Origin of the sequence: Bacteroides ndongoniae (assembly GCF_900108345.1) — a bacterium.
Classification (GTDB): domain Bacteria; phylum Bacteroidota; class Bacteroidia; order Bacteroidales; family Bacteroidaceae; genus Bacteroides; species Bacteroides ndongoniae.
The window spans coordinates 288358-403700 of sequence record NZ_FNVV01000014.1 but is presented as its reverse complement, the minus strand read 5'-3'; the positions used below and the strand labels follow the sequence as shown (position 1 = coordinate 403700).

Here is a 115343-nt window from a genome sequence, read left to right as displayed (position 1 = left end):
TGCGACGGGCATTACGAAAACCTGCAAACTGCCGCGCAATGGGGGTTCAAGATATCGGAACACATGAAAAAAGCACATACCTTACAAGAGGTTATGGACTATATCAACTATTGGGATACGGAACGTAAAAACCTGCCCGTAGCGACAGATGGCATTGTGCTGAAAGTAAACAGTCTGAGACAGCAAAAGAATTTGGGATATACCGCCAAGTCACCCCGATGGGCCATTGCATACAAATTTCAGGCAGAGCGTGCCCTGACCCGACTGAACAAAGTGACTTATCAGGTAGGAAGAACCGGAGCCATCACTCCTGTTGCCAACCTGGACCCCGTTCAGCTGTCCGGTACCATCGTCAAACGTGCCTCCCTCCACAACGCTGACATCATCGAAGGCCTGGACCTGCACATAGGCGACATGGTCTATGTAGAAAAAGGAGGAGAAATCATCCCTAAAATAACCGGGGTAGACAAAGAAGCCCGTACTATGCTGATAGGCGAAAAGGTCAAATTCATCACCCGCTGTCCGGAGTGTGGAAGCCAGCTGATACGCTACGAAGGAGAAGCCGCCCATTACTGCCCGAACGAAACGGCATGTCCTCCGCAAATCAAAGGAAAAATAGAGCATTTCATCAGCCGCCGGGCCATGAACATTGACGGCCTGGGACCTGAAACAGTAGACATGTTCTATCGTAAAGGACTGATAGCGAATGCTGCCGACCTGTATACACTTACAGCCGACGACATAAAAGACCTGGAACGAATGGGAGAAAAGTCTGCCGATAACATAATCAAAGGAATTGCCAGCAGTAAAGAGGTGCCTTTCGAAAGGGTACTTTTCGCTTTGGGTATCCGATTTGTCGGCGAAACCGTAGCCAAAAAGATTGCCAAGTCGTTTGCCAATATCGAAGAACTGGAACAAGCCGATATGGCCACTCTGACAAATATCGATGAAATCGGAGAAAAAATAGCGCAAAGCATCGTCAGCTACTTTGCCAACGCTTCGAACCGTCAGCTGGTAGAACGGCTGAAAGAGGCCGGACTCCAGTTTTCGAGAAGCGAAGAAGACCTGAGCGGATATACCGATAAGCTGAGCGGACAATCCATCGTGATCAGCGGAGTATTCCAGCATCACTCACGCGATGAATACAAAGCCCTGATCGAGAAAAACGGAGGAAAAAATTCCGGAAGCATCTCTTCGAAGACTTCCTTTATCCTGGCTGGCGACAATATGGGGCCTGCCAAACTCGAAAAAGCCCAGAAACTAGGTATAAAGATAATGAACGAAGACGAGTTTTTGAAACTTATTTCCTAACATTTTTCTAGTGAAAACTTTTTTAATGGTTATATTTGTAGGCTAAATCGAAAAAAATCGTACTTTTGCGAATCATTAAGACATACTTATAAAACTCATGATACAGACAAGATTGAAAGGAATGGGAGTAGCACTGATTACTCCGTTCAAAGAGGATGAAAGCGTAGACTACGACGCACTGATGCGTATGGTAGATTACTTGCTGCAAAACAATGCCGATTTTCTGTGCGTACTCGGCACAACGGCTGAAACTCCCACGCTGACCGAAGACGAAAAAAGAACCATTAAGAAAAAAGTCATCGAACGCGTGAACGGCCGAATCCCAATCTTGCTGGGAGTAGGCGGAAATAATACACGCGCCGTGGTAGAAACGTTGAAAAACGACGATTTTACAGGTGTAGATGCTATTTTGTCTGTGGTACCATACTACAACAAGCCATCGCAGGAAGGCATATATCAGCATTATAAAGCCATTGCCGAAGCTACGGAGCTCCCGATCGTACTTTATAACGTACCCGGACGTACAGGGGTCAACATGAAAGCCGAAACCACTTTGCGCATTGCACGCGATTTCAAGAATGTCATCGCCATAAAAGAAGCTTCGGGCGACATCACCCAAATGGACGACATCATCAAGAACAAACCCGCAAATTTTGACGTTATTTCGGGCGATGACGGCATGACCTTCCCTCTGATCACCTTAGGGGCTGTCGGCATCATATCGGTCATCGGAAATGCCTTTCCGCGCGAATTCAGCCGCATGGTACGCCTGGCCTTGCAGGGTGATTATGCCAATGCACTGACGATTCATCATAAATTTGCCGAACTTTTCAAGTTGTTGTTTGTCGACGGTAATCCTGCAGGAGTAAAAGCGATGCTAAACGCCATGGGCATGATCGAAAACAAATTGCGCCTCCCGCTAGTTCCAACGCGAATCACCACGTTCGAAGCCATACGCAACATCCTGAATGAGTTAAACATCAAATGCTGATATCACAATAGCAAAGAAAACAAAAAAAATGGAGTAGAAAGAATGTGGATAGCTTTCTACTCCATTTTTTATTTTATCTCACCTCATAATCCTCAAACAAATAGCCAGCAAATTCTGCCCAGTTAGGAAAATATTTTTTCCCAGTTAGAAAAAAATATTAGCTAACTAGGAAATAAATCACGCATAAGTGGAGATCTGTGGATATAAACAAAAAACCCCGACAAATCTCTTGCAGGGGTTCTCTGTGATCGCGACAGGATTCAAACCTGTAACCGGCTGATCCGTAGTCAGCTACTCTATTCAGTTGAGCTACGCGACCTTCTATTATTATGAAAACTTGTGACCGCGACAGGATTCAAACCTGTAACCGGCTGATCCGTAGTCAGCTACTCTATTCAGTTGAGCTACGCGGCCTCTTTGTTTAACGGGTGCAAAGATACAGCATATTTTTGAATTAGCAAACAATTCTCCTATTTTTTTAAAAAAAAATCATTCAATAAACCTATAATTGAATAACTGCCATCCTAACGTAATACCTACATTCCACTCCTTTCTCGGTGAACTATAGTGATTTACGTATACTGAAATAGCTCCAAAGGGCAAATGGCATACGACGGACAATTCTCCCAAATATTCGAAGCGACTGAATACTTTTCCATAATATGCCTTATTAAAAGAGTTCTTCTTAATGGGGAAAATTGGCACAAATCCATAAAATTCGGTGCGAACCTGAAACATATCATTCAATACATATATCGGCTTAATACCTGCCGCTATGTACTGATTGGCGCGAAAAGCTTCGTTATACATCAATTCGCTGTGTGGAGTAGGCGAAAAATCGCATGCCTGCATCATGGTAGCCGTATAGTTCTCCGAAAAATTCTTCGAAGAATAAACAGCCTCGGCCATCCAGCCTAAGGTAAACTTCGGGCTCATGGTATGGTAGGCTTCTTTCATATAAGAAATCTGAAGCCACGACTGCCTTTCTTTCCACGTAGCCGTTTCCGGAGAATTTCCAGGAATGAACTTTTCCTTTCCGGTGAAAATCTGTGCAATCAATTTTTCATAATAGCCTTTCGTAGCATATTGCCTGGCATTAAGCGTACTCCCATAAAAGCCTATAGCCCCTCCCAACAAACGATACATACTTTGATCCGAACGATCCTTCTCAAAATCGATCACATTCGACTGGAAGTAATTATCCTCCAGTTTTCCTATTCCAAAGCTAAATTCAGCCCGTTTGTTGGCAAGAAAGGGCAAGGAAACCATCAGTTTCAGGAAACGCTCGTCTTTCGAATTAAATGAAGGAATATCGTGCCTCGAAAACAGTTTATCCTTTTTATAATAATCAAATGTACTGATCGAACCGATCAGACGATAAGAAGTAGGCACACGTGTCGGCAAATCGAACCGAGCCATAAACTGGGCATTATTGTAGATTTTTCCTATCTGCCCGTCAATCGTCACTTCCTTCGAATAATAATTCAAGTTCTGATAACCCACTCCCAAATAAATCTGATTGGAACTGGTAGTAGATACGCTTCCACCAATGCGCACCGAAAAGTTATCTTCCATCTTTACCTTTAACCGGAGGGAATAAAGGTCTGTTTGCGGATCGTAAACCGCATGAGGTATGATTTCCGAAATCATGTTATCGGCCAGCAAGCGGAAATATCCCCGTTTCAAATCCTCATAAGTAAACACTTCATGAGGATCGTCATGAAATTCCTTTTTTATATAGGCCTGCTGCTGCGCATTGGCACCTTCAATATAAATGTCACGGAAACGAAATTGCGGAAGATTACTCCGATATACCATTCGCCGCAGACGCACGTTGTCAGCATTTGCCCGTCGATGAATGCGGCTTTTTATGGAGTCCATGATACTCATCGTACGGTTATAGCCGATATCATGCAACTCGTCCAAGCGGTCAAAGTCCAGTAAACTGACATCATCGTATTTGAAAGTCATCACTATGCCCAACGAATCCGGAATGGAATAGTCGGTCTTTTGCATCACCATATTTTCAATCTGGCTCATCAGATCGTTTTCATTCGGTTTACTGGGATTCGCAGCTACCACGCTGCCGATGATCACATCAGGATGGAAATCCTCACGCATCACATCTGTAGGGAAATTATTATAAATACCGCCATCATAAGCCAGTATGCTGTCTATTTCGATCGGCTTGAACACAAACGGAAAGCTCATAGAGGCCCTGACAGCATCGCCCAAATCTCCATTACGCATCACCAGAGGCTTCTTATTGTATACATCGGAAGCTATACAGCGAAAAGGAACAAACAAATCGTCAAAGTTGCCATGACACGCCGCCGTAGAACGTGCAAAAAGCTCTACGAAGACCAAGTTCATCTGTATAGGATTGACCATACTGGTAGGCAGTCTTAACGACTTGGCACGCAATGAATCCCTAAAAGCAAAACGGATATTAAGAAACTCCGGCGTAGGCCGTCCTTTCTTAAAATAATATTCATACTGAGGTTCCACCTGCCCGGAATACCAGCGTTTAAAGTCGGGAGAACGCAAAAGCGCCTCCATGTCATCGGGCGAATATCCCATGGCATATAAAGAACCGACAATAGCTCCCATGGAAGTTCCTGCGATATAGTCGATGGGAATATTGTTTTCTTCCAAAGCTCGGATAATACCGATATGAGTCATGCCTTTAGCACCACCACCACTTAACACAAGCCCAACTTTCTGAGCCTGCGCTATGTGAAAACAGCACAATGCCAATACCAAAAGCAACAAATATCTTTTCATGGTTTACAACCGACTAATGAGTTCATAGATATGAGATTAATGCTCAAATATAAAAAATAGTCTACTAAAAAGCACGATTTCATCGCGCTTTTTAGCAATGCACCCGAAAAAAGATACTAAAAATCAATATCAACTTCTACCGGACAATGATCGGAACCATATATATCGGTATGTATTTTTGCATCTTTCAGCAACGGTTGCAGACGGTTGGAAGTCAGAAAATAGTCAATACGCCACCCCGCATTCTTTTCACGGGCACGAAAACGGTAAGACCACCACGAATAGATATCTTTTTGCTCCGGATAGAAATAGCGGAACGTATCGGTAAAACCAGATTCCAGCAAAACGGAAAATTTTTCCCGTTCTTCGTCAGTGAAACCTGCATTGCGGCGATTGGTCTTCGGATTTTTAAGGTCTATTTCCTTGTGGGCCACATTCAAATCACCACATACGACAACCGGCTTACGGGCATCAAGCGAAAGAAGGTAATTCCGGAAATCATCTTCCCACGTCATACGATAATCAAGCCGCCGGAGTTCGTCCTGCGAATTGGGAGTATACACGGTAACCAGATAAAAATCGGGCATTTCAAGCGTGATGACACGTCCTTCCTTGTCATGATGCTCAATATCAATGCCTTTCGTAACCTGTATCGGAGTATGGCGGGTAAAGATAGCCGTTCCCGAATAGCCTTTCTTTTCTGCATAATTCCAATAGGAAGTATAACCCTCGAACTGCAAGTCCAATTGTCCTTCCTGCATTTTGGTTTCCTGCAGACAGAAGAAATCGGCATCCAACCGCTTGAAAGCATCTCCAAACCCTTTATCGTTACAGGCACGCAGCCCGTTTACATTCCATGATACAAACTTCATATACAACAAATTTATAGTTATTCATACATTCTTTCATACCGATAGTCCGACTGTTTCAGGATGCATCCGGAAAACCTTACCTACAAACAGATACGCAACATCCGGCAAATCATATACAAACATATAAAAAACTCTGATAACACTCAAAACTATACAACCACGTTTTTCAATAAAGCGCACAAAAGGAGATCTGTAGACCATATTTTCCACTGGTATGAGCAGCAAACTCCATACACAAAAAAGAGGATGCATTTCCATAGGAAACACATCCTCCATATATCTGGTAGAAAAAGAATGATTACTTAATGAGTTCCAGGCTTCTCTTGACAAAGTCGTTCAGCGAAGCACCTTTCAGCATACCATTCTGAAGCAAAGCCAAATCGATAAGCTGGCGGATAACTTTGTTCGTTGAAGCATATCCGGCCCAAATATTCTCTTTCTGCTTCTTCAGTTCTTCCCACTTTTTATCGAGTTCGTTCACTTCGTCTTTCTCTGCTGTAGGAATTTCCTCGTCCTTCTTACCTTCCTGAGCTTTCTTCAACTCTGTCCGGCGGTTATGAACTTCGTCCATTTCCTTCTGAAGCGAAGCGATTTCTGCACCACAGGCAGCTTCTTCACCAGCCAACACTTCCTTAACCAGCGGATGATCAGCATTGAGCACCAGATTGAACATGTCTGGCATTTCTCCATAGAAACTCATTCCAGCTTGGATATTAGCCATTTCCTTCATACGGCGCATATATTCGCTCTGTGTGATCATCACCGGTGCTACATTTTCGCCCAACGCCTGAGCGGAAACGTGGAAGTCAGCCTTCTCAATCGTAGGCAGCTGACTCTTGAACAAGTGTGCAAGAGCCTCCTGCTTAGCTCCTTCGAGCACTTCGGCTTTCTTGTCTTCCTTCACAATCAGATTGTCAATCACGTCGCTGTCTACACGGGTAAAGCGTGCTTTTTCCAGTTTTTGCTCCAACATACCTACTACGGCAATGTCCAACTGACCGTCCATCAGTAGCACATTATAGCCTTTGTTCTTAGCGGCTTCAATGTAGCTGTATTGCTCGTCCTTGTTGTTGGCATACAGATAGATCAGATTGCCGTCCTTGTCTGTCTGATTGTCTTTGATCAACGTCTTATACTCATCGAACGTATAGTACTTGGAATCGGTATCGATGAAAAGGGCGAAATCTTTGGCTCTGTCGTAGAAATCTTCCTGAGTCAGCATACCGTAGTTGATGAAGATCTTCAGATCGTTCCACTTTTCTTCGAACTGCTTGCGGTCGTTCTTGAAGATAGATTGCAGACGGTCGGATACCTTCTTGGTGATATAGGTAGAAATCTTCTTCACATTGGAATCGCTCTGCAGATACGAACGCGATACGTTCAACGGAATATCCGGAGAATCGAGCACACCATGAAGCAGAGTCAGGAAGTCGGGCACGATGCCTTCGACAGAATCGGTTACATACACCTGATTGCAGTAGAGCTGTATCTTATTCTTAGTCAGTTCGATATTGCTCTTTACCTTCGGGAAGTAGAGCACACCGGTCAGATGGAACGGATAGTCTACATTCAGGTGAATCCAGAACAACGGTTCATCGGACATCGGATAAAGATCGCGATAGAACGCCTTATAATCTTCGTCCTTCAGTTCGCTGGGCTTACGCGTCCACAGCGGAGTAGTCTCGTTGATAATGTTATCCTCGGCAGTTTCTACCTGCTTGCCGTCTTTCCATTCTTTCTTTTTGCCAAAAGCAACGGGTACGGGCAAGAAGCTACAGTATTTCTTCAGCAGGGTGGAGATGCGTGACTCTTCGAGGAATTCCTTGCAATCATCGTCGATATAGAGCACGATGTCGGTACCACGGTCGGCCTTGTCGCAATCTTCAATGGTAAACTCAGGACTTCCGTCGCAAGTCCACTTCACTGCCTGAGCTCCTTCCTTGCACGACTTGGTGATGATTTCTACCTTCTTGGCTACCATGAAAGCTGAATAGAAACCCAATCCGAAATGACCGATGATGGCATTGGCGTCGTTCTTGTATTTCTCCAGGAAGTCGTTGGCTCCTGAAAAAGCTATCTGATTGATATACTTGTCTATCTCTTCGGCAGTAAGTCCCAAACCACGGTCGGATACGGTAATAGTATCTTTACCCAGTGTGACGTGAATGGTCAAATCGCCCAGTTCGCCTTTATACTCGCCGATGGATGCGAGGGTTTTCAGCTTTTGGGTAGCATCTACCGCATTGGATACTAATTCACGCAAGAATATCTCGTGATCGCTGTACAAGAACTTTTTAATAACGGGGAATATGTTTTCGGTTGTTACCCCAATGTTTCCTTTCTGCATAATAATAGGATATTTTAGGTTTTACTTTTTATTCTTTGCCCAAATGAAAACAAAAAAAATGCCAGTCCCGCAGGAACTGACATTTTGTCTGTATGAGATAGAAATTCTGTCAAGCCTTTTGCATCTTCAGCTCATCTTTGCCGGCATCCCATGTGACACGGATAGTATCACCAGTCTGTGCTTCGCCCGAAACAATCAGCTCGGACAAACTGTCTTCCAGATAAGTCTGAATGGCACGCTTCAACGGACGGGCTCCGAACTGTACGTCGTAGCCTTTCTTGGCCAGGAATTTCTTGGCTTCGTCGTCCACGTCAAGGTGGTATCCAATGGCTTCCAACCGTTCGTAGAGGCCCTTCAGCTCTATATCTACGATGCGTGTGATGGCATCGAGCGACAGTTGGTCGAAAGTTATAATCTCGTCAAGACGGTTCAGGAACTCGGGCGAGAAGGTCTTGTTCAACGCCTTCTGAATAACGCCACGTGAGTATTCCTTATCGTCTGTACGATTCTGTGCGGCAAATCCGACACCACGGCCAAACTCCTTCAGCTGACGGGTTCCAATGTTGGAAGTCAGGATGATAACGGTATTCTTGAAGTCGATCGTACGGCCTACGTTATCGGTCAAGCGCCCTTCGTCGAGCACTTGCAACAGAATATTGAACACATCGGGATGTGCCTTCTCGATTTCATCCAGCAGGATGATGGAGTAGGGTTTGCGACGCACCTTTTCGGTCAGCTGCCCGCCTTCCTCGTAGCCTACATATCCGGGAGCGGCACCAATCATGCGCGACACGGTATACTTCTCCATATATTCGCTCATGTCGATACGTATCAGTGCATCGTCCGAGCCGAACATATAACGTGCCAACTGCTTGGCCAAGTGAGTTTTACCCACACCTGTAGGTCCTAGGAACATGAAGGTACCAATGGGACGGTTAGGATCTTTCAGGCCTACACGGCTACGCAGGATAGCCTTCACCAGTTTGTCGATGGCGACGTCTTGCGCAATGACTTTCGACTGAAGAGCTTCCTTCATACCAGCCAGTTTCAATCCTTCGGCCTGCGCCATACGTTGCACGGGCACGCCCGACATCATTGACACGACGTTGGCTATCTCTTCTTCGCCCACCGTCTGACGGTGATCTTTCAGATGAGCTTCCCAGTCGGCTTTCATCGACTCCAGTTGAGCCGAAAGCTCTTTCTCGCGATCGCGATAGCTGGCAGCCAGCTCAAAGTTCTGCGACTTCACGGCTTCGCCTTTCTGTATTCGGGCTTCTTCTATCAGTTTTTCCTGTTCTTCAATCTCCTTTGGAGCGTTGATATTGGTCAGATGCACACGCGAACCGGCTTCATCGAGGGCATCGATGGCCTTGTCAGGGAAATTGCGGTCGCTGATATAGCGGGCTGTCAACTTGACACATGCTTCCAAGGCTTCGTCAGTATAGGTGACGTTGTGATGGTCTTCGTACTTATCCTTGATGTTCTTCAATATCTGAAGGGTTTCCTCGGCTGTGGTAGGCTCTACCATTACTTTCTGGAAACGACGCTCCAAAGCTCCGTCTTTCTCGATGCTCTTGCGGTATTCGTCCAACGTAGTAGCGCCGATGCACTGTATCTCGCCACGAGCCAGTGCCGGCTTCAGCATATTGGCGGCATCCATGCTTCCTGCGGCAGCTCCCGCACCGACAATGGTGTGGATCTCGTCGATGAAGAGGATGACATCCGGATTCTTCTGCAACTCGTTGATAATGGAACGGATGCGCTCTTCAAACTGACCGCGGTATTTGGTACCGGCCACCACGCTAGACATGTCGAGCATAACGACACGCTTATCGAAGAGGACACGCGACACCTTCTTCTGATTGATGCGCAACGCCAGACCTTCGACAATGGCCGACTTGCCCACACCTGGCTCGCCTATCAGCACGGGATTGTTTTTCTTACGACGGCTTAAAATCTGGGCCAGACGTTCAATCTCGCGCTCACGACCTACGACGGGATCGAGTTTGCCTTCGGCGGCAGCACGGGTAATGTCCGTACCAAAATTATCGAGTACGGGAGTATCGTTAGCCGACTTCCGTGCCGTGGTTTGCGCCGTCGACGACGAACTACCTGCATTGCGACCGTTGTCTTGTCCGGAACGGGGCATGTCCATTTCTTCCTCATCATCGTCGTCTTCGGTAAAGCCCATACCCGCATTAGGGTTGGTCGACTTCTTAGTAAGCACTTCGTATACTGACTGGTAGCTTACATAGTCGTCATTAAGCACCGTCGCAGCCATGTTGCTCTCGTCTTTCAGGATAGCCAGCAACAAGTGCTCCGTATCGGCCTGTTCGCTTTTCAGCAGACGGGCTTCGAGCATACTCATCTTAAGTATGCGTGTTGCTGTGGGCGAAAAGGACATATCGCCTTCGGACAGCAAATTATCGTCTTCGACATCTCTCAGTTCGTCTTCGAGACGCTTCTTGATTTGATTCAGATTTGCATCGAGTTTCTCCAGCACTTCTACAGCCTTTCCGCCGCCGTCACGCAAGATGCCGAGCAGCAGATGTTCGGGTCCGATGATGCTGTTTCCCAGCCGATTGGCTTCTTCTTTGCTATAAGTCAGTACGTCTGAAACTCTTTGTGAAAATTGACTGTTCATTGATTATCTCCTTTATATTAGGTTATATCCGGGGCAAAGATACACATTTTTAGCGTGTGCACATCGCCGTTGCTTAATATTCTACAAATCTCATGCCAAGAATTGTGTGACAAACAGTCTCACGGAGAACCACCAGACAAGGTGTCACCAAAACGAAAGAATCGGTTTCATTTGGGCACAGATTTTCTACTTTAGCCATCATGAGTATTATTCATAACTCGCCAAATAGAATGAAAAAGAAGAGGAAAAGCATCCTCGCAGAGGAGAAAAACGTATGTAAGCCGGCTTCAGATTGCTTCTTGCAAAGGATAACATTACTTTTCGGACAGAAAAACATTGCTTTTGGCGCACCCAAACATCGACTTTCTCACCGCAAAGAGGCACTTTCGTCGAGCAAAAGAGGGAAGAAAACCCTCAAACGAATAAGAAAACCCTCCGAAAACACCGTTTTCGGTCTAATTCTCTTCTATTTCAAATGTAAACATTTCGCTATTCCACTGAATACAAGATAGTAAGACGTTTACCGCTTCATTTTTTCCATCACTCCCAACATCCGTCCGAAATACGCGATTCTCAGGCAGTCAGAAAAGCAAAGTGTCATTTTGCTAACGGACAGATTCCTTTTTCGAAGAGTGGAGTATACCTTTATTTATATAGTAATATTCACTCCGCTTGCTTCCTGCCAACTTTCTCGCCGAAACTTTCTTTTCGAAATGTTTTCGTATGTCGTAAAAAAGCAGTACTTTAGCGTGGTTTTTCACAAACCACGCAATGTATAATTAATAATCTTTTTAAATGCTTGAACAAGACAGAATTATAAAGATTAACATCGAGGAGGAAATGAAGTCATCGTACATTGACTACTCCATGTCGGTCATTGTTTCGCGTGCCCTTCCGGATGTTAGAGACGGTTTTAAGCCCGTTCACCGAAGAATTCTTTTCGGTATGATGGGCTTAGGAAATACATCAGACAAACCTTATAAGAAATCGGCCAGAGTCGTGGGCGAAGTATTAGGAAAGTATCACCCGCACGGTGACTCGTCCGTATACGGAGCACTCGTCCGTATGGCACAGCCGTGGGCCATGCGCTACATGCTGGTAGACGGACAAGGAAACTACGGTTCGGTAGACGGCGACAGCGCAGCAGCTATGCGTTACACCGAATGCCGCCTTCAGAAGATCGGCGAAGACATGATGCAGGACATCGACAAGGAAACTGTCGACATGCAGAACAACTTCGACGACTCCTTGCAGGAACCTACCGTCATGCCTACACGCATTCCTAACTTGCTGGTGAATGGTGCGTCGGGTATCGCCGTAGGTATGGCAACCAATATGCCTACCCACAACCTGTCGGAAGTAATCGATGCTTGCGTGGCTTACATTGACAACAACGACATCGAAATCGAAGAGCTGATGAACTACGTCAAAGCCCCCGATTTCCCTACTGGCGGATACATCTACGGCATGAGCGGCGTACGCGAAGCCTACTTAACCGGACGCGGACGCGTAGTTATGCGTGCCAAAGCTGAGATAGAAACCGGCTCGACTCACGATAAAATCGTTGTAACCGAAATTCCTTACGGAGTAAACAAAGCCGAACTCATCAAATCGATTGCCGACCTGGCCAACGAAAAGAAAATAGACGGCATCTCCAACGCCAACGACGAATCCGACCGCGAAGGCATGCGCATCGTCATCGATGTGAAACGCGACGCCAATGCCAGCGTAGTACTGAACAAGTTGTACAAGATGACTCAGCTGCAGACCTCGTTCGGAGTAAACAACGTAGCACTTGTTCACGGACGCCCGCGCCTGCTCAACCTGAAAGACCTTATCAAGTACTTCATCGAGCATCGCCACGAGGTAGTTATACGCCGTACACAATACGACCTGCGCAAATCCAAAGAACGCGCACACATCCTGGAAGGTCTGATCATTGCTTCGGACAACATCGACGAAGTAATCCGCATTATCCGTGCTGCCAAAACCCCGGCTGATGCCATCACAGGATTGATGGATCGCTTCCAACTGACTGAAATTCAGAGCCGAGCTATCGTCGAAATGCGTCTGCGTCAGCTGACCGGACTTATGCAAGACCAGCTCCACGCCGAATACGAAGAAATCAAGAAACAGATAGCCTATCTGGAAGAAATCCTCGTAAACGACGAGCTATGCCGCAAAGTTATCAAAGATGAATTGCTCGAAGTTAAAGAGAAATACGGTGACGAACGACGTTCAGAGATCGTTTACTCGTCCGAAGAATTCAATCCTGAAGACTTCTATGCCGACGATTCGATGATTATCACCATCTCGCACTTGGGCTACATCAAACGTACACCATTGAGCGAATTCCGTGCACAAAACCGCGGTGGGGTAGGTTCCAAGGGAACAGAAACCCGCGACGAAGACTTTGTAGAGCACATCTATCCGGCTACGATGCACAACACCATGATGTTCTTTACCCAAAAAGGTAAGTGCTATTGGCTGAAAGTGTACGAAATCCCCGAAGGAACGAAGAATTCCAAGGGTCGCGCCATCCAGAACTTGCTGAACATCGATGCCGACGATGCGGTAAATGCATACCTGCGTGTCAAGAACCTGAACGATCAGGAGTTTATAAACAGTCATTACGTGCTGTTCTGCACCAAGAAAGGTGTCATCAAGAAGACGTTGCTCGAACAATATTCGCGTCCGCGTCAGAACGGTGTCAATGCCATCACCATTCGCGAAGACGACCGCGTCATCGAAGTACGTATGACCAATGGCAACAACGAAATTATCATAGCCAACCGTAACGGACGTGCTATCCGCTTCCACGAAAGTGCAGTCAGAGTCATGGGACGTACAGCTACTGGCGTACGAGGCATCACGCTTGATGAAGACGGCCAGGACGAAGTTATCGGTATGATTTGCATCAAGAACCCGGAAGAAGAAACCATTATGGTAGTATCCGAACAAGGTTACGGCAAGCGCTCCGATATCGAAGACTACCGCAAGACCAACCGTGGAGGAAAAGGTGTAAAAACACTGAACATCACCGAAAAGACTGGTAAGCTGGTAGCTATCAAGTCGGTAACTGATGAAAACGACCTGATGATTATCAACAAATCCGGTATCACTATTCGTCTGAAAGTCGCCGATGTACGTATCATGGGACGTGCCACACAAGGAGTCCGTCTGATTAACCTCGAAAAACGCAACGACGAGATAGGTTCGGTATGTAAGGTTACTTCCGAAAGTGAAGAAACCAACGTAGCAGAAACGCTGGAAGGTGAAAATATAGAGGAAAACGGAATAGCTAATAATGGAGATCTTTTTGGAAACGGTCTTCAGGAGGAGCAAAACGATAACGAACCAACAACCGATGAAAATGAAGAATAGACATAATATTAATTTTAATTTTTCTACAATCATGAAAAAAGTTTTATTTTCAGTGGTTTTATTGCTTGCCGCTGGCTCAGCTTTCGCACAGGAAAAAGCCGTGAAAGAAGCCAAAAGCATCGCTAATGGAACAAACCCCGATTTTGCTAAAGCTGAACAGCTGATTCAGGGAGCTTTGACCAATCCGGAAACCAAAGACGATCCCGAAACATGGAACGTTGCTGGATTCATCCAACGCCGGAGAAGTGAAAAAGAAATGGAGAATGCCTATTTGAGAAAGCCATACGACACACTCCAAATCTACAATAGCGCATTGAATATGTGCAGATACTTCTTCAAATGCGACGAACTTGCTCAGATTCCTAACGAAAAAGGAAAGATCAAGAACAAGTATAGAAAATCGAATGCCGCTACTATGTTGACTGAAAGAAACAACCTGATCAATGGTGGTATTCAATACTTCAACATGGCAACAGGAAAAGAAGGAGCTGAAGCAAAGGAATACAATCAAAAAGCATTAGATTTCTTTGCTACCTATATTGATATTGCAGCTAGTCCGATGTTTGAAAAAGAAAACCTTCTTCAGACAGATACCGTTCTGCCGCAAATCGCATATTATGCAAGTTTGGCTGCAACAAAGAACGAAGATTATCCGAGCGTATTAAAATATGCACCGTATGCTCAGGATGACAAAGAAGTAGGTAAATATGCTATGGAGTTCATTTCTACAGCTTTGAAAGCTCAAGGAGATACTGTAAAATGGGTAGCATCACTGAAAGAAGGTATACAAAAATATCCTGATCATCCGTTCTTTTTCGGCCATTTGATTGATTATTACAGCAGTCATAACAAGTACGATGAAGCAATGCAATTTGCAGATGAAATGTTGGCTAAAGATCCTAATAATACATTCTATCTGTATGTGAAAGGGTATTTGTATCATAATATGTACAATGTCCTCAAAGAGCAGAAAAAAGATCAAGAAGCTAGCGATGCCCTGAATAAAGGAATCGAATACTACCAAAAAACAGTAGAAGTAGATCCTAATTATGCAGAAGCATATTCTAATTTAGGTCTGATTTACTGTCTGCAAGCTCAAGACTTCTCAGAAAAGACAACTACAGATGTTAACGATCCGAAATACAAAGAAGATCAGGAAACACTGAAAACATTCTATGAAAAAGCAAGACCTTGCTACGAAAAAGCAAGAGCTTTGAAACCCGACCAAAAAGACTTATGGTTGAACGGTTTGTATCGCGTATACTATAACTTGGATATGGGACCGGAATTCAAAGAAATCGAAGATATGATGCCGTAATCATAGAATTGAAATAACAATCATACAATATAGCCCAGGAAATATTTTCTTGGGCTATATTTTTAATAATACTCTAGATTCTTGTATTTACATACTTAAAAGTGGCACATTATACACGGAATATTAAACTTTAATATCAGTATTATGTTTAATATAGAATTGAAAGCAATCCCCTTTCTATCATTTCACACGCCTTATTGCCTAGAAAAAAGCTTGCAACAAATGTTATTAGGATCTATTAGTAAGAACCAACATTGGTGTATCTGAATGAAAAATCATTTTCCGTGCAATACTCGGATTAAAAAGCCTATAAAATATGTTACGTCTATACGACGTCAAAGCAATAATATCAATATTTTCCTTTTCGATATACTGCTCCAGATTATTTAATAAATCATCATCCTGTACAACATCATAATGAATGTCTAGTTGAGGATATTGCTTATGAAAATATTCTTTAATCCCTCCTAACTTAATTTCATCCCAAGTGTCCTTAATCCCAGAAAGATGAATTAACGAAACAGAAAACCGGAAGGATTTAAAACTAGCAATCAAAGAATCAAAAGCTATTAAGTCACGTTGATCAAAATTTGTAATAAATGCAATGTGCTTAACTTCAGAGAATTGTCGGAAAGGAGTATTTTCTGGAATAGCTAAAACCGGCACCCGGCTCCGTTCAATAACTTCAGCCGTTACACTACCTATTAAATCCAAATCCTTTTGATTCTTACCTCGTGTACCCATAATAACAATACGCGGACAGCAATCCTTCACATAACGTAAGATCTCTTCCTCTGGAATACCCTCACGAAGCACGCACATATACTTGACATTTGGAAATTGTCCAGAAGCAATCTTCTCTTTTACCTTATCCAATAAGCCATTAAGCTCTGCATGTACCTTTTGCAAGATTGTTTTTACATTTTCATCATCTGAAAGCTGATAATTGAATATATCGCCATACGGTAATGATGTTGAATAAATAGGTGTAAAATACACATGCAATAAAACAACCTCTGCACCTGTATTTTGAGCATAATTAAAGCCAAATTCACAGGCTTTCATCGAATACCCTGAGAAATCTACCGGTATTAAGACTTTATTGCTTGTAGATTTAGTCTGAGAAACCTTCCCTCCTACTACATCTTCTGATAGCCAAGCTGAACTTTCTATAATTTTCAAAGCATGAGGCAAATCGCTTTCTTTTATACGCACACGTACTCCAGAAGAAATAACAGGTTGTATCTGATTGACATTATGTATATAGGTTTCAATACCTTCATCTTCTAAAATAGTTTTTAGTATTTGGGCCTTTGCGTATGTCAAAATAGCTAATGTTACTAACTTATCCTCCATAATTCAAGTATTTTATTGAAAATAAAAGAACAAAAAGCACAAATTTCATAGATAACGATTTCACGGAAATACTATTCCGCAAAAATCCGTGAAATTTGTGCTTCTAAAAACTAATGATTAACAAATCTCTACTCGCAGATTCAAGATTCCTCTGGTGTTGAATTACTATTATTAGCTATTTCATCTAGAATCTTTAAAGCTCGATCCAAAACCGTTGTATCATCAATCATCACTAAACCACCATCAGGACCCGGCTCTAAATGAATACCTACACTTTTTCCTTCTTTAAAATTATGTCCTCCAAAGAAATTACGCACCGTATCAACATTCAATCCTAATTCATCTGCAATACGATGCATACTGCCATTGGGCAATGAGTCTTTTATTTTACGAAGTTCATTAAATGTTATTGTTCTCATATTCATAAATTTAATGGTTAATACTCTGTTTTATTTAATATCGCGGTATAAACTTAAGGAAAAAATAAGAGAAAACAAACAAAATCCCTATCTTTTTGCAAAAAAATAGTTCGTGTAAGCTTTCTCCTACACGAACTATTCCTCAAGTTTATTTCTCAAAAAATTAAATAACTTCAATAGAAGAAGTAGGTACCCATCCTACTTTACCATCCTCCAAACGTATTTCCTTCCATTCACGCATAGAATTGTCTTTAAGTTCTACCTTACTACCTTCATGGAGGATAAATAAGCTTGTTCCACTTTCACTGGGAGTACTTCGTACTGTGACACTTGGCACAAGGACAATAGCCGCATTACGATTCACTAGTACAGCCTTTTGCTGAGATGCAAAAACATTACTTAATACCACTAATATTAAAAATACAATACCGCCAATAAATCCTCCCTTTTTCAGACTTGCCTGTTTTGAGAAAAAGAAAAGAGCAACAGCAACCAAAAAAAGTATAAAGAATAATATACCGCATTTGGCCCATGCATCCACACTTAAACAATTAATCAATGACTTAATCCAAGCAACAAAGAAAATATCAGGAATGGGAGTTATTTTATCAACAGTCTTAGCACGAGCCATTTCCAAATTCACACGTATATCTGTATTTCCTGGATCAAGTAACAAAGCACGCTCATAATTTAATATAGACTTTGCAATATCATTGGTCTTATAATAGCAGTTACCTAAATTATAATATACCTCAGCCGCTTCTCCTTTTTCCAAAAGCGCTTCGTATATCTGAATGGCTGATTTATAATCATTCTTGATATAGGCACTATCACCTCCTGATTTGGTTATGTTTTTACCGCTCTTTTCTGTAGAAAATTCGGTATGCGATCCTATTGAAACAGAATCTTTCCCTGACTGTATTGAATCCAAGGAAATTTCTTCTGCCCATAAAGACATTGCAATTAATAAGTTAAAGGCAAAAAACAAGATCTTTTTCATTACTCTTTCCTCCTTGATTAATGTTTAATTGAATTTTCCATTTTGGTAATCACGTTCAAAGATGCAGTATAGACCTTATCCATTGCTTGATTATCACTTCCTGGGGCAAAACGTGCAAACTCACAATCATTCAATGCATCTAAAAAGTCTTTTATCAGAGTATCATCAACACCATACTTACGAAGTTCTTCCTCTATATTATCTTTTGACAAACGCGATACAGGAATACTCAACTTATCACTTATATAACCCCAAAGTGCCTTTAAAACCTCATCATAGAAATCCTCTTTCTTATTCTCCTGCAATAACTTACCTGCCAGCTTCATTCGTTTTACAGCTACTTTATTTGCCTTCTTGGTACGCATTTTAGCTACATTGGCATTAGCAGCTATTTGCTTACGATACACAATAAAGAATACTATAAATGCTATTCCCGGTACCAAATAGAACAAATAATATCCCATTGAACCAAAGAAGAAATCTCCTTTTGGAGTTAATACAACATCGTTCTGCTTGATAAAACGAATATCTTCATTCAAAACTTTCAAGTCTTCCTTATTGGTAAAGTTAGCTATCGTCTGTGCCGCATTACCAGCTCCCTTCTCAACTTGTAACGTATATTCATCCGTAGTCAACACTTTATAAGACTGAGAATGAATATCAAAATAACTAAACTTTATAGATGGAATCTTAAAAGTACCCGCATTACGCGGAATAGCCAAATATTCAATAACCTGACTTCCAGACAGTCCGGCATTAGTCAAACGGAAATTATTTTCAACCTTCGGATCATAGACCTCAAAATCTTCAGGAAATTTCACTTCTGGAGTAGAAAGCAATTTCAGATTTCCCGTTCCAGAAATAACCACTTTTAAGGTAACGGCATCATTAGTCTTCAATTTGGTTTCATTGATAGAAGAAGAAATACTAAATTCACCTACCCCGCCAGAAAAACCTTCAGGTTTACCCGAAGGCAGAGGCTTTGCATTAATCGTTACTTGAGGTGTTATCAGCGTTTTCTTCACTTCTACATAGTTGCTACCCCCATTCAAAAATGCTTCAAACGGATCGTTCACCTGCACTGCTTTAGCTATTGATGCATCAAAACGAGCCGGTTCTATCGTCAATTTACCAGATTGTTGGGGGAAAAGTACAAACTGACGATAAACAGTTGTCTGATAATTCCGGCCTTTATAATGTTCCAAACTCCATCGGCGATCGTTGGGCAATTCTACTTCTTGGGAATGAAAGCCTTTAAAATCTGGCAGTTTTACATTATCAAAGCCACGTAAATCAACTAATGTATATATTTTATAAGTCAGCAAAAAGGCTTCCTGCTCATACACATTCACTTTACTGGCCGTAGCCGTTATAATTAAATCATCCTTTGAAACAGAAGAGCCGGAAGATGCCTGTCCAGATCTACCACCTCTACTTTGATTTCCAGAAGATGACTGCTGATCAGCTGGCAAAACCTTGACTTTTACAGAATTAGAAATCATTTGGTTGCCCCCTGCGGTAATAGAAGCACCTGGAATAGTGAATGTACCTTCCTTATTCGCCATTAATATATAAGTAAAAGTCAGATTTTCACTTCTTTTCCCGTTAATGCTCTGCATGCTATAAGAACGGCTCGGTCCCATAAGTACTTCGAAATCCTTAATAGAAGGCACCCGGAAATCTCTTACATCTTGTGTATTCACTGTATAAGATAGCCTAAATTGGTCTCCTACAGCCACTGCCTCCGGTGCTGATGCCGAAAAAGTAATTTTGTCATCGGCAATAGCAGTATGTACAAAAACAGCCATTAAAGCTATCCATATAAAAACAAATTTTCTCATATATCATCTCTTTTTTATTACCAATCTTTCTCTAAACGTCCTCCTTGGATGACTTGTTGCTGCTTCTTTACTTTGTCCTGAACATCTTTCTCGTCCTGCATCACAGACTTCAATAATTGTTCTGCATTTTCTTTAGACATCTGTTCATTTTGTTTCTGTGACTGTGGAGGTTGCTGTTGTTGATTATTCTGTTGATCCTGCTTATTCTCCTGATCTTTCTTTTCCTGTTCCTTTTTCTCTTGTTCCTTATTTTGATCTTGATTTTGGTCCTGATTCTGCTGATTTTGCTCTTGGTCTTTTAATAGTTTCTGTGCTAAAGCCAGATTATAACGAGTTTCATCATCTTTGGGATTATTGCGCAATGATTCTTTATAAGCTTCCACTGCTTTTGCATAATCTTTTTGTGTCTGAAAGATATCCCCTATATTATGAAATATATAGGCCAGTTTTGATTTATCCTTTTCTATTTTTGCAGCAGCACTATACTGTTCCATAGCCTCCTGCACCTTATTTTGTCTGACCAACGTATTTCCCAAATTATACATTGATATAGAAGATTTTGGATTTACTTCCAACGCTTTTCTATAATTTACTTCAGCATCAACAAATACACTGTCTTTAAAAGCCCGATTTCCTTTACGTATATAATCACGTTCAGCTTTTTGGGCTGAAGCAGAAAATATAGCTGCAAACATCATCAGAACTAGCCCTATGCATCTTTTCTGTAACATAATAATCATTTCTTATTTGAAAATAGATGAATATTTCGGAACAATGGATTTTTACGTTCCAAAATCAACATTTCAACCAATAATAATATCAATATAAACCACGCTACAGCCTGAAACTGCTCATTAAATTCTGTGTAAACTTGAGTCTCGACATCAGCCTTAGCCATTTTATTAATTTCCTGTCCAATAGCCTTTTGTGCATTGTTGGTATTATCAACACGTACATAAAGTCCATTTCCTGCTTTTGCGATTTCCTGGCACATTGCTTCATTGAGACGTGTCACAATCACATTACCTTCACGGTCTTTACGATAATCATTGGTACCCTCCATAGGTATTGGTGCTCCATCAGGCAATCCTACACCAAGCACATTTACCTGAATTCCTTTTTTGGCAGCTTCTGTCGCAGCTTCCACAGCACCTCCTTCATGGTTTTCACCATCTGTAATCACAATTACCGCACGCCCAACTCCTTCTTGCGGAGTAAAACTACGCGTAGCCAAGTTTATGGCAGCACCAATAGCTGTTCCTTGCTTCGATATCAATGACGGGTCGATAGATTCCAAAAACATTTTTGCAGAAATATAATCGCTGGTAATAGGCAGCTGTGTAAAAGCATCTCCCGCAAAAACAATCATACCAACTTTGTCATTTTCCATTTTATCAACCAACTGAGCAACCAATCGCTTTGCTTTAGCCAAACGACTAGGCTGCACATCTTGAGCCAACATCGAATTAGATATGTCCAACGCAATCATTACTTCTACTCCCTGCCGTTTTACCGTTTCAAGTTTTGAACCAAACTGCGGGCGTGCCAATAACAAAGAAAATAAAGCTACCACAAGCCATATTATTCCGAATTTCACATCTGGACGATACTTTGAGACATCTGGCATCAACATTGCCATCAGTTCTGGATCACCAAATTTACGTATAGCTCGTCTTCTCCTATAATTGGAATACCAATAAAGCAGTGCTAAAACAGGCAACAATAACAGTAAATATAAATATGCAGGCTCTTCAAATCGAAACATTTTTACTAAGATTTAAATTCTACAACATACAAAATACACATCCCAAAAACAAACCTATGGAATTTTCTTTAGAATGGTATTTCTTAACAGTACCTCCAATAATACACATAAGAAAGCTGCCAACGCAAACCAGCGGTATTCTTCTTGTCGTTTACTATACTCTTTTACATTAAGTTTTGTCTTCTCCAACTTATCGATTTCTTCATATACTTCCTTCAACTTTGAATTACTCGTTGCGCGAAAATAGTTACCATCGGTTGTTCCGGCAATTTGCGTCAATGTCTTTTCATCAATTTCTACAGGCATATTCACATATTGCACTGTTCCTCCTACCGGATAAGGATAAGGTGCCATTCCATTAGTACCTACACCGATGGTATAAACCCTAATTCCAAAACTTTTTGCTATTTCAGCAGCAGTCAACGGAGAAATTTCTCCTCTATTATTTGTTCCATCCGTCAACAATATAACTACTTTTGATTTTGCCTTGCTGTCTTTCAAGCGAGTAACCGCATTGGCAATTCCCATTCCGACTGCCGTTCCATCCTCTATAAGCCCACATTTCACATCCTTGATCAAATTTAGCAACACTGCATGATCAACCGTCAACGGGCATTGTGTAAAACTCTCACCTGCGAACAAAGTTATACCGATATTGTCATTAGGACGTCCGTTAATGAATTCAGCAGCTACATCTTTTGCTGCTTCTAGGCGATTCGGCTTCAGGTCTTCAGCCAACATACTGGTAGACACATCAATAGCCAACATTATATCGATACCCTCTATTTCACTATTTTGCCAACTATTAGTTGTTTGTGGACGTGCTAAAACAAGAATAATCAATACCAAAGAAATGATCCGAAGCACAAATGGAACGTGCAACAAATAATTCTTATAACTCTTAGGTGTATGAGCATAGACACGAGCATCTGAAATCTGAAGCGTAGCCTCAGATTTCTTCCTCTTCATAATATACCATAACACATAAGGTATAATCAGTATCAATAAAAATAAATATTCAATATTGGCAAAAACCATGATACTTATAACTTTTACAAATTACAAAATTCAACCTCTACAATGATCTTCATGCAAAATATGAATACAATTCTGTACCTATATATATTAATGAAGCAATAACAGCAATCGACAATATTACAATTCCGACGCCAAGCAATATTTTCATACGCAATGAGCGTTTCTCAATAACCGTAATCTCTGTAGGTTGCGGCTTAGCATTATCATCCTCCTGAACCTTTGTTTCATTAATAAAATCTATAGCATTAATCAGATTTGCATCGTTTTCATTCATTAACGGATTATGCTTGGCAAATTTCACCAAATCAGCTGTTTCAAATAAAGAGCGCAAATCTGCAATTGCATCCTTATCATTAACTTCCAATAATTTAGCAATGATTTCCGAAGAAGTCATTTCCAGTGCATTAAATCCAAAACGATCTTTTATATATCCACGAAGTGCATCTGTCAACTCTGTATAATACTCCTTCTGCATACCTTTCTGCCAAACCTTCTCGGCCTTGATTCGTTCAATCTCTTGCAAAGCCAACTGATGTGGAGGCAATTTAGGCTCTACCTTCACTTTTCGAATAATTGGTTTATTATCAAAAATTCGCATAATTAAGTATACAAGGAGAAAACCGAACGGAATCAGCAAAATACCACATGCCATAACTCCATACCAGTCTTTCCAAACAAAAGGTGCAGCCATTACAGGCTTCGGACCATAAAAACGTAATGTATCCAATGGAACGGAATATACTTTCAAAGCCAATGCTTTTGACAGGTACGGTTTATTGTCAACCAAAACCTGCATTGGAGGCAAATAATAAAGAGCGGAATCAAAAGAAGTAATGGTATATTCCTGCTTTATCAACAAACGTTTCCTGTCATTCAGATATTGAGTATCCGGTTTAGCTATGTCTATAATTTCAACTCCTTTTACAATTGTATCTGTATAAACTGGAAAAATCGCACGTTTATCGGCATCCGTCGAAACCTCTAAAGTGATTTTAGTCTGCTCTCCTATAAGAATCTGCAAAGAATCTATTTTGGCATCTACCGTCACCGACTGAGCTGCCATTCTGCCAGTCAACAGTCCTAACAGCGTTATCAGAAATATAATTTTTCTCATTTCCCGATCAATTTCGTTTTGCGAATAAACTCATCAATGCCTTGACATAATCCTGATCAGTCCGCACTGACACGTTGTCCACATTGCTTTTAGTAAATGTTTCATTCAGTTCAGCCTGCCTATTTACCCACCAGTCATGATGAGCACGGCGAACCGCACGCGAAGAAGTATCAATCCATTGTTCATGTCCGGTTTCTGCATCCTTTATTTTCATCATTCCTATCGCCGGTAATTCTTCAACACGTTTATCATACACTTGTATAGCTACCACATCATGCTTCCGGTTAGCAATTGTCATTGCATTTCTAAAACTCTCCTGATCAATAAAATCAGATAGGATAAAAGCTGTGCAACGACGTTTCATCACATTTGTCAGATATTCCAACCCAAGCCTGATATTAGTTCTTCTACTTTCGGCATGAAAATCTATCAGTTCACGAATGATGTAAAGTATATGCTTACGTCCCTTTTTAGGAGGGATAAATTTTTCTATCTGATCCGAAAAGAAAATGACTCCAATTTTATCATTATTTTGTATGGCTGAGAAAGCCAAAGTTGCAGCTATTTCTGTTACCATATCTTTCTTCATTTGCTTTACCGTACCAAATTCCAAACTTCCGGAAACATCAACCAACAACATCACTGTAAGTTCACGCTCTTCTTCAAAAACCTTCACAAAAGGTTTATTGAAACGAGCAGTAACATTCCAATCGATGTCGCGAATATCGTCACCAAACTGATATTCACGGACTTCCGAAAAGGCCATACCTCTACCTTTAAAAGCCGAATGATACTGGCCTGCAAAGATATTATTGGACAATCCTCGGGTCTTGATTTCAATCTGACGAACTTTCTTTAATATATCTGTTGTTTCCATTGATCCAATCTAAACAATCATTTTCTTTCTAAAGCATAATACCTGTTACATTCATTAGGGTACTTCTACTTTATTCAAGATCTTGCTTACAATCTCATCCGATGTTAAATTACTTGCCTCTGCTTCATAAGTCAATCCTATACGGTGACGCAATACATCATGTGCTACAGCACGTACATCCTCAGGAATCACATATCCACGGCGCTTAATAAAGGCATAACTTCTTGCAGCCAATGCCAAATTAATAGAAGCACGCGGAGAGCCACCAAAACCAATCATTTCTTTCAATTCCTTCAAATCATATTTCTCAGGATAACGTGTAGCAAAGACAATGTCTACAATATATTTTTCGATTTTCTCATCCAGATATACCTGACGCACTACTTTACGTGCCTCGATTATTTCTTCCGCCTTCAGAATAGGTTTAACAGAAACTTTATCCCTACTAATATTCTGACGGATTATTAATTTTTCTTCCTCCAGTTTTGGATAATCAATAATCACTTTCAGCATAAAACGGTCTACCTGAGCTTCAGGCAATGGATAAGTACCTTCCTGTTCTATAGGATTCTGTGTTGCAAGCACCAAAAAAGGCTCTGGCAGTCTAAATGTATCCTTACCTATAGTAACTTGACGTTCCTGCATTGCTTCCAACAAGGCACTTTGCACTTTGGCTGGTGCACGGTTAATTTCATCAGCCAATACAAAATTAGCAAATACCGGACCTTTTTTAACTTGGAAAGCTTCATCTTTCTGGCTATATACCATGGTACCGATTACATCCGCCGGCAATAAGTCTGGCGTAAACTGAATACGGCTATATTGGGCATCAATCAAAGAAGCCAATGTCTTTATGGCCAAAGTTTTTGCAAGTCCAGGGACACCTTCCAACAATACATGTCCATCAGACAACAAACCTATTAACAATGACTCTATCAAATGTTTCTGACCAACAATCACTTGGTCCATACCCGTAGTAAGATTAGTAATGAAAGCACTTTGTCTTTCAATTCGCTCGTTCAACTCGCGAATATCAACTGTTCCAGTCATAAATTAAGCTATTTTTATATTTTCACATTCATTCATTATAATCCGGAATCAACCGGTATTTTTCTTTCCGCTTTCAAAAGTACGGGAATAAATCAACCATACCAATTAATTTTTATTAAAAAAGCATTGTGCAGTCTTCAGATTAAACTACTTTCATAGAGTTTAGTATTTAACACAAAAAAACAGCACTTTTTTACTATTTCCTGATCAAATCTGGTATTTTTATTGTTACTCCCGAAGGCACGTTGTCCGGATTCTTAATAAGTTCCCGATTATATTTCACTATATAAGGCCATAAAGCTTTTGTCCCGTAGAATCGCAGGGATATTTTTGTTAATGTTTCCCCCTCTTTCATCGTATAAGTGGCTTTTGTACCAACAATCTCATAATCTGTAGAATCTGGAATAAACAAGTCTTTAGAGGCTTTAACAGCCTTCTTTACATCTTTTTGAGGTGTAGATGAAGCCTTCGGCGCAACCTTCTTTTTTAATGTTTCCGAATTAACTGTGTCCTGAGTTGTTGCTTTGATTGTATCAGCAATAGCTTTTCTGCAATCTTCATTATTTCCTAAGACAACCGAAGTCGTAGAATCTAACTGAGACTTATTTTTATCCGTATCCTCTACCCGAATTGTATCTCTATCCGATATTCTTGCCTCATTTTCTTTATGTTGCATCAGGTCTGGCCAGTACATCGCCCCCACAACAGCTATACATATTAATACAACAATAATAGCCGTGCTCACCAAATACTTCATAAACGCCGTACCTCCTCCTTCTTGATGTTCAGAAGAGGTCTCGTTTTTCAGATTTTCAATATTTTCCTCTATGTCCTCTTCCTCCACAGGCATCTTCTCTTCTTCAGGCAATTCTGTTTGTTCTATACTTATTGAATGATTTTCTTCCTCCGATTCCACCAACGTTCTTTCTGGTTCAGAAATATTATTAGTTGAAACCACAGTTGCAGTCTCCTCCTCCTGACATTGCATAACAGAATCCTCTGTTACCGTTTTACTCTCATTGTCATCATCATCTGTACTACTGTCTGTCGCAGACATATCATCAAACACCACATTGTCATTCAATAAAACCGATTCAAAATGAGCAAAAGGTTTATTAATAGCCTCCTTTAGCAAGGTTTCAGGAGTAAATGATATTTTGGCATGCCCCAGAATCTCAAAACGTTCACCCGTATTAATATTGATGCTTTCCCGACTTTCTACATTTATCAATTTAAAGGTTCCCAATCCCCTTATTTTCACATATTTATCTTTCTCCAAAGATTCTTCAATCAAAGCAAAAAACTCCCTCACAAAACTTTCTGCATCCGATCTGTTCATACTATGTTTTTCAGCCAGCAGATCAATCAAATCCTGTATATTCAGTTTATCCGACATATTTTATGATAGAAGGGAATTATTATTTGAATTTATCCTTTAAAGAAGAACTTGGTTTGTAAGTCAATATCAGCTTGGGAGGTATCAACATACGTTGTTTAGTTACAGGATTCACAGAAATACGTTCTATTTTCTTTTTTACTTCAAATGTACCGAAGCCTTGTATAGAAATAACATTTCCCTCCTGCCACTGTTGTGACATTGACGATAACAGCGAAGATACCAATTCCGAAGTATCTTTTAATGTATATCCCAGTCTAGAAGACAATTCTGTTACAAACTCTTTATTATTCAAAGCTTCTACTTTTAAATATCACATAATAATATCCACACCCACTTATACCCTAAACAATTTCTCCAAAAAGGTCAAAATCATCTGAGCTTAAAATACGAACATTATAAAAACATCCGATTTCTAATTCTCTATCTTGCTTTTCAATCAAAACCTCCGGATCCACTTCAGGTGAATCAAATTCCGTTCTTCCTATATAATAATCACCTTCAATGCGATCGATTATAACCTTCATTATTTGCCCGACTTTGGCTGCACTCAACTCTGCAGATATTCCCTGCTGAATAGCCATCAGTTCGTCCAAACGTTTTTCCTTCACTTCCTGTGGAATGGAATCCTCATAATTCGCAGCCGAATATGTCCCTTCTTCTTCCGAATAGGCAAAAGCCCCCATTCTGTCAAAACGAGCCTTACGGACAAAATCCTTCAGTTCTTCAAAATCCGCTTCCGTTTCTCCTGGATGCCCGACCATAAGTGTCGTACGCAAGTGAATGCCAGGCACTTCTTTTCTAAATTCTTCTATTAACTTATAAGTATCTTCTTTTGTAACATGACGCCGCATCTTTTCCAACATATTATCGCTAATATGCTGCAAAGCAATATCCATATATTTACAGACATTATCATGTTCACGCATAACCCTAAACAGTTCCTTAGGGAAATGAGCCGGATATGCATAATGCAGACGGATCCATTCGACACCGTCAATCTCTGCAATACGCTCAATCAATTCAGGAAGCATTTGCTTTTTGTACAAATCAACCCCATAATACGTCAATTCCTGAGCAATTATCTGTAATTCCTTCACTCCTTTTGCTACAAGATATTTAACTTCGTCCAATATTTCTTCCATCGGACGTGATACATGACGTCCTGTTATTATAGGTATTGCACAATATGAGCACTTACGATCACATCCTTCAGAGATTTTCAGATATGCATAATGTTTCGGGGTTGTAAGGGTTCGCTCATTCCGCAACTCTTCATGATACACCTTCCCTAAATCAGCAAGCAAATTTTTCCAGTCAAATTTACCATAGAACTTATCTACTTGTGGAATTTCCACAGAAAGTTCTTTCAGATAACGTTCCGAAAGACATCCCATAACATACAACCGTTCAAGGTCTCCCTGCTCTTTGGCTTGGGCAAATTCAAGAATCATATTGATAGACTCTTCCTTTGCATCGCCAATAAAGCCGCACGTATTAATAACAGCAATCTGCCCCTTCGGATGTTCGGCATCATGAGTAACCTTATAACCAACAGCTTCTAACTGACGCATTAAATGTTCCGAATCCACCAGGTTTTTAGAACATCCTAACGTAATAATATCTATTGTTTTCCGTCTCATGCATTTCCTCCAAACAAAGAATCTACAAATTCCTTTTTACGGAAAACCTGCAAATCTTCCATACCTTCTCCTAATCCAATATATTTTACGGGGATTTTAAACTGATCTGAAATACCAATAACAACACCACCCTTAGCTGTACCATCCAACTTTGTAACAGCCATAGCAGTTACCTCAGTAGCCAATGTAAATTGCTTGGCCTGTTCAAAAGCATTTTGTCCTGTAGATCCGTCCAAAACCAATAAGACTTCATTCGGAGCATCAGCAACAACTTTTTTCATAACATTCTTTATCTTGGTCAATTCATTCATCAAACCAACTTTGTTATGAAGACGTCCTGCCGTATCAATAATCACCACATCTGCATGATTGGCAACGGCAGAACTAAGTGTATCAAAAGCAACTGAAGCCGGATCGGCACCCATTTTTTGTTTGACGACAGGCACTCCCACACGTTCTCCCCAGATCACCAGTTGTTCTACAGCAGCAGCTCTAAATGTATCAGCAGCCCCGAGATATACAGTTTTACCAGCTTTTTTAAACTGATAAGCCAATTTTCCAATTGTCGTAGTCTTACCCACTCCGTTTACTCCTACTACCATAATAACATATGGCTTATTCGAAATAGGAGCTTCGAAGTCGTCCACATCATCCGAATTATTTTCTGTCAGCAAAGCTGCAATTTCATCGCGCAAAATATGGTTCAATTCTGTCGCATTCATATATTTATCGGTTGCAGCACGCTTCTCAATACGTTCTATAATCTTCAACGTAGTTTCCACTCCCACATCCGATGTTATCAGAACTTCTTCCAGATTATCTAAAACTTCATCATCAACCTTTGATTTTCCAGCCACAGCACGGGCTATTTTTCCAAACACACTTTCTTTGGTTTTAGACAAACCCTTATCCAAGGTTTCTTTCTTTTCCTTTGAGAAAAAACTAAAAAATCCCATAATTTAAATATTTGTACGACAACATTATGCTACAAAGATATAATAAAACTGACAAATAATAAACACTTCCACCCTTTTTTAAAAAAAGAAATCCTCTCATCGAAAAAATCAATGAGAGGATTTTTATTCTTTATCAGCGCTCCAACAAAACTAAGCACTCTTATACTTATTTCTTAAAGAAATCCTGTACTTTCTCGTTAGGAACCATTTGTTCATCAAAGATGTAAGCACCCGTCTTCGGAGACTTCACCATCTTAATAACTTTCGTATAAGCACGACCTTCTTTAGAACCTTCGTGCAAACTTGCTACTGTTTTCTTTGCCATGGATTATACTATTTTATTTAATTTCCTTATGAACTGTTACTCTTTTCAGAATGGGGTTATATTTTTTCAACTCCAATCTTTCAGTAGTATTCTTTCTATTTTTTGTTGTAATATAGCGAGAAGTACCCGGCATACCGCTATCCTTCTGCTCTGTGCATTCCAAAATTACTTGCACTCTGTTACCTTTTGTTTTCTTTGCCATAATCAGTATCTCCTCTTACTTTTTAGCCAATAACCTTGATGCTTTTCCAATCGCAATATCCCTTAGCAACAGCTTCGGTCAAAGCAGCATCCAATCCTTTTTTATTAATAATACGCAGCCCGTTAGCACAAATACTAAGGCTGATCCAACAATCTTGTTCTACATAATAGAACTTTTTGTTAAACAAGTTCACGTCAAAAGTTCTTTTAGTTCTTCTTTTTGAGTGTGAAACATTGTTGCCAATCATGGCTTTCTTTCCGGTAATTTGACAAATCTTCGACATTTCTATCTCTATTTTTATAGTTTTTATCTTGCTTATTTCAAACAGAGCGCAAAGTAAGCACTTTTATCGTTACAAAACAAGTATTTCTTAAAATAATTCACTTTCTAATAGTATTTTTCTTTATTCCAAACCGTTTCTAAGCATGATAAGGGCATTTTTAATGGCTTTTTCCACATTTCCCGCTCTTCCATCGTCGCCTTCCTGTTTCATGGTAACAATTTCATTTTTATATGCAACTGCTATCCACACCGTACCAACAGGCTTTTCTAAGGTTCCGCCTCCCGGACCGGCAATCCCCGAAGTAGCAATTGCACAGTCAGTTTTCAGCCTATTCATCGCACCTTTTGCCATTTCAATCACTGTTTCACGACTTACTGCACCATACGCAGACAATGTCTCAGGAGATACTCCAAGCAGATTCTTTTTTACCTCATTGTCATACGCCACAATACCTCCTTTAAAATATCCAGAACTGCCTGGTACTGATGTGATCAGTGCCGCAACTCCTCCTCCCGTACAACTTTCTGCGGTGGAAAGGGAGAGATTATTCGCAATCAACAGCTTTCCTATTTCCTCCTCCAGTTTCATATCTTACTAATTATACAGTTCTTTTTCTTGTCATTTCAATGTTACACGCGAATATGCAGGCGCTTCCATCGGACAGAAATCCTTATCCTGGTATTTAAAATAGCCTGTAATGGCAATCATCGCTGCATTATCTGTCGTATAACTGAATTTTGGAATAAATATCTTCCATCCATATTTTGAAGCATGTTCACGAAAAGCATTCCGCAAGCCATTATTAGCCGACACTCCACCGGCAACAGCAACTTCCTTTATATTATATTGTTTAGCAGCCTTGCGCAGCTTATCCATCAATATATCTACAATAGTAGCCTCCAATGAAGCAGCCAGATCTGTCTTATGGTGCTCTATAAAATCCGGATCATCTTTAATCCAGTCGCGCAAAGAATAGAGGAAAGACGTTTTCAGTCCGCTGAAACTGTAATCCAACCCTGGTATATGAGGTTTGCTGAAACTAAATGCTTTCGGATTTCCTTGGCGTGCCAGTTTATCAATAATAGGACCGCCCGGATAACCCAGACCCATCACTTTCGAACATTTATCAATAGCTTCACCGGCAGCATCGTCAATAGTCTGCCCCAATATTTCCATGTCATTATAGGCTTTTACTAAAATAATCTGCGAGTTTCCTCCAGATACCAACAAGCACAAGAAAGGATAATCAGGTTGCTCCGATTCTTCACCTTCGACTTTAATAAAATGAGCCAAAACATGTCCTGTCAAATGATTAACATCTATCATTGGAATTCCTAACGAAGCGGCAAATCCTTTTGCAAAAGATACCCCCACCAATAAAGAGCCCATCAAGCCCGGCCCTCTCGTAAAGGCGATAGCACTTAATTCTTCTTTTGTCACTCCAGCCCGCTTTAATGCCTCATGCACCACTGGAACAATATTTTGCTGATGTGCGCGCGAAGCCAATTCCGGAACTACTCCTCCATAAGCTTCATGGACAGCCTGACTGGCTATTACATTCGAAAGTAAATAACCATCTTTGATAACCGCAGCCGATGTATCGTCACACGAAGATTCTATTCCTAAAATTACTGTACTCATAGTGTTTATTTACGTTTAAACCTTGCAAAAGTAATGATAAAAGTAGGAAGGATAACGTTTTATTTTATATTTTTGTTGGCCGAACAGAAAAATTAACCGCTCATCAAGAAAGTTAAAAGGATAGTACGTTGGGTTCTTGGTATCATATTAACTTTGTATATCGGGACTATTCTCTTGCTGAATCTGCCTTCTATTCAGCAGGAGTTGTCGTCTATTGTTGCAAAAGAGCTTTCGTCCCAATTGGGTAGTAAAATGACTATCAAGAAGATAGACATCGGACTACTTAATCGTATCATTATCGAAGATCTTCTTTTAAATGACCAATCTGGAAAGGAAATGTTAAAAGTGGCACGTCTTTCCGCCAAATTCGACATAATTCCTTTGCTGAAAGGGAAAATATCCATCAGCAACGTACAACTCTTTGGATTCAACATTTCCTTGGAAAAAGAAACCCCTGATGCCAAACCTAATTTTCAGTTTGTATTAGATGCTTTTGCCCCCAAGGACAGTATCAAAAAAGAATCCAACTTGAACCTTCGTATCAACTCAGTGCTGATACGGCGAGGGAAATTATCCTATAATGTACTTTCCGCACAGGACACACCGGGAAAATTTAATCCACAACGTATCCAATTGCAAAATATCATAGCCAATATTTCATTAAAAGCCATACAGAACGATTCTATCAATGCCGCAATCAAGCGCATGAGTGTAGAAGAAGCCAACTCTGGCTTCGAATTGAAAAAGTTAAGTCTGAAGTTGATTGCCAATGACCATAAAATGAGCATTGAAGATTTTCATGTCGATTTGCCTAACACAGCCTTGGCCATGGACACCATACAAATGCAATACGATAGTCTCAGTGCATTTAAAAACTTTGCGGATGAAGTTGATTTCTCTTTTCGTATTCTGCCTTCTAGCATAACATTGCAAGATATCGCCCCCTTTGTTCCAGCGTTTAAAGAGTTTAAAGAAAAACTTCAGTTAGAATTAGATATTAACGGGAGTATCAATCAATTAGAGTGTCCATATATATCTATTTCATCGGGCAATCATTTCTACCTTAAAGGAGACTTGTCATTACAAAACCTGTCTCAGCCACACAATGCATTAGTTTTCGGTCATCTTACCAACCTATATGCCGATTCAGAGGGACTCAACTTTTTCACCAGAAATTTTAATAAGAAAGAGCTCAATCTCAGTCCTATATTCAAAAACATGGGGTTTGTTGCATTTCAAGGCGAAATATCCGGCTACTTTACAGACCTAGTAACCTACGGACAAGTACGGACCAATTTAGGTACCATCCACAGCGACTTAAAACTTACACTCAATAAAGAACAAAACAACATTTCCTATTCCGGTTCTGTAAAAACAAAAAATTTCGAACTTGGCAAAATGATAGGGAATAATAAAATGGGAAAAATTACTCTCGACTTAAAAGTTAATGGTAATCACCGTAACCAGCTCTATCCGTCTGTCAATATGCAAGGGCTGATCGCATCTGCCGATTATAGCGGATATACCTACGAAAATATAACATTAGACGGAGAATACAAACAAGGAGGATTTAATGGTAAAATTGCGTTGGACGACCCTAACATATTTCTCCAACTAAACGGAAATGTCAATATTGCCAGCAAAAATCCAACATTCAATTTCAGTGCAGATATCAGTAACTTCCGTCCCAATAACCTTCATTTAACCTCGAAATATAAGGACACCGAAGTTGCCGTAAAGGTAAAAGCTGATTTTACGGGAGGATCTATCGATGAAATGAAGGGAGAAATCAATGTAGACAGCTTGACTTTTGTCAGTCCTGACAAAAACTATTTCATGCAAAACCTGAAACTGACAGCTACTCAGAAAGACGAACATAACAAAAGTCTAAACATAACATCCAGTTTCCTCAAAGGCAACATTGAAGGCGATTACTCATATCGCACACTACCGGCCAGTGTGCTCAACATCATGCGCAAGTATGTACCGGCTCTTATTCTGCCTGCCAGAAAAACGATTGAAACCGAAAACAATTTCTATTTCGATCTGCATCTGTTCGATACCGAGCTATTATCTACTGTATTTCAAATCCCCCTGAAACTATATACGCACTCTACATTAAAAGGGTATTTTAACGACAAAGCACAACGCATACGTATAGAAGGCTATTTCCCACGCTTTCGCTATGAAGACAAGTTCTTCGAATCGGGTATGATATTGTGTGAAAACCCAGGCGACCAGTTCCACACCAGAATCAGGTTTACCAATCGTAAGTCTGCCGGCTCGGTCAATCTGTCTGTCGACGCCAAAGCCCAAAACGATAGTATACAAACTATTTTAAATTGGGGAAACAGCAGCAAAGTGACTTACAGCGGACAACTTTCAGCCATAGCCCAATTCATCCGACAGCAAAAAAGCGAAACTCCTGCAAGCACTAAACAGCGCCGTTCCAGGTCAAGAAACCCCCAAGCTGCATCGCCTCTTACTACTATTATAAATGTACAGCCCACTGATATCATTCTCAACGATACACTTTGGAAAATACATCCGTCACAGATTGTAGTTGATTCAGGGAAAGTGCACATCAACGAATTTCGTTTCACCCATAAAGAACGCTATCTGCGCATCAATGGCATACTGTCCGACTCACCTCAGGATACCGTCCGCCTCGACCTGAAGAAAATCAATATTGGCTATGTCTTCGACATTGCCGCACTGAACGTCAACTTCAAAGGAGAAGCCACTGGCCAGGCTTACGCCAATGGCGTACTGAAACAGCCGGTTATGAGTACCAACCTTCATATCCGAAATTTCGGATTAAACGACGGTCTGCTTGGAGATGCTGATATTCAGGGCAAATGGCACCACGACATAAAGGGTATTTATCTGGATGCACATATCCGCGAACAAGAGATAGCACAAAGCCATGTATACGGATTCATATATCCGCTAAAGCCTACTAGTGCCCTTGACCTCCAAATAGAAGCTCATAACACAAACCTGAAGTTCGTCCATCATTATATGAATAGCATTACGCCCGAATTCAACGGACGTGTCAGCGGAAACGTGCATTTCTATGGGAAATTCAAGGCTCTCACGATGGACGGCCGTGTGACTGGCGACGCATCCATGAAGGTAGAAGTTCTTAATACTACATTCTCGCTGAAAGACAGTATTCTGATCACTCCCGACGGATTGACTTTCAACAACAACCGGATTTACGATACTCAGGGACATGAAGGTCGCATGAGTGGAGAGTTGCGCTACGAGCATTTCAAGAATCTGAGATACAGGTTCAATTTTTCTGTCAACAACATGCTGGTCATGAATACGCGTGAATCGCATGACTTTCCTTTCTATGGTACTATTTATGGAACCGGCAACGCTACCATATCGGGCAATCAGCTGGACGGAGTCAATATTGACGTAGCCATGACTACCAACCGGAATTCCAGCTTTACCTACATAAAGGACTATGTTTCGTCTGCTGCCAGCAGCCAGTTCATCAAGTTTGTGGACAAAACTCCACGACGTGCTGTCTTGCAGGATACCCTGCTTCTTTCGGCTTACGAACTGGCTCAAAAAGAAATGGAGCAGGAAGAGGAAGAAAACGAAACCGATATTCACTTGAACCTCCTGGTAGACGCGACTCCGGAAGCCACTATGAAAATTATTATGGACCCGGTTGCCGGAGATTACATCAGTGGCAGAGGAAGTGGAAACATACGGACCGAGTTCTATAATAAAGGCGATGTCCGGATGTTTGGCAGTTATCGGATCAATCAGGGAATATATAAGTTCAGTCTTCAGGAAGTCATCCGAAAAGACTTTATCATTAAAGACGGAAGCACCATCACTTTCAACGGTTCACCGCTGAATGCGACGCTTGACATCAGCGCCAGCTATACTGTCAACTCAGCTTCACTGAACGACCTGATTTCAAACGCAAGTGCCTATGTCGACCAGACCAATGTCAAAGTAAACTGCCTCATGAACCTGACCGGCCAGCTTACTTCTCCCGACATCAAACTGGGACTGGAGTTGCCCAACGAACGCGACGAAGTCCAGGCATTGGTACGCAACTACATTCCTACCGACGAACAAATGAACATGCAGATTCTTTATCTTCTCAGCATCGGAAAGTTTTCTCCTGAAAATGTCGATGGAACCCAGAATTCTGATATGATGTCCAGTGTGCTCTCCTCAACCTTGTCGGGACAGCTGAACAATGCCCTGTCACACATCATCAACAGCAACAACTGGAACTTCGGCACCAACTTCAGTACCGGAGAAAAGGGCTGGACGGATGTTGAGTTCGAAACCATGCTTTCGGGACAATTGCTGAATAACCGGCTACTCATCAACGGTAACTTCGGCTATCGCGACAATCCTTTGGCCAATACCAACTTTGTCGGCGACTTTGACGCCGAATGGCTTGTCAACCGTTCAGGCGATATCCGTCTGAAAGCCTACAACGAGACAAACGACCGTTATTACACCAAAACCAACCTGACGACACAGGGCATCGGCATCATCTTCAAAAAGGACTTCAACAAATGGAACGAACTTTTCTTCTGGAACAAATGGCTGCAAAGAAGAAAGCAGAAAAAACAGGCGACAAACGATTCCATTGCCATACCGGCCATTGCACCAGCACAGTCCAAAGTCAAAAGAGAAGGAAGATAAATCCGTAGCTGGTAAGCATTTCACTTCCGGTTCATCACGTCCAGCAGTTTGCCGTATGCGTCGAACGATCTGCGTGAAGCCAGCGAAACAGTAATCATCAGCGAAAGCATCGAAGCAGTGAAAGTGATCACCATAATCATCATCTGATATTTAATGGCTACGTTCGGACTGCTTCCTCCCAGAATCTGTCCGCTCATCGTTCCCGGAAAGGCCACCAGTCCCATCACGGCAATGTTGGCAATCAGCGGACTGAACGACTTGATTATGGCCTGACGGATAAACGGAGCCTGTGCCTCGGCCCGGGTAGCGCCATTGCCCAGCAGATAGCGGTACAACTGCTCCTCCCGTTTCAGTCCGCTATAATAAGTATTCAAAGCTATTACATTGCTCGACAGCATGTTGCCCATCAATATTCCGAATATCGGAACAAAATAACGGGCACTGAACACATTGTCCGGACGCAGAACGATACAGATGAAGTACATGCCTACGCACACTACGCTACACAGAAACCCTACGGATATAGGCATCAACAGAACCTTTTTCTTCAGCCCGGTACGTGCCAAGGCTGTTTGCGATGCCACCAGAATCATGACAACAGCCCACAAGAAATTAATCCACGGATTATCCCATAAAAAAAGATATTTCAGATACATGCCAATAAGAAACAGCTGCACAATCATCCGCGCCGTACCTACAACAGTAGCACGCAACAGCCCCGTCTTGAATTTCCAGATATAAAACAAAGGAATCAAAAGCAGCAAAAGCCCGATGCACAGACTGGAATATGAAATATCAATCGTCCCTACTTCCATCATTTCTTTTTCTTCACTATCTTTTTACTTCATTACTATCTGTTTCTGACATCCGGCCGTAAACACTTCATCGTGCGAAACTGCCAATATAGCACTTCCCTTCTCTGCCTGCCGATGCAGAAAACCGAGCACTCTGCCTGTTGCTTCCGCATCAAGAGCCGACGTCGGTTCATCCACCACCATCAGCGGCTTGTTCATCAGGGCGGCTACAGCTATCATCATCCGTTGCCGTTGTCCGCCCGAAATCTCGTTCACCCGCTTTTCGTACAGTCTGCGTTCCAATCCCAGTTCCTCAAAGCAGGCAAACAGACGTTCTTCCGAGAAAGGTGCCACCCGGTTTGCCTTCAAATCGAACGGCAGCCTCACCATCTCCCTGACCCATTCTGACGGCAGAGCCAGTTCTTGCGGAATCCATGCCGTATGCTTACGGATATGATCGACCGTATTTCTCTCCAGCAGCATGCCATTCACCGTTATACGCCCTTCCCGCAAAGGTACGAAACCCAGCACAGCATTCAGCAACGACGTTTTCCCACAACCCGAAGGTCCTGAAATACTTGCCATTTCTCCACAACCCAACTCCAAGTTGAAACCTGAAAAGAGCACTCTGTCACCATAAGCTATGCTGGCATTTTCGATCTGTAACATGTTCTAAACTCATCTTTCTTATTGCACAAAGATAATACTAATATTTTTTTATGCTATCTTTGTCCTGAACTAATTAATTCAACAAACAACAGATTATGATACAGAACGAACGTGACTGCCGCCACGAACACATACTCCACGTGGCCCGACAGATGATGACCGCCGCCCGCACCGCCCCTAAAGGGAAAGGCATCGACGTTATCGAAATAGCTTTGGTTACCGACGATGACATCCGGAAACTTTCCGACAAGATGATTGCCATGGCCGAAGAGAACGGTATGAAGTTCTTCCTGCGCGATGCCGACAATATCCTGCAAGCCGAGTGTATAATAATAATAGGTACGCGCGCGTGCGCGCAAGGACTTAACTGTGGTCACTGCGGATTTCCGACCTGTGCTTCGCGCCCCGAAGGCGTACCCTGTGCCCTGAATACGGTAGACGTAGGCATTGCCGTCGGATCGGCTTGTGCCACAGCCGCCGATTTGCGGGTCGATACACGTGTCATGTTCTCTGCCGGTCTGGCCGCCCAGCAGCTGGGATGGCTGAAAGATTGTGCCACCGTGTTCGCCATCCCCGTCAGCGCATCGTCCAAAAATCCGTTCTTCGACCGCAAGCCGAAGGCATAACGCGTATCATACAGGATTCACACGGGTTCCCCCGTCGTGCATCCATTCATCATTATCCATCACTACATGTCAACTGAAAACAGTATGAAATCCGAAACCAATCACTCTAAAATACAGAAACCATATCTGCCTGCCGAATGGGCTCCGCAAAGCGGTGTACAACTGACTTGGCCACACGCTGCTACCGACTGGGCATACATGCTCGACGAAGTACAGGAATGTTTCGTCTGCATCGCCCGCGAAATAGCAGCCCGCGAACAGTTGCTGATTGTCACCCCCGAACCCGAAGCCGTCAGCAAACAGATAGCCGACCGTGTCAACATGAACAATGTTCGCCTGGTGCAGTGCCCTACCAACGATACGTGGGCACGCGACCACGGTGCCATCACCTTGCTCGACACAGACGGTCCTGCCCTGCTCGACTTCAAGTTCAACGGTTGGGGTCTGAAGTTTGCATCGGACAAAGACAATCTTATTACCCGCCGTCTGACAGAAGCCGGAGCACTCTGCGGCAAGTACGTCAATCGTCTGGGCTTCGTCCTCGAAGGTGGTTCCATCGAAAGCGACGGTTGTGGTACACTGCTCACTACCTCCGAGTGCCTGCTTTCGCCCAACCGCAACGGGCAGATGTCGCAAATGGAGATAGAGGAATACCTCCGCAACACCTTCCACGTGCAACAGGTTCTCTGGCTCGACCACGGCTACTTGGCTGGCGACGACACCGACAGCCACATTGATACCCTGGCTCGTCTCTGTCCGAACGATACCATTGCCTATGTACGTTGCACCGACTCTCAGGACGAGCACTACGAAGCCCTCCACCTGATGGAAGAACAGCTGAAGACGTTCCGCACCCTGCAAGGAGAGCCTTACCGCCTGCTTCCTTTGCCCATGGCCGATGCCGTTATTGACGACGGCGAACGCCTGCCTGCCACTTATGCCAACTTCCTCATCATGAACGATGCAGTGCTCTACCCTACCTACAACCAGCCGGCCAACGACCACCGCGCCGCCGAGGTCTTGCAAGAAGCCTTCCCCGACTACGAAATCGTAGGCATCGACTGCCAGGCACTCATCCGCCAGCACGGGTCGCTACACTGTGTGACGATGCAGTATCCGGAAGGGGTAATAAAATAAGGAATACATATTTATACTTTGAAAATGAATATCCAAGAAAAAATTGAATTATACAATTCATTCAGACAAGAATGGCCAATAAGTCGTTTATACACTATGACTTTAGATGAATATTCTAAGATTGGGGATAAACACACTTTTACTTATTGGCTTGAATCCCGTCTCGACCAATTAGGCTCAATATGGGGAGGGTCTTCATTTAAATTTGGAATATTCAATCGAAATGAACAAACGCCTAAAAGAAAAGATACTGGTGCTTGTTATTCAGATAAATACGCATGGAACTCTAAATATGGGAGTAATGAATCTCAAGCCTTTGATCAAATCAGAAGTATAATTATAAAAGTTGCAGAAAGTGCAAATAGAGGAGATTTAAAAGCTATTGAAGAAGCGGACTTAGGGCATGCCTATAAATGGAAAATAGCTTTTCATTATCAATCAGATATAGCTAATCCTATTATTGCACATTTTTTTAAACGAGAACTATTATTTAATATATGTCCGGAATTAAACCATAAAGCTTCCACGACTCTATTTCAAGCTAAAATCTTAGAAAAAAGAAAAGTGGGAGAAGACGTATTTAGTTTTTGTGAGAGAATTTACAATACTCCTTCCATAAAATATTGGTTATATGCTCCTGGTGAGAATGCCAATATGTGGCCAACATTCTATAACAATCATGTTATGGGACTGGGTTGGGATATAGGTGATTTAAAACAATATAAAACGGCCTCTGAAATAAAAGAAGCTATAAAAAAAACGTATAATAAAACGAATAATCCGACAAACGATACAAAAGCAAATTGGGAATTCTGCAATGAAATGAATATTGGGGATATTGTTATTGCAAAACAAGGACGAAATAGCATATTGGGTTGGGGAGTAATAACTTCCGATTATTATTATGACTCTAGCAAATATCCAGAATATCCATCATTGAGAAATGTTAAGTGGATTGATACAGAAACAAAGAGTCACGACGAAATGGGTTCTATTGTTCTAAAGACTTTAACAAACATAACTCCATATGCCAATTATGTGGATAAAATGAAAAAATTACTTGGTATAGATACAGATAACAATAATGCTCCTGTTGATATGAAACAAATAAAACTTCTTAAACAAAAGAAGCAAATCATCTTGCAAGGTGCTCCCGGAACAGGTAAAACATATAAAACGGCAGAATTAGCTGTTGCTCTTTGTGATGGTGTAGATACACTTTCCATGAATAGAGAAAAAATCATGGAACGTTATCGTGAACTATATGATGAAGGTAGAGTTAGCTTTACTACGTTTCACCAGTCCATGGACTATGAAGAGTTCGTAGAAGGCATCAAACCTATAGTCAATTTTGAAAAACAAACAGAATATATAATAAGTAAAGGTATATTCAAAGATATTTCTCAAAAAGCCCTTCTCGAAAACATCAAGTTAACTCCAAATTGCTATACAGAATTAGAATTTGAAGACAATTATGAATTACTAATTTCTGCCATTAAAACAGGAAAAATAACAGAATTCCAACAAAAATCGACATCAACTCCAATAGAAGTTATAAATATATCAAAAAATAAAAATATTATATTCAGGCACAAAGGTTGTAATAAACAATATATCATTTCAAAAGAAAGGCTAACTAAACTTTATGACCATTATAAAACGCCTGACGCATTCTATAAAATAAAGAATATTAACAATGAATTTAGAGATATTATTGGAGGATGTAATTGTTCTGGTTATTGGGCTATATTGAATTACCTTTTTTCCCATAATTCATCAGTACAATCATTTGATATTGATATTAAAAATTTAAAAGAAGACGAACAAGAGAATCTGATACAACGATTTATTTCAGATATAAAAAAAGATAGAGTAGAAAGAACAAATAATCAAATTCGACCCTACCTTCTCATCATCGACGAAATCAACCGCGGCAATATCTCCAAAATATTCGGAGAATTGATTACTTTGTTGGAGGCCGACAAAAGAATTGGCGAAGAGAATGAACTTACGGTCACTCTCCCCTATTCGCAGGAAACATTTGGAGTACCAAGTAATCTTTATATAATCGGAACAATGAATACAGCCGACCGCAGTGTGGGCTACATTGACTATGCCATCCGACGTCGTTTTGCTTTCATCACCTTAAAGGCAGACAGAAATGTGATTGAAAGTTATTACACAGACAACGACTTGAAGCAGAAAGCTTTGGCTTATTTTGACCAAGCAGATGCTTTAATGAAAGTTTCTTCTGAATATGAAAAAGATGACTTAATGATAGGTCATAGCTACTTTTTGGCTAAAAGCGAAGAAGAACTTCAGAATAAGATGATTTATGAAGTACGTCCTTTGCTCTTGGAATATTTCAACGACGGACTGCTTGCCTTCAGAAAAGATGATGAAGAATACAAAGCAATCAAGAATTTTGGTGAAGCATGAACATCGTACTTCAAGAACATCAGCAAATAGCCTATCAGGAATTCAGCAGGACCGGAATCAAGATACATGATTTCCCGGACCGGCCGGACAAATCTGTCTATTTGGGACTGACCAGCGACTTGCGACAACAAACTGTCAGGGCAAGTTATTATATAGGTTTGTCATGGCTCAAAGAAGGCGAATGTTCGGTATCGGTACTTCCTAAAATCAATGTTGACTATTTGCAGATGTTCATGGACTGTTTCTATAGTGACGACAACGATGTTCAGGACAAACTGATGCAAATTTATTTCATCGATTTCGAGAAGCCTTGTATCCGTCTGGAGAATTCCCCTTTTGAATTTACTCCTTTCATCATCATCCACTTCCTACAACTGATGAAAAAACTGATAAAGAAAGGTTTAAAAAAGGGATACATTCTGAGAGAAGAAAATCTAAAAGGTAAAGTAAAAGGAAAAATTCTATTTGCGCGTCAATATAAAGAGAATCTTAGTATCGGACGAGTTGAGAACAATTATTGCCGTTATCAGGAATATTCGGAAGACTGTACGGAAAACCGTATTCTAAAAAAAGCTTTGTTGTTTGTAGCGCATTTCTTGAACAATTATAATTTGGTTGGTTCGTATGGACTTCAAAAATTGGTTCAGGGAATGTTACCCCGTTTTCAAAATGTGTCCGATATATCCAATATACAAGAGATACGTAAATTTCAAATCAATCCGTTTTATAGGGAATATGCCAGAGCCTTAAAAGTTGCCAAACTCATTTTACGCCGTTTCGGCTATGATATACAGACAGCCCAAGGCGACGCAGACAAACTGCTCCCTCCTTTTTGGATAGATATGCCCTTGTTGTACGAGCTGTATGTACTGAATATGCTTAGAAACAGATTTGGAAACAATATCTACTATCATATCGCTACACGAAAAGATGAAATAGATTTTGGAAAACGGGACGAACATCTGATTATGGATGCCAAATATGTACCTGATTGGGATACGGAGGTGAATACTGAGCACATAGGTCAATTGGCCCGATATGCACGTGCTCCAGGTATCCGACGCAAATTGTTGGGAACAGACGATGATACAATTATCTGCAACTGTCTTTTACTCTACCCAAGCATACAAGGCATTACATCTTTTGAAAAAGAAAACATTTTAAGTGAAGGAAATGTTAAAGACATGGGATATCTTCAGTTTTATAAATTAGGAATAAAACTCCCTATCAAAGAACCATAAAAGAAAGTGTGTCAAAATAGGGAACCGCCTTCCTTTGGGCACGGATTACACGGAATTTCGCGGATGATTATTCTTCTTTCTCTGCGTTTTCTTCCATTCACTCATACCTTCCTTTCCTTTCTATCCTCCAAACTTGCCACTTCCCAATAACCACTCTTATTACTACCCATACGTACAATCATCCCGGCCTTCCTCAACTCAGCCAAGCGGCGTTTGATAGTTGCTTCCGATACGCCCAATAACGCTCCATATTCAGCATAATTCAATTTGTTATTCTTTAGAATAGCCTGATACAAGCGTTCTGTTATCGGGTCAGAAATTTCATTTATCGGGTCAGATACAGGTTTTATCAGGTCAGCGGCCTGTGAATTCTTGTATACTTCTATCTCCTTACGGATATTCCGTATATGTTCGTCGAACATAAATTCATAGAAAGGAAGAAGCGTTTCCTGCTCGCGTGCATCAATAAGTGCAGCATGCACCTTGGCAAGCTTCATGGACTGTTCGTATGCCGCTTTCAAAGATAGAACTTGTTGTAGTCTATCTGTCCGCAATGCCCAATGCCTTATATTCATCCAGCAGGGTAAGCAGTGTTTCCCTTCATAAGCATGTTAGCTTCTTCATGAAGATTTCATTTTAAATATGTTGCCTCAAGAACGATAAGCAGAGCCCTCTTGCATTTAGTAGACATACTTGGCGAAAATCTCATGTATTATATTTATCTTTGCTACAGTAACAACAAAAAATCCATTATGAGAAAAATAAAAGTAGGAATCATCCAACAGGCCAATACGGCCGACTTACGGACCAACCTGATGAACCTGGCACACAGCATCGAAGCCTGTGCCGCACACGGGGCACAGCTCGTTGTCCTCCAGGAACTGCATAACTCGTTGTACTTCTGCCAGACAGAGAACACCCAACTATTCGACCTGGCCGAACCGATTCCCGGTCCTTCCACCGGATTCTACTCCGAGCTGGCAGCTGCCAATCACATTGTGCTTGTCACTTCACTCTTCGAAAAGCGCGCACCGGGACTGTATCACAACACAGCCGTGGTCTTCGACCGCGACGGAAGCATCGCCGGCAAGTACCGCAAAATGCACATCCCCGACGATCCGGCCTATTACGAGAAGTTCTATTTTACTCCCGGTGATCTGGGCTTCGAACCGATACAGACATCATTAGGCAAATTAGGCGTATTGGTATGCTGGGACCAGTGGTATCCCGAAGCAGCCCGACTCATGGCACTGCGAGGAGCCGAAATTCTGATCTACCCCACTGCCATCGGATGGGAAAGCACTGATACAGACGATGAAAAGGCCCGCCAACTGGGAGCCTGGATCATCTCGCAACGCGGACACGCCGTAGCCAACGGATTGCCGGTAGTATCCGTAAACCGTGTAGGCCACGAACCCGACCCGTCGGGACAGACCAACGGCATCCTGTTCTGGGGAAACAGTTTCGTAGCAGGACCGCAAGGCGAACTTCTGGCACAGGCCAGCAACGACCGACCGGAGAATCTGGTTGTGGAAGTGGACCTGGAACGCTCGGAAAACGTACGCCGCTGGTGGCCTTTCCTGCGCGATCGCCGCATCGATGCCTACGAAGGTATTGTGAAACGCTTTCTGGACTAACCGTCCGGAAAGCATTATCTAATTCTATGTAAAACCAACTTAACAATAGCCCTATTATGAGCAACATGAATATACCGGGTAATTACACCGTGTGCATCGCAGGCGGCAGTTGTCCATTGGCCGAACAGTGCCTGCGCGCGCTGGCATACCAGCAACTGACACAGTTGCCCAAACAGTCTGTATCTATCAGCATCGTCAATCCGAATAACGATGAAATCCGCTATGCCACCGAACAGTGCAAGCAGTTCCGTTCGTCTCAGCCTAAACGTTACGCCAAAGGAATGACGCATCTGTACGACCACATCACCCAACACCATATTAAGACGGTACGCCTACAGGTAGAACATTGCTTCTCCAGCCGCCGGGTCTATTACTACAGCCGCTCGGGCGACATGCTTATTTCGCCCCGAATACAAAAGGCCATTGCCGATATATTCCGGAAAAACGGCATTGAAGAGCCACCCCAATTCGACGATTATATAATGGAATACGATTGGCGTAATTAAGGAAAAACAGTGCAATGCTTACTGCACTATGAGTGCAATAACTACTGCACTGCGAGTGCACTGCCTACTGCACTGTGAGTGCAATAACTGTTGCACTGCAAATGCCTAAGTAGTTAAATTTGTGGGAAGGTAACCTTTTTGTTCATCAGGAAGTTGACCGCACCGTAAACAAACAGTCCCAGGAACTGGGCCAGGTATTCGTTGCACGACAGCCATTCTACCAATAAGACGATGAACAGGAACTGTGCCAGATAGGCCATTCCGAAAGCAATAAGAAAGAGCAGCACCTGCCGCCAGGTGTTGCTCTTCTTGTCTGTGGGAAATATCCAGAACTTGCACCAAACGAAATTATGCGTCTGGGCAAGAACATAAGCTGTAATGTTGGAAGCCAGATAGTGAACGCCCAATACGCCCATCATAAATCCGACGGTAGCTGCCGTAATCAGGGCATTCAGCGTACCGATCAGGGCAAAACGGAAGATACGTGTGGACTCTTTCACTATTCTTTCCGAACGTAGTTTTACTCTTTTACGTCTACTATCAGGTTCAGTTCGTCCAGCTGTTTCTGGTCGAGGTAACCCGGTGCATCGAGCATGACGTCGCGTCCGCTATTGTTCTTCGGGAAGGCAATGCAGTCGCGGATACTGTCGAGTCCGGCAAAGATACTTACCCAACGGTCCAGACCATAAGCCAGACCTCCGTGAGGGGGCGCACCGAACTTGAAGGCATTCATCAGGAAGCCGAACTGCTCCTGAGCCTTTTCGGGCGTGAAGCCCAGAATCTCGAACATCTTAGCCTGCAGCTTCGCATCGTGAATACGGATAGAACCGCCACCCACTTCGATACCGTTGCACACCATATCGTAAGCATCGGCACGCACAGCAGCCGGATCGGTATCGAGCAAAGGAATATCCTCGTCCTTCGGATGAGTGAACGGATGGTGCATAGCCATCAGACGGCCTTCTTCCTCGCTCCACTCGAACATCGGGAAGTCTACCACCCACAACAGCGCAAACTTGTTCTTGTCGCGCAAGCCCAGCTGGTTACCCATTTCCAGACGAAGTTCGCACAGCTGCTTACGGGTCTTCATCACATCGTCGCCGCTCAGAATCAGAATCAGGTCACCCGGCTTGGCACCGAAGGCCTCCTTCATCTGCTGCAGAACTTCCTGCGAATAGAACTTGTCTACACTCGACTTCACGTTGCCGTCTGCTTCTACGCGGGCATAAACCATGCCCTTGGCTCCGATTTGCGGACGCTTTACAAACTCGGTCAGTGCATCGAGCTGCTTGCGGGTATAGTGTGCGGCGCCTTCGGCACAGATACCGCCGATATAGGCAGCATTGTCGAATACCGAGAAGCCATATCCTTTCATAATGTCCATCAGTTCGACGAACTTCATGCCAAAGCGCAAGTCGGGTTTATCGCTACCATAGTACTTCATGGCATCGGCCCACGGCATACGCAGGAACGGTTCAGTCAGTTCCACACCACGCAGTTCCTTAAACAGATATTTGGCCATGCCTTCGAACAGTTCGATAACATCGTCCTGCTGAACAAACGACATTTCACAGTCAATCTGAGTAAACTCCGGCTGACGGTCGGCACGCAAGTCTTCATCGCGGAAGCACTTCGCAATCTGGAAGTAACGGTCGAAACCCGATACCATCAGCAGCTGCTTCAATGTCTGCGGGCTTTGCGGCAAGGCATAGAACTGACCGGGATTCATACGCGAAGGCACTACAAAGTCGCGGGCACCTTCGGGAGTAGAACCGATGAGCAACGGAGTCTCTACTTCGATAAAGCCTTTGCTGTCGAGGTACTTGCGTACTTCGATGGTCATCTTGTGACGCAGCTCCAGATTCTTGCGGACTGCCGTACGGCGCAAGTCCAGATAACGGTATTTCATACGGATGTCGTCGCCTCCGTCGGTATTGTCTTCAATGGTGAAGGGAGGAGTCAGGGCGGCGTTCAGTACGTTCAGCTCGGATACAATGATTTCAATGTCGCCTGTAGGAATGTTGGCGTTCTTGCTGAAACGTTCGTTCACCGTACCGGTAACCTGAATGACATATTCGCGTCCCAGGTGATTGGCCTGCTCGCAAAGTTCGGCATTCACTTCCTCGTTGAATACTAATTGGGTGATTCCGTAACGGTCGCGGAGATCGATGAATGTCATTCCACCCATCTTACGGCTGCGCTGCACCCAACCAGCCAGCGTGACCTGCTTATTGACATCGGAGATACGGAGCTCTCCGCAGGTATGTGATCTATACATAATATATAAAGATTTTAAAAATCAGATTTTCCAATTTAAGATCTGTCTTTTCAGCACATCCAAAAATTCGTGCAAAAATAGCGAAAACTATTCTAATGTAAAGCAAACCGGAACAGTTTTTTAAGGAGCTACTGCTCATTCATCTTTTTCAATTTCCTGATCTGTTCCTTTCCACGGTCCAGCATCGCCTTGTTTTTAGTGGCAATGTCTTCTACAATCGTTTCGTTGAGCTGCTTCAGTCCGTTAATGTAATACTGGGCACGGGCCAGAACGTTCGATGTATCTTTTCCCGCATTACGGGGTACGATCACCTTCAGTCCTTTCTGTACGATTCGTACATCCAGTGTCTCGTTCATCATCACCGGATCGCCGTCGTAATGGGCCACTCCCGGCTTCGTACGGTGAATACGCAGCGACTGGCAGCGGAAAGTCTTGATGCGGCTATTCTGGTCGATGGTTTTATTGAAAAGCTGGAAGGCCAATGCCGGTACATCGAGCACAGTGAACGGTTCGAGAATAGTCACGTCCAGCAAGCCGTCGTCCAACGTAGCCTGCGGAGTGATGTAGGCATTGTTTCCATACTGCGACGCGTTGCCGCACGCTATCAGGAAAGCTTTATAGCGGGTGGTGTTTCCATCCATCTCTACCTCGTAACGTTCCGGCCGGTATTTCAAGCTCTCCATCAGTGTCTTCTCCAGATACATGAGCGGCCCCCGCTTGCCCGCTTGCGAAAACTTCAGGCTGACAAACGCATCAAAGCCCACGCCACAGGTGCAAAAGAAAGGTATTTCGTTGATTTTTCCATAATCAATGATTTCCGTTACCCCTTCATTTATAATATCAATGGCCTTCTTAGGCTCCATAGGAATCTGCAAATGACGTGCCAGCCCATTGCCCGACCCACAAGGAATAATGCCCAGCGCCGTCTCTGTATGAACCAGCGACCGGGCTATTTCGTTAATGGTTCCGTCTCCTCCAATGGCTACTACGGCATACACTCCTTCACGTGCTTTCTCCGCCGCTATTTCCACAGCATGTCCCGCACGTTGGGTATAAAGTATTTCTGCCGTATACCTCTCTCTATCCAGTTTCTCGTCAACCCATTTCAATATCAGTTCCTTGCCTTGTGTTCCCGATATAGGATTGACGACAAATGCTATTTTTTTCATTCCGTCACTCATGCAAAATTCTTCTATGCTGTCATTCTCTATTTAGGCAAAAGTAATATAAATCCTTTAATTTTCTGCAATAGTAAATGTTTTAAAACGCCCGAAGGCTGTTTTTTTCAGATAAACAGGACAAAAACCGACATATTTTGCTATCTTTGCCCCCTGTTTTGAAAAGACTTATTTTTAAGAGTTAAATATTTTATTATATTCATGGGTTTACTACAAGACAAATTTGCGAAATATGACCTGCCACAACAATACATGGCTCAAGGGGTATACCCTTACTTTCGCACGATAAACAGCCACCAGGACACAGAGGTGGAAATGGATGGTAAAAAGGTTCTGATGTTTGGTTCGAATGCCTACATGGGGCTGACTTACGACCAACGCATCATCGACGCTTCCAAAGCGGCCACAGACAAATATGGTACCGGATGTGCCGGTTCACGTTTCCTCAACGGAACTCTTGACATCCATGTGGAGCTTGAAAAAGAGCTGGCCGAATTTGTAGGCAAAGACGAAGCACTTTGCTTCTCGACTGGTTTTACCGTAAACGAAGGTATCATTCCGGCAGTAGTAGGACGTGGCGATTACATCATCTGTGATGACCGCGACCATGCCTCAATCGTCGACGGACGACGCCTGTCGTTTGCCACTCAGCTGAAGTATAAGCACAACGACATGGAAGACCTGGAAAAGGAACTCCAGAAGTGTGAACCGGATGCTGTAAAACTGATTGTAGTAGACGGTGTATTCTCCATGGAAGGCGATTTGGCAAACCTGCCCGAAATCGTACGTCTGAAAAAGAAATATAACGCCAGCATTTATGTAGACGAAGCTCACGGACTGGGCGTATTCGGCCGTCAGGGACGAGGCGTCTGCGACCACTTCGGTGTGACCGACGACGTGGACCTGATTATGGGTACATTCAGCAAATCGCTGGCTTCTATCGGCGGATTCATTGCTGGAGACAAAGCAGTTATCAACTGGCTGCGCCACAATGCGCGTTCGTACATATTCCAGGCCAGCAGCACTCCTGCCGCTACGGCTGCCGCACGCGAGGCACTTCACATCATCAAGTCGGAACCAGAACGTATCCAACGCCTGTGGGATATCACCAACTATGCTCTGAAGAAATTCCGCGATGCTGGATTCGAAATCGGCGATACAGAGTCACCTATCATCCCCTTGTACGTACGCGATACGGACAAGACGTTCATGGTGACCAAACTGGCATTCGACGAAGGCATCTTCATCAATCCGGTGATACCGCCTGCATGCGCTCCGCAAGATACGTTGGTACGTGTAGCCCTGATGGCTACCCACACCAAAGAGCAGGTCGACTATGCAGTTGACAAGCTGACGAAATGCTTCAAACAACTGGATATTATCAAGTAAACACTGACAAATAGACATTCCTATTTTTAATAAGAGGGCACATCCGCCAGTGGATGTGCCCTCTATTCTTTTTATATCTCAACTAGTCTTACAGGTTTGCCTCGGCCACCACCTGTCCGTCGAACAGGTTGATGATGCGGTCGGCAAAGCCGGCATCGTGCTGCGAGTGCGTCACCATGACGATGGTCGTGCCTTCCTTGTTCAGTTCCTTCAGCAAATCCATCACTTCCTTACCGTTCTTCGAGTCAAGGTTACCGGTAGGCTCGTCGGCCAGAATCAGCTTCGGGTTAGCTACCACGGCACGGGCAATGGCTACACGCTGCTGCTGACCGCCGGAAAGTTGCTGCGGGAAGTGCTTGGAGCGGTGACTGATGGCCATACGCTCCATTGCCTGCTCAATACGACGTTTGCGTTCGCTGGCAGGTACGCCCATATAGAGCAGCGGCAGTTCAATGTTCTCATACACATTCAGTTCGTCAATCAGGTTGAAGCTTTGGAAGACAAAACCGATGACACCCTTGCGCAAGCTGGTGCGCTGCGCCTCGGTGTATTTCGATACTTCCGTTCCGTTCAGGTAGTATTCGCCCGATGTAGGATTGTCCAGCAACCCAAGTATGTTGAGCAGTGTGGACTTACCGCAACCCGACGGTCCCATGATAGCTACAAATTCACCTTCGTTCACTTCGATATTCACATTGTTCAAAGCCAATGTCTGTACTTCTTCCGTACGGAAGATCTTCTGCAAATTTACAGTCTTAATCATAATCTTTCAGTTTTAATGCCTTTTCCGCTTGATGGGAAAAGACGGGTTAAATATACAGTTAATTTTATAATCAGTCTTTCTTTTTATTCAGTAATCGGATAACTCCCTCTTACTCCTTATATATATTCATCCCCCTCTCCTTGGGAGAGGGGCCGGGGGTGAGGCCCCCTACTCCCTCTTCATCACCTCTGCCGGATTCACCTGCGACGCCCGGCGTATCTGCCACAGCACGGTGAGCAGGGCGATGATGGCTACTATCACACCCGCCACAAGGAAAATCCACAACGAGAGCGGAGCGTGATGAGGGAAGTCCTCCATATAGCGGTGGATGCCGACGTAAGCAATGACGGCTCCCGTCACGAAGGCAGCTCCCAGCAGAACAAAGTACTTGCGCAGCAACAGGCGGCAGATGTCGGCCACCTGTGCGCCGTGCACCTTGCGAAGGGCTATCTCGCGGTAGCGCTGGCGAATGTCGTAGAGCGACAGCCCGAACAGCCCCAGGCAGGCGATGACGATGGCTATCAGGGCAAAGGTGATGACGATGCGCGTCACCTTCCGGTCTTCCTCGTGCAGGCGGGCTATCTCGTCCGTGACGAACGAATACTCAAAGTCGCCCCGGCCCACAGCCTCCTGGTAAAGGTCGCTGAGGAAGGCGATGGCTTCCTTCCGCTTACCGGGGGCGATGGAGAGGAACGTGAAGTCGCGCCAGCCGTTCTGATAAATGAAGACAATCGGCTGGTTTCCGCCCGACAAGTGGCCGGTGCGGAAGTCATCTACCACACCTATGATGTCGTAGGAGGGAATCTTATTCCAGTCGTCACCCGAACGGTACCAGAAGCGTTGGTTCGGCGTGACCTTCTCCGTCCGCCAGTCCCGGATGTGCAGGGCCTGGAGGAAAGCCCGGTTAGCTATCAGCTTGTAGGCATATTTGTCCTCCTCTCCTTTCCATCCCCGGCCTTCCAGCAGCCGGAAACCGAAGAAATCCATGTATTCGCGCGAGGCCCAGAGATAGCAAACCTCCACTTCCTGTCCGTCGTCCGTATGGAAGCGGGTATCCGGTTGCAGATTGTAGGGCGGGATGCCATAAGTCATTCCTGTAAACAAGGGTGACTCCCCGATGCGTTTTTCCAGCAGGGCAAAGGCGGCCTCTTTCTTCTTCAGCTCTTGTTCTCCGATTTCCCAGTTACTTATGGCCGCTGGGTTCTCTTTCCAAAACTGGCACTGAATGATGTCCTCCGTGCGGTAGCCCACGTCCGTATGCAGCAAGAACTGCAAGTGGCGGCTCAGGTAGATGGCGGCTACCGTCAGGCAAAAGGCAATGACGTATTGCAGGAAGAGGAACACCGTGCGCGAACGGGTTGCCTTACCTCCTACCCCCACCTGACTGAGCGAACGCATAGGGGCGGCATGCGCATAGCGCCAGTAAGGCGGCAGCATGGTGAAGAGCGGCAGCAGGAACAGCACAGCCGCGGACAGCAGCAGGTCGAAGCGCAGGTCGCCTTGTACGGGAATGTCGAACCACACGTCCACCAACCGCCGCGTCACCTCTACCAGCAGCCAGGCCAGAAAGACGACCGCCGCATTCAGGCAGACATTCTCCGCATAGAGCTGGAGGAAGATTTGCCCTTTGCCGGCTCCTAATACCTTCTTCATGCCCAGTTCGCGGCCCCGCTTCAGCATCACGACCGAATAGAGGTTCATGTAGTTGAGCAAGCCTACCAGCAGAATCAGCCCCACTACCAGTCCGAGCAGCCTGAGCACGTCCGGACGACCCTGAGTTACCGAGTCGACATAAGCAGATACCTGCCTGCTCAGGTAGAAGTTCTTGAGCGGAACAAGCTGGTAATAGACGGCCAGGTTACCATAGTATACCAGTTTCATGGGGGTACGGTTGGCCTGGTTTATCTCGTTCCCGTCCTCGGGGCGATGCAGGCGTACCACTTCGTAGGCCACCCGGCTCCAGTCCCTCATCAGATATACCGATAAGACGACATCGAACTGGAAAGAGGACTTTGTGGACGGCTCCTTCAGGATGCCAGCCACACGGACGGGCTTACCCGACGACGTAACCAGCTCCTTGCCCACGGCATGCTCGGTCCCGAATATCCGTAGAGCGGCCTGTGGCGTCAGCAGGGCTTCGTCGGGCTTTAGTTGCAGACTGCCTTCCTTGCAGCCGTAAGGTATCAGGTCGAAGAACAGGCTGTCCACCACTATGGTATTTACCGCATAGCGATAGTCGTCCTTCGCCACAAAGTCATCGTCAAACATCATAAACCGGCTGAACGCCTCCACTGCCGGATGATCCAGCGGATTGCGGTAATTGGGGTCGTTGTTCCGGTCCCCGCTCTCGCCCAATGACCCTCTCGGTTCTCCTTCCTTGAAAACAACTGTCAGGAAGGTCCGGTCGGCCTCGGGCACAAAATGATTGACAGTATACTCCTGGTGGATGTAACGCACCAGCACAAAGACACAACCCAGACTCAGGGCCAGTCCCAGCACATTGATGGCGGTGTAGGTCCTGAAGCGTAGGATGGTACGGATGGATAAGAGTAATGCTTTCATATATTCATTATTTATTCATTCTTCATCGCCTCCACCGGCTTCACCCGGCTCAGCATCCAGCCTTGCAGGCAGACGATGAGGGCAGACACGCCCCATACGACAACCAGCGGCCATACAAAGATGCCGACCGAAAGCGGGGCACGATAGGCAAACTGCTCTAACCAGCGCTGCATCAGCCACCAGGCGACGGGCATGGCCAGCACGTAGGCCACTGCGGCATAGAGGCAGAAAGGCTTGTTGAGCAGCCAGATGATCTGCCCGCGCGTGGCACCGTGCACCTTGCGGATGCTGATTTCGCGTATCCGCTGGCGGGTGGCATACCAGGCGATGCCGAACAGGCCGAAGCCCGTCAGCAGCAAGCCGATGAGGGCGTAGAACGTCAGCAGGTGCGACAGCGAGAGCACTTTCTCGTTCCGCTCCATGAATTCCCGGTGCATGTCCGTATAACGGAACGGCTGTCCGGGATTTATTTCGTCCCATACGGATTCGATTTGTTGCAAAGCCTCCGTACGACTTTCGGGGCGCAGGCGGATTTGAAGGCAGGCAGCCTTCTGCAAACCGCTTTCGGACAGCAGGCTGACCACAAGCGGCGTCACGGCCTCTTCCAATGAATTGACGGAAAAGTCGCGTACCACACCCGCCACTACAGCCAGACTGTCATCGGCCTCTGCATCGAACTCGCGCAACGAACGTCCGACAGGATCTGTGCCCGCCGGTACCAACTGGCGGACAAAGCTCTCGTTCACTAATACGGGGCGCGCCATCTGCTCCAGCAGGCGGGCAGGCCGCTCGCCGCTCAGCTGCTCCATGCGCAGCGTATGCAGCAGGGACGTATCGCCTTCCAATGCCAGCAGGTTGGTATGCACCTCGCTACCGTCGGGGCGTCTCACCGTCAGCTGGCGTATCCAGGCGTTCAGCACCGGCCCGTTGGAGAGCGTCACCGACTCGATGCCCTGCACGCGCTTCTCCAGTTCGGCCTTCAGCGGAGCCAGCGGGGCGCCGAATCCGTCACCTATTTCGATGCAGTCCGCGTAGCGGTCGGCCTGCCGTTCGGTCAGCCTCATCTGACGACGAGCCGTCAGGGTGGCCAGCAACAGGCCGATGGAGATAGCAAACTGCACCGTCACCAGCACAGCTACGAAACGTTGCTTGCGCCGTCCGCCGTAGAGCGTGCGGTATTGGCTGAACGACAGACGCGACAGGCGGCGACTGATATACCACGCCGGCACGACCGACATGACCAACACGAACAACAACAGCCACGGCAACATCCGGCTGCTGAAGAAGAATCCCATCGTGAGCCGCGAACCCAGCAGGCCGTTGAACACCGCCAGACAGTCGTTCACCAACAGCATAGAAAGGATGAAGGCCAACACGACCGTCAGGAAAGCGTCACCGAAGAGTTGCAGGCGGATGCTGCGCAGCGTACCGCCCATCAGCTTCTCCACGTGAATCATGCGCAACTGTTGCAGCAGGCGCGAAAGGCTCATGTTGGTATAGTTGCAGCAGGCGATGACCAGTATCAGCACCGCTGCCAGCAGGCTGATGTAAAGCGTCTGCACGGGTGTCTGGCTGATGTAGTCAAGCGTCTGTTGCGAAGCGTCGTCGGGCGTGGTGAAGCAGACGGCTTCCAACGGATCGAGGTGATACTTCGTCTGACCGGGCATCAGGGTAGGAACCTGATCGGCGTTTATCTTGTCGGCCAGGCGGACGGCATCCGTCCCCGGCGAAAGCTTCAGCAGCGTCGGACCACCCCAGTAATCGGAAGTCTGTGCGGTCAGCATGTCAAACCGGAGAAGCGACTGCCCACGTTCTTCGAGCACTGCCGCCACTTGGTACGTCTGCCTGCCACGGCTTTCGGACTGCACTTCGATGTGCCGTCCGAAGGCTTCGCCGCCTCCGAAGAGCCTGCGGGCACAGGCAGCACTCAGGGCTACCTGATCCGGACGGTGGAGCACCTGCTCCAGACTGCCCTGAGCCGTGCGGTAGTCGAAGAAGCGGGTTAGCGTCGTGTCGGCCGAGAGCAGTATCAGGTTGCCGTCCACCTTCCGGCCGTCCACCTTGCAGGAGAGCATATCCAACTTGCCCAGCCGCAAATAATCCTCCACCTCGGCATAGCTGTCCTTCAGGCGTTGGGGAATGTCGGCAGCGGCATAAGCCACACGCTTTCCCTCGTTCATCGGGTCGTCCTGCCGCAGGAAGACGATGCGGTCGCGATCGGGGTTGCTCCCCTCTAACCCGTGTTCATGTACGAAATAAGTCATCAGCAGGTTGGTACATGCCAACCCCAAGGCCAGACTGGCCACGGAGACGAGGAAGAACACCTTGTTCCGCCACCAGCTCCTGAGAATCATTTTCAGTGTTACGTTCAGTATCATCACATTCTTTCTATTATAATTTCCATTCATTCTTTATTTCTCATTTCTTTTTTCTCCCGACCTTGGCAATACATTCAAGCCGCGGAAGTCTTTTCCTCCCCAGGCATTGTCCGAAGCGAAGGCCGGCTGTTTTGTCGCTGCGCCCTCGTTGCAGTGTTACTGCACCCTCGTTGCAGCGTCACTGCACCGCCTTTGCAGCGTTACTGCATCGCCTTTGCAGAGCCACTGCATCCGCTTTGCAGCAAGTCATCGGCCTCTTCCCGGCAGGAGAAATGCCAGTCCGGTTTCTACTCACGCTTTATCACTTCGGCGGGATTGACGTGCGCCGCGCGCCACACCTGCCACATCACGGTGAACAGCGACAGCAAGGCGGTGACAAGGACGGCCACGACGAAAAGTTCGGGCGTCAACGGTGCTTTGTGGGCAAAGCCTTGCAGGTAGAGGGTGATGGCCAGCCACGACAATGGTACGGACACCAGCGTCGACACGCCCAGCACCGCCAGATACTTGCAGAGCAACAGCGGGTAGATGTCACGCGCCAGGGCACCGTTCACCTTGCGCAGGCCTATCTCACGGCGACGCTGGCTGATATCGAACAGCGCAATGGCCAGCAGGCCCAGCAGCGAGATGAGAATGGCCACACCGGCGAAGAGCGTGTAAATGCGCACCACGCGGCGGTCGTCCTCGTACATCTTGGCCAGGACGTCTTCTATCAACGTGTACTTAAAGTCAGTGCGGCCAGTAGCTTCCTTGTACAGGCCGGACAGGAAGTCGATGACGCGCGCCCGGTCTTCGTGGCGGTAGGCGGCGGTCACGGAGAATAGTCCTAATGTTTCATCTTTATAATAAATGACCATGGGCATGGTAGCCTTGGCCAGGTGTCTCACATTAAAGTCCTTGATGACGCCCACAATCTCGCAAGGCGGATTGTAACGGTCGGGCATCCAGCTTGAGGCAAAATGCTTGCTCTCCGGTTGCAGCTTTTCCCGGGTGATGTCCTTGATGCCCAGCACCCGCTTGGCCGTCTCGTTGATGATGCACTTGAAGCTGTTCCGGGTCCATGCCTCGTCTACAGAGTCGTTCCACAGGCGGCCTTCCACCAGTTGCAGCCCGTACATGTCCATCTCGCGCTGGCTCATGTTGACGACCAACGCCTGATGAAACCCATTTTCAGCCCGTTCAAGGGCAAAGTTCTTCAGTTGCCCTCCATCAAGTAGAAAGTCTGTGCTGCGACACCAATGCTCGAAAAGTGTAGTTTCGGCCATACGTCGGTTCACCAATTCGCGGTTGGCTCGTTGCCGTTTACCTTCGTCCAGCATATTTTCCTTACTGTCCTTGTACAAGCTCAACGAGTTTTGATACATGGTAGCGTTGATGATGTCGTGCGCGCGGAAGCCCAGGTCGGCATGCAGCATGAAGTCCAGTTGCTTGACGAAGAACAGCGAGACGCTGATGATGAAAATGGTCAGCACATACTGTACACCCAAGAACACCATGCGCGAACGTACGGACACGCGCGAGGTCGTGATGGCGCGGATGGAGTTGACGGGCAGGCTGCGGGTAAACTTCAGGTAGGGATAGACGGTGGTGAGCAGCGGCAGCACCCAGAGTACGATGGCCGAGACTAACAGGTCGAAGCGCACGTCAGAGACCACAGGGATGTAGAGTTCGTTGTAGAACAGGTAACGGGTCACTTCCAGAATGGTCCAGCACAGCAGCAGTGCAAAGCCCGCCAGCAACATATTCTCCACGTAAATCTGTACGAAGATAGCTGCCTTGCCCGCCCCGAACACCTTCTTAATGCCGAACTCGCGCGAGCGGCGCGACATAATGACGGTGTAGATGTTGACAAAGTTCAGCAGCCCGATGAGCCCCATCAGAAAGGCGACCGCCGTCAGCACACTGATGTAGCCCGGATTGCCAAAGCAGTATAGGGAATTATCTCTTTCGAGATCGGCATCGAAGTAGAGTTCCGACAGGGGCAGGTATTCATAGTGCATGGTCTGGTAAGTGCCCCACTTGTCGCGTGGCACCTCCTTACCGTGCTTTTGGTTCAGTGCCTTCAGGTCGTAGCCGGGCACCATGCGCAGGGCGTAGCAGGGGCTATAGAAGAGGAAGTCATCTACCTCGTCGGACATGAACAGCTGGGGCTGCCAGGAGGTCTTGGTGGTAGGGGCGTCTACCACACCGATAATGGTAAACTTCCGTCCCTGTCCGTTAGTGAAGCTACTGCCCACCACCGGCTTGCCTTGTAGTACCTCTTCCCAGAAGGAGCGGGTGATGATCACATCGCCCGGACGGCGGATGCGGTTACTGCCCGTCAGTACCTTGTAAGGAAACAACTTGAAGAAGGTGCTGTCGATGGAGAACACCCGGCTCTGCACCTGCCGCTTGCCGAAGACCAGCGTCAGGTCGCTCACCGGAGTATAGGCCGTAAACTCCTCCACCGCCGGGTCTTCTTCCAGTCCCGAGCGGTAACCACTTAATGAGCATTCGCCGTTGCTTACAGTTCTCTTCACTAAGCAGATACGTTCATAGTCGGGGAAACACCGGTTCACCGTGTTCTCTTGATGGATGTAGCGCGCAATGGTCAGCACGCAGGCCAGGCTGACGGCCAGCCCCACTACATTGAGCACCGTGTAAGCCCTGAATTTCAGCAGGGCGTTGATGGATAGGATAAGCAGTCTCATAGGCATTCACAGCCTCACCCCCGACCCCTCTCCCAAAAAGAGGGGAGGCTGGGCTACGGCTTTCGTTTTAGGTTATTGTTATCTGTTCTTTATTCCTTTTTTAGTTGACAAGGGAACAAGGCTTCAGACTACGAGGACAGAGCTTATATCAGCTTTGTTCTTCTCCATCCTCCTCAACTTGTTCACTCGTTAACTAATTCATTCTCTCTTCACCACCTCCGCCGGATTCTCATTCGCCGCCCGCCATACGCGCCAGCCGATGCACAGAGCCACCAACAGCGCCATGCCAAAGAAGATGACGGCATAGAGCCACCAACTGAGAGACGTTTGTTCCACATAACTCTCCAGCCAGCGCTTCATCAGCACATAGCCCACGGGGAAGGCCACCACGGCAGCAACGGCAAGCAACGACAGGTATTCGCGGGCAAAGAGGCCGAGGATGTCCCCTACCCGCGCCCCGTTCACCTTACGGATGGCTACCTCCTTGCGGCGACGTTCACAACTCAGGGTAATCATGGAGAAGATGCCGAAGGCAGATACCAGGATACAGACAATGGAAACGAAAGTCAGCAGGTGCAGCAACAAGCTTTCGGCCTTGAGGTAAGCATTATATTCGTCCATGACGTTTACCAGCTGGTAATGCACTTCGGGATAGTCCTTCGCAAAGAGGCTGTCCACCCGATGACGGAGTTCAGACCAGGCGCCTTCGTGATACTTCAGCAAGATGTGGTCTCCGCTTGTCCAGTCAAACCGTCTCACGTAAAGGGTGGGTTGGACAGGAATGGTAGGTGCTGTGATGTGGAAGTCGCGTACCACGCCGACGACCGTGGCTTTCTGCTTGTTGCTACTACAAGTAAGGGACATCCCTATCGGATTGGATATGCCCATAGCCCGTACGGCCGACTCATTCAGCATGACCTGCCCTTCACCGGCGTCCTGACGGATAAAGTCACCTGCGGCCAGGCGGATGCCGTAGAAAGCGGCAAGCGTATCGTCCAGGCAAGTCATGCGTGTGCCCTCCATTTTGAGATCCTCTGGTTTCCCCTCCCAGTCGATGGAAGTGGCACCTCTGGCTCCTTCGGGCAGAAGACCGTAATAACCAGTGAGCACCCGGCTGACGAAAGGCATCTGCCGGACCCGATTTACAATCTCCTCTTCCGAATTGTCAGGATAGAGAAAGGTAAAGGCGGCGATGTTGCGTCGCTCCCAGCCCAAGTCAGTATGTTGCAAATAGTTCAGCTGTTTCATCAGCACCACCGTACAGAAGATGGCTAGCAGACTGATGAATAGCTGCAGGCCCACCATCACCTTGAGACGGCGCCCCGACCGGCTACGTTCAGGCTGCAGGGAAGAATAGCGGAAAACGAAGGGCAGCAACAATACCAGGGAGAGTGCCAGCACCATCAGGAAATAGAGCAGCGACTCACCATACACGTTGCCCTCCACGCCCGAAAGCCGCTGGAAAGACGGTTGCAACAACTCGACCAGCACAAAGCCTAAGAAACCTGAAAGCAGGACGAGCAGGGAATATTCGGTGGTGAGCATTGCGAAGAGCCCCCTACCGGAAGAGCCGCACACGCGCCGCAAGGCCAGCTCACGACGACGAATGTCCATACGCGAGAGAAACAAAGCCAAGTGATTGAACAGCGAACAGAGGATGATCAGCCCGCCCGCCACGGCAAACAGCACAAGGTAGGAGAAGCTGACAAGCCGCTCCTCGTTGAACGAAGCCTGACGGACTTCGGAAAGAGGCATCAGTCGAAGGCGGCCGGTAATCTTGCGGTAGCGATCGTCTGTCTGCTCGGCATAAGCACGGAACTTCTCTTCCAGAGCCTTGGGTGACACACCCGGGGCAAGACGTACCACCACCTCGAAACCTGCATTATACCACTCGTTCTGCCATTTGCGGAAGTAAGCTCCCTCGCAGATAAATCCGAACGAAAAATTGCTGTGCGGCAGGTCATTGACAATGGCACAGACAGTGACTTCCTGATCGTTATACTCAACTTTACGGCCAAGCACGTCCGTCGTGCCGAATAACCGTTGCGCCGTCCGCTCCGTCAGGGCTACCTGTCCGTCCGTATAAAGGAAATCGGGGGTACCTGCCAATATATGGATGCCGAAGAGGTCCATAAAGCAGGAGTCCAACTGCATGCTGGGCAATTCCAGTGTCGGTTGTCCCTCCAAGCCCAGCTCCCAATTCGGATAGCGGGTAAAGGCACAAGCTGCTTCCACTTCGGGGAACTCCTCCTTTAACAATGTGGAGACGGGATAAGACACATTGGGCGACAGTCCTCCGGCCTCGATAACAGATTCGGTATAGAGCAGGTACATACGGTCTGCCGCTTCGTAATGGCTGTCGAACGATGCTTCATAGTGCATCCACAGGTTGGCAAAGGCGAAGCAGGCAAAGCCAACGGCTATCCCCACCACATTGACGGCGGTCTGCGTGCGATACTTCAGCAGGTTGCGCCAGGCGATTTTAAGGTAGTGTAATATCATAAGCATTCACAGCCTCACCCCCGACCCCTCTCCCGAGGAGAGGGGAGGCTGGGCTACGGCTTTCGTTTTAGGTTATTGTTATCTTTATCAATTCTTCATTATCAATTCTCCATTATCAATCTGTATTCACCCCCTACTCCCCTCTCCTTGGGAGAGGGGCCGGGGTGAGGCTTCTATTCCCTCTTCACCACATCTGCCGGATTCTCGTTCGCCGTCTTCCAGATGCGGTGGCCTATGCTGACAGCCACACAGGCGGCAATGCCGACAAAGACAAGCAGGAATGGCAAGAAGCCAATCTCCACCTGACGGTTGTAATTCTCTATCCAACGCCGCATTACCCACCAGGCCGCAGGGAAGGCTATCAGCGAGGAAACCACTAACAGCAGGGCATATTCGCGGAAGAACAGGGCAAGGACATCCCTCACCGTAGCTCCGTTCACCTTGCGGATGGCAATCTCCTTACGGCGACGTTCGCAAGCCAGCGTAACCAGCGAGTAGATGCCAAAGATGGAGATGAGGATGCACACCACCGACGAGAAACCGAGCAGCGACGACAGGGCGTCTTCCGACTTCAGATAGTTGTTGTAACATTCTTCTTCGCTATAAAGAAAGAGCTTGCGGTCGGGCAGTTCGGCTCGCTGCATCTCCTCGATGCGACGGCGGCATTCGTCCCACGTACCCGGACGGTATTTGAAGAGGACGAAGCAACGGGCATGCATCCACCCCACCTGGTCGGTATTGACAAATACCGTGTTGGGCAGTTCGGCGGTGGGCGACTTGTAGGCACAGTCCTTCACTACGCCGATGACGGTCATAGGCTCCACTTTGCGGTTGGCGAAGAACAGTTGCTTGCCCACAGCCTCTTCGGGACTCCAACCCAAGCGGCGGGCCGTACTCTCCATGATGTTCACCTGCCGATACTCCGACTTGGCCGATACCCATTCACCGGCCAGCAGCTGCATGTCGTAAAAGCGGAAGAACTCTTCGCCCGCCAGCACTTCGTCGAAAGTCAAGGGTTGCTCCAGCCGGCCTTCCATGCCCGTGTATCCATCTATCTGATACGACGAATAAGCCCCCTCGCCCAGCAGCGGCCAATAGGCCGGACGTACCACTTCCGTCACCATGGGCAGAGCCTTGATTTTCTCGGCCCATACGTTCATGTCCACATTCATCCAGATGCTGACGGCGGCACGTCCGCGATAATCCAGACCTGTATCTACCCGGCGCAGGTGGTGCAGTTGCATCTGCATGACCACCGTACAGAAGATGAAGGCCAGGCAGACCGTCAGCTGAAGGACAACACTCCCCTTGCGCCAGGCCGTACCCGAAAGGGCGTTACCCGTGTGGATGTTGCCGTGCAACGACCGCTTCTGGAACAACCACACCGACAGGACGACAACGGCCATCATGGCTGCCGAGACACACGTGATGTAGAGCATCGCCGAACGATAGACCGAGAAATCGGTGTCCTGAATAAGAGAATAGCGCAAGAAAGCCGGCATCAGCAATTCCACCAACACCATGCCCACCACCAGAGCTGCCAGCACAGTGAGCAGAAAGTCGGTGCAGAGCAGAGCTACCAGCGAACGCAGGCCTGCCCCGCAAATCTGCCGCAAAGCCATTTCCCTGCGGCGCGTACGGAATCGGTCGGCGTAGATGGTCAGGTAATTGAAGAAGGCACAAACGATGATAAGTACCCCTACGGCGGCAAACCAGGTGATATAACGGAACTGCACCGTCTGATTGTCTTTGGTAATGAAACCCTCCGTGGCACGAAGGCCCGTCAGCGGTTCCAGATAGAAACGTGTCAGTCCGGTGCTTTCTCTGTATTTGCTTTTGGTCAGCTCTTCGGGGAAGTGGGCGTTCATCTTCTCCAGCAATTGGGAGACATCCGTACCCGGCTTCACCTTGACAAGCGTCCGGTAGGTGTAGTCGTCCCAGCCAGTCCGACCGTTTCCGCTGCCCAGGAAGGCATAGGGGAAATTGGTATGCGCTCCCCAGTCGCTCACTATGGAACCGATGGTGTATTCCTTGTTCCTGTTGAGGTTGGTCACGGTCTGACCGATGACATCCGTTGTGCCAAACAGCAGGCGTGCAGTCTTCTCAGTAATGGCGATACGGTTGTCTGCCGCACCGGCGGAATGGAGGAAACTCTCGTCACCGTCCAGCGTCCGGATGTCCAGCATACGCAGGGCAGTTGTGTCGGGCATGAGTATAGGAAGCTCCAGCATCCGGTTGTCTTTTACGACAAAAAGCATACTTGTTTCAAACTGACAGTAATCTTCAATCTCCGAATAGTGTTCTTTCAGGTAACGGCCCAACGCTTGGGGTGTGTAGCTTGCGGAGGAGCCTCCGAAACTATCATCGTTCACCCCGACCAGATACAGACGGTCGGCATCGCGGTGAAAACTGTCATAAGTCATCTCGTAGTGCACCCAGAAAGCAGAAAGGGCAAAACAGGCCAAGCCCACAGCCAGTCCCAGGATGCTGACGACGCTCTGTGTGCGATATTTCAGCAGGTTGCGCCAGGCGATTTTAAGGTAGTGTAGTATCATATTTTTTTCCTTTTTTAGTTGACAAGGGAACGAGGCTTCAGGCTACGAGGACAGGGTTTATATTAGTTTTGTTCTTCTGCCTCCTCGTCCACTCGTCAACTTGTCTACTCGTCAACTTGTTAACTATTTTATTCTCTCTTTATCACCTCCGCCGGATTCTGCCTTGCCGTACGCAGGATGCGGAAGACGACTGTCAGGGCAGTGACGACGGCTACCAAGACGAAAATGCTTATCCAGAAGAGGAAGCCGTGGTCGAAGAAGACGATGTACATGCGCTTCCATTGCTGCAGCAGGAACCATACCAGCGGGAAAGACAGCAGCGCACTGACGACCAGCAGGACGATATACAGGCGGGCAAAGAGCAACATGATCTGCGGTACGCCCGCACCGTTCACCTTGCGGATGGCCACCTCCTTCTGACGACGCTCGGTGTCGAGCGTAATGCTGGAATATACACCCAGCAGGGTGATGAGGATGCTGACGATGGCAAAGAACAGCACGATGTTCTTCAGCGTGTATTCCAACGGTTGGCGGTCGTGGATATCGTCGAGCAGTGTGCTGACCTGTACAGGTACGCTTTCGGGCAAGGTCTCGCGCAGCACCTGCTCCACCCACGTCCGGACCTCCTGCTCCTGACCGGTGCGGCACTTCAGATAGCAATGGCCGATGTAGCCCGAAGCATCGTAGGGGATGAAGACGTAACCTTGGCTCTTCGTATAAGTGTCGGTCTGGAAAGGCTCGCAGATGCCGCTGACGGTATAGCTCCGCTGCGAGTCGTACAGAGGCATCCCCATCACGTCCTTCTGCAACCGTTGCTGCAAGGTGCGGTCCGCCACTAAGTCGGTGGATGCCTGCAAGCCATGGCCCTGCTCTAAGGAAATATTCATGAAGGAAAAGAAATTCCGGGGCACTGCCATGACGTTGACTTCCAGCCACGAGTCAGGATTGTCTTTCTCGGTCATCATCAGGTTGCCCGACGAACCGTACAGATAGTTGATATCCGCCAGCAGGACATCCTGCACGGCAGCGTGACTCTTGAAACGGTCCACTAAGCTTTGCTTGTCGGCATTGTTCAGGAACGAATAGTCCAGCGGAATGCTGAGGATGGAAGCTTTCTCCTGCATGGAGAGGGTATGCAGCAGGGTGCCGCTTGTCTTTTCGGACTGCAGATAGAGGGCGGCGGACAAGGCCACGAACAGCCAGCAGACAAAGAACTGCACACCCAGCATGAAGTTGCGTCCCCGATGGCTCCGACGCCGACGACTGCCTCCACTGAGTCCGTCCTGCACCGATATGCGGCGGATGCGCAGCGTGGCTACCAGGCAAATACCTGCACAAAGCAGAACCAGCAGTCCGATGTACTGGGCGGCATGGCGCATGAGCAGCGACTTACTGAAGACCACCGACATGGAAAACAGCGAATAGTCCATCCGTCCGTCGGTCACCTCGATGCCCCAAAGCACCAGCAGCGAGGCTGCCAGCACCACCAGCAACGACTGGATGAACAACAGGGCAAAGAGCTGACTGCCGCTGCATCCGTTCACCTTCATCACGCTGAACTCTTTCGTGCGGTTGAAATACGAGCCGATAAGGAAGTGGAAGAAGTTGAGCAGCCCCACCAGCAGGATGAGCATGCCCATGCTGCCGGTTATCCAACTGATGATGGACAGTTGCTTGCGTTCGTCGGGAAACTGACCGATGGGAAACACCTGTACTTCGTAATCCCTGCCATACAAATTCCAGCCGAAGCCACGTTGCGCAATCTCCCCTTTCAGTTGCCGGATGTCGGCATGGGGTGCCAGCAGGGCATACGTATTACCACCCGTCATCTCGTGGCGCTGTTCGCTCTGCAGAAGGCCGTCGCTGTCGTTCAGCACCAGCATGTCCATCGTTTCCATGAAGTAGAGGGAGTTGTTCTGCGGTGTATCGTCCATGACGGCCTGCACGGTATAGACAATGCCTCCGTCGGCGGGAGTGCCCGACGGCGACGTAAAGAGCCTCCGGTTCAGGGTGCAAGTCTTGCCGATGGCCTCGGATTCACTGCCGAAGATGCGGACAGCCGTCGCGCGGCTCATCACCAGTGCGTTGGGCGTATGGCTGGCCGTCTGCCAGCTTCCGGCCAGGATGCGGGGGGTGAAGATGCGGGCATAAAGGCTGTCCGTCTCCATCCGCCGCAGCTCGTAGGGCAAAATCTTGCCGGGCTTCACCTCGACATCGAAGGTATATTGGCGGGGATAGGTGACGAACGAAAGGGCTTCCACCTCTTTTGCCCAAGTGCGCATGTCCTCGCAAAGGGGGGCGGGCGTGCCGGAGAAATAGTTTCCCGTGCCGGGGTCGTACATGTTTATCTGCACAATCCGCTTATAGTTGTCGAAGCAGTGATTGGTTGACTCAATGTAACGGCTGCAATACAGACAAACACAGAAGCTGAACAGACCCACGGCCAGTCCGATGATGGAAATAACGTTTTGCGTGCGATATTTCAGCAGGTTTCTGATGGCTAATGTCAAGTAATGTAGTATCATAAGCATTTGGGGCCTCACCCCCGCCCCCTCTCCCAGGGAGAAGGGAGGATGGGTTGTGGCTTTCATTTTTTAGTTATTGTTATCTATTCAATCATTCTTATCAATTTATTCCGTATAACGCTGAATCATTCACCCCCTTCCTCCCCTCTCCTTGGGAGAGGAGCCGGTGGTGAGGCTTCTTACTCCCTCTTCACCACCTCTGCCGGATTCTTGTTCGCTGCCTGCCACACGCGCCAGCCGATGCAGATAAGGATAAAGATATAAAGCAGGATGCCGATGACGGCATAAAGCCACCATGACAAAGAGGTACGTTCCACGTAATGTTCCAACCAGCGGCTCATGACCAGTGTCCCGATGGGGAAAGCAACGAGACAGGCCAACACCAGCAATACCCCGTACTGATACAGGAAGAAACGGATGATGTTTCCCGCCGTCGCACCGTTCACCTTGCGGATGGCAATCTCCTTCTGACGACGGGCGCAGTCGAGTGTCACGTGCGAGTAAACGCCAAACAAAGAGATGACCACGCACACTACGGATATGAACGAGAGCAGATACATCAGCGCACGTTCCGACACCAAATACCGGTCATAGACTTCGTTCACTGTCTGCAACCGGCAGAAGGCTCCGGGAGCATACTCGTTCATCTTCTGTTCACAGAATTGCTTCAGTTCCTTGGAATGTGCTTCGTCGAAACGGATCAGGATGTTGTTTCCGTCCAGCTCAGACGAGTAGAAAGGTTTGCTAATCCGCATGGGCTGTGCCGGAACGGTGGGAGCAAAAAGGTGAAGATCCTTCATGACTCCCGTCACCGTAAACATTCCCATCTTCTTACCCAACGGATGAGCCCAGCCAAAGGCCTTGGCCGCCGTCTCGTTAATAATGATATCCTTGGGGGTATCCAGCTTGCCACTGCCTTGCAGAATGCGGATGCCGTAGAAGCGGATAAAGTCTTCTTCCTGGGTAATCACCTGTAGAGTTACCGGACGGTCATCGGGCTGTTTCCCCTCCCATTCATTCACGCCTATACTGACGGAACGTGTACGTGGCAGCAGCGAATACATGTTTTCCTGCACTACCTGTACGTAGGGCAACCGGCGGATGTCATCTATCAGTTTTTTCCTTTCAGGGACATGGACGATGAGAGTTGCCCTTCCGTCGCGTTCAAAGCCGATGTCGACGTGCGACAGATGGTAGAGTTGCTTCATCAGGACGGACAGGCAGAAAAGAATGAGGACAGACATAAACAGTTGCAGCCACACACTGACCTGCTGGAAGCTGACCCGCACATGGCCTGCATACCGGCTGCCGTTCATCACGTCGGCCAGTGATTTCCGGCTGTAATGCCAGACCACACAGAACGTCAGCAACAGGGAGACGGCCAATACAAACAGGTAATACAGGAATGCCCGGAGCATGACACCCGTCTCCACATGGGACAGTTCGCGGAAAGCAGAGGCAGAGAGTTCGGTAAGCGTCATGCCCAACAGGCCGCTTGCCAGCAACAATACCACCAACTCGGACATGAACAGCGACAGCAACCCTGTCCGCGAGGAACCGCAGACCGTGCGCAGTGCCAGTTCGCGGGCACGGATGCGGATGCGAGTCACCAGAATGGAAAAGTAATTGACCAGTGCCAGCAGGATGATGAAGCCTCCTACTACCGAGAATAACCGGACATACCTCAACGACACGCTGCCGGTGTCCTGATAGATGGTATAGCGGCAACGGGTGATTGGTTCTATCTGCCAATGTTTCCGTATCGTTTCTTCTCCCTGACGGAACTCATGCGTTTCCAGCTTACGGGCGAAGGAATGGGCATCCGTCCCTTCGCACAGACGGATGCAGGACGTATAAGAGAGATTGCTCCAGCCTGCATCTTTCCCGGACACGCCGGTCAGCATTTCATAGAAGAAGTTGGAATGCCTGCTCCATCCCGATACGACGGCAACCACCTTCATCTTGTTACTTCCAACCTCCACTTCACGGCCCAGCACATCGGTCGTACCGAATATCCGGCGGGCACCTTCTTCGGTCAATGCGATGCCTTCCGAAGAGTGCAGAAAGTCCCAACTGCCTTGCAGCAGCCGGACATCGAACATACGTACAAAGGATGAATCAATCTGCAGCTGACTCATCTGACAAGTCTGCCCCTCCCACTTGACATCGGAGGCCCAACGAAGAAATGCCGCGGCATCTTCCACCTCGGGGAAAGCCTCGCGTACTGCCGCAGCCAGGGGATAGGCATCGGTGCTGGAGATGCGTGACAACTCGTTTCCTGACCTCAGATAAATTGTATAAAGGCGGTCGGCTCCCCGATGAAAATCATCATAGGTCAGTTCATACCGTATCCAGATCATGGAAAAGGCAAAGCAAGCAAAGCCGACTGCCAGCCCCACCATACAGACTGCGGTCTGCACCTTATATTTCATCAGGCTGCGTACAGCCACTGTCAGATAATGTAGTATCATAAGCATTCATGGCCTCACCCCGGCCCCCTCTCCCAAGGAGAGGGGAGGCAGAGCTACAGCTTTCTTTTCTTTATCTATGGTTATCTATTCAGTTATTCTTATCTATTTATTTCGTATGATGCCGAATCATTCATACTTTTCCTCTCCTTTCTTTGGGAAAGGAGAAGCAGGGTTGCGGCTTCCATTCAAAATGGTTGTTATCTGTTTATCCTTGTTTATACTCTATTCATTCCTCTTCTGAAGGTACATCAGAACTGAGTGATGCTATCCGGCTCCCCTCCTTCGGGAAGGAGGGGTGCCCAACGGGCGGGGTGGTAGGTCATTGCAATTTGCAATGAATCTTATGCCTTATGTTTTCACCTACCACCTCCCCCTCCCGGGTACTCCTCCTTCCAGAAGGAGGAGAGTTTCAGATACCTTTTCCAGACATCCCATCCCGGGGGTGAGGCTCCTACAGCACCAGCTCCTCCGCATCCCCGAAGTTATCGTATCCGGTCGTAATCACCCAGTCACCGGGTTGGAGGCCGTCGGTCACCTCGTATTGCTGCGGGTTCTGGCGGCCGATGGTGATGGGCACACGTACGGCGCGTGTCTTGTCCTTGCTCAGTTTGTATATCCACTGGCCGCCCGTGGCCTGGTAGAAATTGCCGCGGGGGATGACGAGGGCATCCTCAGGCTGGCCGAGTTCGATCTGCACACGGAAGCTCTTGCCCACACGGACATTGTCGGGCATGTCGGCGGTGAAGACGAGGTCGACGTCGAACATGCGGTCCTTCACCTCGGGCACCACCTTGGTGATCTTCAATGGGTAGCGCTTGCCCTGGTAGAGGATGGTGGCGGGCAGACCGGTGGTGATGCGGTCGATGTAGTACTCGCTGAGCGAGGTGTGCACCTTGAACTGGTCGAGCACCTTGATTTCGGCAATACTTGCGCCGGACTGTACCTGCTGGCCGGGGGTGACGCTGACGAAGCTGAGCTGTCCGCTGATGGGGGCACACACCACGAGGTCGTTGAGCCGCTGGCACGAACGCTCGTACTTCTTGCGCTCGCGTTCGCGGTCGTTCAGCAGCAGGTCGCGGCGGATGATGGAGACGGCCGAGTCGTGGCGCAGGCTCTGGCGTTGCAGGCGGGCGGTCTTCTCCTTGTAGCGGTACTCGTCTTCGGACACCTGAAGCTGGGCCTTGCTCTTGATGCCCATGCGATACTCCTCTTTCTCCAGCTCGAAACTCTTGCGCAGTTTCTCCAACTCGTAGTCGGTCTGCAGGGCCTGTTGTTGCAGGGTGAGGCTCTGCTGCTCCATCTCAATCTCTTTCTCGCGGTAGGTGATGAGCTGTTTCTCCCACTCGTCGCGCTGGTCTTCGATGGTGCGAAGCAGGTCGAGGTTCTCAAGCACGAGGATGGTGTCGCCTTGCTTCATCATGTTGCCCTCTTCGCCAACGATGCGGCTGACGCTGCCCGCCTCGCGAGCATTGACTTTGATGGTGAGGATAGGCTGCACAAGTCCTTCGACGTCAACGTACTCCATGAATTTATCTTTCTTCACTTCGGCCATCTGAAGGCTTTCAGCATCGATGCGCAGCTTGCGGGGGCCGGCGGAAAGGATGATGACGTAGATCAGGAAGGCCAGGAAGACCACGCCTCCGGCCAGGTAATAACGGTAGCGGATGTACCAGGGTTTCTTTTCGAGTTTGATGTCCATAAACGTATTGTGTATTTATATTTTTATTTACATGTCTGATAGGCTGCCCACCACGGTATACGACCGAGAGGGTCTCAGTCGTATACTTAGGGTATCTCAGTTCTATACTTAGGCTGCCTCAGTCGTATACTTAGGGGGTCAACATCTATCTTATTCATATCCAACAAGTTATATTTTGCTTTATTCTAAATTATAATACTTTACAATCAGCAGATTCCGATGCAACTTTCGCCACGGGCTTGGGGCTACCGGAGCAACGCTTCCAGGTCTTCTTCCAGCGGACGGCGGTGCTCGAAGTCGTAGAGCGTAAGGCTGCGCAGGGTGTAGTACAGACTCCAGTAATCGTAGAGGGCGGTGATGTAGGCGCGCCGGGCAGCGTCTTTCTCGGTGATGGAGGCGTTAAGATCGAGCACGGTGGACTGACCGAGCAGATAAAGCCTTCGGGCCACGTCGGCACGACGCTGGGCGGTGGTGTCGGTGCGGGCGGCTATGTGGACTCGCTGCGCCTGCAGGTTGAACTGCTTCACCAGCTTGCGGATGTTCAGGTCGAAGTCGGTCTTGTCCTGCTCCACTTGGGTCTGCACCAAGTCACGGTTGCTCTTTGCCACCCGTACCTGGCCCTTCCCACGCCCCCAGTCGAGGATGGGCAGCGAGATGCCCAGACTGACGTACTGCTGGTCCATGGGGTTGCGGTAAGCGTCCTGCCAGCGTTCGCCCGTCTGCGTCAGACCGAATCGCAAGTAGATGTCGGCCTTCAGACCGGCGTTGGCACGTGCCTGGGCAACGGCACTTTCGCTCTCCAGGCGACGACGCTGCATGTTGTCAATGTCAGGACTATTCTGCGTGGCCAGCATCAGGGCCTCCTGAAGGTCGATGTTCAGGTCGGGTACGAAATCGTCGATGCTGACCTTCAGTTCCACGTCCTGCTGGATGCCTAAGTACGAACGGAGCGACTGCATGGCGTTGTCTACCTCGATGCGGGCATTCATGCAGTTGGTTTCCTCGGTCAGCTTGTTGATTTCGAGTTGCAGCATTTCGTTCTCGCTGATGGTGCCGATGTCGTAACGGCCACGTGCATATATATATAAGGTGTCGGCGTTGGCATAGTTGGTGCTGGCTATCTCGTAGTTGCTCTGTGCGGTGGCCAGGGCGAAGAACTTCTGCGTAGCGGCAGCGGCCACCAGTTCCAGTGTCTCGGCATAGCGCTTGCGGGCCTCGCGGTAGCGCAGGGGTTCGATGCGGCGGTTCCACTTCAGCGAGTTATAGCCGAAGAGCGACTGCGAGTAGCCGATGTTGATGGGCGAGGTCTGGTAGGAATGGCTGTCGTCGCTGAACAGGTCGATGCGCTGCGCCGACGTTTCCACAAAGAAGGTACCGCCCGTCCAGGGCACGTTCTGCGTCAGGCTCAGGGTGAGATTGGTGCTCAGCAGATTCTGTTCGACAAACTTCACGCTGCCGTCGCCCATCGTCACCTTGTTGATGGCACGGTCCAGGTAAGGGCTGGAGGTCAGCGTCAGGTTGGGCAGATAGTTGGCGCGGTAGTAGCGGTAGTTCCAGTACGAAGAGCGGAAACTGTGGCGGGCGCTCTGGGCATCGGGCGATTGCTGCTGGGCATGGCGGATGGTCTGTTGCAGGTTCAGTTCCATCGTCTCCTGCGCCTGAACGGCGGCGCAGAGGGCGCAGGCCGTTCCTATTGTCAGTATGATACGTTTAAGCATAATCTTTTCATTTATTTACGAAAAGAGTATCAAAAGCTATGCCAAACATGTATCATCCTAATTGTCTGACGATTACGAAAGACAAGGAATCATCTTCCGCGTGCACTATCGCACAAAAATAGTGCGGAACCGCACGCACAGCACAAGGATATTATCACTATCTTTGCAGCGGCACACAGCTGTGCCGTCACCGTTTACGAAAGAACATGATTATGGAAAACTTAGGTAAAATACTGATTGTGGACGACAACGAAGACGTGCTCTTTGCCCTGAACCTGCTGCTGGAGCCCTATGCTGAGAAGATAAAGGTCATCACCGGCCCCGACCGGCTGGAATATTTCATCACCACCTTCCACCCCGACATCATCCTGCTCGACATGAACTTCAGCCGCGATGTGGTGAGCGGGCAGGAAGGGTTCGACTGTCTGAAACAGATTCTGCAAATCGACCCCCAGGCAGTTGTCATCTTCATGACCGCCTACTCGGACACCGACAAGGCAGTACGTGCCATCAAGGCAGGAGCCACCGACTTCATCCCCAAACCCTGGGAGAAGGAAAAGCTGCTGGCCACCCTCTCGTCGGGCATCAAGCTACGCCGCTCCCGACGCGAAGTCAGCCTGCTGAAGGAACAGGTCGAAGCACTGAGCGACGGGAATACCGACGAGCGCATCATCGGCGAGTCGCCGGCCATGCACGCGGTCTTCGACACGGTGGACAAGCTTCGCGACACGGACGCCAACATCCTCATCCTGGGCGAGAACGGAACGGGGAAGGACGTCATTGCACGCCTGCTCTACCGCAACTCGCCCCGCTGCGGACGTCCGTTCGTCACCATCGACCTGGGAAGCATCCCCGAACAGCTGTTCGAAAGCGAACTGTTCGGCTACGAAAAAGGAGCCTTCACCGACGCGCGCAAGGCCAAGGCAGGCCGCATGGAAGTAGCCACGGGCGGTACGCTCTTTCTGGACGAAATAGGCAACCTGTCCCTGCCCATGCAGGCCAAGCTGCTCACCGCCATCGAGAAACGGCAGATCAGCCGCTTGGGCAGCACGCAAGCCATACCGATCGACGTACGCCTGATCTGTGCCACCAATGCCGACATCCGCCGCATGATAGAAGAAGAACGCTTCCGCCAGGACCTGCTCTACCGCATCAACACCATCGAGCTGCACATCCCTCCCCTGCGTGAACGTGGAGAAGACATCCTGTTGCTGGCCGACTACTTTCTGCAACGCTACGCCCGCAAATACCAAAAGGAGATGCGTGGCCTGACGCGCGAAGCCAAGAACAAACTGCTGAAGTACGCCTGGCCGGGCAACGTACGCGAACTGCAACACACCATGGAACGTGCCGTCATCTTGGGCGACGGCTCGCTGCTGCGCCCCGAGAACTTCGTCTTCCAGGCCACCACTCCCCGCCCCCGCAAGGAAGAACAGGAAGTCCTCAACCTGGAACAGCTGGAACGGCAAGCCATCGAACGTGCCATGCGTCTGAGCGAAGGCAACGTCAGCCGGGCTGCCGAATACCTGGGTATTACCCGCTTTGCCCTGTATCGTAAACTGGAAAAATTAGGATTATGAAACGTTATTCCTTTGTCGTCATTCTGCACATTATCGGCATCTGCCTGCTGTCCGTCGTCATCTATCTGCTGATACAGGAACAATTGTGGTTTAGCGCACTGATGGCTTTCCTCTTCCTGTTGGCGCTTGCCATCCACCTCTACCGGATGCAGCTGATACAGATACGCATGATGCGCCACTTGGCCGAAAGCCTGCGGTTCGACGACATGATGCTGTCGTTCCGGTCTCCCTACCGCAACCGCTCCATGGAGACCATGACCCTGGAGCTGTCGGAAGCCATGAAGAACTTCCGTACCCGCATTCTGGAACGCAACGAGATGGATGCCTGGCAGAAACTGATCCGGGTACTGACCCACGAGATCATGAACTCCATCACCCCCATCATATCCCTGTCGGAAACCCTAAGCGAACGCGAGATGAATGAAAAGAACTATCCCATCATGAAACAGGGTATGCAGACCATTCATCGCCGAAGCAAAGGCTTGCTCGAATTTGTCGAGAACTACCGTAAACTGACACGCCTCCCCTCGCCTGTCCGCCGCCCCGTCTCCGTACGCGAACTGCTGCTTGACCTACACAAGCTCTATCCCGAGGAATACATCCACATCGAACTTCCCCAACAGGACCGCATCATCCAGATAGACCGCGCACAGATCGAGCAGGTATTAATCAATCTGATAAAGAACGCGATGGAAGCATGTGGCAAAAAGCAGAATCCGCGGATAGATATCAAAGTCGTCCCCGGCTTTGCCTGGCAATGCCTGATAACAGTCAGCGACAACGGCGACGGCATCCTACCCGACGTACAGGACAAGATATTCGTTCCCTTCTTCAGCACCAAACCCAACGGCTCCGGCATCGGACTTAGCCTGTGCAAACAGATTATGAACCGCCACGGAGGCAACATCACCGTACAGTCCGTCACCGGACAAGGCTGCAGCTTCACTCTGGAGTTCTAACCCGCATTTTTTATCTACAGAAAATCAAAGGATTACAAAAAAACAATCAGAAAGTTACCAAAACATTTGGCACATATCACTAAAAATACTACCTTTGCACTCGCTTTTAAGAAATAAAGCATTCGGGGTGTAGCGCAGTCCGGTTAGCGCACCTGCTTTGGGAGCAGGGGGTCGTGGGTTCGAATCCCGCTACCCCGACAAAGAAATAAAAGCCTATCATCTTGATAATTAGCAATTAAGATGGTAGGCTATTTTCATCTTGTAGATTAAAAAAAAGGAAAAACATCTCACTTTTGAGATTATATGCGTATCCTTTTGCGTATCCTTAAATTTTCCGACTTCGTTTCGTCCGTCACACCCTCAGCCTTCTTAATGACAGTACGGGTAAGCGTATGTAGCAGTGTCCCACTCTAAGAAACTTCTGTTACAATCCTGCCAAAATTAATTCAAATATTGTCATATCGTATAACTTTGATTAACGTGAGTTCGATATAAAATCAAAAAAAAGAAAGTTGTCTGTCATTGACAAAATTTATATCAATAGCTGGCTTCTTTTCAAAAAAGCAGTATGCTGCGATAGCCGACAAAGAGTTAGCTATAAAGTTATTGAATGAACGATGTCTGGAGTGCTCTATCTGTGCAATGTTCTTCAATTCGTCATTGACCGTTTCGATCAGGGCTCTTTTTCTGAGCAAGATCTTGTCGGCAATACTCATCAGTGAGTTCTTCATATTGTTCTTGACCTTGGTGACAAGTTGTATGCCATTAAGAAAAAGATTCTCGAACAGGGCCTGACCAATATATCCTTTGTCTGCACATAGTTTTCCTTTTATGTTCTTCAGGAACTTGCCCTGCTTCAAAGGCTCCCGGTCATCCACGTTTCCGGGAGTAAACATGAAATTGAGAATTTCCCCTTTGTCATTGATTATCAGATGCAACTTGAATCCGAAGAACCATCCCATTGAACATTTTCCACGCTCGGCAAGTCCTTCAAATGTCTTATGAATAAGGATTCTTTGGTTACGGCATACACGTAAGGGAGTGGAGTCCACAAAACTGATGCCGGTACAGGTTCCCAGCAGTACTTTTTTGATAAAGATGGTCAGGGGAAGTAGTACTTCCTTTTCCAATTCTACAAAACGGTTATAGGAAACTTGGCGCGGAAAAAGGTGTTTCAGATGTTTACAGACATACTCCTTGTAGTAATGCTTGAAACAGCGAAAACCACCGGAGTGAAACAGGATAAGAATAACCATAATCTCAGCATCACTCATACGGTTGGGTTTATTGCGATGCTTGGTCTTCTTATCATCAATCATATATTTTTCCTGTTGAAATGTAAATTCCTTGCAAAAATCATCGGCCATACAATAAATCTCTGTAACTTTAGACTCTGGAAACATAGTGATAATCGTTTAAATGTTATAATTGTTCACTATAAATTTAATACTTTTATCGCTATGTTCCTAATTTTCAGTGAAATATTTATTTGCTTATATCGAACTCACGTTTGATTAATAATTTCATATGAAAAAATTTACTTATAGAGAAAATTACAAGGCTAGTCGGACAAAACAATTAAAAAAAGTTCGTTTTTAGGCAAAAAGAAAGCGTGACTACTGAGATAATCACGCTGAAAGAATATTAATCTTGAATCGTTTTACATCGCACACTCATGCTCCAGCTCGTTGGTTATGGCCTTATTGATAAAATCATTGATAGTCATACCTGTACTTGCAGCAAATGCAGCCACACGAGCATGAAGTTCAGAAGTCATACGCAGATTAAGTTTCCCGCTGAACGGTTTTAGCGGCTCAACTCCATCCGCTTTGCACCCTTCGAGATAACTATCGATTCCTTCTTCAAAATCCTTTTGGAGTTCGTCGATGGTAGTCCCTTCATAAAGAATCAAAATTTTATTGCCCATTCCTTGCACTTTACCACAAAGGCAATTATCTTCTTTGCTGTATTCTACAGAACCCTCATAACCTTTATATTCCAAATAATCCATAACTCTTTATATTAAACCGTTATTCTTCAAATGTTGATAAATTGCTTTCATCATCCACGCTTTCATTATGCTTCCTGGGTGTGGACGATGTATATCTATGTACTGCCCCGTTTCTTCGTTCTTGAAACGAATACGAGAACCGGAAGTAGCCCCTTTGTTGTGCCTGATGTAACCGAAGTAACCAAGTAAAGACAGGCTTTCTTCAAAGGTAAAGTCCTTTGGCAGTTTCTTAAATCGTTCTATCAATTTTTCCTTTGCCCCCATTGCATTTTCGTTTTACGCAAAAGTACTAAATATGGTACTAAAGACAAAGTCTTTTATACAAAAAATAGCAATACCATAAAGATACCGCTATTCAGATATTCCATATCTAAGATTTTAAATCGTTCGATTTAATATAAATTCCGTAATGTTTCTGCCAACACCTACCCCTTTTAAGGTTGAAAGCTTTTTTACATCTCAATATCATTCTCAGCTTCTCTGCCTATCCTCTTGACAACTTCAATCTCATTCAAAACAAAATTTACATTCCCAACAAAGGCGATGTCCCACTTTCCTCACTACATACCAAATCAAAAATCACATATATAATCATGTTATCTCACAACATAAAAAGCCACAAGCGCATCATCACACTATATACAGGCAAAATAAAATCATATCCCATACCCTGTGTTATAAAAGGAAGCGTATTCCCACTTTTCTAAACACAAAGAAAATAACTAAATATTCAAGATAAAATAAGTATTCTGTTCATACAATACACTGCCTCATACTCAGACTACATCTTCAGATAAAATTCACGAGTTAAATCTACATACTCTTTGCTATACCCTCCTGCAGCTTGCTCAATGCACAATTCTTCATTGATACACTCTCTTTTCTCGAAAGAGAAAGCTAACATTACCCGACGACATGGTTTTCCGGGTTTGGTAAAAACACGCATACGACGTACCGGATACAACCGATGCATCCAAGCTACATCCTCAACGGTCTTTTCCACTTCGGAAGGTATTATAATGGCTATCACTCCATGAGGTTGCAGCAAATGAGACGAATGACGGAACAACAAATCATAGTTCAGACTGTCAGTATGGCGCGCTACAGAACGTTGCTTGTCAGGCGACTTCAATGCATCAAGAAAATACGGAGGATTGGATACGATAAGATCGAAACCTACCTCGGAACTGTAATTCCGGAAATCACAACACAAAACCGTCATCCTGTCCTTCCACGCCGAACGCCCTATATTTTCTTCTGCCTGTTCTGCTGCAGCTTTGTCTATCTCAACTCCAACAATCCTTGCCTGAGGCGCACGCTGAGCCAACTGCAAGGCTATCAAACCTGTACCGGTTCCGACATCCAACACATTCGTGCATCCCTCAACCGGCGCCCACGCTCCCAACAATACGCCATCCGTACCAACCTTCATGGCACATTTGTCATGCCATACGGTAAAATGTTTAAACTGAAAAAAGTTGTTCGACATAGAAATCTTTGTTATTGACGCCCAAAAATAAGCAAAGAATAAAAAGATTGATGCATTTTGGCATCGTTTTTGTGTTTTTAAAGAGAAAGTAAGCTGTTATAATTGAAGAAATAGCTAAATTTGCGGCGCTTTATTGGCCAGCCAATATGACTTAAATTAAAAAGCAAAAAAATGAAGAAAAGACATTACCTAAGCGATATCGAAGACAGGCACGGAAACGGTTTCTCCGTAATTGCTGATTTTGAAGGAAATGAAGAACAACTGATGAATATTGAAGTAGATGATACCCTGCCGATATTGCCACTTCGGAACATGGTTTTATTTCCCGGCGTATTCATGCCTGTATCCGTAGGAAGAAGCACTTCCCTGAGACTGATACGTGAAGCCGAAAAGAAAGGAAGCTATATAGGAGTAGTATGCCAGAAAATTGCAGAAACGGAGTCTCCCCTGTTTGAAGACTTGCATAACATAGGCACTATTGCCAAGATAATCCGTGTGCTCGAAATGCCCGACCAGACAACAACGGTTATCCTGCAGGGCTCGAAACGCATGGAGCTAAAAGAAATTGTCGAGACAACTCCGTATCTGAAAGGACGCATTGTCCCCATGAACGAAGAACTGCCCGAAAAAGGCGACAAGGAATTTCAGGCATTGGTAGAGGCTGTCAAAGATTTGACTATCCGCTACATCCGTACGCTTGATATGTTCCCGCAAGACTCTGCTTTTGCCATCAAGAATATCAGTAACCACATGTTTCTCATCGACTTCATCTGCACCAATCTGCCTCTGAAGAAAGATGAGAAAATCGAGTTATTGCAAATCAACGAATTGCGCACCCGTACCTACCGGTTACTGGCCATCCTGAACCGTGAAGTGCAACTGGCTGAAATCAAGGAATCCATCCAGATGCGTGCACGCGAAGACATTGATCAGCAACAACGCGAGTACTTCCTGCAGCAACAGATCAAAACCATTCAGGACGAACTGGGAGGAAACGGACAAGAGCAGGAAATAGAGGAAATGCGCAAAAAGGCCGGAACCATGAAATGGAGTGCCGAAGTAAAAGCCACCTTCCTGAAAGAAGTCGACAAGCTGGAGCGGATGCATGCGCAATCGCCCGACTACAGCGTTCAGCTGAACTACTTGCAGACCATGCTCAGCCTGCCATGGGGCATTTATACGACCGATAATCTCAGTCTGACCAACGCAGAGAAGACCCTGAACAAGGACCACTACGGACTGGAGAAAGTCAAAGAGCGTATTCTGGAGCATCTGGCCGTACTGAAGTTGAAAGGTGACATGAAGTCACCTATCATCTGCCTCTATGGTCCTCCGGGTGTAGGTAAAACGTCGTTAGGACGTTCCATCGCAGCTGCCCTGAAACGAAAATATGTACGTATGTCGTTGGGAGGAGTACACGATGAGGCAGAAATACGCGGACACCGGAAGACTTATATCGGTGCTATGCCGGGACGTATCATCAAGAACCTGATAAAAGCAGGCTCGTCAAACCCCGTCTTCATCCTCGATGAAATTGATAAAATAAATTCAGACCGTCAGGGCGACCCTTCGTCAGCCTTGCTCGAAGTTCTTGACCCGGAACAGAATATGGCTTTCCATGACAACTATCTGGATGTAGATTACGACTTGTCGAAAGTCATGTTCATAGCTACGGCTAATAACCTCAATACAATTCCGGGGCCTCTGCTCGACCGTATGGAACTGATCGAGGTCAGCGGATACATCACTGAAGAAAAAATAGAAATTGCCCGCCGGCATCTGGTACCCAAGGAGCTGGAAGCCAACGGTATGAAGAAAAACGATATCAAAATCCCCAAGAGTACACTGGAGATTATCATTGAGTCGTATACAAGAGAAAGTGGCGTACGCGAACTGGAAAAGAAAATCAGCAAAATACTCCGTAAATCGGCACGCCAATATGCTACAGACGGCTACTTTGCCAAGACAGAAATCAAGCCGGGCGACCTGCACGACTTTCTGGGCGCACCGGAGTATACGCGCGACAAATATCAGGGCAACGAATATGCCGGTGTAGTAACAGGATTGGCCTGGACAGCCGTCGGAGGAGAAATTCTTTTTGTTGAAACAAGTTTGAGCCGAGGCAAAGGCGGCAGACTGACCCTGACCGGCAACCTGGGAGATGTAATGAAAGAGTCGGCCATGCTGGCACTGGAATACATCAAAGCCCACAATTCGCTATTGAATATAGATGATGCCATTTTCGATAACTGGAACATACACATCCATGTTCCCGAAGGCGCCATCCCCAAAGACGGACCTTCGGCTGGCATTACGATGGCCACCTCGCTGGCGTCGGCCTTGACACAACGAAAAGTCAAAGCCAATCTGGCCATGACGGGCGAAATCACCCTGCGCGGGAAAGTATTACCTGTAGGCGGAATCAAGGAAAAGATTCTGGCTGCCAAACGTGCCGGAATCAAAGAAATCATTTTAAGCGAAGAAAACCGGAAGAATATAGAGGAGATACAGGAAATATACCTGAAGGGACTCACTTTCCACTATGTAAAAGATATTAAAGAGGTATTTGCCATTGCGCTGACCAATGAAAAGGTAGCCGATGCCATCGACCTTTCCGTAAAAAATGATAAAACAGAAAAAGAGAAGGAATGACATTCGAGTTACAATATACAGACAGTAAAAGCAATGCACGTGCCGGTCTGATAACGACCGACCACGGCCAGATAGAGACTCCCATTTTCATGCCGGTAGGCACATTGGGAACCGTAAAAGGAGTACACCTGACCGAACTGAAAGAAGACATCAAGGCGCAGATCATCTTAGGTAACACCTATCACCTGTATCTGCGTCCGGGACTGGATGTCATCGAAAAAGCCGGCGGACTGCATAAGTTCAACGGGTTCGACCGCCCGATGCTGACAGACAGCGGCGGTTTCCAGGTATTTTCTCTCTCGAGTATCCGCAAGTTGCGCGAGGAGGGAGCTGAATTCCGCTCGCACATCGACGGAAGTAAGCACATATTCACCCCCGAAAAGGTGATGGACATTGAGCGTACCATAGGTGCCGACATCATGATGGCCTTCGACGAATGTACTCCGGGAGATGCCGAATACGCTTATGCAAAAAAATCGATGGAGCTGACTCATCGCTGGCTGGACCGTTGTATCAAGCGTTTCAACGAGACCGAGCCGAAGTATGGTTATCATCAGGCGCTTTTCCCCATCGTGCAAGGCTGTGTCTATCCCGACCTGCGGAAGCAATCGGCCGAATTCATCGCCTCAAAAGAGGCTGAAGGCAATGCCATCGGCGGACTGGCTGTAGGCGAGCCCACGGAGAAAATGTACGAAATGATAGAGCTGGTCAACGAAATTCTGCCCAAGGACAAGCCCAGATACCTGATGGGAGTAGGCACGCCGATAAATATACTGGAAGGCATCGAACGTGGTGTAGACATGTTCGACTGCGTAATGCCTACCCGTAACGGACGCAACGGTATGCTCTTCACCAAAGACGGCATCATAAATATGCGCAACAAAAAGTGGGAAACAGACTTCTCGCCTATCGAAGCCAACGGAGCATCCTACGTAGATACATTATATACAAAGGCCTACCTGCGCCACTTATTCCACGCACAGGAACTATTGGCCATGCAAATAGCATCCGTACATAATCTGGCTTTCTACTTATGGTTGGCAGGCGAAGCCCGTAAACATATCATTGCCGGAGACTTTTCTACATGGAAGCCGATGATGGTAAAACGCTTATCGACGAGATTATGAGAAAAATAGACTGGAAGATTTTAAAAAACATCGAGCTGCCTAAAGGAAAATACCTGAAGCGGTTGGATTATTATATCATCAAAAAGTTCCTGGGGACGTATGTGTTTGCCATAGCACTGATCATCTCCATCGCGGTGGTATTCGACTTTAACGAGAAGATGGACCGGTTCATGTCGCACGAAGCTCCGTGGCGAGCTATTATTTTCGATTACTACATGAACTTTATTCCGTACTTTGCGAATCTGTTCAGTCCGTTGTTTGTCTTCATCGCCGTTATTTTCTTCACGTCGAAGCTGGCCGAGAATTCTGAAATCATAGCCATGTTCTCTACCGGCATGAGTTTCAAGCGAATGCTCCGGCCTTACATGGTTTCAGCAGCCATCATTGCAGTAGTCACTTTTTACCTTGGGTCATACGTCATTCCCAAAGGAAGCGTTACCCGTATCAACTTCGAGGACAAATACTACAAGCCGCGTAAAAGCAATACGGCACGTAACATCCAATTGGAAGTAGATACCGGTGTCATTGCCTACATCGACCGCTACGAAGACTATAGCAAAACTGGCTACCGCTTCTCTTTGGACAAGTTCAAAGGAAAGCAATTGGTATCGCACCTTACCGCCAGAGCCATTACCTACGACACTACAGCCCTGCATAAGTGGACCATCAAAGACTATATGATCCGCGAAATGGACGGAATGAAAGAAAGCATCACCAAAGGAAGTCGCATAGACACTACCCTGTTTATGGAACCTGCCGACTTTCTTATCATGAAGAACCAGCAGGAAATGCTGACAAGCCCTCAGTTAAGTGAATACATTGACCGCCAGAAACAACGGGGATTTGCCAATATCAAGGAATTCGAGATAGAATACCATAAACGAATCGCCATGTCGTTTGCTTCGTTCATTCTAACCTTGATCGGCGTATCACTATCGTCTAAAAAGACCAAAGGCGGAATGGGATTGCACCTGGGTATCGGACTGGCTCTCAGTTTCTCATACATCCTGTTCCAGACCATCGCTTCAACATTTGCAGTCAACGGCAATGTTCCGCCAATGATTGCCGTATGGATTCCGAACGTGCTGTATACCTTCATAGCCTTCTACCTGTATACAAAAGCGCCCAAATAAAAGACAGTTAGAGAAAAATTTTTTCCCAGTTAGGAAAATCTTTTTTCCTAACTGGGAAAAAAATAAGCCCCTCTTGCTTCTGCATTGCACAGTAGCAAGAGGGGCTTTTTTGTTGTATACATTTCCTCTTTTGTCCAGTCCTTATTTCCAATCACCAAAGCCGTGTCAGAATGAGGACTCCCCTACTTTCTTCATACAGGTTCTTTAAACGCTCTCCATCCCGATGGGATGAGGTTTAATTCAAGTAAGACGAAAGCTCAGCAGCAGAGATGTTTTTGGCAATTATTACACCATTATCATCCAGTAAATAGTTAGAAAATCCACGGCTCAAACGATATTTTTTAAACAAGCCGGAAGACTCGCCCTCAGTTTCCACGAAACAGGTCGGCGTAACCATTTGATCCTTACGAACGGTTTCCTCGAAAACTGACTTATACTCGTCAAACGAAACAGAAACCAATTCTACATTGTTGTTGGCCGAAGCACGAAGCGCATTATTCAAACTTGCGTTCTGCATACGGGACTGCGCATCATAACTGGCCCAGAAGCTAAGCAACACATAACGGCCTTTCAAGTCAGAAAGCTCATGTACGGATTGATTAGCCGACATAGTTTGGATTTCAAAATCCGGGGCTATGTCACCCACGTTCAAACCTCCCGTAGGTTTGTCTTTTTCTACAAAAGAAGTCAAGGAACTTATTAGTAATACAACAAAAACCCATTTTACATACTTCATGTAATATGATTTTAGTTAATACTATCCGAGCCTGCACCTGAGGCAGTGATTTCTTCTCGGAACATTGTCTTATAAGGCCCTGAAAACACTAAAAACAGTTGATACTCAAAACCTTTTATTATGAAATCGGCGGCAAAGGTAGGTATTTATTGAAATAAAATCCAAATAAACAAGAAAAAAACTCACTTTTTAACGTCATATTTTTATGTTATTTAGCATAAATAGGAAGTTTTTTCTTTACTTTTGCCGAATAATAACCGAAAAACAGAGATATCTTATGCAACAGTCCTCGAATACCGAACTTATTCTGATACGGATTACCGGTGAAGACCGCCCCGGATTGACGGCTTCTGTCACTGAAGTTCTTGCCAAATACGATGCAACCATTCTGGATATCGGCCAGGCCGACATACACAATACACTATCACTGGGCATCTTGTGCATGACCGAAGAGCAACATTCCGGCTTTATTATGAAAGAACTGCTGTTCAAAGCATCTTCATTAGGCGTCACCATCCGGTTCTACCCCATCACCACAAAGGAATATGAAGACTGGGTAAGCATGCAAGGCAAAAACAGATATATTCTGACTTTGCTGGGCCGTAAATTATCAGCCCGACAGATTTCAGCCGTCACCCGCATTCTGGCAGAACAGGGAATGAACATTGATGCCATCAAGCGTCTGACAGGACGAATCCCCCTGAACGAATGCGAAGCACGTACAAGGGCCTGCATAGAGTTTTCTGTACGAGGTACCCCTAAAGACAGAACCATCATGCAAGAACAGCTGATGCGACTGGCCAGTGAATTGGAAATGGATTTTTCATTCCAGCTGGACAACATGTACCGCCGCATGCGCCGACTTATTTGTTTTGATATGGACTCCACACTGATAGAAACAGAAGTTATAGACGAACTGGCCATACGCGCCGGTGTCGGCGACAAAGTGAAAGCCATCACCGAACGGGCCATGCGCGGAGAAATAGACTTCATCGAGAGTTTCCGTGAACGGGTAGCTCTGCTAAAAGGACTTGACGAATCTGTTATGCAAGAAATAGCAGAAAACCTGCCTATCACAGAGGGGGTAGACCGCCTGATGTTTGTGCTGAAGAAATACGGATACAAGATAGCCATCCTCTCGGGAGGTTTTACTTATTTCGGCCAGTATCTGCAAAAGAAATATGGAATAGATTACGTATATGCCAACGAGTTGGAAATCGTAGACGGAAAGCTGACCGGACGGTATCTGGGCGATGTAGTAGACGGCAAACGTAAAGCCGAGCTTTTACGCCTCATCGCACAGGTGGAAAAAGTAGACATCGCACAGACAATTGCCGTGGGCGACGGAGCCAACGACCTTCCCATGCTGGGCATTGCCGGTCTTGGTATTGCCTTTCATGCCAAACCCAAAGTAGTGGCCAACGCCAAGCAGTCCATCAACACGATTGGCCTGGATGGCGTACTCTATTTTCTCGGTTTTAAAGATTCTTATATCGATCTGCCCAAATAACACACCCCAATTAGCGAACCGTTTATTTTTGCCATAAATATAGAAATTGCTATCTTTGCGCCATATAAAACAAAAACATGAAGTTTTCCGAACTACCACTTAACGACCAAGTACTCGATGCACTGGAAGCCATGCGCTTCGAAGAATGTACTCCGATACAAGAGAAATCAATACCCGTCATACTCGACGGTAAGGACCTGATAGCCGTAGCTCAAACCGGCACAGGAAAAACGGCTGCATATTTATTGCCTATCCTGAACAAACTCTCCGAGGAAGAACATCCCGAAGACGCCATCAACTGCATCATTATGGCTCCTACACGCGAACTGGCCCAGCAAATAGACCAGCAGATGGAAGGTTTTTCGTATTTTATGCCGGTATCAAGTGTAGCCGTTTACGGAGGTAATGACGGAATTCTTTTTGAACAGCAGAAAAAAGGCCTCACATTAGGCGCAGATGTTGTTATTGCCACCCCCGGGCGATTGATAGCCCACCTGAGTCTGGGATATGTAGATCTTTCACGGGTTTCCTATTTCATTTTGGACGAAGCCGACCGCATGCTCGACATGGGATTTTACGATGATATTATGCAAATAGCAAAATATCTGCCCAAAGAACGGCAAACCATCATGTTTTCGGCAACAATGCCTGCCAAGATACAGCAATTGGCCCAGTCAATCCTCAACAATCCGGTAGAAGTCAAATTATCAGTTTCGAAGCCCGCAGATAAAATCATTCAGGCAGCCTACATCTGTTATGAGAACCAGAAATTAGGCATCATACGCGATCTGTTTGCCGAACAGACTCCGGAACGTGTCATCATCTTCGCCTCGTCCAAGCTGAAAGTCAAAGAAGTAACAAAAGCATTAAAACACATGAAGCTGAATGTTGGCGAAATGCACTCTGACTTGGAACAGGCACAGCGTGAAGAAGTAATGTATGCCTTCAAGGCCGGAAAAATAAACATTCTGGTCGCTACGGACATTGTAGCACGCGGAATCGACATTGATGACATCCGTCTGGTCATCAACTACGATGTTCCCCACGACTGCGAAGACTATGTACACCGGATCGGCCGTACCGCACGTGCCAACAACGATGGAGTCGCTATCACGTTCGTCAGCGAGAAGGAACAATCAAACTTCAAAGTCATTGAGAACTTCTTAGAAAGAGACATTTACAAAATCCCCGTCCCCGCAACATTAGGAGAAGCCCCCGAATACAAGCCGCGTACCAACGAGAACCACAAGCGTAATGGCAACGGCAAAAAAGGCGGAGGAAAAAAGAGCAACAGACGAAACGGCAAAAAAGAAGCTAAAAAGCCCTTTTAATCCTATTTAGGGCTTTTCAATAAAAGAAAAGCCTATAAAGAGAGTTTTACTACGTTGTCAAACCCGATTGTCAGGTTTACTACATTGTATACCGAACTTTCGGGAATGCGCAATGCAGCTCTATACAAGTATCCAGCCTCGCTTACCCCGAGAAAATCCATATCCGAGAGGATGGACTGATCCAGAATCTCAGGCGCAAGTACACTGGCAAACATCTTTTTAGTTATATCTTCGCCATAAAGCATCTCTTTCCCTTTGTATACACAAATGTGAATCACATTATCATAGTATACATTATCCACTCCGATGCCATCTTCCGAGTATGAAGTCCGGATAACTTTCATCTTGGAAGGATTGATATAGACATAGCCATGATAGCGATTGCCTTTGTGCATCACTACGCTATCTTTTTTTATCACCTCACTGATTGTCGGAATAACTTCTACCTTGTGCTCAGCAAAGACAAGAACATCATCCGGATTTTCCGACTTATGCAATTTAACAAGTACGTCGGACAGGGAATAAAACGAGAAACTGTTTTCTGTCTGCATATTGATTTTATATGCAGTCACCTTGTTTCCACATAAATAGAGCGTGTCATGAACGATCTTAAAAGCCACCGGAACATTTTGCGGATCTGCATAATAAACAGTATCTCCATCGACTCTCATCAACGGAATTTCCGTATCATCACTCAGCCATATTCCCTGGAACATTTCTTTCGCCTTTAAATCTTCCTGTTCTTCCACAGCGGCTTTTTTCGGCTTACCGGTGCAACAAGCAAACAGAACGGCAGAAACACACATTCCTATGATCACCTTTCTATCCATGACTCGCTCTCTCTTTTTTCGCAAGCTATTTACAAAACAATATACTCGTCTGCTCTTCTCTATTACAGGTAATATTCGGCATCTTTAAAAGCAACCGCACGACCGTCTTTTTCCGACAGAAGCAATTGCTCTGCTGCTATTGGCCAGTCAATGCCGATAGTCTCATCGTCATAACGGATAGAAGCTTCAGCCTGAGGTGCATAAACATTGTCCACCTTATAAGTAAAAATAGCCTCTTCGCTCAATACCAGAAAACCATGGGCAAAACCACGAGGAATGAAGAACTGACGTTTGTTATCTTCGCTCAATTCTATGCTGACATACTTGCCAAACGTGGGAGATGACTGACGCAAATCTACTGCAACATCCAGCACTCTTCCCTTGATAACACGCACCAGCTTCGCCTGGCTATACTCGCCCTTCTGATAATGAAGTCCACGCAATACGCCGAACAAAGATTTCGATTCGTTATCCTGGATGAAATGCACATCACCAACATTGGCTTTAAATTCTTCTTCCTTGAAAGCTTCCATAAAATAGCCACGGGCATCGTTGAACACTTTAGGCTCAATTACCCATACACCGTCGATTTCTGTCTGAATATAATTCATCTTGTTCCGAATAATTTTATAACATAATGCAAAAGTAGACATTTTTTTCCAACAGTAGTCAATAAAAGCCATCTTGTTTATAATTTGTTGATAAGAAAAAATCCTCGGAAGTGGCTTATATCCGATAAATCCACTATTTTTGTAACATGATTGAATTAGCAAAACACATAGAAGTATTATTACTAGATAATGACTGTGTCATAGTCCCCGGTTTTGGTGGTTTTGTGACTCATTATATACCTGCTACAAGGATAGCCGAGGAGAATCTTTTCCTTCCTCCCACCCGTATCATTGGCTTCAATCCGTCTCTGACAATGAACGACGGATTATTGGCACAATCTTATGCCTCTGTCTACGATACAACTTTTCCGGATGCAACCAAAATGGTAGAGCGCGATGTAAAAATGCTGAAGGAAACATTACATGAAGAAGGAAAGGCCGAACTCTCCAATATCGGAGAATTGCGTTGCTCCATTCACGGAACTTACGATTTCATTCCTTACGACAGCAAGATTACGACACCTCATCTGTATGGATTAGGAAGCTTCGAAATGCAGGAGCTCTCCAAGTTAAAGAACAGCGAAACTGAGAAAAAGACGATTCCACTTCCGCATACAGCCGTTACGCGCAGAAACATGCCCCGGTGGAAGATCAGACTGAAACGGTCGCACATCTCTAACGTTATCGCCATCGTTATGGCTATTATATTATTCTCACTCTCGGCACCTGTAGAAAATACCGAAATCGTAGAAGAAAGCTATGCCCGTTTTCTGCCCGAGGAGCTGTTCGAAAGAATAGAAAAGCAGTCTGTAGTCAGCACTCCTGTCATCATCGGACAAAACAACAAAAAGAGTAACAGAGATGCACAAGTCTCCAGTAATGTCCACAAGACAGTAAAACCTGTGGCTGTAAAAGAAGTAAAGGTAAAGGAGATAAAGAAAGAGCAACCCGCTACCCAACCGGCCGCTATTCAGCCCAAGACCAAGGAGGCTCCCAAAGCTGTTTCTTCGACAAACACTCGGAGATATCATATCATTATAGCCAGTGTGGGTACAGAAAGCGATGCTCATGCCATGGCACAAGAGCTGAAACAAAAAGGATTCAGCGACGCCCAAGCTATCATCGGTGATGGAAAGATGAGAGTCAGCATCTCCTCACATCCCAGCGAAGAAGAAGCTTATAAGGAATTGAATAATATCCGTAAAAACGAAGCTTATCAAAGCGCATGGGTATTAAAGAAATAATTCTTTTAGAGAAAGTCTTTTTATATACATACAGAAATAAAGAAATGAAACGAGTTCGTTGCCCGAAATGCGAAAACTATCTGACCTTCGATGAAACCAAATACAGCGAAGGCCAGTCGCTTGTTTTTATCTGCGACCAATGCAAAAAGCAATTCAGCATCCGCTTAGGTAAAACACCTACCAAGCTCCCCCGTAAAGAAGAGAAAATGAGCGAAAACGATTTTGTTGAATCCTTTGGCAACATTACCGTCATTGAAAACGTATTCGGATTCAAGCAGGTACTTCCTTTGCAAGAAGGCGACAACACAATAGGACGCCGCTGTGTAGGCACCAATATCAATACTCCCATCGAAACTTCGGACATGAGCATGGACCGTATCCACTGCATCATTAATGTAAAACGCAACAAGCAGGGACAACTCATCTATACCCTACGCGATGCCCCCAGTCTGACAGGGACTTTTCTGAACAATGAGATATTGGGCGACAAAGACCGCATCCGCATCGAAGACGGCGCCATAGTCACCATTGGAGCAACGACCTTCATTCTTCATACAGCAAAAGAAACGGCCGAATAAACATTCGGCCGTTTCTTTTTTATCGTTTTCTCTGTCAGGACTTCATCCTTCCCAGATACAAATTCCAATCTTAAAGGATTCCCTTTACAGTTTCCAACATGCCTTTTTCCTGAATTGAATTCAAGAAGTCGGTCAGCATGTCTGTCAGTCCCGGAATAGTATTCAGGTCGCCATGTTCTTTCCAGATCAAATCCTTGGCAGCCAAGACTCCTTCAGCCACTTTTCTTGTATCACCGGTAGCCCACAGATCTTTCAGCAGTTGCATGATTTCAGGAGCATCGTTAGGAACAATCTCCTTACCGTCTGCACGAACACCACCTTTATAATAAGTAGTGATGGCAGCCAATCCCAATACCAGTCCCTTAGGCAATTCGCCCTTACGTTCCAGGTAGACTTTCAATCCCGGCAGGTCGCGTGTCTGATATTTCGGGAAAGAATTCAGCATAATGCTGGTTACCTGGTGGTCAACATAAGGATTGTTGAAGCGTTCCAACACATCAGCTGCAAACTGTTTCAACTCATTCATCGGCAGGTTCAGCGTTTGCATCAATTCATCAAATTGTACCTTATGAATATACTTACCGATAACCGGATGATTGCATGCATCACGGACAATGTCTACTCCACTAAGATAAGCCACCGGCGAAAGCACTGTATGAGGTCCGTTCAGCAAAGTCACCTTTCTTTCATGATACGGAGCTTCCGACTTCACAAACAATACGTTCAGACCAGCTTTGTCTACCGGGAATTCATTAGCCAACTGACGCAAAGACAAGTTCTCGGCAGCTTCAATTACCCACAAATGGAAAATTTCGGCCTGCACCACCAGATTATCCTCATAGCAGATCTTCTTCTGAATCTGTGCAATCTCTTTGCGAGGGAATCCCGGCACAATACGGTCTACCAAAGTAGCACATACATAGCAGTATTTAGTAAACCAAGTCTTAAACTTCTCATAATCGGCACCCAAATCTTCTTTCCACAAATCAATATACTGGTAGATACACTCTTTCAGATGATGCCCGTTCAGGAATATCAGCTCGCACGGCATGATAATCAAGCCTTTATCCGTATCTCCTTTAAATGTCTTGAAACGACGGTACAGCAACTGGGTCAGCTTTCCCGGATAGGAAGATGCGGGCGCGTCACTCAACTTACAGCTCGGATCGAAAGCAATACCAGCCTCTGTAGTATTGGAAATAACGAAACGAATATCCGGCTGGTCGGCCAATGCCATGAATGCAGCATTCTGTGTATAGGGATTCAAAGCACGACTGATACAATCGATACGGGTCAGCGTATTCACAGCATTACCGTTCAGACGTCCTTGCAGATTAACATGATACAGACAGTCTTGCCCGTTCAGCCATTCTACCATACCTTTCTCTATCGGCTGAACTACAACTACACTACTGTTAAAGTCAGTCTTCTGATTCATATTATAAACAATCCAATCCACAAAGGCACGGAGGAAGTTTCCTTCGCCAAACTGGATAATTCTTTCCGGTGCCACCGCTTTGGGGGCTGTAAGTTTGTTCAGTGCTTTCATTTTTTAAAATTTTATTGGTTATACTTATCAATAGTTCGTTAAAAATTAGCCTAGCCTAAGCGGCTCTGGCAGTAAATAAAATGAGTTCTTTGAAAAGTTTGTCAATTAATTGCGTGTTTGGTTCAATCCCAGACACGCAAATAAATCGTTCAAGCATGTAAGCATTGTGTATGACTGACTTGCATGATGATATGGAATATTTTATTCCCATCTTCTTACAGGCAGCCTTGGCGAGGTTTATCGCTGCAAGTGATGCATTAAAGTGGAATGCCAGTTTCCTGAAGTCTGTAGACTGACAGTTTGTTATTCCTGCATGTTGCTTGGCATCCCGAAAGCAGAATTCGAGTTGGAAACGTGTCCTGTAAAAGTCCAGTACATCCTGTGCGTTCTGTATTTCGTTTGTAGAGAAATACAGCTGCCATTTGTCCGTTCTTCCATCCATGGGATACCATACAGCCAGGCTCACAAAGCGTTTGAGTGCTTTGGAGTATGCTTTCAGTCCGTAAAGTTTACCCTTGTTTACTTTGTATTCGGTACATCTTGTAATGTCCAGATATTCAAAGTCAATCTTTCCGTCATACAATTTTGGACGTCCGCGTTTTCCTGTCCCATTTTCTAAGGTGGGATAAAACAACGCTGCATCATTTCTGAAACGGCTTATAACGTGGAATCCGTTCTCGCATAATGGTTTGATGAAAGTTGCCTTTGAAAAGAACGCATCACATACGACAGTGTCGGAAATCCGTTTCAGATGTTCCTGTATGCTGATAAGGTAAGAACTGTACCAGTCTACAAGATTCTTCCCGCGGCTTTCCAGCGTTGTGTTGTCAGGTGTCTGTACAGAGGCCAAAGTCATACATTCATGGTTGTCAACGTCTATAACTCCAATACCGGTTATCTCCAGTCCGCGTTTGTATTCGCCGGCACAACCGGACCAGAAATAGCCAATCCACGGTGTTTTGCTGCCGGATTTTGGAATGAAAGACGGATCAATGGCTATTGCCTTGCGACAGCCTTTAAGGTGTTCTCTGATGATGGCTTCATTGAAGGAAAACCAGTCAAAGTCATCATTCTCAAAATTGTTGCGGTATGTCTGTTCCGAGAAACATCCATATCGTCCCATTTGCAGGAAATTGATGCGGTCAGGTATAGCCATGAATAATTTCATTGCATCCATGAATACTTTCTGAAAAGATTTGCTTATATTTACAGCTGATTCGAGAGCGTTTCTGCACTCGGATTGGTATTGCATAAGGAGTGATTCTTTAGTCATAATTAAAAGTGGTGAAATACTTCTAATTTACTAAAAATCAGTGAATTATGCAATACTCTTCCTCTTTGTCTTCAGCTGTTTAGCATATATTTTCATCCCTTTTCTTACTCCTTAACGATTCATTCTTGACAGTATTTCAATGATCTCTTTAATGTAATTTTGAACCGGCTAACACCGATTCTATTGTTTTATTTTTATTTATCGGTAAAAATTTACCGAAGTATTGACTTATTCGAACTCAAAATAATAGTCAATCGTTTCCCTAATCAGAATATCAATAGGCATGTACTTCACAGGCTCTACCTGCTTTTTAAAGACAACCATATCACACAAGGCCTTCACACCCAGATACCCCTGCAGGCCAGGGCGTTGCCCGATAAGACAACTAACCTCACCCGATCTTAAATAATCCACATTCTTCTGCAACAGGTCATATCCCAGTAAGCCTTTCAGCCTACGACCTGCTTCGTGCAAATACCCTGCTACCTGATATACCCGCGAGTTAAACACCGCTCCTAACATTGCATGAGGATGCGCAGAAAAAAAATCATCCAATATCAATTTGTTCCTGTCGGTATCTTCTTTCCGGAATACTACATCGTAGACTGTCAGATGACCAAATCGCTCATTTACGTATTCCATAAAGCCTTCCATACGCCGACGCATCTGTATTTCAGCCGGGCTGTTCTTCTGGTCACTTAAAAAAACCACCAGCTCCTGCCCCGGTTCATAACGCTGCATCAGGATTTTGGCAGCAACATATCCGCTCATTCTGGAGTCTTGCCCGATATAGCACGAAGCATGCATCTGCTCCATATTGAAGTCAATAAAAGCATAAGGAACAGCATCGGCATCCAAACCGGTAGTCAGCTCCAACGTTTCTTCTTCAAAGTTCGGAGCTATCAGAACCGCATCCGGCTTATCCGCCAGCAACTGCTCGCATACCTCCCGATAAGATGCCCTGTCTGCATGCTTATAATATAAAAAGACTGTCTCTACATTGAAAGGCTGCAATTCGTGCGCTGCTTTTTCAATACCTTGCGCTACCGAATACCAATAGTCATACATTATATAATAAGGTATAAGGCAAACAATACGATAACGTTTTTTGGCAGCCAGACCGATAGCAAACATATTGGGCAAATAGTTTATCTTATCAAGCACACTTTGTACCTTCTCCCGGCTCGACGCAGATACATTTCCCCGATTGTGCAACACACGATCCACCGTACCAGCGGAAACACCTGCCATACGCGCAATGTCCTTAATCGTATAATTTTCGTCTTTCATATCCACAACCTACTGCCAGCTATGCAATCTTAAATATTATAAATAATTGCCCCAAAGATACGAATTATTTTGTTTCTACAAGTAAAATTTCTACTTTTGTGTTCGATAACAGTTAATAAAAGCAAAAGCTAAAAATGAAATATTTTACTAATAATCAATACAATAGATATTAGTATAGAAGAAATAATAATTATATACACTTAAATCGATTGAAAAATGAAAGAATTTATGGGAAAAGATTTCCTGCTGCAGACCGAAACCGCACAGGAACTGTATCATGAACACGCAGCCAAGCTGCCCATCATCGACTATCATTGCCACCTCATTCCGAAAATGGTAGCAGACGATTACCAGTTCAAATCCATCACAGAAATCTGGCTGGGCGGAGACCACTACAAATGGCGTGCTATGCGCACCAATGGCATCGACGAGCGTTTCTGTACAGGCAGCGATACGAGCGACTGGGAAAAATTCGAGAAATGGGCCGAGACTGTACCCTACACCTTGCGCAATCCGCTATACCACTGGACACATCTGGAACTAAAGACAGCTTTTGGCATCGAAAAGATTCTGAATCCCCAGACTGCACGTGAAATCTTCGACGAATGCAACGAGAAACTTAAACTCCCAGAATATTCGGCAAGAGGCATGATGCGTCGTTATCATGTAGAAACAGTATGTACTACTGATGATCCCGTAGATTCTTTGGAATATCACATCCAGACACGCGAAAGCGGTTTCGAAATAAAAATGCTTCCTACCTGGCGTCCGGACAAAGCCATGGCTGTAGAAGTACCTGCCGACTTCCGCAATTACGTTGAGAAACTTTCACAGGTCAGCGGTGTCACCATTTCCGGGTTCGACGATATGATAGACGCCTTGCGCAAACGCCATGAGTTCTTTGCCGAACAGGGCTGTAAACTGTCCGACCACGGCATCGAAGAATTTTATGCCGAAGACTACACCGACGCTGAAATCAAAGCCATATTCAACAAAGTATACGGAGGACAAGAACTAACACACGAAGAGATCCTCAAATTCAAGTCGGCCATGCTTGTTATATTTGGCGAAATGGACAGTGAAACAGGATGGACACAACAGTTCCACTACGGAGCCATCCGCAACAACAACAGCAAAATGTTCAAGCTGCTGGGTCCTGATACAGGTTTCGACTCTATCGGCGAATTTTCTACCGCAAAGGCACTGGCTAAGTTCCTCGATCGGTTGAACTCGGAAGGCAAACTCACCAAGACCATTCTGTACAACTTGAATCCTTGTGCCAATGAAATGATAGCCACCATGCTCGGCAATTTCCAGGACGGAAGCATCCCCGGCAAAATACAATTCGGTTCAGGATGGTGGTTCCTCGATCAGAAGGATGGAATGGAAAAACAGATGAATGCCCTGTCGGTACTCGGTCTGCTGAGCCGATTTGTAGGAATGCTTACCGATTCACGTTCCTTCCTGTCTTATCCTCGCCACGAATACTTCCGCCGTACTCTCTGCAACCTGATAGGTCGCGACGTGGAAAACGGCGAAATACCTGTTTCCGAAATGGCACGCGTCAGACAGATGGTTGAAGATATCAGCTACTACAACGCTAAAAATTTCTTCAAATTCTAAAAGATAGATAGTACAAAAAAGAAAGAGGTGTATCAGGAGAGCATTCGTTGCCTGATACACCTCTGTTTTTTATTACATTATTGTTATTTTTCCTGATAATACCTCACATAATCTATTTCCATTCTTGCCGGAAAAATCGTTTCGTCAATTCCCCACATTCCTCCCCAGCCTCCTCCAACTGCGATATTCAGAATCAAATAAAAAGGCTGATCAAACGGCCATTTCACAAACGAGGAATTCTTTCCACGATTATAGGTAAAAATCAATTTGTTATCAAACAGAACTTCCAGAGATTCTTCATTCCAAATCAGAGAATATAAATGAAACTCTGTATTCAGTGTCTCCGATATAATTGTTCCCGAAGCAATACGATTATTATTTACATCAGTATCCGTGGTATGTACAGTCGCAAATATCTGATTATGTACATTATCTCCCCATACATATTCCATTATATCAATCTCTCCACTACGAGGCCATCCTCCATATTTATTATCCAATGGCATCATCCAAATAGCGGGCCATATTCCACGTCCTACAGGAATTTTGGCAGATACATCCAACCTTCCGTATTTTATCGGAATAGTTTTTAACGACCGGAGTTCAGCCGAAGAATATTCAAATTGGTATGGTTCACCTGTCCATTGATTGACACCTTCATGCGGATCCTTATGTGCTTCTATTATCAATTTCCCATTTTCTACACGAGCATATTTAGGATCAGCTTTCTTGTAATCCTGCAATTCATTATTACGGCAATACCCTTCATCATATCCCCAATAATATTCATTTACCATTCCATCTTTATCAAATTCATCAGACCAAACCAATTCATATTCTTTACTTTCATTAATATTATCATCCAGTTCTATAGGTTCATCTACTCCGTTATCATTCGAACAAGCAGCTGCGAGGAGTATTAAAGCCAAGGTAGTAATCATTGTCTTCATATATTTTTTAGTTACTAATTTTTATATTTCTATCTTCTTGAATAATTCAAGTTGCAGTATTCATCCAATTTTAATTATATAATATGACGGTTTTCTTCAAATGGTCAGAACTGTTACCCACCATCAATTCAAACTCACCCGGTTCCACTACATATTCCAAGTTTCCATTATAAAAGCCCTGTTCTTTTTCATGAAGCTGAAAAACAACTTCCTTTTCCTCACCGGGTTTCAATGTCACCTGCTCAAAACCTCTCAATTCCTTTACGGGGCGAGTCACAGACGATACCAAATCACGAATATACAATTGCACAGTCTCCTTACCTGCACATTTACCAGTATTCTTTACTGTCACTCTACACTCTACCGTCTCTCCTTTTTTATATTCTTTTTTGGAAGGAATCGGATCTGATATTTCAAACTGTGTATAACTCAATCCATAACCGAAAGGATATGCCGGACGAAAATCCTGATCAAGATATCCGCAAGTATACGTCATAAAGCCTGGCTGACTAGGTCTTCCCGTATTCTTATAATTATAATATATTGGAACCTGGCCTATGGCAGCCGGAAAAGTCATCGGCAATTTTCCGGACGGATTATAATCACCAGACAGCACATCGGCTATCGAATTCCCGGCTTCCGTTCCCAACCACCATGTCATAAGAATTGCATCAGCATAAGGTTCCAATTCATTAAATATCAGCGGACGCCCGCCCATTACCAATACAATCACCTTTTTTCCCATCTCCTTCAAGTGTTTAACCAATTGCTGTTGTGAATCCGGAACATCGATATGAGCCATAGAACGTGCTTCACCACTCTGATACGCCCTTTCTCCTACTCCTACAATTACTATATCAGACATTGCTGCCACCCTCTTAGCCCCAGCCAAATTCAATTGATTGGTTTCCAGATCGTATCCATCGGCATAGGCGATTACACTATTCGGATATCTGTTCTTAATTCCTTGTAACACAGTAATAGCTTCCTCTCTGACTCCTTCTATAGCCCAACTCCCCATCATATCTTCCTTCGAATCAGCCAATGCACCGACAACAGCAATGTGCTCCGGATCCTTCAAAGGAAGTACTCCATTATCATTTTTCAACAATACGATAGACTCAGCACCTGCTCCGCGTGCCACTTGCCTTAACTCCGGAGAAAGTACAGTTTTCTGTTGTCGCTGCTCATTACAGTAACGGAAAGGATCATCAAACAAGCCAAGTTCAAACTTTTTCAGTAAAATACGACGTACAGCATCATCAATATAAGCTTCATCCACTGTACCTTCTTTTACCAACTCCTCCAAGTGAGAAGTATAGGCTCTGGACTCCATATCCATATCGCAACCAGCCGTGACCCCTTTATAGGCAGCCCCCTTCAGATCTGGGACCAAACCATGATTAACCATTTCTCCTACCGAGTTCCAATCCGAAACGACAAATCCGTTAAAATTCCAGTCACCTTTCAGTATCTCGCGTACAAGATGCGTATTGCCTGTTGCAGGAACCCCTTCTACTTCATTAAAAGCATTCATAAAGGTAGCAACTCCGGCTTCTGCTGCAGCACGAAACGGCGGAAGATATACTTCGTGCAAAGTCAGTCGGGATATATCCACCGTATTATAATCCCTGCCTCCTATACACGCGCCGTAAGCAGCAAAATGTTTCGCACACGCCAAGACAGTTGCAGTATCGGCCAGCGACTTTCCCTGAAATCCTCGCACACGAGCTTCGGCCACCCGGCTACCATACCACGTGTCTTCCCCGGCTCCTTCCATTACTCGCCCCCAACGTGCGTCACGGGTTACGTCAACCATCGGTGCAAATGTCCAATGAATACCTTCCGACGCAGCTTCCTTCGCAGCCGCAGCAGCCGTACGTTCCATCAGTTCCAGATTGAAACTGGCTGCTTCAGCCAAAGGTATAGGATACACCGTACGCATACCGTGAATCACATCCAATCCGAACAACAGAGGAATACGCAAACGCGATTCCATTGCAGCTTCCTGAAAGCGTCGTGTATTTGATGCTCCTTTCACATTCAGCATGGATCCTACCCTTCCTTTACGTATCTGCTCCAATTTTGTCGAATCTTTCCGGCTTGGCCCTGTAGCCTGCAAATCCGACGTGTATTGATTCATTTGCCCTATTTTTTCTTCCAGTGTCATCAACTTCAGTACCGAATCGACCTTTTCAGCATAAGGGCTTATTACCTCATAATTCACTCCGACAGAAGGCTGAGTGCAGCTTCCTGCAATCACTCCCATCAACAACATTGAGAAAATACCACTTTTAATCATAATACAACGTTTTTCCGCAAAACTATACTTCATGCCCTCAAAACAATGCCCCTATCATCGCAAACAATATCAATATCCTATCAATTGATATTTTAATAGCATTTTTTCCAGTAATGACAGTATTTTAAGAATTGCCAATTCCACACTTTCACTTATCCGTTCCAGAAGGTTCAACCCCAAATATACTCCTCAACCTCTGTATATCAAATTTAGGCCTACGGTCATAATAATACAGACCGTTTTGCTCCTGTTCCACATCAGTCAATTGTGTATAACAGTAACCACTGATAAAAGGAAACATTTTCATTATCACCTTTACCAACGAACCAGCCTTATTATAAAACTCTTCTTCTGTGGCCGATCCTCCATACCCCCAACCTGCTTGTTCTGTATCAAACGAAATACCGCCAAACTCATCAAACAGATAGGGACATTTACCATCATATACGATCCATCGCGTTTCATGAGTATCATACCTGAAATTAGAGCCTGTGTTATACAACACACGAGGATCTTCATTGAAACGATGTCCTGGAAACAGTTTCCCATCGTTCCAAAGTTCTTTATATAATGAAAGTGAATCCTGATTATAAAGATGTGATGAAACAATATCTGTTTTATAATGTGCTCCTCCGGAATTAGTCAGTACCGGCCGTGTTGTATCAGCCAGTTTGGTCGCATCATACAATTGTGCCGAGAAACGGGGAAAATACACTTTGTCTACATTGTTCTGTTCGTTCAAAGGTATCCACATAATAATAGAAGGATGATTTCTGTCTCTCTTCACAATTTCCATCCATTCCGGTAAAAATATCGAAGTAGCGATAGGCAGATTATAATCCAGTCCCCAGCTGTTCATTTCTCCGCAAGTAAGATATCCCAGTTTGTCTGCCCAGTAATGGAAACGTTCTTCAAACACTTTCTGATGCAACCGTGCCCCATTGAAACCGGCAGCCTTAGCTAGCAAAATATCATTTTTCAAAGCCGAATCCGAAGGAGCGGTCCATTGACTTTCAGGATAATATCCCTGATCCAATACCATCCTCAAATACAAAGGGCGATTATTCAAGTACAATCTGTTCCCTTCTGCATGAATTTTACGCATACCGACATACGATTGTACCCTGTCTATTATTCGGCCTTCCTTATCCAGAATTTCATATCTTAAATCATACAGGAAGGGAGAATCCGGACTCCATAGTTTAGCTTTTTTCACTTTCAGAACCAAAGGGGCATTTTCTGCGGCAGTTCCAACTTCCTGAGCGATCATTTTCCCAGACTCTTCCAATGTAACTCGCAATCGGGTACCACCCAAAGCATAATATTCCGGTTGGACGATGACTTGCGAATTATCAATATCGGTTATCACCCGGGCTGCCTTGATAGCTTTCGGATGAACGGCTTCCATCCAGACCGTCTGCCAAATTCCGGTCGTCCTCGTATAGTTGCACACATGCGAATAATATCGGGTAGACTGTTTCCCCGCAGGCTGAATCCGGTTCTTCAAATCACTTTTTACATAGACAACTAACGAATGCTTATGACCGGGACGTACAAATTCTGTCAAATCCAATGCAAAAGATGAGCTTCCCCCAAAATGCCTGTCTACAAACTTTCCATCTACATAAATTTCCGATTCATAATATACTCCTCCAAAATTCAACAAAATTTTTCTACCTTCCCACTCTTTCGGTATATCTACCATACGTTGGTACCACAAATGTTCTATAAAGTCCTTATATTCTACGCCAGACAATTTACTTTCAGGAGAAAAAGGAACTAAAATTTTCCCTCCAAACCCCTTCGAGTCTTTATAGTTTCTTTCTACCCCCGAACCTGTGGGATCAATCTCATAAGTCCAGGTCCCGTTCAGATTCATCCATTCAGCTCGTTCAAACTGTGGACGCGGATACTCATTACGTTGTCCCCATACTGAAGACGCACACAACATGACCGTAAACACTACACAATAAAGCACTTTCTTCATAACATCCACAAAAGTTAAGGTATCACATTCATTTCCTCAAACTTGGCAGCCGCATTCAAGAAATGAGCGGTTATCCAAAACACTGTCCAGCCTTCCGAATATCCTCCACGCAGTTTATGCACATTGCTCATGTCTCCCCGTTGAGCAAAATTAGTTTGCTGCAACTGCTCTCCTTGCGATCCGTAAGCATTAGTCAGCTGAAAACAAGAACGATACATCACTCTTGCCAGTTTCTTCAACCGGTCATCCTTCAGGTAAATTCCCATTCTGTAAACTTCCGGGGCAAACAATACACCATACACATCGATATGTTGGTTCTGTGGAGATACTACCGTCCACCCAGTCGTACGAAAATGATAATCGGCCAGTCTTCCTGCCGGTAACGGAATATCCCATACCACTACATAGCTCAAACAGACATCCATGGCATGTTTGGCCCATTGCAGATATTTGTCTGTATGTTCTTGCTCATACAACTCCAGAAAACCTTGAAAAGCAGCCCATGCGCCTTCCTTATCTTCACAAGTTGCATCCAGAGTTCCTCCCCAATAGCATCCGTTCATCTTCAAATGCCGGTCAGCAAAAATCTGAGCAGCTTTCTCTGCAGCCTGTCTATAAACACTTTCTCCAAACAGTTTCGAGGCTATGGCCAGTGGAGCTATGCAGAAAGCTTCCGCCGTCGAACGCGGATTCCAGTCTGCTCTCAATATTCTGCGGCTCTGCCCGTCACAACACTCACGAAGAAATCTCTCCCAACCTTCTGTTTTATAGCGTCCGGTCTTACGTGCCCACACAATAGCTTTAGCAAAATTGTACATAGCCTGACCGCACGATACCGGATCGCCTCCAAAAAACTCTTTACCATTATAGCCAACCGGAAACATACCGGTTTCAGCATCAACCGGAAAAGTAGACAAAAAATCCATTGCATGCTGCACCATACTCGGAATCTCTTCATCCCCCAACTCGTTTTCCAATAACTGCAAGGCATAGCCCGGCGAATCAGCCTGCCCACACCAGCCCATTACAATAGCCTTTCCTTGTGAAAGATCATACATATTAAAGCCTTCAGCCCCCTTTCCAAAATCAATCCAACGATTTCGCGCGAAACGGTACTTCTCACGGATAATGGTCCGGTAATCTGTAAACGATTCAGCATCATAAGGCTTGTACAAATCCAACGATGTATACAACGGACGCTGAAAGCCAGTGCCCTCCGCTCCAATCTCATACAGTTCCACACAAAATTCTTTCTCAATGATTCGTCCGGGCTCCATATCTAGATAGGTTTGTGTATAAGGCATGGGAGAAAATTGCAAAGCCTTGGCTACTCCATGTTTATTATTGTATCCTATAGGTCCTGAATAAAGGACCAAATCAGTATATCCCTCACCGGCTTCCACTCCCATCGACCACCATTGGTCATCCAGCACCGCCCCACGAACAGGACTCGGCGTTGTATGTACGGCAGCTGCATATTTCTTTGTGGCATTTTCCAACATAACAAAAGGCATCGGGAAACGATGGTCTTCAAAGACAGCAAACTCACCGGGCATTCCTCTATAGACAGGAATCACATCCGGATTAATTTTGGCACCGTTTTTATTTCCGTAATACAATATCCCCGGCATAAAAGTCTGCATACGTTCCCCTTTCAACCGTAGTCTGACAGTCAGGTTCACACGATGCAATGTATCACTACCCTGCCACTCATATCTGCGACGACACCTCACAAGATTCCCTTTCTCCTTACGATAGGCATCGCGTAGCAATAAAGTGCCTTGAGGAAACCTCATCTTTCCACTGACAATTACCCAGTCTCCACTCTCCTCTACCTTTTCCGGCTGTGCATGTTTCCACCCCTCCATCCAATCTTGTTGCCAGTCTGTAGCAATACTCCATAGCCCTTCTTCCGGTGCAGATAAGAGCCTTTCCCCGTTAAGGCTCCAGTAGGGATTCCGATTACTATCATCAATCTTAAACTGTGCCATACACCATACAGCATTCAGTTGCAACAAAATCGTTAAAAAGCAATATGTTACACTATTTTTCATCATCTTATTCTGTTTTTGTTTCACTTTCTGCCATTGGCTTAAATACATGTTTGGCATAATTCAGTCCGTCTCTATCATAAAATTTAGCCAATTGGCCAAGACGTTGCAAGAAGTTATTGTATTCTTTCTTACCAGGCTGTGTCCATTGTACCTCGGCCAAAGCAGCCATACGCGGCAAAACCATATACTCCACCTGTTCAGGCGAAGTCATGTACTCGGTCCACACATTGGCTTGTACACCTAAAACATATTTCTGTTGTTTCTCATCCAGTCCCTCTACCGGATCAAAACTATAAACCTTTTCTACAGGGATATAACCTCCGATAGCATCATAAGGCTCGTTCTTTGTATCTTCACTCTGAAAATAATCGAAATAACAATAAGTGTTAGGAGTCATAATAACATCGTGTCCCATCTGGGCAGCTTTGATTCCTCCAGCTGAACCTCGCCATGACATAACCGTAGCGTTTGGAGCCAGGTCACCCTCCAGAATCTCATCCCATCCGATGATTTGCCGTCCATGTTCATTGAGAAACTTTTCGATACGAGCCGTACAATAACTTTGCAGACGATCTTCAGCTGTATGTTGTTTGTCAGCCTTCAATCCTTCCTTTCGGATAAGCGCCTGACACTTCGAACACTTTTGCCAGCGGGTACGCGGTGCCTCATCCCCACCGATATGAATATATTTCGAAGGGAATATATCAATGATTTCAGTCATTATACCCTCCAGAAAAGGAATCGTCTTCTCGTTTCCAATGCAAAGGACATCCTCGAAAACACCCCAATTCGGACATACCTCATACGGTCCGCCCGTACATCCCAGTTCCGGATAAGCAGCCAAAGCAGCCAGCATATGTCCCGGCAAGTCTATCTCTGGAATAATCGTAACATAACGTTTCTGCGCGTATTCTACGATTTCACGTGCCTCTTCCTATGTATAAAAGCCTCCATAAGGTGTATTGTCATACTCGCCCGAATTGTGTCCGATGACAGTACGCTGACGAACCGAACCTATCTCTGTCAGTTTCGGATACTTCTTGATTTCTATTCTCCAACCCTGATCTTCTGTCAGATGCCAATGCAAGGTATTCATGTTATGCAAAGCCAGCAAGTCGATAAATTCCTTGATGAATTCTACTGGGAAAAAATGTCGGCCGACATCAAGGTGCATTCCCCGATAACTGAAACGAGGCCAGTCCTCCACTTCACCGGCAGGAAGCAGAATGGCAGCATCTTGTGCTTGTGCCGGAATCGACTTACGCAAAGTCTGTATTCCGTAAAATACACCGTTAGCCGTTTTTCCACAGATGCTGATGCTTTCTGAATGAGTGATGATGCGATATCCTTCCTCGCCTGTCACAGAAGGGTCAAGACCAAGGGTAATAGCCTTATCTGCATTCTCACCATTTTTCACAGCCTTGGTCCGAGGCCTAAACCCCGTAGCCTGTTCAATATAATCAGCCAGAAAATCGGCATTGTGTCCCAATAAAGCATTACCTTCCGGATAAGCAATGACTGTATTTCGTGTCAGCTTGAACGGACTTTCCTGTAACAGATTTATTTCCTGAGGCAACGGAATGACATCATACCGTAAAGCCTGCTGTTTATCTGAACCACATGCAGCCAATACACACGCCACAATAGGCAAAAACAATTTATTCATACTTATTATTAACGTGAGTTCGATATAAGCAAATAAATATTTCACTGAAAATTAGGAACATAGCGATAAAAGTATTAAATTTATAGTGAACAATTATAACATTTAAACGATTATCACTATGTTTCCAGAGTCTAAAGTTACAGAGAATCTCTGGAATAACCTCCAAATTTCGGAAGATTAACGCAATAGAAATTGGGAATTAAGCAGTTAGGAGAAAATCACGGAAGTTGGAAAAGGGGCTGAAAACCGTTTCAAAGCGGATTGAAGCAAAAGAACGGTTTCCTATCCGTTACCCGATGGAAGTGCAGATTTAACAGTCACCGTTCCGTTTGCGCCGCTCTGCGTAGGTTTGCTTGTCAAGGTTTTACTCGTTGATTTATAGTTTTGCAACCAAAAAAGAACGAGTATGGCAAGAAGTACATTTCGCGTGCTGTTCTATGCGAACGGCAGCAAGGAGAAGAACGGAATTGTCCCCATTATGGGACGGGTTACAATCAACGGGACGGTGGCGCAGTTCAGTTGCAAGCGGAGCATCTCAAAGGAACTTTGGGACGCAAAAGGCAACCGTGCCAAGGGCAAGAGCGTGGAGGCAAGGGAAACGAACCTTGCACTTGACAATATCAAGGCGCAAATCATCAAGCACTACCAGCGCATATCCGACCGTGAGGCATATGTCACAGCGGAAATGGTACGCAATGCTTACCAAGGCATAGGCTGTGAGTACGGAACATTGCTTAATTCCTTTGACAGGGATAACGAGGTGTTCAATAAACGTGTCGGGAAAGACAGGGTTATGGCTACTTACCAGTCACGGGTGCGGGCAAGGAATCATGTGGCGGCATTCATCAAGTCGTTTTACAAGCGCAACGACATGTCGATGCTGGAACTTACTCCCGATTTTATCAAGGAGTTCGCTGCTTATCTCTCAACCGAAGCAGGATTACAAAACGGGAGTATTTGGGCAAACTGCATGTGGCTGAAAGGCGTGGTGATGCGTGCGCACTTCAACGGGCTGATACCGAGAAACCCGTTTGCGCAGTTCTACATCAGCCCTAATGTCAAGGAGCGTGAGTTTTTGACTGAAGACGAATTGAAAGCGGTGATGACACACGAGTTCGCAGACCCGAAGCTGGCATACATCCGTGACCTGTTCGTGTTTGCGAGTTTTACCGCTCTTTCTTTCGTGGACATCAAGGAACTGACTACCGACCGCATCGTGGAGGTGAACGGCGAGAAGTGGATTATCTCCAAGCGTCACAAGACTGGCGTACCGTTTCAAGTGAAGCTGTTGGACATTCCCTTACAGATAATTGAGCGTTACAGACCGTTCCAAGAAGACAATCTCGTTTTCCCAAATTTGAACTATTGGTCAATCTGCAAGCCGTTGAAGAAAATGATACGGGAATGCGGTGTAAATAAGGACATCAGCTTCCATTGCTCACGTCATGGATTCGCAACCCTGGCTCTCTGTAAGGGTATGCCGATAGAGAGCGTAAGCCGTATTTTGGGGCATACGAACATCGAAACGACCCAAATCTATGCAAAGATTACCGTAGAGAAATTGGATAACGACCTGACTATGCTGGGCGACAAGCTGAGCAAGTCATTCGGCAATATCAAAGTGGCAGGAATATGAAACGGACAACAATCACGATGGACGAGTACGGCAGGGGTGCCGTACCGTCCGATACCGCCAGCGTATGGATGAGCGAAATGGAGTTAATGGAACTTTTCGATGTAATCGCCCCGACACTCCGTGCAGCCATCCGAGCCGTATACAAGAGCGGAGTATTGAAGCCCTACGAGGTGGAAAGGCGCATTAGACTGCCCAACGGCTACTTTGTAGATGTGTACGCTATACCAATGGTCGTAGCACTGGCTTTCCGAATTGACACACCGAGTGCGTCAAGTGTTCGCAATGCCTTGTTAGAAAGGCTTTGCTTGCGAAAAGAAAAACAAGTGCTGTGGCTTTCGATAAGCAACAGACAGCCGTGTAAATGTTAGCATGTACGGTCATGCGGTCACACAATCCCGTCAGTCCGAAGAAGTGCGGTTTCGCTTCTTCGGGCTATTTCTTTTCGCCTTTTGACGGCTGATATTACCCGTTCCGCTGTATTTTCTTATCCGTCAGTTTTTTTGCGCCGTTCTGCATCGTTTTACGTATCAATGTTTTAGCCGTCCTGCCGTAGCTTTGCACCCATGTTTAATCCGCTTGCCGACAATACGTTGGCGGCACTAAAATCTGTATTAAAGACATGGAAAAGAAAGAAGAATTCATCCGAGTAGGCACTACGCTCTACAAAATTGTGGACCAGCCCCGCATCGATGGCGGCTATGTGAGGAAACGCATCGCATGGAACTCCGAGACCCTGCGGCAGGACTACGGCAAGGATTATATGGCGAGCGTCCCCAAGTATGACGGCTTCTGCACCGTACCCGACCATGTGGGCTACAAGCCCGTAGTCGGCAAGTTCCTCAACCTCTATGAGCCGATAAGCCATGTTCCCGAACAAGGGGATTTTCCCTGCATCCGCTCGTTGGTGGAACACATCTTCGGCGAACAGTACGAATTGGGTATGGACTATCTTCAACTGCTCTACCTCTATCCCATTCAGAAGCTACCCATTTTGTTACTCGTGTCCGAAGAACGGAACACGGGCAAAAGCACGTTCCTGAACTTCCTGAAAGCCGTATTTCAGAACAACGTGACGTTCAACACCAACGAGGACTTCCGCAGCCAGTTCAACTCCGACTGGGCGGGCAAGCTGCTCATCATGGTGGACGAGGTATTGCTCAACCGCCGTGAGGACAGCGAAAGGTTGAAGAACCTCAGTACCACGCTTTCCTACAAGGTGGAGGCGAAAGGCAAAGACCGTAACGAGATAGGCTTCTTCGCCAAGTTCGTGCTTTGCTCCAACAACGAGCACCTGCCCGTCATTATAGATGCTGGTGAGACACGCTATTGGGTACGGAAGATTATGCCGCTACGGAGTGACGATACCGACTTCCTGCAAAAACTGAAAGCGGAGATACCTGCTTTCCTCCATTTCCTGCAACACAGGCAGCTATCCACCGAAAAGGAAAGCCGTATGTGGTTCAATCCGAAGTTGCTGGAAACGGAAGCCTTACGGAAGATAATCCGCAGCAACCGTAATCGGTTGGAGATAGAAATGGCGGAACTGCTGCTTGACATCATGGCGAAGATGAAGGTGGAAACGGTGTCTTTCTGCTTGAACGACATCATTCCCTTGCTGGTCTGTTCACAAGTCAAGGTAGAGAAGTCGCAGGTACGGAAAGTGGTACAGGAGTGCTGGAAGCTCACACCCGCGCCCAATGGTCTTACCTATACCGCCTACCAATACGGCGGCAATGACCGTTACCAGACCCGAAGAAGCGTGGGCAGGTATTACACCGTCACGAAAGGGCTGCTGGAAAATCTTTGATATTCTGTTGAATTGTTGAATAAGGGTAATAAAGTATTGGTATATAAGAATATGCAACCTCAACAAACCGTCAACAACACACAACGGCTGATGAAAAGAAGAAGCAACGGTACACACCATCAACCTTGCCTTTTCTTTTCGCATCCGTTTGTTGGGCGGTACGCTTTTGTTTAGAGATTGTTTAGAATGTATTTTGCAATATATCAAGCTGTTATGTGTACAATTCAACAGTTCAACGCTTTTTCACCCCTCAACAAGTCCGCCGGGGAAGCAACAGAGGTAAACGCCGCTATCCGCCGGCTGGTCGGACGGACTTCCGTCCTGCCGACCGACAAGGGAAAGCCCTCATCGCTGGCGAAACGAAAAAGGCAACCAATGTCCGCTGACATCACCACCGACACCGCCGCAGGCTTTTGGGGAACAAAAAGCCATAGCTCATTAGGGCGTTTTCTTCACGCACCGCTTCGCTCATGCTAAAAACACCCTAATGAACCAACGGGGTTACACTCCTCTGGACACCCCGTTTACTTCTGTTGGAAGCAGCAGGTTGTCCTTTGGAGCATTCAAAGGGCTGGGTTACTCTAAAGTCGAACCTCTGTTTTTCTATGGTAGCAAGTTTGTGTTTTGGGCAGACCAAAACTAATTCAGCTCTACGCTCAAATAAATTCGATGTCTAAATCGTTATTCAACTTACGACTTGTAGTTACGATTCTCTCTTGCAGTAGAGGAGGTATGTCAATAGAAGAGAAATTAGTTTCTTTATCCCTGTGAATGGGGAGAATAGCGAATCGGGGATTGGTTGATATGCAGACGTTGCGTAATGCGTCTATTGTTGCATGTCCGCTGGTATGAAGTTGTATCACATCCGTGAAGCGTTCTTGCAACTTTATATATTCTTCATTCCTTGTATCATCACGGTTGATGTAGCCCTCCCACATGGAATAGATGAGTAATGGTTTCTCTTCTATGGGCAGTATCGGAAGAATCCGATCTAAGAGTATGTGGAATTTATCACTTGCCCGTACAAACATCGTGAAGCCATTTTCTGCCATCCATTCTTTCAATTTAATGTTCCAATCTCTATAAGTGTATATGGTACCGAATTTGAAGCACGAAGAGCTTCTTCCCATCGAAGATCGCTTTTCTCCTGCCGTTGCAGAGAAGATGTCAAGAATGTCCTTTTGGTAATCATCCGCCAATAAAGGACGTTGGGGAAACATGTTCCGGGTGGCATTCTTGAAACTTGCCAACCGTTCCATGTCTGTCGACGAACAATGAACAAACACATACTTATGCTTCTTCATTAGTTCGGTGGCTTTTTGCGACAATGCTGTTTCGGTCAGAATGGTTTCATCCTTTCGGGCAAGCATGGTTCCCTCTATGATTAACAAATCTACTTGACCGATATACTTTTGAATTGTAGGAAGCAACCCTTTGCTCAGATAGCCATGTCCACGGAAATCGCCCGTATGGAGGATGCGCTTCCCCTCCGCTTCTATCAGAAACATATAGGCATCATAGGCAGAATGGCTAACGAAATAAGGAGTGACCAAGATGTCCCCGAAACGCAATGGCTGTTTTTCGTGAAACGTGTGCATTCTAGAAGCAGTCTTTAAGGCACGTTGATACTTGCATTGGTCTGATTCGTTTGGCAAGAAACATAATTGTTTGTATTTCCTACAAATTACTTGCTTGGCCACTTCGCCGATATATTGAGGAACACTGTCCGGAACGTGATGAAATAATCCGATGTGGTCGCCATGATAATGCGTGTACAATATGGCGGAACAGCCTTCCGTGATTCTAGCTATCGCACGGTCGTTGTCATAGACATCTTCATCTTCTGCACGATTGGGCAAATTATGCCCTAAATCAATGATGATGCTTGCGTGGGCTGTCGATATGCGGGTAATCTGTCCGCCTATTTGCGTGGCACGATGAATGGTTATCTGCATAAGTCCGGATAACTTACGATAATGGTTTCAAACATTGTATTCTCTTTCAGCTCCTCTATGGAGTTTTTGCGATTTTCCCTTCCTTTAGAAAGTATGCCTTTGTAAGTATTTACAATCAATAATATAGGCTTTAGAGCTATGTGTTCTATTTCGGTCTCTCCATTCCATAAACCAATCCGTTTCTTAATCCGTAACAACTTGGTATAATAATCCTTCAATACTTCCGTATGTTCACGGATGAAATGGCTGTATTTCGTCATCTGATTAATGATTTCAGGTTTCTTGTCATTGCTTCTCAAACGGGAATCAGTGATTAGCTTTATCTCGATGAACCTCAATTCATTTCCTTTCAGCTCCACCATGTCAAATCGGATAAGATTGTTTTTCCCAATCCGATAGGCGAATTCCGAATCAATGTAGCGTTTTGGAAAACGTAATTTCAGTTCTCCTTGAACCCACTTCTCATTAGATGTATATACTCTATTTTGCTCATCCGTCTTTTCTCTTTTGGAAAGCTTATGGTATTCTTCACGGATATTTTCTTTGATGAGGTCTAAACCCTCCTTACTGTGAAGTATTTCCGTACAATCTTGATATAGGTCAGTTTCATCGGGTTTCCCTAAATACTTCCGATGTGTTTCAGCCGTAATCTTCCCACCTGTCCAACGAAGTAAGGCTACATTACCACCATAATAATAAACATTGACGTAGTTGTCTTTACGGATTTCCACATAAAGTGCCTTGTCTTCCAAAATGTTCTTCCAACATTGGGGAGGATTATTTTCTAATTCTTGCCACAAGCGACATTCTTCATCTAAGGCATCAAAACAGCCGTTGGCATTAGGTTTGAGCATATTCATTGTTATATCGTTTATTTCTTTTTCGCTGATTTCCCGCTTGACTGGAGTTGTTTTCAATTTTCGGGATTTCATTTCTTGCTGCTCTGCTTTCATCACAGCTTCTATGGCTTCAACTTCATGTCTGTAATACCATGTTTCACCTTCATAATCGGTTTGAGGTGATAGAGGCAAGCCATGTTTTTTAGCCCGCAAATGGTATATCATAGTAGAGAAATCATCAAGATACACCACCTGATCGCTACAAATCCATTCTCCGTTATTATTGCGTACTAAATGCCACTTTTGTTTTTCTTTTTGTTCCATCACGCATATTCAAATTTAGGTGAATCAATCAAGACATTTTCTTCCTCTTGCTCATCATCCGATGTCGGTGTAGCAAGTCGCACTGTCCCATTGTGCATAGAATTGTCTATTAGTAAGGTCAATGGGAAGATACCCGCTTCTTCATCAATAACGACACTTCCATCCGGTCTCTCCATATAAGCAGAATCGATACCATAAACGAAGATGTGCCGACTATATTCTTCCATGGCGTGATTGATTTGTGGGTCTTGCTCCGCATCGAAAGCACCTCCTTGGGTTAAGTCCATGCCGTAACTTAGGAAAGAAGCCGCGCCGCACGATTTTTCGAGCAAGCGCATGGTGGCGGAATTGGCATATAAATTCAAGGCATAGTCACCGCTATGTCGCTGATGGAAATCACGCTCAAATACTTTTACCTCATCACGGAAGGTCTTGCCGTCCGACTTTCTACGCCCATCATAATAATCTTCAGGGTTGAATGCGTAAGTTTCTATAATCTCTTTTTCCATAAGCAGACGGATTTTATAGTACAAAGAAACTAAATTTTCCCTGCAATAACGAATCTTGTGCTTAAAATGTTATTGTAGTATATCCAATTTTTGTACTTTTGCGTCTGTAAGAGTTACTCAAACAAGCAAAGCGATGCAGACTACGGAAATTAGAACGGTTGCTAACTCATTACCCTAAAACGAGATAAATCTTCTAACTCTCTTGATTTCAAAGAGGTATATTCCTTATACAGATTTACAGAGATTTATTGTATGGCCGATGATTTTTGCAAGGAATTTACATTTCAACAGGAAAAATATATGATTGATGATAAGAAGACCAAGCATCGCAATAAACCCAACCGTATGAGTGATGCTGAGATTATGGTTATTCTTATCCTGTTTCACTCCGGTGGTTTTCGCTGTTTCAAGCATTACTACAAGGAGTATGTCTGTAAACATCTGAAACACCTTTTTCCGCGCCAAGTTTCCTATAACCGTTTTGTAGAATTGGAAAAGGAAGTACTACTTCCCCTGACCATCTTTATCAAAAAAGTACTGCTGGGAACCTGTACCGGCATCAGTTTTGTGGACTCCACTCCCTTACGTGTATGCCGTAACCAAAGAATCCTTATTCATAAGACATTTGAAGGACTTGCCGAGCGTGGAAAATGTTCAATGGGATGGTTCTTCGGATTCAAGTTGCATCTGATAATCAATGACAAAGGGGAAATTCTCAATTTCATGTTTACTCCCGGAAACGTGGATGACCGGGAGCCTTTGAAGCTGGGCAAGTTCCTGAAGAACATTAAAGGAAAACTATGTGCAGACAAAGGATATATTGGTCAGGCCCTGTTCGAGAATCTTTTTCTTAATGGCATACAACTTGTCACCAAGGTCAAGAACAATATGAAGAACTCACTGATGAGTATTGCCGACAAGATCTTGCTCAGAAAAAGAGCCCTGATCGAAACGGTCAATGACGAATTGAAGAACATTGCACAGATAGAGCACTCCAGACATCGTTCATTCAATAACTTTATAGCTAACTCTTTGTCGGCTATCGCAGCATACTGCTTTTTTGAAAAGAAGCCAGCTATTGATATAAATTTTGTCAATGACAGACAACTTTCTTTTTTTTGATTTTATATCGAACTCACGTTAAGTAATGGTATCTGACTCCCCTCCTTCTGGAAGGAGGAGAATTTCAGGTACTTTTGTTTTGACACACCTTCTTCTTACAATACCTGTTCTTCAATTTACAATGCCAGTTTCAGCACTTCCAGAACGTCTTCACGGCTCACGGGGGGAATGCACTTCAGCATACCGTCTTGCCCAAAACTGACCTTTACCACCCCTTCTACAATGAAAGGCAAATCTTCACGGGTAATGTTCGCTTCATGTAACGATTGAGGCACTCCGATAGCTCCCCAAAAATTTCTGAACCGTTCAATGCCTTCCCGAATAACCTCTTCCTGAGTTTTATTTTTTGTCTCAACCTGCATCACATTCTTGGCAAAGCAGAAATAACGTTCCGGCCGACGAGCATACATATAGTTCATCCATGCCGGCATCAATATAGCCAACGAAGCTCCATGCTGTACTTTGTGACGCGAAGTAAGTACAGCCCGACCTGATGAATGGGTGTCCAGGCATCACCCGGAGATGCCCAGCCATTTATGGCACAAGTAGCAGCCCATTGCAAATGAGAACGTGCCGATATATCGGAAGGATCCTTCAACACCTTGCCAATATTATCGATGACAGTACGCATAACTCCTTCCTGAAAATAGTGCTGCAAGTCACTGTCTTCTTCACCGTTCAGATAAATCTCCAGGACATGAGAGATTGTGTCTGCAGCTGCACAAGCTGTCTGATAAGGAGGCAATGTCAATGTCAGTTCCGGGTCAATAATAGAGGTCTTCGGATACAGGCAAGTACTCCATATATAAGACTTCTCCTTCAACGCGGCATTACTCACTACTGCGCAATTATTCATTTCACTACCGGTAGCAGGTAAAGTAGGTATCATCATGGTTGGTAAAGACTTTACCGGAGGAACTGCATCGATATGATCGTGGCGGCTAAATACCATGTTCCACAAATCCCCCTCATAGTATACTCCAGCAGCTATAGCTTTTGCCGCATCCATAGCGCTTCCACCGCCAACGCCTATCACAACATCAGCCTGAACAGTCCGACAATAATCGGCTCCAAGGGCTATTGTCGTTATTTCGGGGTTTGGCTCCGCCTCATAGAACGTAAAGACATTCAATCCTTCTTCTTTCAAAAGTCTTTCTATTTTATCCATAAGCGGTTGCAAGAAGTTCAGTTCTTTGTAAGATACCAGACAGATGTTCTTACCCAATTTTTTTGCTTCCTCTCCTATCCTTTTCAGTTCTCCCGCACCAAACAATACACGTACAGGATTGTAATATTCAAAGTTGTTCATAGCTTTATTCAATTATTCATTTCTGCAATATAATTAACTAACTGACCAAAACGTTTTTGTGCCAACTGATAAATACGGCAAATCTCCTCCTGAGGCAAAAACGTCTGTTCCAATCGGTGAATCCGGTCAATCGCTTCATACCCTTTCCATAATCCTATCCCATTCAGAGCCAATGCCGCAGCTCCGAGGCTGGCTGCCTCCTGATTGACGGAAGTCGTCTCTATAGGAAGATGGTAAACGTTCGCAAATATCTGCATCCAGACAGGACTCTTTGCCCCTCCTCCTACCACCAACATACGTTCAGTGCCCTTTCTGTACTTGCAAAGCACATCCAATGCTATCCGCAGGTTCATAGCA

The 115343-nt window shown here is 45.6% G+C and carries 86 protein-coding genes, 3 tRNA genes and 1 pseudogene (2 of these 90 only partly in view); 28 read left to right on the top strand and 62 right to left on the bottom strand.

The features are described 5' to 3' along the window. Both ligA and dapA read left to right on the top strand, forming a co-directional pair. Positions 1-1311, top strand: partial view of an NAD-dependent DNA ligase LigA gene (ligA, locus tag BQ5591_RS12575; protein ID WP_071149629.1) — the 3' portion only. Its footprint begins 687 nt before the window's first position; the window shows 1311 of its 1998 coding nt (coding positions 688-1998); the start codon falls outside the window, past its left edge; the stop codon is at positions 1309-1311. Between the two features lie 97 nt (positions 1312-1408). After that, a complete protein-coding gene (gene dapA, locus BQ5591_RS12570; RefSeq protein WP_022162695.1) occupies positions 1409-2302 on the top strand; it encodes a 4-hydroxy-tetrahydrodipicolinate synthase in 894 nt (297 codons plus the stop codon). A gap of 245 nt (positions 2303-2547) precedes the next feature. Here dapA and BQ5591_RS12565 read toward each other — a convergent pair. The 6 genes from BQ5591_RS12565 to BQ5591_RS12540 form a co-directional block, all read right to left on the bottom strand. After that, positions 2548-2621: transfer RNA gene (locus tag BQ5591_RS12565), tRNA-Arg, on the bottom strand. A 21-nt stretch (positions 2622-2642) separates the two neighbouring features. Beyond that, positions 2643-2716: transfer RNA gene (locus BQ5591_RS12560), tRNA-Arg, on the bottom strand. Positions 2717-2791: 75 nt separating this feature from the next. Then, positions 2792-5086, bottom strand: a complete 2295-nt coding sequence (locus BQ5591_RS12555; protein WP_071149628.1) for a patatin-like phospholipase family protein — start codon at positions 5084-5086, stop codon at positions 2792-2794. Positions 5087-5202: 116 nt separating this feature from the next. Next, positions 5203-5958: an exodeoxyribonuclease III gene (locus BQ5591_RS12550; RefSeq protein ID WP_071149627.1), complete on the bottom strand. Its 756-nt coding sequence runs from the start codon at positions 5956-5958 to the stop codon at positions 5203-5205. 298 nt (positions 5959-6256) lie between these two features. Continuing rightward, positions 6257-8305, bottom strand: a complete 2049-nt coding sequence (gene htpG, locus BQ5591_RS12545; protein ID WP_071149626.1) for a molecular chaperone HtpG — start codon at positions 8303-8305, stop codon at positions 6257-6259. 109 nt (positions 8306-8414) lie between these two features. After that, on the bottom strand, positions 8415-10949 hold the full coding sequence (locus BQ5591_RS12540) for an ATP-dependent Clp protease ATP-binding subunit (RefSeq protein WP_071149625.1): 2535 nt from the start codon (positions 10947-10949) through the stop codon (positions 8415-8417). Between the two features lie 795 nt (positions 10950-11744). Here BQ5591_RS12540 and gyrA point away from each other — a divergent pair. Both gyrA and BQ5591_RS12525 read left to right on the top strand, forming a co-directional pair. Continuing rightward, complete coding sequence (gene gyrA, locus BQ5591_RS12530; RefSeq protein ID WP_071149624.1) at positions 11745-14333, top strand: DNA gyrase subunit A; 2589 nt, start codon at positions 11745-11747, stop codon at positions 14331-14333. Beyond that, on the top strand, positions 14317-15651 hold the full coding sequence (locus tag BQ5591_RS12525; protein WP_071149623.1) for a tetratricopeptide repeat protein: 1335 nt from the start codon (positions 14317-14319) through the stop codon (positions 15649-15651). The genes gyrA and BQ5591_RS12525 overlap by 17 nt, the downstream gene beginning before the upstream one ends. 228 nt (positions 15652-15879) lie before the next feature. On the opposite strand, the gene BQ5591_RS12520 is transcribed toward BQ5591_RS12525, so the two are convergent. The 19 genes from BQ5591_RS12520 to tsaD all read right to left on the bottom strand — a co-directional run bounded on the left by BQ5591_RS12520 (position 15880) and on the right by tsaD (position 32557). After that, entirely contained in the window at positions 15880-17007 is a 1128-nt protein-coding gene (locus tag BQ5591_RS12520) for a universal stress protein (RefSeq protein ID WP_071149622.1), read from the bottom strand. A 140-nt stretch (positions 17008-17147) separates the two neighbouring features. Continuing rightward, positions 17148-17432 carry a hypothetical protein gene (locus tag BQ5591_RS12515; protein ID WP_022162704.1) on the bottom strand — a complete coding sequence of 95 codons (285 nt, stop codon included), beginning with the start codon at positions 17430-17432 and terminating at the stop codon, positions 17148-17150. Between the two features lie 157 nt (positions 17433-17589). Beyond that, positions 17590-18426, bottom strand: a complete 837-nt coding sequence (locus BQ5591_RS12510; protein ID WP_022162705.1) for a tetratricopeptide repeat protein — start codon at positions 18424-18426, stop codon at positions 17590-17592. A 17-nt stretch (positions 18427-18443) separates the two neighbouring features. Continuing rightward, on the bottom strand, positions 18444-20267 hold the full coding sequence (locus BQ5591_RS12505; protein WP_071149621.1) for a BatD family protein: 1824 nt from the start codon (positions 20265-20267) through the stop codon (positions 18444-18446). 17 nt (positions 20268-20284) lie between these two features. Next, positions 20285-21007, bottom strand: a complete 723-nt coding sequence (locus tag BQ5591_RS12500; protein WP_071149620.1) for a tetratricopeptide repeat protein — start codon at positions 21005-21007, stop codon at positions 20285-20287. After that, a complete protein-coding gene (locus tag BQ5591_RS12495) occupies positions 21004-22032 on the bottom strand; it encodes a vWA domain-containing protein (RefSeq protein ID WP_022162708.1) in 1029 nt (342 codons plus the stop codon). The genes BQ5591_RS12500 and BQ5591_RS12495 overlap by 4 nt, the downstream gene beginning before the upstream one ends. A 54-nt stretch (positions 22033-22086) precedes the next feature. Continuing rightward, complete coding sequence (locus BQ5591_RS12490; RefSeq protein ID WP_022162709.1) at positions 22087-23070, bottom strand: vWA domain-containing protein; 984 nt, start codon at positions 23068-23070, stop codon at positions 22087-22089. A gap of 49 nt (positions 23071-23119) precedes the next feature. Further along, entirely contained in the window at positions 23120-24184 is a 1065-nt protein-coding gene (locus BQ5591_RS12485) for a hypothetical protein (protein WP_071149619.1), read from the bottom strand. Between the two features lie 7 nt (positions 24185-24191). Continuing rightward, positions 24192-25061 carry a DUF58 domain-containing protein gene (locus tag BQ5591_RS12480; protein WP_022162711.1) on the bottom strand — a complete coding sequence of 290 codons (870 nt, stop codon included), beginning with the start codon at positions 25059-25061 and terminating at the stop codon, positions 24192-24194. Positions 25062-25115: 54 nt separating this feature from the next. After that, a complete protein-coding gene (locus BQ5591_RS12475) occupies positions 25116-26111 on the bottom strand; it encodes an AAA family ATPase (RefSeq protein ID WP_071149618.1) in 996 nt (331 codons plus the stop codon). Positions 26112-26307: 196 nt separating this feature from the next. Next, a complete protein-coding gene (locus tag BQ5591_RS12470; protein WP_071149617.1) occupies positions 26308-27507 on the bottom strand; it encodes an HU family DNA-binding protein in 1200 nt (399 codons plus the stop codon). 22 nt (positions 27508-27529) lie between these two features. Next, complete coding sequence (locus tag BQ5591_RS12465; RefSeq protein WP_022162714.1) at positions 27530-27802, bottom strand: HU family DNA-binding protein; 273 nt, start codon at positions 27800-27802, stop codon at positions 27530-27532. 49 nt (positions 27803-27851) lie between these two features. Continuing rightward, positions 27852-29150, bottom strand: a complete 1299-nt coding sequence (gene rimO, locus BQ5591_RS12460; RefSeq protein WP_022162715.1) for a 30S ribosomal protein S12 methylthiotransferase RimO — start codon at positions 29148-29150, stop codon at positions 27852-27854. Further along, complete coding sequence (gene ftsY, locus BQ5591_RS12455; RefSeq protein ID WP_022162716.1) at positions 29147-30106, bottom strand: signal recognition particle-docking protein FtsY; 960 nt, start codon at positions 30104-30106, stop codon at positions 29147-29149. Before ftsY ends, rimO begins: the two co-directional genes overlap by 4 nt. A 166-nt stretch (positions 30107-30272) precedes the next feature. Next, entirely contained in the window at positions 30273-30431 is a 159-nt protein-coding gene (locus BQ5591_RS20900) for a DUF4295 domain-containing protein (protein ID WP_005777897.1), read from the bottom strand. Between the two features lie 13 nt (positions 30432-30444). Beyond that, positions 30445-30633 carry a 50S ribosomal protein L33 gene (gene rpmG, locus BQ5591_RS12450; RefSeq protein WP_022162717.1) on the bottom strand — a complete coding sequence of 63 codons (189 nt, stop codon included), beginning with the start codon at positions 30631-30633 and terminating at the stop codon, positions 30445-30447. A 22-nt stretch (positions 30634-30655) separates the two neighbouring features. Further along, positions 30656-30916, bottom strand: coding sequence for a 50S ribosomal protein L28 (gene rpmB / locus BQ5591_RS12445; protein WP_022162718.1), 261 nt, complete (start codon positions 30914-30916; stop codon positions 30656-30658). A gap of 120 nt (positions 30917-31036) precedes the next feature. Continuing rightward, complete coding sequence (locus BQ5591_RS12440; RefSeq protein WP_022162719.1) at positions 31037-31504, bottom strand: CinA family protein; 468 nt, start codon at positions 31502-31504, stop codon at positions 31037-31039. A gap of 30 nt (positions 31505-31534) precedes the next feature. After that, on the bottom strand, positions 31535-32557 hold the full coding sequence (gene tsaD, locus BQ5591_RS12435; protein WP_022162720.1) for a tRNA (adenosine(37)-N6)-threonylcarbamoyltransferase complex transferase subunit TsaD: 1023 nt from the start codon (positions 32555-32557) through the stop codon (positions 31535-31537). 204 nt (positions 32558-32761) lie between these two features. Here tsaD and BQ5591_RS12430 point away from each other — a divergent pair, with 204 nt between their 5' ends. After that, the gene (locus BQ5591_RS12430) at positions 32762-37243 is read left to right on the top strand and encodes a translocation/assembly module TamB domain-containing protein (protein WP_071150703.1); all 4482 of its coding nucleotides are present in this window, start codon (positions 32762-32764) and stop codon (positions 37241-37243) included. 20 nt (positions 37244-37263) lie between these two features. Here BQ5591_RS12430 and BQ5591_RS12425 read toward each other — a convergent pair whose 3' ends face one another. Next, entirely contained in the window at positions 37264-38058 is a 795-nt protein-coding gene (locus BQ5591_RS12425; RefSeq protein ID WP_022162722.1) for an ABC transporter permease, read from the bottom strand. A gap of 24 nt (positions 38059-38082) precedes the next feature. Continuing rightward, on the bottom strand, positions 38083-38706 hold the full coding sequence (locus BQ5591_RS12420) for an ABC transporter ATP-binding protein (protein ID WP_071149616.1): 624 nt from the start codon (positions 38704-38706) through the stop codon (positions 38083-38085). 95 nt (positions 38707-38801) lie between these two features. Between BQ5591_RS12420 and BQ5591_RS12415 the strand changes: the two genes are divergently transcribed. The 4 genes from BQ5591_RS12415 (at position 38802) to BQ5591_RS12400 (ending at position 44149) form a co-directional block, all read left to right on the top strand. Further along, complete coding sequence (locus BQ5591_RS12415; RefSeq protein WP_022162724.1) at positions 38802-39332, top strand: ferredoxin domain-containing protein; 531 nt, start codon at positions 38802-38804, stop codon at positions 39330-39332. 84 nt (positions 39333-39416) lie between these two features. Further along, positions 39417-40469: an agmatine deiminase family protein gene (locus BQ5591_RS12410; protein ID WP_235817091.1), complete on the top strand. Its 1053-nt coding sequence runs from the start codon at positions 39417-39419 to the stop codon at positions 40467-40469. Positions 40470-40565: 96 nt separating this feature from the next. Continuing rightward, the gene (locus BQ5591_RS22090; RefSeq protein WP_317042580.1) at positions 40566-42908 is read left to right on the top strand and encodes an AAA family ATPase; all 2343 of its coding nucleotides are present in this window, start codon (positions 40566-40568) and stop codon (positions 42906-42908) included. Further along, positions 42905-44149 (top strand): 5-methylcytosine restriction system specificity protein McrC, encoded by a 1245-nt coding sequence (locus BQ5591_RS12400; RefSeq protein ID WP_071149613.1) that lies wholly within the window; start codon positions 42905-42907, stop codon positions 44147-44149. The genes BQ5591_RS22090 and BQ5591_RS12400 overlap by 4 nt, the downstream gene beginning before the upstream one ends. A 101-nt stretch (positions 44150-44250) precedes the next feature. On the opposite strand, the gene BQ5591_RS12395 is transcribed toward BQ5591_RS12400, so the two are convergent. Beyond that, positions 44251-44670 (bottom strand): winged helix-turn-helix transcriptional regulator, encoded by a 420-nt coding sequence (locus BQ5591_RS12395; RefSeq protein WP_235817090.1) that lies wholly within the window; start codon positions 44668-44670, stop codon positions 44251-44253. A gap of 231 nt (positions 44671-44901) precedes the next feature. On the opposite strand from BQ5591_RS12395, the gene BQ5591_RS12390 reads away from it, so the two are divergent. Together BQ5591_RS12390 and BQ5591_RS12385 are read left to right on the top strand one after the other, a co-directional pair. Then, complete coding sequence (locus BQ5591_RS12390) at positions 44902-45786, top strand: carbon-nitrogen hydrolase (RefSeq protein ID WP_022162726.1); 885 nt, start codon at positions 44902-44904, stop codon at positions 45784-45786. A gap of 56 nt (positions 45787-45842) precedes the next feature. Continuing rightward, positions 45843-46292: a DUF6078 family protein gene (locus tag BQ5591_RS12385; protein WP_083380971.1), complete on the top strand. Its 450-nt coding sequence runs from the start codon at positions 45843-45845 to the stop codon at positions 46290-46292. 113 nt (positions 46293-46405) lie between these two features. Here the strand turns inward: BQ5591_RS12385 and BQ5591_RS12380 are convergent, their stop codons facing one another. The 3 genes from BQ5591_RS12380 to BQ5591_RS12370 all read right to left on the bottom strand — a co-directional run bounded on the left by BQ5591_RS12380 (position 46406) and on the right by BQ5591_RS12370 (position 49751). After that, on the bottom strand, positions 46406-46792 hold the full coding sequence (locus BQ5591_RS12380; RefSeq protein ID WP_071149610.1) for a GtrA family protein: 387 nt from the start codon (positions 46790-46792) through the stop codon (positions 46406-46408). Between the two features lie 20 nt (positions 46793-46812). Further along, a complete protein-coding gene (gene aspS, locus BQ5591_RS12375) occupies positions 46813-48570 on the bottom strand; it encodes an aspartate--tRNA ligase (protein WP_071149609.1) in 1758 nt (585 codons plus the stop codon). Between the two features lie 128 nt (positions 48571-48698). Beyond that, a complete protein-coding gene (locus BQ5591_RS12370) occupies positions 48699-49751 on the bottom strand; it encodes a diacylglycerol/lipid kinase family protein (RefSeq protein ID WP_071149608.1) in 1053 nt (350 codons plus the stop codon). Positions 49752-49949: 198 nt separating this feature from the next. Between BQ5591_RS12370 and spt the strand changes: the two genes are divergently transcribed. After that, on the top strand, positions 49950-51137 hold the full coding sequence (gene spt / locus BQ5591_RS12365; RefSeq protein ID WP_071149607.1) for a serine palmitoyltransferase: 1188 nt from the start codon (positions 49950-49952) through the stop codon (positions 51135-51137). 88 nt (positions 51138-51225) lie between these two features. Here the strand turns inward: spt and BQ5591_RS12360 are convergent, their stop codons facing one another. The 10 genes from BQ5591_RS12360 to BQ5591_RS12315 all read right to left on the bottom strand — a co-directional run bounded on the left by BQ5591_RS12360 (position 51226) and on the right by BQ5591_RS12315 (position 73003). Next, complete coding sequence (locus BQ5591_RS12360) at positions 51226-51900, bottom strand: ABC transporter ATP-binding protein (RefSeq protein ID WP_022162734.1); 675 nt, start codon at positions 51898-51900, stop codon at positions 51226-51228. A 168-nt stretch (positions 51901-52068) separates the two neighbouring features. Then, positions 52069-54462 carry an ABC transporter permease gene (locus tag BQ5591_RS12355; protein ID WP_071149606.1) on the bottom strand — a complete coding sequence of 798 codons (2394 nt, stop codon included), beginning with the start codon at positions 54460-54462 and terminating at the stop codon, positions 52069-52071. An 11-nt stretch (positions 54463-54473) separates the two neighbouring features. Further along, a complete protein-coding gene (locus BQ5591_RS12350; RefSeq protein WP_235817089.1) occupies positions 54474-56870 on the bottom strand; it encodes an ABC transporter permease in 2397 nt (798 codons plus the stop codon). Between the two features lie 257 nt (positions 56871-57127). Next, positions 57128-59530, bottom strand: coding sequence for an ABC transporter permease (locus BQ5591_RS12345; protein WP_071149605.1), 2403 nt, complete (start codon positions 59528-59530; stop codon positions 57128-57130). A gap of 198 nt (positions 59531-59728) precedes the next feature. Next, on the bottom strand, positions 59729-62032 hold the full coding sequence (locus BQ5591_RS12340; protein ID WP_071149604.1) for an FtsX-like permease family protein: 2304 nt from the start codon (positions 62030-62032) through the stop codon (positions 59729-59731). A gap of 173 nt (positions 62033-62205) precedes the next feature. Next, entirely contained in the window at positions 62206-64587 is a 2382-nt protein-coding gene (locus tag BQ5591_RS12335) for an ABC transporter permease (RefSeq protein WP_071149603.1), read from the bottom strand. A gap of 128 nt (positions 64588-64715) precedes the next feature. Further along, complete coding sequence (locus tag BQ5591_RS12330; RefSeq protein WP_071150701.1) at positions 64716-67112, bottom strand: ABC transporter permease; 2397 nt, start codon at positions 67110-67112, stop codon at positions 64716-64718. A 179-nt stretch (positions 67113-67291) separates the two neighbouring features. Then, positions 67292-69583 (bottom strand): ABC transporter permease, encoded by a 2292-nt coding sequence (locus BQ5591_RS12325; RefSeq protein WP_071149602.1) that lies wholly within the window; start codon positions 69581-69583, stop codon positions 67292-67294. Between the two features lie 451 nt (positions 69584-70034). Then, positions 70035-71282 carry an efflux RND transporter periplasmic adaptor subunit gene (locus tag BQ5591_RS12320; protein WP_071149601.1) on the bottom strand — a complete coding sequence of 416 codons (1248 nt, stop codon included), beginning with the start codon at positions 71280-71282 and terminating at the stop codon, positions 70035-70037. A gap of 245 nt (positions 71283-71527) precedes the next feature. Continuing rightward, the gene (locus BQ5591_RS12315) at positions 71528-73003 is read right to left on the bottom strand and encodes a TolC family protein (protein ID WP_394331817.1); all 1476 of its coding nucleotides are present in this window, start codon (positions 73001-73003) and stop codon (positions 71528-71530) included. Between the two features lie 209 nt (positions 73004-73212). Between BQ5591_RS12315 and BQ5591_RS12310 the strand changes: the two genes are divergently transcribed. The 3 genes from BQ5591_RS12310 to BQ5591_RS12300 all read left to right on the top strand — a co-directional run bounded on the left by BQ5591_RS12310 (position 73213) and on the right by BQ5591_RS12300 (position 75737). Further along, complete coding sequence (locus BQ5591_RS12310; RefSeq protein WP_071150700.1) at positions 73213-74580, top strand: sigma-54-dependent transcriptional regulator; 1368 nt, start codon at positions 73213-73215, stop codon at positions 74578-74580. Continuing rightward, on the top strand, positions 74577-75539 hold the full coding sequence (locus tag BQ5591_RS12305; RefSeq protein ID WP_071149599.1) for a sensor histidine kinase: 963 nt from the start codon (positions 74577-74579) through the stop codon (positions 75537-75539). Before BQ5591_RS12310 ends, BQ5591_RS12305 begins: the two co-directional genes overlap by 4 nt. A 123-nt stretch (positions 75540-75662) precedes the next feature. Continuing rightward, positions 75663-75737 (top strand) — tRNA-Pro (locus BQ5591_RS12300). A gap of 299 nt (positions 75738-76036) precedes the next feature. Here BQ5591_RS12300 and BQ5591_RS12295 read toward each other — a convergent pair. The 4 genes from BQ5591_RS12295 to BQ5591_RS12280 all read right to left on the bottom strand — a co-directional run bounded on the left by BQ5591_RS12295 (position 76037) and on the right by BQ5591_RS12280 (position 79039). Next, on the bottom strand, positions 76037-76942 hold the full coding sequence (locus BQ5591_RS12295) for an IS982 family transposase (RefSeq protein ID WP_071149598.1): 906 nt from the start codon (positions 76940-76942) through the stop codon (positions 76037-76039). Between the two features lie 257 nt (positions 76943-77199). After that, a complete protein-coding gene (locus BQ5591_RS12290) occupies positions 77200-77550 on the bottom strand; it encodes a type II toxin-antitoxin system HicB family antitoxin (RefSeq protein ID WP_071149597.1) in 351 nt (116 codons plus the stop codon). Between the two features lie 6 nt (positions 77551-77556). Continuing rightward, the gene (locus BQ5591_RS12285) at positions 77557-77814 is read right to left on the bottom strand and encodes a type II toxin-antitoxin system HicA family toxin (RefSeq protein WP_071149596.1); all 258 of its coding nucleotides are present in this window, start codon (positions 77812-77814) and stop codon (positions 77557-77559) included. Positions 77815-78331: 517 nt separating this feature from the next. Further along, on the bottom strand, positions 78332-79039 hold the full coding sequence (locus BQ5591_RS12280; RefSeq protein WP_071149595.1) for a tRNA1(Val) (adenine(37)-N6)-methyltransferase: 708 nt from the start codon (positions 79037-79039) through the stop codon (positions 78332-78334). A gap of 171 nt (positions 79040-79210) precedes the next feature. Here BQ5591_RS12280 and lon point away from each other — a divergent pair, with 171 nt between their 5' ends. The 3 genes from lon to BQ5591_RS12265 are packed head-to-tail and all read left to right on the top strand — an operon-like array spanning position 79211 to position 83951. Next, complete coding sequence (lon, locus tag BQ5591_RS12275) at positions 79211-81691, top strand: endopeptidase La (RefSeq protein ID WP_071149594.1); 2481 nt, start codon at positions 79211-79213, stop codon at positions 81689-81691. Continuing rightward, a complete protein-coding gene (gene tgt, locus BQ5591_RS12270; RefSeq protein WP_071149593.1) occupies positions 81688-82818 on the top strand; it encodes a tRNA guanosine(34) transglycosylase Tgt in 1131 nt (376 codons plus the stop codon). Before lon ends, tgt begins: the two co-directional genes overlap by 4 nt. Beyond that, positions 82815-83951, top strand: coding sequence for an LptF/LptG family permease (locus BQ5591_RS12265; RefSeq protein ID WP_071150699.1), 1137 nt, complete (start codon positions 82815-82817; stop codon positions 83949-83951). The genes tgt and BQ5591_RS12265 overlap by 4 nt, the downstream gene beginning before the upstream one ends. Positions 83952-84186: 235 nt before the next feature. Here BQ5591_RS12265 and BQ5591_RS12260 read toward each other — a convergent pair whose 3' ends face one another. Then, entirely contained in the window at positions 84187-84687 is a 501-nt protein-coding gene (locus BQ5591_RS12260; RefSeq protein ID WP_071149592.1) for a thioredoxin family protein, read from the bottom strand. Between the two features lie 277 nt (positions 84688-84964). On the opposite strand from BQ5591_RS12260, the gene serB reads away from it, so the two are divergent. Then, positions 84965-86197, top strand: coding sequence for a phosphoserine phosphatase SerB (gene serB / locus BQ5591_RS12255; RefSeq protein ID WP_022162473.1), 1233 nt, complete (start codon positions 84965-84967; stop codon positions 86195-86197). Positions 86198-86274: 77 nt separating this feature from the next. After that, positions 86275-87528 carry a DEAD/DEAH box helicase gene (locus BQ5591_RS12250; protein WP_071149591.1) on the top strand — a complete coding sequence of 418 codons (1254 nt, stop codon included), beginning with the start codon at positions 86275-86277 and terminating at the stop codon, positions 87526-87528. A 32-nt stretch (positions 87529-87560) separates the two neighbouring features. Here the strand turns inward: BQ5591_RS12250 and BQ5591_RS12245 are convergent, their stop codons facing one another. Further along, positions 87561-88358 (bottom strand): DUF4738 domain-containing protein, encoded by a 798-nt coding sequence (locus BQ5591_RS12245; protein ID WP_071149590.1) that lies wholly within the window; start codon positions 88356-88358, stop codon positions 87561-87563. Positions 88359-88420: 62 nt separating this feature from the next. Beyond that, positions 88421-88969, bottom strand: a complete 549-nt coding sequence (gene rfbC / locus BQ5591_RS12240; RefSeq protein ID WP_071150698.1) for a dTDP-4-dehydrorhamnose 3,5-epimerase — start codon at positions 88967-88969, stop codon at positions 88421-88423. Positions 88970-89115: 146 nt separating this feature from the next. On the opposite strand from rfbC, the gene BQ5591_RS12235 reads away from it, so the two are divergent. Together BQ5591_RS12235 and BQ5591_RS12230 are read left to right on the top strand one after the other, a co-directional pair. Next, on the top strand, positions 89116-90213 hold the full coding sequence (locus BQ5591_RS12235; protein ID WP_071149589.1) for an HU domain-containing protein: 1098 nt from the start codon (positions 89116-89118) through the stop codon (positions 90211-90213). Positions 90214-90257: 44 nt separating this feature from the next. Beyond that, positions 90258-90791 (top strand): FHA domain-containing protein, encoded by a 534-nt coding sequence (locus tag BQ5591_RS12230; protein ID WP_022161641.1) that lies wholly within the window; start codon positions 90258-90260, stop codon positions 90789-90791. A 70-nt stretch (positions 90792-90861) separates the two neighbouring features. Here the strand turns inward: BQ5591_RS12230 and BQ5591_RS12225 are convergent, their stop codons facing one another. The 3 genes from BQ5591_RS12225 to BQ5591_RS12215 all read right to left on the bottom strand — a co-directional run bounded on the left by BQ5591_RS12225 (position 90862) and on the right by BQ5591_RS12215 (position 94903). Continuing rightward, on the bottom strand, positions 90862-92340 hold the full coding sequence (locus tag BQ5591_RS12225; RefSeq protein WP_071149588.1) for a tagaturonate reductase: 1479 nt from the start codon (positions 92338-92340) through the stop codon (positions 90862-90864). A 55-nt stretch (positions 92341-92395) separates the two neighbouring features. Further along, positions 92396-93613 (bottom strand): transposase, encoded by a 1218-nt coding sequence (locus tag BQ5591_RS12220; RefSeq protein ID WP_071148854.1) that lies wholly within the window; start codon positions 93611-93613, stop codon positions 92396-92398. 228 nt (positions 93614-93841) lie between these two features. Further along, positions 93842-94903, bottom strand: coding sequence for a LacI family DNA-binding transcriptional regulator (locus BQ5591_RS12215; RefSeq protein WP_071149587.1), 1062 nt, complete (start codon positions 94901-94903; stop codon positions 93842-93844). 216 nt (positions 94904-95119) lie between these two features. Here BQ5591_RS12215 and uxaC point away from each other — a divergent pair, with 216 nt between their 5' ends. Further along, positions 95120-96526, top strand: coding sequence for a glucuronate isomerase (gene uxaC, locus BQ5591_RS12210; RefSeq protein WP_071149586.1), 1407 nt, complete (start codon positions 95120-95122; stop codon positions 96524-96526). Positions 96527-96609: 83 nt separating this feature from the next. Here the strand turns inward: uxaC and BQ5591_RS12205 are convergent, their stop codons facing one another. The 5 genes and pseudogenes from BQ5591_RS12205 to BQ5591_RS12185 all read right to left on the bottom strand — a co-directional run bounded on the left by BQ5591_RS12205 (position 96610) and on the right by BQ5591_RS12185 (position 105485). Continuing rightward, positions 96610-97476 (bottom strand): glycoside hydrolase family 16 protein, encoded by an 867-nt coding sequence (locus BQ5591_RS12205; protein WP_071149585.1) that lies wholly within the window; start codon positions 97474-97476, stop codon positions 96610-96612. 70 nt (positions 97477-97546) lie between these two features. Next, on the bottom strand, positions 97547-99778 hold the full coding sequence (locus BQ5591_RS12200; protein ID WP_071149584.1) for a glycoside hydrolase family 3 N-terminal domain-containing protein: 2232 nt from the start codon (positions 99776-99778) through the stop codon (positions 97547-97549). Between the two features lie 148 nt (positions 99779-99926). Beyond that, on the bottom strand, positions 99927-101765 hold the full coding sequence (locus BQ5591_RS12195) for a glycoside hydrolase family 2 protein (RefSeq protein WP_071149583.1): 1839 nt from the start codon (positions 101763-101765) through the stop codon (positions 99927-99929). A 14-nt stretch (positions 101766-101779) separates the two neighbouring features. After that, positions 101780-103756, bottom strand: a complete 1977-nt coding sequence (locus BQ5591_RS12190; protein WP_159434476.1) for a hypothetical protein — start codon at positions 103754-103756, stop codon at positions 101780-101782. Positions 103757-103823: 67 nt separating this feature from the next. Next, positions 103824-105485, bottom strand: a pseudogene (locus tag BQ5591_RS12185) (beta-N-acetylhexosaminidase). A 406-nt stretch (positions 105486-105891) separates the two neighbouring features. On the opposite strand from BQ5591_RS12185, the gene BQ5591_RS12180 reads away from it, so the two are divergent. From BQ5591_RS12180 to BQ5591_RS21415, 4 genes are all read left to right on the top strand, one after another. Further along, positions 105892-107121: a site-specific integrase gene (locus BQ5591_RS12180; RefSeq protein ID WP_071149581.1), complete on the top strand. Its 1230-nt coding sequence runs from the start codon at positions 105892-105894 to the stop codon at positions 107119-107121. Beyond that, positions 107118-107489 carry a hypothetical protein gene (locus BQ5591_RS12175; RefSeq protein ID WP_071149580.1) on the top strand — a complete coding sequence of 124 codons (372 nt, stop codon included), beginning with the start codon at positions 107118-107120 and terminating at the stop codon, positions 107487-107489. Before BQ5591_RS12180 ends, BQ5591_RS12175 begins: the two co-directional genes overlap by 4 nt. Before the next feature lie 251 nt (positions 107490-107740). Next, complete coding sequence (locus BQ5591_RS12170) at positions 107741-108928, top strand: primase-helicase family protein (RefSeq protein ID WP_071149579.1); 1188 nt, start codon at positions 107741-107743, stop codon at positions 108926-108928. 215 nt (positions 108929-109143) lie between these two features. After that, entirely contained in the window at positions 109144-109314 is a 171-nt protein-coding gene (locus tag BQ5591_RS21415) for a hypothetical protein (RefSeq protein WP_159434475.1), read from the top strand. 270 nt (positions 109315-109584) lie between these two features. Here BQ5591_RS21415 and BQ5591_RS12165 read toward each other — a convergent pair whose 3' ends face one another. Genes BQ5591_RS12165 through BQ5591_RS12155 form a run of 3 tightly spaced genes read right to left on the bottom strand, consistent with a single transcriptional unit; the run spans position 109585 to position 112555 of the window. Continuing rightward, positions 109585-110883, bottom strand: a complete 1299-nt coding sequence (locus BQ5591_RS12165; RefSeq protein ID WP_071149578.1) for an MBL fold metallo-hydrolase — start codon at positions 110881-110883, stop codon at positions 109585-109587. Beyond that, a complete protein-coding gene (locus BQ5591_RS12160) occupies positions 110874-112046 on the bottom strand; it encodes a hypothetical protein (protein ID WP_071149577.1) in 1173 nt (390 codons plus the stop codon). The genes BQ5591_RS12165 and BQ5591_RS12160 overlap by 10 nt, the downstream gene beginning before the upstream one ends. After that, entirely contained in the window at positions 112046-112555 is a 510-nt protein-coding gene (locus BQ5591_RS12155; RefSeq protein WP_071149576.1) for a hypothetical protein, read from the bottom strand. Before BQ5591_RS12155 ends, BQ5591_RS12160 begins: the two co-directional genes overlap by 1 nt. A 252-nt stretch (positions 112556-112807) precedes the next feature. Between BQ5591_RS12155 and BQ5591_RS12150 the strand changes: the two genes are divergently transcribed. Further along, the gene (locus tag BQ5591_RS12150) at positions 112808-113677 is read left to right on the top strand and encodes an IS982 family transposase (protein ID WP_071149575.1); all 870 of its coding nucleotides are present in this window, start codon (positions 112808-112810) and stop codon (positions 113675-113677) included. 116 nt (positions 113678-113793) lie between these two features. Here the strand turns inward: BQ5591_RS12150 and BQ5591_RS22020 are convergent, their stop codons facing one another. The 3 genes in view from BQ5591_RS22020 to BQ5591_RS12135 are tightly spaced (at most 11 nt apart) and all read right to left on the bottom strand, a layout consistent with a single transcriptional unit that may run on beyond the window. Then, the gene (locus tag BQ5591_RS22020) at positions 113794-114096 is read right to left on the bottom strand and encodes a dehydroquinate synthase/iron-containing alcohol dehydrogenase family protein (RefSeq protein ID WP_262483115.1); all 303 of its coding nucleotides are present in this window, start codon (positions 114094-114096) and stop codon (positions 113794-113796) included. A gap of 11 nt (positions 114097-114107) precedes the next feature. Next, a complete protein-coding gene (locus BQ5591_RS12140) occupies positions 114108-114986 on the bottom strand; it encodes an iron-containing alcohol dehydrogenase (RefSeq protein ID WP_159434473.1) in 879 nt (292 codons plus the stop codon). Positions 114987-114994: 8 nt separating this feature from the next. Next, a protein-coding gene (locus BQ5591_RS12135; protein ID WP_071149572.1) for a xylulokinase crosses the window boundary here: on the bottom strand, positions 114995-115343 show its 3' portion. It continues 1169 nt past the right edge of the window; the window shows 349 of its 1518 coding nt (coding positions 1170-1518); its start codon lies off the right edge, out of view; its stop codon occupies positions 114995-114997.

Coding starts and splice junctions, on each gene's coding strand:
- dapA (WP_022162695.1), top strand. CDS start 1,409: ATGATACAGACAAGATTGAAAGGAATGGGAGTAGCACTGATTACTCCG.
- BQ5591_RS12555 (WP_071149628.1), bottom strand. CDS start 5,086: ATGAAAAGATATTTGTTGCTTTTGGTATTGGCATTGTGCTGTTTTCAC.
- BQ5591_RS12550 (WP_071149627.1), bottom strand. CDS start 5,958: ATGAAGTTTGTATCATGGAATGTAAACGGGCTGCGTGCCTGTAACGAT.
- htpG (WP_071149626.1), bottom strand. CDS start 8,305: ATGCAGAAAGGAAACATTGGGGTAACAACCGAAAACATATTCCCCGTT.
- BQ5591_RS12540 (WP_071149625.1), bottom strand. CDS start 10,949: ATGAACAGTCAATTTTCACAAAGAGTTTCAGACGTACTGACTTATAGC.
- gyrA (WP_071149624.1), top strand. CDS start 11,745: ATGCTTGAACAAGACAGAATTATAAAGATTAACATCGAGGAGGAAATG.
- BQ5591_RS12525 (WP_071149623.1), top strand. CDS start 14,317: ATGAAAATGAAGAATAGACATAATATTAATTTTAATTTTTCTACAATC.
- BQ5591_RS12520 (WP_071149622.1), bottom strand. CDS start 17,007: ATGGAGGATAAGTTAGTAACATTAGCTATTTTGACATACGCAAAGGCC.
- BQ5591_RS12515 (WP_022162704.1), bottom strand. CDS start 17,432: ATGAATATGAGAACAATAACATTTAATGAACTTCGTAAAATAAAAGAC.
- BQ5591_RS12510 (WP_022162705.1), bottom strand. CDS start 18,426: ATGAAAAAGATCTTGTTTTTTGCCTTTAACTTATTAATTGCAATGTCT.
- BQ5591_RS12505 (WP_071149621.1), bottom strand. CDS start 20,267: ATGAGAAAATTTGTTTTTATATGGATAGCTTTAATGGCTGTTTTTGTA.
- BQ5591_RS12500 (WP_071149620.1), bottom strand. CDS start 21,007: ATGATTATTATGTTACAGAAAAGATGCATAGGGCTAGTTCTGATGATG.
- BQ5591_RS12495 (WP_022162708.1), bottom strand. CDS start 22,032: ATGTTTCGATTTGAAGAGCCTGCATATTTATATTTACTGTTATTGTTG.
- BQ5591_RS12490 (WP_022162709.1), bottom strand. CDS start 23,070: ATGGTTTTTGCCAATATTGAATATTTATTTTTATTGATACTGATTATA.
- BQ5591_RS12485 (WP_071149619.1), bottom strand. CDS start 24,184: ATGAGAAAAATTATATTTCTGATAACGCTGTTAGGACTGTTGACTGGC.
- BQ5591_RS12480 (WP_022162711.1), bottom strand. CDS start 25,061: ATGGAAACAACAGATATATTAAAGAAAGTTCGTCAGATTGAAATCAAG.
- BQ5591_RS12475 (WP_071149618.1), bottom strand. CDS start 26,111: ATGACTGGAACAGTTGATATTCGCGAGTTGAACGAGCGAATTGAAAGA.
- BQ5591_RS12470 (WP_071149617.1), bottom strand. CDS start 27,507: ATGTCGGATAAACTGAATATACAGGATTTGATTGATCTGCTGGCTGAA.
- rimO (WP_022162715.1), bottom strand. CDS start 29,150: ATGAGACGGAAAACAATAGATATTATTACGTTAGGATGTTCTAAAAAC.
- ftsY (WP_022162716.1), bottom strand. CDS start 30,106: ATGGGATTTTTTAGTTTTTTCTCAAAGGAAAAGAAAGAAACCTTGGAT.
- BQ5591_RS20900 (WP_005777897.1), bottom strand. CDS start 30,431: ATGGCAAAGAAAACAGTAGCAAGTTTGCACGAAGGTTCTAAAGAAGGT.
- rpmG (WP_022162717.1), bottom strand. CDS start 30,633: ATGGCAAAGAAAACAAAAGGTAACAGAGTGCAAGTAATTTTGGAATGC.
- rpmB (WP_022162718.1), bottom strand. CDS start 30,916: ATGTCGAAGATTTGTCAAATTACCGGAAAGAAAGCCATGATTGGCAAC.
- BQ5591_RS12440 (WP_022162719.1), bottom strand. CDS start 31,504: ATGAAACTGGAGGAGGAAATAGGAAAGCTGTTGATTGCGAATAATCTC.
- tsaD (WP_022162720.1), bottom strand. CDS start 32,557: ATGAGTACAGTAATTTTAGGAATAGAATCTTCGTGTGACGATACATCG.
- BQ5591_RS12425 (WP_022162722.1), bottom strand. CDS start 38,058: ATGGAAGTAGGGACGATTGATATTTCATATTCCAGTCTGTGCATCGGG.
- BQ5591_RS12420 (WP_071149616.1), bottom strand. CDS start 38,706: ATGTTACAGATCGAAAATGCCAGCATAGCTTATGGTGACAGAGTGCTC.
- BQ5591_RS12415 (WP_022162724.1), top strand. CDS start 38,802: ATGATACAGAACGAACGTGACTGCCGCCACGAACACATACTCCACGTG.
- BQ5591_RS12410 (WP_235817091.1), top strand. CDS start 39,417: ATGAAATCCGAAACCAATCACTCTAAAATACAGAAACCATATCTGCCT.
- BQ5591_RS22090 (WP_317042580.1), top strand. CDS start 40,566: ATGACTTTAGATGAATATTCTAAGATTGGGGATAAACACACTTTTACT.
- BQ5591_RS12400 (WP_071149613.1), top strand. CDS start 42,905: ATGAACATCGTACTTCAAGAACATCAGCAAATAGCCTATCAGGAATTC.
- BQ5591_RS12390 (WP_022162726.1), top strand. CDS start 44,902: ATGAGAAAAATAAAAGTAGGAATCATCCAACAGGCCAATACGGCCGAC.
- BQ5591_RS12385 (WP_083380971.1), top strand. CDS start 45,843: ATGAGCAACATGAATATACCGGGTAATTACACCGTGTGCATCGCAGGC.
- aspS (WP_071149609.1), bottom strand. CDS start 48,570: ATGTATAGATCACATACCTGCGGAGAGCTCCGTATCTCCGATGTCAAT.
- BQ5591_RS12370 (WP_071149608.1), bottom strand. CDS start 49,751: ATGAGTGACGGAATGAAAAAAATAGCATTTGTCGTCAATCCTATATCG.
- spt (WP_071149607.1), top strand. CDS start 49,950: ATGGGTTTACTACAAGACAAATTTGCGAAATATGACCTGCCACAACAA.
- BQ5591_RS12360 (WP_022162734.1), bottom strand. CDS start 51,900: ATGATTAAGACTGTAAATTTGCAGAAGATCTTCCGTACGGAAGAAGTA.
- BQ5591_RS12355 (WP_071149606.1), bottom strand. CDS start 54,462: ATGAAAGCATTACTCTTATCCATCCGTACCATCCTACGCTTCAGGACC.
- BQ5591_RS12350 (WP_235817089.1), bottom strand. CDS start 56,870: ATGAATGGAAATTATAATAGAAAGAATGTGATGATACTGAACGTAACA.
- BQ5591_RS12345 (WP_071149605.1), bottom strand. CDS start 59,530: ATGAGACTGCTTATCCTATCCATCAACGCCCTGCTGAAATTCAGGGCT.
- BQ5591_RS12340 (WP_071149604.1), bottom strand. CDS start 62,032: ATGATATTACACTACCTTAAAATCGCCTGGCGCAACCTGCTGAAGTAT.
- BQ5591_RS12335 (WP_071149603.1), bottom strand. CDS start 64,587: ATGATACTACACTACCTTAAAATCGCCTGGCGCAACCTGCTGAAATAT.
- BQ5591_RS12330 (WP_071150701.1), bottom strand. CDS start 67,112: ATGATACTACATTACTTGACATTAGCCATCAGAAACCTGCTGAAATAT.
- BQ5591_RS12325 (WP_071149602.1), bottom strand. CDS start 69,583: ATGATACTACATTATCTGACAGTGGCTGTACGCAGCCTGATGAAATAT.
- BQ5591_RS12320 (WP_071149601.1), bottom strand. CDS start 71,282: ATGGACATCAAACTCGAAAAGAAACCCTGGTACATCCGCTACCGTTAT.
- BQ5591_RS12310 (WP_071150700.1), top strand. CDS start 73,213: ATGGAAAACTTAGGTAAAATACTGATTGTGGACGACAACGAAGACGTG.
- BQ5591_RS12305 (WP_071149599.1), top strand. CDS start 74,577: ATGAAACGTTATTCCTTTGTCGTCATTCTGCACATTATCGGCATCTGC.
- BQ5591_RS12295 (WP_071149598.1), bottom strand. CDS start 76,942: ATGTTTCCAGAGTCTAAAGTTACAGAGATTTATTGTATGGCCGATGAT.
- BQ5591_RS12290 (WP_071149597.1), bottom strand. CDS start 77,550: ATGGATTATTTGGAATATAAAGGTTATGAGGGTTCTGTAGAATACAGC.
- BQ5591_RS12285 (WP_071149596.1), bottom strand. CDS start 77,814: ATGGGGGCAAAGGAAAAATTGATAGAACGATTTAAGAAACTGCCAAAG.
- BQ5591_RS12280 (WP_071149595.1), bottom strand. CDS start 79,039: ATGTCGAACAACTTTTTTCAGTTTAAACATTTTACCGTATGGCATGAC.
- lon (WP_071149594.1), top strand. CDS start 79,211: ATGAAGAAAAGACATTACCTAAGCGATATCGAAGACAGGCACGGAAAC.
- tgt (WP_071149593.1), top strand. CDS start 81,688: ATGACATTCGAGTTACAATATACAGACAGTAAAAGCAATGCACGTGCC.
- BQ5591_RS12265 (WP_071150699.1), top strand. CDS start 82,815: ATGAGAAAAATAGACTGGAAGATTTTAAAAAACATCGAGCTGCCTAAA.
- BQ5591_RS12260 (WP_071149592.1), bottom strand. CDS start 84,687: ATGAAGTATGTAAAATGGGTTTTTGTTGTATTACTAATAAGTTCCTTG.
- serB (WP_022162473.1), top strand. CDS start 84,965: ATGCAACAGTCCTCGAATACCGAACTTATTCTGATACGGATTACCGGT.
- BQ5591_RS12250 (WP_071149591.1), top strand. CDS start 86,275: ATGAAGTTTTCCGAACTACCACTTAACGACCAAGTACTCGATGCACTG.
- BQ5591_RS12245 (WP_071149590.1), bottom strand. CDS start 88,358: ATGGATAGAAAGGTGATCATAGGAATGTGTGTTTCTGCCGTTCTGTTT.
- rfbC (WP_071150698.1), bottom strand. CDS start 88,969: ATGAATTATATTCAGACAGAAATCGACGGTGTATGGGTAATTGAGCCT.
- BQ5591_RS12235 (WP_071149589.1), top strand. CDS start 89,116: ATGATTGAATTAGCAAAACACATAGAAGTATTATTACTAGATAATGAC.
- BQ5591_RS12230 (WP_022161641.1), top strand. CDS start 90,258: ATGAAACGAGTTCGTTGCCCGAAATGCGAAAACTATCTGACCTTCGAT.
- BQ5591_RS12225 (WP_071149588.1), bottom strand. CDS start 92,340: ATGAAAGCACTGAACAAACTTACAGCCCCCAAAGCGGTGGCACCGGAA.
- BQ5591_RS12220 (WP_071148854.1), bottom strand. CDS start 93,613: ATGACTAAAGAATCACTCCTTATGCAATACCAATCCGAGTGCAGAAAC.
- BQ5591_RS12215 (WP_071149587.1), bottom strand. CDS start 94,903: ATGAAAGACGAAAATTATACGATTAAGGACATTGCGCGTATGGCAGGT.
- uxaC (WP_071149586.1), top strand. CDS start 95,120: ATGAAAGAATTTATGGGAAAAGATTTCCTGCTGCAGACCGAAACCGCA.
- BQ5591_RS12205 (WP_071149585.1), bottom strand. CDS start 97,476: ATGAAGACAATGATTACTACCTTGGCTTTAATACTCCTCGCAGCTGCT.
- BQ5591_RS12200 (WP_071149584.1), bottom strand. CDS start 99,778: ATGATTAAAAGTGGTATTTTCTCAATGTTGTTGATGGGAGTGATTGCA.
- BQ5591_RS12195 (WP_071149583.1), bottom strand. CDS start 101,765: ATGAAGAAAGTGCTTTATTGTGTAGTGTTTACGGTCATGTTGTGTGCG.
- BQ5591_RS12190 (WP_159434476.1), bottom strand. CDS start 103,756: ATGGCACAGTTTAAGATTGATGATAGTAATCGGAATCCCTACTGGAGC.
- BQ5591_RS12180 (WP_071149581.1), top strand. CDS start 105,892: ATGGCAAGAAGTACATTTCGCGTGCTGTTCTATGCGAACGGCAGCAAG.
- BQ5591_RS12175 (WP_071149580.1), top strand. CDS start 107,118: ATGAAACGGACAACAATCACGATGGACGAGTACGGCAGGGGTGCCGTA.
- BQ5591_RS12170 (WP_071149579.1), top strand. CDS start 107,741: ATGGAAAAGAAAGAAGAATTCATCCGAGTAGGCACTACGCTCTACAAA.
- BQ5591_RS12165 (WP_071149578.1), bottom strand. CDS start 110,883: ATGCAGATAACCATTCATCGTGCCACGCAAATAGGCGGACAGATTACC.
- BQ5591_RS12160 (WP_071149577.1), bottom strand. CDS start 112,046: ATGGAACAAAAAGAAAAACAAAAGTGGCATTTAGTACGCAATAATAAC.
- BQ5591_RS12155 (WP_071149576.1), bottom strand. CDS start 112,555: ATGGAAAAAGAGATTATAGAAACTTACGCATTCAACCCTGAAGATTAT.
- BQ5591_RS12150 (WP_071149575.1), top strand. CDS start 112,808: ATGGCCGATGATTTTTGCAAGGAATTTACATTTCAACAGGAAAAATAT.
- BQ5591_RS22020 (WP_262483115.1), bottom strand. CDS start 114,096: ATGAACTATATGTATGCTCGTCGGCCGGAACGTTATTTCTGCTTTGCC.
- BQ5591_RS12140 (WP_159434473.1), bottom strand. CDS start 114,986: ATGAACAACTTTGAATATTACAATCCTGTACGTGTATTGTTTGGTGCG.